The sequence below is a fragment of the Uliginosibacterium sp. H1 genome (assembly GCF_036017065.1).
GTDB lineage: Bacteria > Pseudomonadota > Gammaproteobacteria > Burkholderiales > Rhodocyclaceae > Uliginosibacterium.
Window position 1 is genome coordinate 1085116 of sequence record NZ_JAYXHR010000001.1, and the last position, 111449, is coordinate 1196564.

115 protein-coding genes (2 of these 115 only partly in view) are annotated in these 111449 nt (G+C 66.0%); 54 read left to right on the plus strand and 61 right to left on the minus strand.

Annotation, left to right across the window (positions count from 1 at the left end):
• Positions 1-682, minus strand: partial view of an NAD(P)-binding protein gene (locus tag VVD47_RS04925; RefSeq protein ID WP_327602279.1) — the start only. 2543 nt of this gene lie to the left of the window's left edge; 682 of the gene's 3225 nt are visible here — the first part of the coding sequence; it begins with the start codon at positions 680-682; the stop codon falls past the left edge of the window.
• 171 nt (positions 683-853) lie between these two features.
• On the opposite strand from VVD47_RS04925, the gene VVD47_RS04930 reads away from it, so the two are divergent.
• A complete protein-coding gene (locus VVD47_RS04930) occupies positions 854-1747 on the plus strand; it encodes an amidohydrolase family protein (protein ID WP_327602280.1) in 894 nt (297 codons plus the stop codon).
• Positions 1748-1843: 96 nt separating this feature from the next.
• Here the strand turns inward: VVD47_RS04930 and VVD47_RS04935 are convergent, their stop codons facing one another.
• Entirely contained in the window at positions 1844-2335 is a 492-nt protein-coding gene (locus VVD47_RS04935) for an OmpA family protein (protein WP_327602281.1), read from the minus strand.
• A gap of 169 nt (positions 2336-2504) precedes the next feature.
• On the opposite strand from VVD47_RS04935, the gene VVD47_RS04940 reads away from it, so the two are divergent.
• Positions 2505-3359 (plus strand): AraC family transcriptional regulator, encoded by an 855-nt coding sequence (locus VVD47_RS04940; RefSeq protein WP_327602282.1) that lies wholly within the window; start codon positions 2505-2507, stop codon positions 3357-3359.
• A 52-nt stretch (positions 3360-3411) separates the two neighbouring features.
• Here VVD47_RS04940 and VVD47_RS04945 read toward each other — a convergent pair whose 3' ends face one another.
• The 9 genes from VVD47_RS04945 to VVD47_RS04985 form a co-directional block, all read right to left on the minus strand.
• A complete protein-coding gene (locus tag VVD47_RS04945) occupies positions 3412-4758 on the minus strand; it encodes a tetratricopeptide repeat protein (protein WP_327602283.1) in 1347 nt (448 codons plus the stop codon).
• Between the two features lie 178 nt (positions 4759-4936).
• Positions 4937-5350 (minus strand): COG4315 family predicted lipoprotein, encoded by a 414-nt coding sequence (locus VVD47_RS04950; protein ID WP_327602284.1) that lies wholly within the window; start codon positions 5348-5350, stop codon positions 4937-4939.
• A gap of 300 nt (positions 5351-5650) precedes the next feature.
• On the minus strand, positions 5651-6391 hold the full coding sequence (locus VVD47_RS04955) for an anti-sigma factor (protein ID WP_327602285.1): 741 nt from the start codon (positions 6389-6391) through the stop codon (positions 5651-5653).
• Positions 6388-6960: a sigma-70 family RNA polymerase sigma factor gene (locus tag VVD47_RS04960; protein ID WP_327602286.1), complete on the minus strand. Its 573-nt coding sequence runs from the start codon at positions 6958-6960 to the stop codon at positions 6388-6390. Before VVD47_RS04960 ends, VVD47_RS04955 begins: the two co-directional genes overlap by 4 nt.
• A 149-nt stretch (positions 6961-7109) precedes the next feature.
• On the minus strand, positions 7110-7475 hold the full coding sequence (locus tag VVD47_RS04965) for a hypothetical protein (protein ID WP_327602287.1): 366 nt from the start codon (positions 7473-7475) through the stop codon (positions 7110-7112).
• 157 nt (positions 7476-7632) lie between these two features.
• Positions 7633-7959: a DUF3301 domain-containing protein gene (locus VVD47_RS04970; protein WP_327602288.1), complete on the minus strand. Its 327-nt coding sequence runs from the start codon at positions 7957-7959 to the stop codon at positions 7633-7635.
• Between the two features lie 52 nt (positions 7960-8011).
• Complete coding sequence (locus VVD47_RS04975; protein WP_327602289.1) at positions 8012-8941, minus strand: DMT family transporter; 930 nt, start codon at positions 8939-8941, stop codon at positions 8012-8014.
• Positions 8938-9699: a pseudouridine synthase gene (locus VVD47_RS04980; protein WP_327602290.1), complete on the minus strand. Its 762-nt coding sequence runs from the start codon at positions 9697-9699 to the stop codon at positions 8938-8940. The genes VVD47_RS04975 and VVD47_RS04980 overlap by 4 nt, the downstream gene beginning before the upstream one ends.
• On the minus strand, positions 9696-10640 hold the full coding sequence (locus VVD47_RS04985) for a DMT family transporter (RefSeq protein ID WP_327602291.1): 945 nt from the start codon (positions 10638-10640) through the stop codon (positions 9696-9698). The genes VVD47_RS04980 and VVD47_RS04985 overlap by 4 nt, the downstream gene beginning before the upstream one ends.
• 208 nt (positions 10641-10848) lie before the next feature.
• On the opposite strand from VVD47_RS04985, the gene VVD47_RS04990 reads away from it, so the two are divergent.
• The 6 genes from VVD47_RS04990 to ylqF all read left to right on the plus strand — a co-directional run bounded on the left by VVD47_RS04990 (position 10849) and on the right by ylqF (position 14992).
• A complete protein-coding gene (locus tag VVD47_RS04990) occupies positions 10849-11208 on the plus strand; it encodes an MbcA/ParS/Xre antitoxin family protein (RefSeq protein ID WP_327602292.1) in 360 nt (119 codons plus the stop codon).
• Between the two features lie 19 nt (positions 11209-11227).
• Positions 11228-11989, plus strand: coding sequence for an RES family NAD+ phosphorylase (locus VVD47_RS04995; protein ID WP_327602293.1), 762 nt, complete (start codon positions 11228-11230; stop codon positions 11987-11989).
• A gap of 116 nt (positions 11990-12105) precedes the next feature.
• Positions 12106-13032: a hypothetical protein gene (locus VVD47_RS05000; protein WP_327602294.1), complete on the plus strand. Its 927-nt coding sequence runs from the start codon at positions 12106-12108 to the stop codon at positions 13030-13032.
• A 163-nt stretch (positions 13033-13195) separates the two neighbouring features.
• Positions 13196-13423, plus strand: coding sequence for a hypothetical protein (locus VVD47_RS05005; protein WP_327602295.1), 228 nt, complete (start codon positions 13196-13198; stop codon positions 13421-13423).
• 12 nt (positions 13424-13435) lie between these two features.
• Positions 13436-13954, plus strand: coding sequence for a Clp protease N-terminal domain-containing protein (locus VVD47_RS05010; RefSeq protein WP_327602296.1), 519 nt, complete (start codon positions 13436-13438; stop codon positions 13952-13954).
• Between the two features lie 90 nt (positions 13955-14044).
• Positions 14045-14992 (plus strand): ribosome biogenesis GTPase YlqF, encoded by a 948-nt coding sequence (ylqF, locus tag VVD47_RS05015; RefSeq protein WP_327602297.1) that lies wholly within the window; start codon positions 14045-14047, stop codon positions 14990-14992.
• A gap of 12 nt (positions 14993-15004) precedes the next feature.
• Here the strand turns inward: ylqF and VVD47_RS05020 are convergent, their stop codons facing one another.
• The gene (locus tag VVD47_RS05020) at positions 15005-15337 is read right to left on the minus strand and encodes a YnfA family protein (protein WP_327602298.1); all 333 of its coding nucleotides are present in this window, start codon (positions 15335-15337) and stop codon (positions 15005-15007) included.
• Between the two features lie 5 nt (positions 15338-15342).
• A complete protein-coding gene (locus tag VVD47_RS05025) occupies positions 15343-15792 on the minus strand; it encodes a hypothetical protein (protein ID WP_327602299.1) in 450 nt (149 codons plus the stop codon).
• Positions 15793-16019: 227 nt separating this feature from the next.
• On the opposite strand from VVD47_RS05025, the gene VVD47_RS05030 reads away from it, so the two are divergent.
• Positions 16020-17609 (plus strand): GGDEF domain-containing protein, encoded by a 1590-nt coding sequence (locus VVD47_RS05030; RefSeq protein ID WP_327602300.1) that lies wholly within the window; start codon positions 16020-16022, stop codon positions 17607-17609.
• Here VVD47_RS05030 and VVD47_RS05035 read toward each other — a convergent pair.
• Positions 17593-17826 carry a DUF2789 domain-containing protein gene (locus VVD47_RS05035; RefSeq protein ID WP_327602301.1) on the minus strand — a complete coding sequence of 78 codons (234 nt, stop codon included), beginning with the start codon at positions 17824-17826 and terminating at the stop codon, positions 17593-17595. The two genes, VVD47_RS05030 and VVD47_RS05035, sit on opposite strands and share 17 nt — an antisense overlap.
• Before the next feature lie 153 nt (positions 17827-17979).
• Between VVD47_RS05035 and VVD47_RS05040 the strand changes: the two genes are divergently transcribed.
• Positions 17980-18186, plus strand: a complete 207-nt coding sequence (locus VVD47_RS05040; RefSeq protein WP_327602302.1) for a SlyX family protein — start codon at positions 17980-17982, stop codon at positions 18184-18186.
• A gap of 28 nt (positions 18187-18214) precedes the next feature.
• Here the strand turns inward: VVD47_RS05040 and VVD47_RS05045 are convergent, their stop codons facing one another.
• From VVD47_RS05045 to VVD47_RS05060, 4 genes are all read right to left on the minus strand, one after another.
• On the minus strand, positions 18215-19111 hold the full coding sequence (locus VVD47_RS05045; RefSeq protein WP_327602303.1) for an AEC family transporter: 897 nt from the start codon (positions 19109-19111) through the stop codon (positions 18215-18217).
• A gap of 63 nt (positions 19112-19174) precedes the next feature.
• Positions 19175-19585, minus strand: a complete 411-nt coding sequence (locus VVD47_RS05050; RefSeq protein WP_327602304.1) for a PilZ domain-containing protein — start codon at positions 19583-19585, stop codon at positions 19175-19177.
• A 128-nt stretch (positions 19586-19713) separates the two neighbouring features.
• Positions 19714-21168, minus strand: a complete 1455-nt coding sequence (locus VVD47_RS05055) for a pectate lyase family protein (protein WP_327602305.1) — start codon at positions 21166-21168, stop codon at positions 19714-19716.
• Positions 21169-21298: 130 nt separating this feature from the next.
• Positions 21299-21568 (minus strand): hypothetical protein, encoded by a 270-nt coding sequence (locus VVD47_RS05060; RefSeq protein WP_327602306.1) that lies wholly within the window; start codon positions 21566-21568, stop codon positions 21299-21301.
• Between the two features lie 288 nt (positions 21569-21856).
• On the opposite strand from VVD47_RS05060, the gene VVD47_RS05065 reads away from it, so the two are divergent.
• The 4 genes from VVD47_RS05065 to infA all read left to right on the plus strand — a co-directional run bounded on the left by VVD47_RS05065 (position 21857) and on the right by infA (position 24174).
• Positions 21857-22144 carry a hypothetical protein gene (locus tag VVD47_RS05065; protein WP_327602307.1) on the plus strand — a complete coding sequence of 96 codons (288 nt, stop codon included), beginning with the start codon at positions 21857-21859 and terminating at the stop codon, positions 22142-22144.
• Positions 22145-22384: 240 nt separating this feature from the next.
• Positions 22385-23323 (plus strand): GAF domain-containing protein, encoded by a 939-nt coding sequence (locus VVD47_RS05070; protein WP_327602308.1) that lies wholly within the window; start codon positions 22385-22387, stop codon positions 23321-23323.
• Positions 23324-23550: 227 nt separating this feature from the next.
• Positions 23551-23757, plus strand: coding sequence for a cold-shock protein (locus VVD47_RS05075; protein WP_327602309.1), 207 nt, complete (start codon positions 23551-23553; stop codon positions 23755-23757).
• Positions 23758-23904: 147 nt separating this feature from the next.
• On the plus strand, positions 23905-24174 hold the full coding sequence (gene infA, locus VVD47_RS05080; protein WP_327602310.1) for a translation initiation factor IF-1: 270 nt from the start codon (positions 23905-23907) through the stop codon (positions 24172-24174).
• Positions 24175-24196: 22 nt separating this feature from the next.
• Here the strand turns inward: infA and VVD47_RS05085 are convergent, their stop codons facing one another.
• Both VVD47_RS05085 and VVD47_RS05090 read right to left on the minus strand, forming a co-directional pair.
• A complete protein-coding gene (locus VVD47_RS05085) occupies positions 24197-24430 on the minus strand; it encodes a DUF1653 domain-containing protein (RefSeq protein ID WP_327602311.1) in 234 nt (77 codons plus the stop codon).
• An 11-nt stretch (positions 24431-24441) separates the two neighbouring features.
• Positions 24442-25167: a ParA family protein gene (locus VVD47_RS05090; protein ID WP_327602312.1), complete on the minus strand. Its 726-nt coding sequence runs from the start codon at positions 25165-25167 to the stop codon at positions 24442-24444.
• A 259-nt stretch (positions 25168-25426) separates the two neighbouring features.
• Here VVD47_RS05090 and VVD47_RS05095 point away from each other — a divergent pair, with 259 nt between their 5' ends.
• Positions 25427-26134, plus strand: coding sequence for an alpha/beta fold hydrolase (locus VVD47_RS05095; protein ID WP_327602313.1), 708 nt, complete (start codon positions 25427-25429; stop codon positions 26132-26134).
• Between the two features lie 27 nt (positions 26135-26161).
• On the opposite strand, the gene VVD47_RS05100 is transcribed toward VVD47_RS05095, so the two are convergent.
• The 3 genes from VVD47_RS05100 to VVD47_RS05110 all read right to left on the minus strand — a co-directional run bounded on the left by VVD47_RS05100 (position 26162) and on the right by VVD47_RS05110 (position 29841).
• Complete coding sequence (locus VVD47_RS05100) at positions 26162-26845, minus strand: N-acyl amino acid synthase FeeM domain-containing protein (protein WP_327602314.1); 684 nt, start codon at positions 26843-26845, stop codon at positions 26162-26164.
• 277 nt (positions 26846-27122) lie between these two features.
• The gene (locus VVD47_RS05105) at positions 27123-28625 is read right to left on the minus strand and encodes a hypothetical protein (protein WP_327602315.1); all 1503 of its coding nucleotides are present in this window, start codon (positions 28623-28625) and stop codon (positions 27123-27125) included.
• 70 nt (positions 28626-28695) lie between these two features.
• Positions 28696-29841, minus strand: coding sequence for a metallophosphoesterase (locus VVD47_RS05110; protein ID WP_327602316.1), 1146 nt, complete (start codon positions 29839-29841; stop codon positions 28696-28698).
• 219 nt (positions 29842-30060) lie between these two features.
• Between VVD47_RS05110 and VVD47_RS05115 the strand changes: the two genes are divergently transcribed.
• A complete protein-coding gene (locus VVD47_RS05115) occupies positions 30061-30609 on the plus strand; it encodes a M48 metallopeptidase family protein (RefSeq protein WP_327602317.1) in 549 nt (182 codons plus the stop codon).
• On the opposite strand, the gene VVD47_RS05120 is transcribed toward VVD47_RS05115, so the two are convergent.
• Positions 30593-31042 (minus strand): hypothetical protein, encoded by a 450-nt coding sequence (locus tag VVD47_RS05120; protein WP_327602318.1) that lies wholly within the window; start codon positions 31040-31042, stop codon positions 30593-30595. The two genes, VVD47_RS05115 and VVD47_RS05120, sit on opposite strands and share 17 nt — an antisense overlap.
• A gap of 396 nt (positions 31043-31438) precedes the next feature.
• Here VVD47_RS05120 and VVD47_RS05125 point away from each other — a divergent pair, with 396 nt between their 5' ends.
• Complete coding sequence (locus VVD47_RS05125) at positions 31439-32671, plus strand: phosphoglycerate kinase (RefSeq protein WP_327602319.1); 1233 nt, start codon at positions 31439-31441, stop codon at positions 32669-32671.
• 119 nt (positions 32672-32790) lie between these two features.
• Here the strand turns inward: VVD47_RS05125 and VVD47_RS05130 are convergent, their stop codons facing one another.
• The gene (locus VVD47_RS05130) at positions 32791-33354 is read right to left on the minus strand and encodes a putative metalloprotease CJM1_0395 family protein (protein WP_327602320.1); all 564 of its coding nucleotides are present in this window, start codon (positions 33352-33354) and stop codon (positions 32791-32793) included.
• A 336-nt stretch (positions 33355-33690) separates the two neighbouring features.
• Between VVD47_RS05130 and VVD47_RS05135 the strand changes: the two genes are divergently transcribed.
• Positions 33691-34644, plus strand: coding sequence for a DUF808 domain-containing protein (locus tag VVD47_RS05135; RefSeq protein ID WP_327602321.1), 954 nt, complete (start codon positions 33691-33693; stop codon positions 34642-34644).
• A gap of 25 nt (positions 34645-34669) precedes the next feature.
• Here the strand turns inward: VVD47_RS05135 and VVD47_RS05140 are convergent, their stop codons facing one another.
• Complete coding sequence (locus VVD47_RS05140) at positions 34670-35317, minus strand: type 1 glutamine amidotransferase domain-containing protein (RefSeq protein WP_327602322.1); 648 nt, start codon at positions 35315-35317, stop codon at positions 34670-34672.
• A 267-nt stretch (positions 35318-35584) separates the two neighbouring features.
• On the opposite strand from VVD47_RS05140, the gene VVD47_RS05145 reads away from it, so the two are divergent.
• Positions 35585-35920, plus strand: a complete 336-nt coding sequence (locus VVD47_RS05145; RefSeq protein ID WP_327602323.1) for a thioredoxin family protein — start codon at positions 35585-35587, stop codon at positions 35918-35920.
• A 57-nt stretch (positions 35921-35977) separates the two neighbouring features.
• Here VVD47_RS05145 and VVD47_RS05150 read toward each other — a convergent pair whose 3' ends face one another.
• The 5 genes from VVD47_RS05150 to VVD47_RS05170 form a co-directional block, all read right to left on the minus strand.
• Complete coding sequence (locus VVD47_RS05150) at positions 35978-36397, minus strand: polyhydroxyalkanoate granule-associated phasin (RefSeq protein WP_327602324.1); 420 nt, start codon at positions 36395-36397, stop codon at positions 35978-35980.
• A gap of 90 nt (positions 36398-36487) precedes the next feature.
• Entirely contained in the window at positions 36488-38248 is a 1761-nt protein-coding gene (locus tag VVD47_RS05155; RefSeq protein WP_327602325.1) for a sensor domain-containing diguanylate cyclase, read from the minus strand.
• A 2-nt stretch (positions 38249-38250) separates the two neighbouring features.
• Positions 38251-40902 carry an alanine--tRNA ligase gene (alaS, locus tag VVD47_RS05160; RefSeq protein WP_327602326.1) on the minus strand — a complete coding sequence of 884 codons (2652 nt, stop codon included), beginning with the start codon at positions 40900-40902 and terminating at the stop codon, positions 38251-38253.
• A gap of 131 nt (positions 40903-41033) precedes the next feature.
• Positions 41034-41777, minus strand: a complete 744-nt coding sequence (gene ugpQ, locus VVD47_RS05165) for a glycerophosphodiester phosphodiesterase (protein WP_327602327.1) — start codon at positions 41775-41777, stop codon at positions 41034-41036.
• Positions 41774-43048: an extracellular solute-binding protein gene (locus VVD47_RS05170; protein ID WP_327602328.1), complete on the minus strand. Its 1275-nt coding sequence runs from the start codon at positions 43046-43048 to the stop codon at positions 41774-41776. The genes ugpQ and VVD47_RS05170 overlap by 4 nt, the downstream gene beginning before the upstream one ends.
• Before the next feature lie 487 nt (positions 43049-43535).
• Here VVD47_RS05170 and VVD47_RS05175 point away from each other — a divergent pair, with 487 nt between their 5' ends.
• Complete coding sequence (locus VVD47_RS05175; protein WP_327602329.1) at positions 43536-44135, plus strand: hypothetical protein; 600 nt, start codon at positions 43536-43538, stop codon at positions 44133-44135.
• Positions 44136-44166: 31 nt separating this feature from the next.
• On the opposite strand, the gene VVD47_RS05180 is transcribed toward VVD47_RS05175, so the two are convergent.
• The 10 genes from VVD47_RS05180 to flgB form a co-directional block, all read right to left on the minus strand.
• Complete coding sequence (locus VVD47_RS05180; RefSeq protein WP_327602330.1) at positions 44167-44433, minus strand: hypothetical protein; 267 nt, start codon at positions 44431-44433, stop codon at positions 44167-44169.
• A gap of 258 nt (positions 44434-44691) precedes the next feature.
• Positions 44692-45675, minus strand: a complete 984-nt coding sequence (gene flgJ / locus VVD47_RS05185; protein ID WP_327602331.1) for a flagellar assembly peptidoglycan hydrolase FlgJ — start codon at positions 45673-45675, stop codon at positions 44692-44694.
• A 1-nt stretch (position 45676) separates the two neighbouring features.
• Positions 45677-46774, minus strand: coding sequence for a flagellar basal body P-ring protein FlgI (locus tag VVD47_RS05190; RefSeq protein ID WP_327603189.1), 1098 nt, complete (start codon positions 46772-46774; stop codon positions 45677-45679).
• A gap of 33 nt (positions 46775-46807) precedes the next feature.
• Complete coding sequence (locus VVD47_RS05195; RefSeq protein WP_327603190.1) at positions 46808-47488, minus strand: flagellar basal body L-ring protein FlgH; 681 nt, start codon at positions 47486-47488, stop codon at positions 46808-46810.
• A 59-nt stretch (positions 47489-47547) separates the two neighbouring features.
• Positions 47548-48330 carry a flagellar basal-body rod protein FlgG gene (flgG, locus tag VVD47_RS05200; RefSeq protein ID WP_327602332.1) on the minus strand — a complete coding sequence of 261 codons (783 nt, stop codon included), beginning with the start codon at positions 48328-48330 and terminating at the stop codon, positions 47548-47550.
• A gap of 43 nt (positions 48331-48373) precedes the next feature.
• Positions 48374-49114, minus strand: a complete 741-nt coding sequence (gene flgF / locus VVD47_RS05205; protein ID WP_327602333.1) for a flagellar basal-body rod protein FlgF — start codon at positions 49112-49114, stop codon at positions 48374-48376.
• 137 nt (positions 49115-49251) lie between these two features.
• Positions 49252-50484, minus strand: a complete 1233-nt coding sequence (flgE, locus tag VVD47_RS05210) for a flagellar hook protein FlgE (RefSeq protein WP_327602334.1) — start codon at positions 50482-50484, stop codon at positions 49252-49254.
• Between the two features lie 16 nt (positions 50485-50500).
• The gene (locus VVD47_RS05215) at positions 50501-51172 is read right to left on the minus strand and encodes a flagellar hook assembly protein FlgD (protein ID WP_327602335.1); all 672 of its coding nucleotides are present in this window, start codon (positions 51170-51172) and stop codon (positions 50501-50503) included.
• Positions 51173-51192: 20 nt separating this feature from the next.
• The gene (gene flgC / locus VVD47_RS05220; protein ID WP_327602336.1) at positions 51193-51600 is read right to left on the minus strand and encodes a flagellar basal body rod protein FlgC; all 408 of its coding nucleotides are present in this window, start codon (positions 51598-51600) and stop codon (positions 51193-51195) included.
• A gap of 11 nt (positions 51601-51611) precedes the next feature.
• The gene (gene flgB / locus VVD47_RS05225; protein WP_443080960.1) at positions 51612-52019 is read right to left on the minus strand and encodes a flagellar basal body rod protein FlgB; all 408 of its coding nucleotides are present in this window, start codon (positions 52017-52019) and stop codon (positions 51612-51614) included.
• A 312-nt stretch (positions 52020-52331) separates the two neighbouring features.
• Here flgB and flgA point away from each other — a divergent pair, with 312 nt between their 5' ends.
• The 3 genes from flgA to VVD47_RS05240 all read left to right on the plus strand — a co-directional run bounded on the left by flgA (position 52332) and on the right by VVD47_RS05240 (position 54042).
• Positions 52332-53039 (plus strand): flagellar basal body P-ring formation chaperone FlgA, encoded by a 708-nt coding sequence (flgA, locus tag VVD47_RS05230; protein ID WP_327602338.1) that lies wholly within the window; start codon positions 52332-52334, stop codon positions 53037-53039.
• A gap of 233 nt (positions 53040-53272) precedes the next feature.
• Complete coding sequence (gene flgM / locus VVD47_RS05235; RefSeq protein WP_327602339.1) at positions 53273-53569, plus strand: flagellar biosynthesis anti-sigma factor FlgM; 297 nt, start codon at positions 53273-53275, stop codon at positions 53567-53569.
• Positions 53566-54042 carry a flagella synthesis protein FlgN gene (locus VVD47_RS05240; protein ID WP_327602340.1) on the plus strand — a complete coding sequence of 159 codons (477 nt, stop codon included), beginning with the start codon at positions 53566-53568 and terminating at the stop codon, positions 54040-54042. The genes flgM and VVD47_RS05240 overlap by 4 nt, the downstream gene beginning before the upstream one ends.
• A 172-nt stretch (positions 54043-54214) precedes the next feature.
• Here the strand turns inward: VVD47_RS05240 and motD are convergent, their stop codons facing one another.
• The gene (gene motD, locus VVD47_RS05245; protein WP_327602341.1) at positions 54215-55084 is read right to left on the minus strand and encodes a flagellar motor protein MotD; all 870 of its coding nucleotides are present in this window, start codon (positions 55082-55084) and stop codon (positions 54215-54217) included.
• Positions 55085-55346: 262 nt separating this feature from the next.
• Between motD and VVD47_RS05250 the strand changes: the two genes are divergently transcribed.
• The 4 genes from VVD47_RS05250 to VVD47_RS05265 all read left to right on the plus strand — a co-directional run bounded on the left by VVD47_RS05250 (position 55347) and on the right by VVD47_RS05265 (position 59769).
• On the plus strand, positions 55347-56606 hold the full coding sequence (locus VVD47_RS05250) for a methyl-accepting chemotaxis protein (RefSeq protein ID WP_327602342.1): 1260 nt from the start codon (positions 55347-55349) through the stop codon (positions 56604-56606).
• A 248-nt stretch (positions 56607-56854) separates the two neighbouring features.
• Positions 56855-57247 (plus strand): DoxX family protein, encoded by a 393-nt coding sequence (locus tag VVD47_RS05255; RefSeq protein ID WP_327602343.1) that lies wholly within the window; start codon positions 56855-56857, stop codon positions 57245-57247.
• Positions 57248-57399: 152 nt separating this feature from the next.
• Positions 57400-57963: an NADPH-dependent FMN reductase gene (locus VVD47_RS05260; RefSeq protein ID WP_327602344.1), complete on the plus strand. Its 564-nt coding sequence runs from the start codon at positions 57400-57402 to the stop codon at positions 57961-57963.
• Between the two features lie 123 nt (positions 57964-58086).
• Entirely contained in the window at positions 58087-59769 is a 1683-nt protein-coding gene (locus tag VVD47_RS05265) for an ArnT family glycosyltransferase (protein ID WP_327602345.1), read from the plus strand.
• A gap of 27 nt (positions 59770-59796) precedes the next feature.
• Here the strand turns inward: VVD47_RS05265 and VVD47_RS05270 are convergent, their stop codons facing one another.
• The 3 genes from VVD47_RS05270 to VVD47_RS05280 form a co-directional block, all read right to left on the minus strand.
• Complete coding sequence (locus tag VVD47_RS05270; RefSeq protein WP_327602346.1) at positions 59797-60375, minus strand: redoxin domain-containing protein; 579 nt, start codon at positions 60373-60375, stop codon at positions 59797-59799.
• A 55-nt stretch (positions 60376-60430) separates the two neighbouring features.
• Positions 60431-61186 carry a hypothetical protein gene (locus VVD47_RS05275; protein ID WP_327602347.1) on the minus strand — a complete coding sequence of 252 codons (756 nt, stop codon included), beginning with the start codon at positions 61184-61186 and terminating at the stop codon, positions 60431-60433.
• A gap of 138 nt (positions 61187-61324) precedes the next feature.
• Positions 61325-62005 carry a MarR family winged helix-turn-helix transcriptional regulator gene (locus VVD47_RS05280; RefSeq protein WP_327602348.1) on the minus strand — a complete coding sequence of 227 codons (681 nt, stop codon included), beginning with the start codon at positions 62003-62005 and terminating at the stop codon, positions 61325-61327.
• 203 nt (positions 62006-62208) lie between these two features.
• Between VVD47_RS05280 and VVD47_RS05285 the strand changes: the two genes are divergently transcribed.
• A complete protein-coding gene (locus VVD47_RS05285) occupies positions 62209-63837 on the plus strand; it encodes a methyl-accepting chemotaxis protein (RefSeq protein ID WP_327602349.1) in 1629 nt (542 codons plus the stop codon).
• A 94-nt stretch (positions 63838-63931) separates the two neighbouring features.
• On the plus strand, positions 63932-65866 hold the full coding sequence (locus VVD47_RS05290) for a PAS domain S-box protein (protein WP_327602350.1): 1935 nt from the start codon (positions 63932-63934) through the stop codon (positions 65864-65866).
• Positions 65867-66005: 139 nt separating this feature from the next.
• On the opposite strand, the gene VVD47_RS05295 is transcribed toward VVD47_RS05290, so the two are convergent.
• Both VVD47_RS05295 and bioA read right to left on the minus strand, forming a co-directional pair.
• On the minus strand, positions 66006-67598 hold the full coding sequence (locus VVD47_RS05295; protein ID WP_327602351.1) for a cellulase family glycosylhydrolase: 1593 nt from the start codon (positions 67596-67598) through the stop codon (positions 66006-66008).
• Positions 67599-67885: 287 nt separating this feature from the next.
• Positions 67886-69223: an adenosylmethionine--8-amino-7-oxononanoate transaminase gene (gene bioA, locus VVD47_RS05300; protein WP_327602352.1), complete on the minus strand. Its 1338-nt coding sequence runs from the start codon at positions 69221-69223 to the stop codon at positions 67886-67888.
• Positions 69224-69304: 81 nt separating this feature from the next.
• Here bioA and yaaA point away from each other — a divergent pair, with 81 nt between their 5' ends.
• The 9 genes from yaaA (at position 69305) to panB (ending at position 76508) form a co-directional block, all read left to right on the plus strand.
• On the plus strand, positions 69305-70081 hold the full coding sequence (yaaA, locus tag VVD47_RS05305) for a peroxide stress protein YaaA (RefSeq protein ID WP_327602353.1): 777 nt from the start codon (positions 69305-69307) through the stop codon (positions 70079-70081).
• Between the two features lie 247 nt (positions 70082-70328).
• Positions 70329-70979: a DnaA regulatory inactivator Hda gene (gene hda, locus VVD47_RS05310; protein WP_327602354.1), complete on the plus strand. Its 651-nt coding sequence runs from the start codon at positions 70329-70331 to the stop codon at positions 70977-70979.
• A 55-nt stretch (positions 70980-71034) separates the two neighbouring features.
• Positions 71035-71700 carry an HAD family hydrolase gene (locus VVD47_RS05315; protein ID WP_327603191.1) on the plus strand — a complete coding sequence of 222 codons (666 nt, stop codon included), beginning with the start codon at positions 71035-71037 and terminating at the stop codon, positions 71698-71700.
• A 5-nt stretch (positions 71701-71705) separates the two neighbouring features.
• Positions 71706-72179: a ribose 5-phosphate isomerase B gene (rpiB, locus tag VVD47_RS05320; RefSeq protein WP_327602355.1), complete on the plus strand. Its 474-nt coding sequence runs from the start codon at positions 71706-71708 to the stop codon at positions 72177-72179.
• Positions 72180-72711: 532 nt separating this feature from the next.
• Positions 72712-74079 carry a polynucleotide adenylyltransferase PcnB gene (gene pcnB / locus VVD47_RS05325; protein WP_327602356.1) on the plus strand — a complete coding sequence of 456 codons (1368 nt, stop codon included), beginning with the start codon at positions 72712-72714 and terminating at the stop codon, positions 74077-74079.
• Positions 74080-74117: 38 nt separating this feature from the next.
• Entirely contained in the window at positions 74118-74603 is a 486-nt protein-coding gene (gene folK, locus VVD47_RS05330) for a 2-amino-4-hydroxy-6-hydroxymethyldihydropteridine diphosphokinase (RefSeq protein WP_327603192.1), read from the plus strand.
• A 5-nt stretch (positions 74604-74608) separates the two neighbouring features.
• The gene (locus VVD47_RS05335) at positions 74609-74977 is read left to right on the plus strand and encodes a DMT family protein (RefSeq protein ID WP_327602357.1); all 369 of its coding nucleotides are present in this window, start codon (positions 74609-74611) and stop codon (positions 74975-74977) included.
• A gap of 39 nt (positions 74978-75016) precedes the next feature.
• Complete coding sequence (locus VVD47_RS05340) at positions 75017-75655, plus strand: deoxynucleoside kinase (protein ID WP_327602358.1); 639 nt, start codon at positions 75017-75019, stop codon at positions 75653-75655.
• A 37-nt stretch (positions 75656-75692) separates the two neighbouring features.
• A complete protein-coding gene (gene panB, locus VVD47_RS05345) occupies positions 75693-76508 on the plus strand; it encodes a 3-methyl-2-oxobutanoate hydroxymethyltransferase (protein WP_327602359.1) in 816 nt (271 codons plus the stop codon).
• Between the two features lie 66 nt (positions 76509-76574).
• Here panB and VVD47_RS05350 read toward each other — a convergent pair whose 3' ends face one another.
• From VVD47_RS05350 to VVD47_RS05360, 3 genes are read right to left on the minus strand one after another with little or no spacing between them, the layout of a single operon-like run.
• Entirely contained in the window at positions 76575-78332 is a 1758-nt protein-coding gene (locus tag VVD47_RS05350) for a hypothetical protein (protein WP_327602360.1), read from the minus strand.
• Positions 78332-79915, minus strand: coding sequence for an NAD(P)/FAD-dependent oxidoreductase (locus VVD47_RS05355; protein ID WP_327602361.1), 1584 nt, complete (start codon positions 79913-79915; stop codon positions 78332-78334). Before VVD47_RS05355 ends, VVD47_RS05350 begins: the two co-directional genes overlap by 1 nt.
• Positions 79916-79956: 41 nt before the next feature.
• Complete coding sequence (locus VVD47_RS05360; protein WP_327602362.1) at positions 79957-80415, minus strand: GtrA family protein; 459 nt, start codon at positions 80413-80415, stop codon at positions 79957-79959.
• A 205-nt stretch (positions 80416-80620) separates the two neighbouring features.
• On the opposite strand from VVD47_RS05360, the gene argB reads away from it, so the two are divergent.
• Positions 80621-81508 (plus strand): acetylglutamate kinase, encoded by an 888-nt coding sequence (gene argB / locus VVD47_RS05365; protein ID WP_327602363.1) that lies wholly within the window; start codon positions 80621-80623, stop codon positions 81506-81508.
• A 42-nt stretch (positions 81509-81550) separates the two neighbouring features.
• Here argB and VVD47_RS05370 read toward each other — a convergent pair whose 3' ends face one another.
• Genes VVD47_RS05370 through VVD47_RS05390 form a run of 5 tightly spaced genes read right to left on the minus strand, consistent with a single transcriptional unit; the run spans position 81551 to position 85215 of the window.
• Positions 81551-82513, minus strand: a complete 963-nt coding sequence (locus tag VVD47_RS05370) for a hypothetical protein (protein ID WP_327602364.1) — start codon at positions 82511-82513, stop codon at positions 81551-81553.
• Between the two features lie 2 nt (positions 82514-82515).
• Complete coding sequence (locus VVD47_RS05375; protein ID WP_327602365.1) at positions 82516-83238, minus strand: tetratricopeptide repeat protein; 723 nt, start codon at positions 83236-83238, stop codon at positions 82516-82518.
• Entirely contained in the window at positions 83235-84122 is an 888-nt protein-coding gene (locus tag VVD47_RS05380; RefSeq protein WP_327602366.1) for a hydrolase 1, exosortase A system-associated, read from the minus strand. The genes VVD47_RS05375 and VVD47_RS05380 overlap by 4 nt, the downstream gene beginning before the upstream one ends.
• Complete coding sequence (locus VVD47_RS05385; protein WP_327602367.1) at positions 84119-84940, minus strand: hydrolase 2, exosortase A system-associated; 822 nt, start codon at positions 84938-84940, stop codon at positions 84119-84121. The genes VVD47_RS05380 and VVD47_RS05385 overlap by 4 nt, the downstream gene beginning before the upstream one ends.
• 26 nt (positions 84941-84966) lie before the next feature.
• Positions 84967-85215: an acyl carrier protein gene (locus VVD47_RS05390; RefSeq protein ID WP_327602368.1), complete on the minus strand. Its 249-nt coding sequence runs from the start codon at positions 85213-85215 to the stop codon at positions 84967-84969.
• Between the two features lie 202 nt (positions 85216-85417).
• On the opposite strand from VVD47_RS05390, the gene VVD47_RS05395 reads away from it, so the two are divergent.
• The 14 genes from VVD47_RS05395 (at position 85418) to VVD47_RS05460 (ending at position 102389) form a co-directional block, all read left to right on the plus strand.
• Positions 85418-86602, plus strand: a complete 1185-nt coding sequence (locus VVD47_RS05395; protein ID WP_327602369.1) for a DegT/DnrJ/EryC1/StrS family aminotransferase — start codon at positions 85418-85420, stop codon at positions 86600-86602.
• Positions 86603-86620: 18 nt separating this feature from the next.
• A complete protein-coding gene (locus tag VVD47_RS05400) occupies positions 86621-87856 on the plus strand; it encodes a glycosyltransferase (protein ID WP_327602370.1) in 1236 nt (411 codons plus the stop codon).
• 123 nt (positions 87857-87979) lie between these two features.
• On the plus strand, positions 87980-89044 hold the full coding sequence (locus VVD47_RS05405; RefSeq protein WP_327602371.1) for a GNAT family N-acetyltransferase: 1065 nt from the start codon (positions 87980-87982) through the stop codon (positions 89042-89044).
• On the plus strand, positions 89034-90323 hold the full coding sequence (locus tag VVD47_RS05410; RefSeq protein WP_327602372.1) for a 3-deoxy-D-manno-octulosonic acid transferase: 1290 nt from the start codon (positions 89034-89036) through the stop codon (positions 90321-90323). The genes VVD47_RS05405 and VVD47_RS05410 overlap by 11 nt, the downstream gene beginning before the upstream one ends.
• Positions 90320-91792, plus strand: a complete 1473-nt coding sequence (locus tag VVD47_RS05415; RefSeq protein WP_327602373.1) for a lipopolysaccharide biosynthesis protein — start codon at positions 90320-90322, stop codon at positions 91790-91792. The genes VVD47_RS05410 and VVD47_RS05415 overlap by 4 nt, the downstream gene beginning before the upstream one ends.
• A 23-nt stretch (positions 91793-91815) precedes the next feature.
• Positions 91816-92814 (plus strand): glycosyltransferase family 2 protein, encoded by a 999-nt coding sequence (locus VVD47_RS05420; RefSeq protein WP_327602374.1) that lies wholly within the window; start codon positions 91816-91818, stop codon positions 92812-92814.
• Complete coding sequence (locus VVD47_RS05425; RefSeq protein ID WP_327602375.1) at positions 92814-93797, plus strand: glycosyltransferase family 2 protein; 984 nt, start codon at positions 92814-92816, stop codon at positions 93795-93797. The genes VVD47_RS05420 and VVD47_RS05425 overlap by 1 nt, the downstream gene beginning before the upstream one ends.
• Before the next feature lie 8 nt (positions 93798-93805).
• A complete protein-coding gene (locus VVD47_RS05430; RefSeq protein ID WP_327602376.1) occupies positions 93806-94828 on the plus strand; it encodes a glycosyltransferase family 2 protein in 1023 nt (340 codons plus the stop codon).
• Positions 94825-95838 carry a class I SAM-dependent methyltransferase gene (locus tag VVD47_RS05435; protein WP_327602377.1) on the plus strand — a complete coding sequence of 338 codons (1014 nt, stop codon included), beginning with the start codon at positions 94825-94827 and terminating at the stop codon, positions 95836-95838. The genes VVD47_RS05430 and VVD47_RS05435 overlap by 4 nt, the downstream gene beginning before the upstream one ends.
• Positions 95839-95860: 22 nt before the next feature.
• Complete coding sequence (locus VVD47_RS05440; RefSeq protein ID WP_327602378.1) at positions 95861-97468, plus strand: acyl-CoA ligase (AMP-forming), exosortase A system-associated; 1608 nt, start codon at positions 95861-95863, stop codon at positions 97466-97468.
• Positions 97469-97486: 18 nt separating this feature from the next.
• Positions 97487-98728: a pyridoxal-dependent decarboxylase, exosortase A system-associated gene (locus tag VVD47_RS05445; protein ID WP_327602379.1), complete on the plus strand. Its 1242-nt coding sequence runs from the start codon at positions 97487-97489 to the stop codon at positions 98726-98728.
• 12 nt (positions 98729-98740) lie between these two features.
• Positions 98741-99655 carry a glycosyltransferase family 2 protein gene (locus VVD47_RS05450; RefSeq protein WP_327602380.1) on the plus strand — a complete coding sequence of 305 codons (915 nt, stop codon included), beginning with the start codon at positions 98741-98743 and terminating at the stop codon, positions 99653-99655.
• Between the two features lie 25 nt (positions 99656-99680).
• The gene (locus VVD47_RS05455; RefSeq protein WP_327602381.1) at positions 99681-101498 is read left to right on the plus strand and encodes an asparagine synthetase B family protein; all 1818 of its coding nucleotides are present in this window, start codon (positions 99681-99683) and stop codon (positions 101496-101498) included.
• Between the two features lie 36 nt (positions 101499-101534).
• Entirely contained in the window at positions 101535-102389 is an 855-nt protein-coding gene (locus VVD47_RS05460; RefSeq protein ID WP_327602382.1) for a hypothetical protein, read from the plus strand.
• 22 nt (positions 102390-102411) lie between these two features.
• Here VVD47_RS05460 and VVD47_RS05465 read toward each other — a convergent pair whose 3' ends face one another.
• The 6 genes from VVD47_RS05465 to ffh form a co-directional block, all read right to left on the minus strand.
• Positions 102412-103347 (minus strand): beta-1,6-N-acetylglucosaminyltransferase, encoded by a 936-nt coding sequence (locus VVD47_RS05465; RefSeq protein WP_327602383.1) that lies wholly within the window; start codon positions 103345-103347, stop codon positions 102412-102414.
• A 20-nt stretch (positions 103348-103367) separates the two neighbouring features.
• The gene (locus VVD47_RS05470; RefSeq protein ID WP_327602384.1) at positions 103368-104627 is read right to left on the minus strand and encodes a hypothetical protein; all 1260 of its coding nucleotides are present in this window, start codon (positions 104625-104627) and stop codon (positions 103368-103370) included.
• A gap of 32 nt (positions 104628-104659) precedes the next feature.
• Positions 104660-107044 (minus strand): hypothetical protein, encoded by a 2385-nt coding sequence (locus VVD47_RS05475; RefSeq protein WP_327602385.1) that lies wholly within the window; start codon positions 107042-107044, stop codon positions 104660-104662.
• A gap of 287 nt (positions 107045-107331) precedes the next feature.
• Complete coding sequence (locus VVD47_RS05480; RefSeq protein WP_327602386.1) at positions 107332-108579, minus strand: putative Na+/H+ antiporter; 1248 nt, start codon at positions 108577-108579, stop codon at positions 107332-107334.
• 11 nt (positions 108580-108590) lie between these two features.
• Complete coding sequence (locus VVD47_RS05485; protein WP_327602387.1) at positions 108591-109847, minus strand: putative Na+/H+ antiporter; 1257 nt, start codon at positions 109845-109847, stop codon at positions 108591-108593.
• An 8-nt stretch (positions 109848-109855) separates the two neighbouring features.
• A complete protein-coding gene (gene ffh / locus VVD47_RS05490) occupies positions 109856-111211 on the minus strand; it encodes a signal recognition particle protein (protein ID WP_327602388.1) in 1356 nt (451 codons plus the stop codon).
• 172 nt (positions 111212-111383) lie between these two features.
• Between ffh and VVD47_RS05495 the strand changes: the two genes are divergently transcribed.
• Positions 111384-111449 carry the 5' end (the start) of a cytochrome C assembly family protein gene (locus VVD47_RS05495; RefSeq protein ID WP_327602389.1) on the plus strand. It continues 672 nt past the right edge of the window, so 66 of the gene's 738 nt are visible here — the first part of the coding sequence; its start codon is at positions 111384-111386; the stop codon falls past the right edge of the window.

Sequence of the window (111449 nt, forward strand, 5' to 3'; positions counted from 1 at the left end):
CGAAGAAGCCCGGCGAGGACATCAGCACCTTGAGGCCTTCTTCCATGAACTCGACGAATTCGCCGATCGGCGTGTCCGGTGCCTTGCTGGTCTGCGTCACCTCCAGCAGCGGGTTCCAGGCGAGCTGGGTTTCCGGCGAGAAGGGCTGGAAGCTCTTCACCGTCAGCGTCAGCTTCTCCGCCGGCTGGCCAACGTCCGGCATCGTGTATTGGCAGTCGTACTTGGGGTAGCCGTACAACTCGCGCCCGTTGATCAGCGCCATGGCGTCGTCCACCCAGATGTGCATCGGGTAGAAGAACACGCGGTCGATCTTCGTCTGCCCCTTCTCCTCGACCTCGCGACCGACGATCACCCAGGTGACGATGTCGGTCTCCTTGATCCAGCCCTTGTCACGATCCACCGGCCGCTCGGAGAAGGCGTGGCTGATGCGCGTGAAGCTCAGCAGCACGTAAGGCGTCAGCACCCGGAAGCGCGCCCGGCCACCGGACCCCGCACTCAAGGTGGCATCCACCGAGCGCTGCAGGCATTCCGTCTTGCCCTTCACGAAGAAGCCGTACAGGTTGGCCTGCTGCAGTACCAGCGGCGAGTGCATCAGCACCGAACCCGGCGGGTAGATGTAGGGCGGACGGTTGGGCGTCTCCGGACTTCCGGACGGACTTGCGGGCGTACGTTCCTGGCTCATTCCTTCTCCTCCCCTGAAGTGTTGGATGGATGACTGCTGACAAGAAGCTGCTGCACCGGACGGCGGGTGCCGTGATTCTGCATGGGCTGCCCGCATTTGTGAGAAACGGAAAATGAGGCAAAACTACCGGCTATCCGATTACAAAGACACCGCCCCGAAGGACAGCCCGCCATGCCCCTCGCATCCCTGCGTCCCCGCCTCGCTGCCCTGGTCGGCATCGCGCTGCTGGCCACCGGTCTGACCAGCCCGGCCCAGGCCCAGGACCGCGCCCGGAATCCGGCCGCGAAGACCATGCCGATCTTCGACGCCCACCTGCACTACAACTGGGAGCCGACCGCCCATTTCCCGCTCGACAAGGTGTTGAAGACCTTCGCCGACAACAACGTGCGCGGCATCCTCGCCACCAGCCGGCCGAACGCCGGCACCCATGCGCTGGTGTCCGCAGGGCAGCCCAAGCCCTGGGTGGTGCCCTTCCTGCGGCCCTACCGCATCCGCGCCGACATCGGCACCTGGTACGGCGACCGCCAGACCATGAAGCTGATCGAGGAGGAGTTTCCACGCGGCTACTACAAGGGCATCGGCGAATTCCACCTACACGGCTTCGCCGCGAAGAGCGACGTGGTGCGCGACGTCGTGCTGTTCGCCAGGAAGCACAAGCTGATGCTGCACGCCCACAGCGACGTGGTGGCCATCGAGGAGTTGTTCGCCGTCGACCCGCAGGCGCGCATCATCTGGGCGCACACCGGCTTCACCGAACCGGCCGACAAGGTTGCGGAAATGTTGCAGCGCTATCCCGGCCTGACGGCGGAGCTGTCGTACCGTGGCGGCATCACCGGCGCAGGGGGCGTGACGGCCGAATGGAAACGGCTGTTCGACCGCTTCCCCGACCGCTTCCTGCTCGGCTCCGACACCTGGATCAACGAGCGCTGGGACGACTACCCGAACATCATCGGGCAGTACCGCGAATGGCTGGCCGACCTGCCGCCCGCGGTGGCGGAACAGATCGCCTGGAAGAACGCCGAGCGCCTGTTCGGCCCGGCGCCGGAGGCTGTCACGAAACCCTGACGCCTCTCCGGAGCCACGCCCCGGACGCACGAAGAACAAAAGGCAAAGGGCCGCAATCGCGGCCCTTTGCACGAGTACGACCTGCTTGAAACCCGCTTACTGCACGCGCAACTCGACGCGACGTGCCTCGGCCGCCTGGCCATCGCCAAGCGTGCTTTCCGGCTTGCGCAGCTTCACCCGCTCGACGCCCACGCCGGCAGACAGCAAGGCCTGGCGCACACCCAGGGCACGCTGCTTGGCCAGCTCCGCGTTCTGCGCGGCGTTGCCGCTGGCATCGTGGAAGCCGGAGACCAGCACGATCAGCGTCGGTTGGGCCGCGGCGGCCTCCACCACCTTGGCCAGTTGCGCCTGCGCATCGCCCGACAGATCCGCTTGGCCGATCTCGTAGTACACCTTGACCAGGGCCTCGCCGACCGGGGCGATGTCCACTTCCTCGATCACCAGTTCGACCTCGGGTGCCTCGGCGCTCGGGCGGGAACCCAGGCCCATCACCGCAAAGGTGAGGACACCCACCACCACGGCCGCGACAATCAGGCCGATGAAGGTAAGGGCCACGCGGGTATTGTCATCATCGTCCTGACTGCTCATGCAAGCCTCCCTGTTATGAATCCGGAAGGCAGGAGAATACGCCTCTGGCATCTGCCTTTGCATCACAAATTTGAGACATGTGGCGAGCGCTGGACCATGCTCAAAATGCGCAATCCTGATCAAAGCCGCTGCGGGAGGATGGCCCTGCAGGCAACCACCACCGGACCCAATGAAAGCCGCTACCCGAGAACGCCACGGCGAACGTATCGAACGCGCAGTGCGCTGGCTCACCCGCCACCTGGATGCCGGGGTCGACCTCCACCGGCTGGCGGAGGAGGCCGCGTTGTCGCCGTATCACTTCCATCGCGTCTATCGCGCGCACATGGGCGAGACGGTGCAGCAGACGCTGAGCCGGCTGCGGCTGCACCGCGCGGCCGGGCGGCTGCTGGAAGGGTCGCGGGCCATCGCGCTGATCGCCACCGAAGCGGGTTTCGGCAGCGTGCAGGCCTTCAACCGCGCTTTCCGCGCGGCCTATGGCCTGCCCCCCGCAGCCTTCCGCGGACGCCGGCTGGTGCAGTTTCCTGCACTGCCATCCCTCAACCGTCAGGAGAACACCATGTACACCGTTCGCATCGAGAACCGCCCCACCGTCGCCGTCGTCGCGCTGGCCCACGAGGGTGACTACCAGCAGATCGGCCACAGCTTCGAGCGCCTTGCCGCCTGGGCGGGCGGCAAGGGCTTGCTGGGACCGCAGACGCGCTCCTTCGGCATCTACTACGACGATCCCGAATCGGTGCCCGCCAGGGATCTGCGCTCGGAGGCCTGCATCACCGTCCCCGCCGGCTTCCGGCCGGAAGAAGACTTCCGCCTGTTGCAGACCCCGGGCGGCCGCTGCGCAGTGCTGGAATTCACCGGCCCTTACGCCGAACTGCACAAGGCCTACGCCTGGCTGTACGGCGAATGGCTGCCGGCCAGCAACGAGGAACCGGCCGATGCGCCGGCCTTCGAGGAATACCTCAACAACTGCGCGGACCTGCCGCCCAGCGAGTGGCGCACCGCCATCTGCATTCCGCTGGCGGATTGAACGACGCCCCGCCCCTCGGCTTGCCGAGGGGTGGCACCTGCGACGACAACGCTCAGGCCGCCACCTGCACGCGGGCGCCCGCGATCCGCGTCGCCAGGCGCCAACTCCAGTCGGTGGGCTTGAGCCGCGCACGCTCGGCCAGGTAATGCTCCGCACGCGAAAGATCGCGCGAGCGGATCGCGGCCTCGATCAGCGTCAGCGACAACAGGTCGCGCTGCGCGTTGCTGCCGCCGAAGCGGTGCGCATGGTCGCGCACCCGCGCGATGCGCGTGATGGCCTGTGCGTGCTGTCCGCGCGCAAACGCCAGCATGCCTTCCGCCAGCGGCAGACCGACTTCGCTGGTCATCACCGCGTTGAGACTTGTGGTGCCGGTGGCCGTCTCGCGCATCTGCGCCAGCAGGCGCTCAATGGCGTGGCCGCGCCCGCAGGCCGCGAAGCTCAGCATGGCGTGCAGGTCGTTGAAGGCGTAGTGGCCGCGCTCCACGTCCAGCTTGCCCTGCCAGATGTCGGCCACCCGCTCGAAACGGTCACCGATGTCCACGCCTTCCAGGCTCAGGCGCCACAACATCGCGGTGGCGTCCACCAGCACCAGCAGCATGTCGGTCTGCGGGCCGAGGATGCGCTGGTCGACGATCTCCAGCACCGCCGCGTGTTCGCCGCGGTCGAGGTGGAACAGCGCGAGATGCCACCAGTTATGCGGTGCGAAGCCATTGCCCGGCTTCGCCCAGTCGGCCTCGCGACCGCGCAGCCAGTCCATGCCCTCTTCGATGCGCCCCTGCATCTCCATGACGTGTGCCACCGCATGCACGGACCAGCCGTCGGCGGGGTCGATCTCCAGCGCGCGGCGCCCCAGGCGTTCGGCCTCGGCGTACTCGTGACACTCCTCCAGGCCGAAGGCCTGCATGCCCAGTACGTAGGAGTAGCCCGGCATGTCGCTGCGCCAGGCGCGCAGCACGCGCGCCACGCGATTGCGCAGGTTCACCGCGTCGCCACGGTAGAAGTCCATCAGGTGAGATATCTGGATGCTCAGCGCATCGCAGGGGTGCTCGATCAGCACTTCGTCGAAGACCTGGCAGGCACTCAGCCAGTCACCGGCGACGAGACGTTCCGCCGCCAGCGTCAGGCGCTGCTCGCGTTGCGTGGCGTACTTGTGCAGGCCGGCGGCACGCGTCACCGCTTCGCGCACCATGGGCAGGTAGCGCTGCTCGGACGTCGTGTAGAGCACGAAGGCCTTGAACAGATGACCCATGATGAAATCCGGGTCGGCGGCGAGCGCACGCTCGATGGTGGCAATCGGGTCGCCGCTGTAGCGCTGGAATTCGGCCAGCGCGGTTTCGTACAGTGCCACTGCGTCACGACTGCCGGTCGATACCGGCACGCCACGAAAATCCTTCAACATTGAAAATCCCCTGACAGGTTTGCTGGCGCACGCCGCGGCCATGCCGTCGGCTTGCGCATTTATCGAACTGCTTGGTTTGATGGGCCGGGCGACGGTCATGCCGCCCAGCAGGCAGGCAAGGCTCATGCGGTGCGTCCGGTTGCGGCTGAGTAGCTGCCGAGTACTGCTCAGTAATCGCTCAGTAGCCCCACTCGCTGCGCGAGCTGGCGCCACCACCGGACGCGGCAGCCTTGCGGTCGCCACGCAGCACGTGCCACACGCCACCCTGGTTGTCGCCGGTGATGTCGCCCGGCTTCGCATCGCCGACATAGAAGTACAGCGGCATGCCTTTCCAGGCCCACTGCTGGCTGCCGTCGTCGCGACGCAGGATGCTGAAGTCACCCCCTGCCAGTGCCGGGTTGGCGACCGCGAAGGGCGGCCATGCCGCCGCACAGCCCCCGTTGCAGGTGCTGCGACCGCCGCTGTCCTTGTCGAAGGTGTAGAGCGTGCGGCCGTCCTTGCTGGCGAGCACGCCATTCTTCTCGATGGCGGGGTTGGCCTGCGCGGTGGTGACGATGCTCAGCAGGGCAGTGGTGATGAGGATGTGCTTCATGTCGGTATCTCCGTAGTGGTTGCGCGCAATGGCTGCGCGTAATGGTTGCGACCCGCGGGCCTCAGCAGCCCGGCGATGACACATACGGAGCACCCCGCACAACGGATGCAGGCTGGATGCGGATTCCAGTACAGACGAAGGGGCAGTCGCCGCCTCCCACGACGAGGGGACGATCAGGGAAGACGTGGAACGATCAGCGGAGGGATTTCAGATGGCGCGTGGCGAATTGCCACGGAGATCGTCGCTGCGGAGATCACCGCTGCGGAGATCGTCGCCGCGGAGATCATTGCCGCAACACGCTCACCAGAGCTTGGCGCAATGCCCCTGCAGCAGGAAGTCGCCCGGCACGTCGCCAGGCTGCGCAGGCGCATCCTGCAGCGTGATGCCGAGCCGCGGCACGTTGGAGAGCAGGCGCTCGGCCGTGTCCGGCATGTCGAAGCCGCCCCTGCCCTGCGGAGGAACGACACCCAGGGGAATGGGTGTCAGTGGCTGGCCGTTGGCGTCCTGCGGCAACGCCCATAGCTGCAGCAGCTTGCCGGCGGGCACGTCGATGGGGCGGAGGATCTTCAGCGTCACCCGCCTGCCGTGGCGGGTGGAACTCGCCAGCACCGTCGGCCGGTTTTCGGCATCCAGCAGCAGGCCGACGTAGCTCTGCGGCAAGGCCTGCTCGCGCTCGGCCACCGCGTCCAGCGTGGTGAAGACCTCCGGCATTCCGCGCACCAGGCCGAGCGTCACGGCAGCGCCAAGGATGACGCCACAGGCGATACCCAGCGCCGGCTTCAGCCAGCGCCACAGCGACGACGCCCGCGCAGGAGGCGCGATGCGCGATTCGATACCGCGCCAGACGCGGGGCGACGGTGTCTCGGACGGTACGCTGACGGCCAGCGCGGCCAAGTGCCTTTCCCAGCCCTGCACTGCGGCACGCGCGGCGTCGGAGCTGGCGAGCAGGCGACGGAAGCGGCGCAGCGCCGGTCCCCGCAGGGTGCCCAGCGCGTATTCGCTCGCCAGCCGGTCGATCAGCTCGGGCCGCTCGTAGTTCACCCCTGCGCCTCCAGGCAACGTTTCAGACGCTCCAGCCCGCGCCGCACCCAGGCCTTCACCGAGCCCAGCGGTGCGGCCATGCGCACCGCCACCTCGCTGTGCGACAGGCCGTGGTAGTACGCCAGCGCCAGGCTCTGGCGATGGCTCGCCTCCAGGCGATCCATGCAGTTGCGGATGGCCATCGCCTCGACCGCCTCGCCCAGCAGGGCCAGCGGATCGGGACGCTCGTCCTCGATGTCCAGCGCACGGCCCGCCTCGTCTTCCGGCAGTGCGGTCTCGTAGCGATGGGCGGCGCTGCGCACCACGTCCAGCGCCTTGTTGCGGACGATGCTGATCAGCCAGGTCATCGGCTGGCCCGCGACGGCACGATAGTCGCCGGCACGGTGCCAGACGCTGACGAAGGCATCCTGCAGGACATCCTCGGCCAGGTCCCGCCGGTTCAAGATACGGAGCGCGACGCCGAACAGATGCGCGGAGCTCATCTCGTACACGCGACGCAGCGCCGCACGGTCGCCCAGGGCGACGCGGGCAAGCTGATCGGCGAGGACGGTGGAGTCGGTGGCGCTCATGAGGACGGGCTCGGGAATTGCCGTCGATGATAGCGCCAGCAGGTGCCTGAAAGACAAATGCTCACCGCCCACGCAGACATCGCGGGCGGTGAGCGGCTGCGGCACGCAGCGAAGGAAAGCCTGTTACTTCGTCCGTTACGCCGGGGCGGTCAGCGGATCGGGATCACGATCGGCGGAATGCTGATGCCGATGGTGACGCCGGGCGGACGGTGATAGATCGGCGCCGGGCCGCCATACACGGGGTACGGATACACCACCGGCGGGCCGTGACGGATCACCGTACGTTCCACGACACGCGGGCCGTGGTAGTGATGGTGGCGGTCATGGTGACGCGACTCCTTCCAGTAGCGGCGGTCGTCGCGGCGGTCATACCTGTCGTGGCGGCTGTCATGGCGGTCGTGACGATCGTAGCGATCATGGCGGCCGCGATGGTCGTCGGCGAGAGCCAGTTCCGGTGCGGCGACCACACCGAAAGCCAGGGCCACACCGGCCAGTTTGCTCATCAGCTTCTGCATTCTTCGTCTCCTGGGGGCTCAACGCCTTGCGGCATTGCGTGGAGTGAAGACTAGAAGCGGCCGGTATTGGGGGGTGTGAGCGTTTGTAAGCAAATGCAAGGTGCCGACCATGCGGCAGGCCGCGCCCGGTGCAGTGGTCCCCTTGAGTCCAGCGCCTTCAGTGCAGCGTTGCTTCCGCCCCGCGCCAGGCGATGTCCAGCGCGGTGACCCGTTGCCCCAGCACGGTCACGGTGCCCGGCAGGCGGTTGTCACCCGTGTCGCTGTACTCGAAGGCATACACCCGCTGCAGCAGCAGGCGGCCTTCGTCATTGCGCATGAAGCGCTGGCTGCGCAAGGCCACGCTGTCGTCGAGGAACTGCAGGCCATCGGCAGCGCAGGCGCGGCGTGCGGCGGACACGCCCGCCTCACGGGCGCGCAGGCCGTCCATCACGTACCAGGCCAGGGCCGCCAGCGCGACCAGGAAGATGAGTGCGGTGAAATCCATGCCGGCGAGGATAACCCAGGCGCTGCCCGGCTTCCTGCGCAGGGCAGCACGCTCAGCCGCGCTGGAAGGCCCGCACCCCTGCCACCACGCCGGCCACCAGCAGGGCCGCGCCGGCCAGTGCCAGCCAGCCGGGCAACTCGCCACGCCACAGGAAGGCGTAGGCCATCGCCGCCAGCGTCTCGAACACGATGAGCTGGCCGACCAGCGCGGTCGGCAGCAACTGGCTGGCGCGATTCCACAGCAGCGTGCCCAGCCACGAGGCCAGCAAGCCGATGGCGAGCATCAGGCCCACGAACAGTTCCGGGCGCGGCCCCAGCGGCGCATCGAAGGCCGGGCCGTCGTACCACCAGGCCGCCAGCACGAAACCGACGAGGGCCAGCGGCAGGGTCGCCACGCCCTGCGCCGTCGCCCAGGTGCCGGACCCCAGTTGCGGTCGCGCGCGCAGCCAGGCCGAGTTGCGCAACGGGTACCAGGTCCAGCACACCACCGCGCCGATCGCCAGCAGCACCCCCGACAGCAGGTTGCCTTCCGGCAGACTGCCGGACTGCTGCTCATGCAATTGCACCAGCACAATGCCCGCCGCGATGACCAGCAGCGAAGGCAGCAGCCGACGCCAGGGCAACGTCGCTTCATGAAAATTGGAGCACACCGCGATGACCACCGGCAGCGTGCCGATGATGACCGCCGGCAGAGGCGTGTCGATCAACTGGATGGACGCCGCCAGGCACAGGTTGTAGGCGATGTTGCCGATGGCCGCGAGCTCGAAGGCACGCAGCCAGGCCTGCCTGTCCATCATCGCGATGCGGCTGCCGTAGCGCCAGGCCAGTGGCAGGCAGATGAGGCCGAAGGCGACGTGGCGGGCACAGGCCAGCATCGCCGCCGGGTAGTCGTGCAGGATCACCGGCGCGATGAACACCAGCCCCCAGGCGAGGCCGGCCCCGAGCGCACACGACACACCGACGAAGAAGGGATGACGGGTCACGCTGCGCTATCCGTATCCGCCGCGGCGGGTGTCGCCAGTCTTTCCGGCATCTGCCACGACGGCCAGGCAAGCTGCCAGGGCGCGCCGACTTCCTGCAGGCGGGCCTGCAGCGTGGCATCGAGGAAGGCGCTGCCTTCGTCCGGTAGCAGGGTCCAGTTCAGGGACTCGCCCCGCCACGCGAGACGCAGCGCCCAGGCATGCAGGTAGCCGCGATCCGCCGCCGCGCCGCCGTAACGCGCGTCACCCAGGATGGGACTGCCCAGGCTCTTCAGCGCGACACGGATCTGGTGGGTGCGCCCGGTGCGTGGCCGCACGACGAACAGGCGCCGCCCCAGCCCCTCGCCCAGGCCATAGCTGAAGAACTGCGTCACCGCGTAGGGGCCCTGTCCCTGTCCCTGTACTTGCCCCTGCCCGGCAGCCAGACGCCAGTTGCCGCCCCGCCCCTTCTCCATGCGGCCCTTCACCCATCCCTGCGTCTTCGAGGGTTTGCGCGCCGATAGCGCGAGGTAGTACTTCTCCACCTCGCCATTGGCGAACTGCGCGGACAGGTCGCGCGCAGCGTCGGCACCGGTGGCGCACAGCACGAGGCCGGAGGTGATGCGGTCGAGCCGGTGCACGGCGTGCAGGCCATCGACACCGCTGGCGGCGCGCGCGGCAGCCATGAAGCCGCCCTCGCCCTCCTCGGCATGGAAGCTCATGCCGGCCGGCTTGGCGAAGACGATCAGGCCATCGTGGCGGGCAATGACGCGAACGCTCACGAGTGCGCCACGTCTTCCTTCGTGTCCTTCACGCGGGTCACCATCCAGATGCCGGCGCAGACCAGCACCAGTGCGACGACGTTCTTCCATTCGAGGATGGACTCGTTGAGGAACAGTGCCGACAGCACCGCGCCGAACACCGGCACCAGGAAGTTGAACACCGTCACCAGGCCGACGCGGTTGTACTTGAGCAGCAGGCTCCACAACGCAAAGGCGGCGGAAGACAGCAACACCATGTAGGCCATCAGGCTGCCGGACGCCCAGGTCCAGCCTTCAAGGTGACCACCGAAAGCGTAGCCCGCCACCGTCAGCACCACGCCGCCGATGAAGAGCTGGTGCCCGGTCATGACGACGGAATCGATGCGCTGCGACAGCCGCTTGCCGTAGATGGACGCGGCCGACAGCACGAAGGCGGCGATCACCACGAAGCCCTCGCCCAGCAGCGTGAAGTGGAAGTCCAGCAGGTCCTCGCTGAAGTTCACCACCATGACGCCGGCGAAGCCGACCAGGCAACCGATCACCTTGGCATAGGTCAGACGGTCGTTGTGATAGATGAAGTGCGCCAGCAGCACCGAGAAGAAGGTGCCGGTGGCGTTCATGATCGAGCCCTTCACGCCGGTGGTGTAAGCGAGGCCGACGTAGAAGAAGACGTACTGGATCGCCGTCTGGGTCAGGCCCAGCATGCCGATGCCACGCCAGTCGCGCGCGGACAGCGCGAACAGCGGCTTGCGCTGGAAAGCCGCCAGCACCATCAGCACCAGCCCGGCGAACACGAATCGATAGCCCGCGAAGACCATCTTGGACGGGATGTCCTGGGCGGCGATGCCGAACATCTCGTAGCCATTCTTGATGGCCGGATAGGCGCTGCCCCACAGGAAACAGCACAGGGTGGCGAGCAGGAAGACGGTCTTGCGATTGGTATAGAACTGCTGACTATTCACGGGGAATTTCACGAGAAGTGCACGAAAGGCGAAAACTGCAGGAGGCCTGAGCTTAGCCGGAAAGCCCGGTCGAATCCTTGAGGGAAGCTTGAGACAAAGCCATTCCTCATCGACCAAAGCCAAAATGAAGTTGCAAAAGCAACAAATAAATCCATAATGCGGAAATAGCACACTACTGACACATTCCGGTGTGTCTCAGGAAGCCGCCATGAGTGCCTTGCTGCAAACCGCGCCCGACCCCACCCAGGTTCTCGCCACTGCGCTGCTCAACGCCGGGCGCGAACTCGGCCTGACCCAGAACGAGCTGGCCGGCATCGTCGGCCGCGAACGCACCGTTTTCGCCCGCCGCGGCATCGACCCCGCCACCAAGGCGGGCGAACTGGCCCTGCTGCTGATCCGCGCCTACCGCTCGCTGTTCGTGCTGGTGGGAGGCGACGGCGCGCAGATGAAACACTGGATGCACACGCCCAACCTGCACACCGGCGGCATCCCGGCCGAACAGGTCCACAGCGTGCAGGGACTGATCCGCGTCGTCGAATACCTCGACGCCATGCGCGGCAAGGTCTGACCCAGCGCCCACACATCCCATGTCCGATACCACGGCCCTGCTGGCCTGCCTGGCCGAGGCACGCCCCGTCCTGCTCGGCGGTACCGCCTGGCGCCTGGTGGAAAGCCAGGAACAGATCGCCACCAACCGCCTCGTCGCCAACCTTGCCGAACAGGCCTTGCTGGAACAGATGCTGGAAACCAGCAAGCCGCGTGCGCCCGTCGACACCGCGCGCCTGCACTACCTGCTGGCGACTCCTTTCCGCTACCCGCCCCTTCCCTGGGGGTCCCGCTTCGGCGGGCGCACGGAACCGGGACTGTTCTACGCCTCGCGCAGCGTGGGCACCGTGCTGGCGGAATCTGCCTACTACCGCTACCTGTTCCTGGCCGGCATGAGCGTGGCGCCAGCGGGCGCGCTCACCACCCAGCACACCCTCTTCTCCCTCACCTTGCGTAGCGAAAAAGGCCTGCGACTGCAGGCGCCGCCTTTCGACGCCTGGCGTGTCCAGCTCACCGACCCGGCGGACTACCGCAGCAGCCGCGCCCTGGGCAGCGCGATGCGCGCCGCCGGCATCGAGGCCTTCGAATTCGAGTCGGCGCGCGACCCGGAGCACGGCACCAACCTCGCGCTCTTCACCCCTCTTGCTTTGGCCCACGACCGCCCCGATCTCACCCAGCAGTGGCTTTGTGAAACCACTCCTGCCACCGTGCGGTATTACCACCAGCCCAGTGCCAGCTTGTGGCAATTTGATGCGGTGCACTTCATGGTCGAAGGACGATTGCCGCGGGCGGATGATGCGTAAACCGGTATACCGCCCATATCGCTGGCGTGATGCGCGTTAGTGCATTGCACAAAAAATTTCAGAATTTGACTAAGCTAGGAATGTCATCCTTTCGTCCCATGAACGAGCCTTCCGACATGGTCGAGCCCATCCCCTTCGGCAGCAAACGCGTCATCAACGGCGTTGAGCGGGTGTTCTACCACGGCTACTGGGTCAAGACTTACCAGGCACCGGCGGACACCCTGACGGCCAAGAAGCGCCTGATCGAAGCGCTGACCCGCCGCCTGTTCAACCACGTCGAGCACGGCATCAACATTCCCGGCTCGCGCCTGGAAGAAGCCCGCGCCGCCTTCAAGGCCGAGGCTGATCCGGCCCGCCGCCGCGTCAAGGGCGCCATGCTCGCCGGCGCGCTGTTCAACCGCGGCGCCGACATCTTCACCAAGCTGGTGGAATTGCAGGCCTGCGGCGTGGAGATCGCCTCCGACAATCCGCTGCTGCGTGAATGCGGACACTGCCTGCTGGAGGCGCTGGAGCTTGGCAAGACGGTGATGCACCGCAGTGGCGAGGAAGGCATCGACGAGCTGTGGGGCGAGCCTTTCAAGGCCTTCTCGATCCCGGTGGAAGCTTTCTACGAAAGCCGCTACATCAAGATCGCGCAGACCATGCGCGACATCGACCAGATCGCCGACGCCCTGTGCGCCACCTTCTGTGCACGTCCGCAGTTTCCCGGCATAGACCGCCTGATCCGCGACTTCGCCGACGCCGCCAAGATCAAGACCGAAACCCTGCGTACCGACCCTGACATCTTCGAGGTGTGGACCAGTTTCGCGGTGGCCGGCGAGCAGCTGCAGGACTACCAGGTCATCGCTCCAGCGCGGGCGACGGAGCAGCAATTGCAGCAGGTCGAACAGGGCCGGCAGTTGCTGGCGCAAGCCCATCTGCTGATCAGCGACATCACCCGCGCCCGCGTGCCGATGCCCAAGAGCACGGCGGAATTCGTCGAGCGCTGCGAAGCCTTTCGTGCCGCCTGCACGCATCCGGCAAGCAGTCGCCTGGCTTGCTAGCCACGATCGCACGCAGACGAAAAGATGAAAAGGCCGCGATCGTTCGCGGCCTTTTTCATGGGCGGGTTGGCGGCGGAACAAGCACCGGTCTGAGCACCGGTCTTGATCGACCAGTCGTCAACAAATATTGACGACCCTGGAAACGTCAACTAACGTTGACGACATGAATCCCGCACATCCTGCCGCCCCGTCCCTCCCGGTGCCCGACCCCGCGGATGTCGCGCAGTCACTTGCCGCCGTCGTCGCCCTGAGACGGCTCGCCGACGACCTGGAGTCCCGTTGTGTCGTCGAAGCGCTGCGCCAGGACTGGTCCTGGGCACAGATCGCGGAGGCGCTCGGCGTCTCCAAACAGGCCGCTCACCGCCGGCTGTCGCATCTCAAACCCGACTGAACGAGGACCGCCATGCTGACCCTGCTCCGCACCTGGTTACAGGACACGAAGTTCATCGCCGCGTTGTGCCGCGCTGCCGAAACCCTCGCCCGCCACGAAGGCATCGCCGCGCCGGGCTCGGAACACTTCGTCCTGGCTGCGCTGGCGCTGCCCGACGGATCCGCCGCCCGGGCATTCGACGCACTGGGCCTGGACGCGAAGCGCTTCCGCGCAGCCATCGGCGCGCAATTCGCGGACGCACTCGCCGGCGCCGGGGTGTCTTCCGCATCGCTCACCGGGCAGGCACCTTCCTTGAGAGAAGCTGACGGCCTCTACAACGCCGCGCCGTCCGGCCAGACGCTGATGCAGCGCGTGGCGGACAACCGTCATGCGCGACAGGGTCGTCCCTTGCTGGCTGCCGACGTGCTGCTGGCCGTCGCCGCCGAGGAGTACAGCATTGCCGCCCGGGCACTGCGCCACCTGCAGGTCACGCCCGAGGCGCTCATCGACGCGGCCCGCGCCGCGATGCAAGAACGCATGGCGACGCACTGACGAGCAGCGCACCGCTTTCGCAAGCGGACTGCAGGCGGCCGGGCGATAATGCGCGGCTTCACGCGTCCACCGCGCCAACCGTACGCCAGCATGTCCATCCAGTGGTTTCCCGGTCACATGAACTCCGCCCGCCGCAAGGCGGCCGAGACCATGGAGAACACCGACCTCGTCGTCGAAGTGCTCGACGCCCGCCTGCCGGCGGCCAGCAGCAATCCGATGATCGACCAGCTGCGCCGCTTCCGGCAGCGTCCCTGCCTCAAGCTGCTCAACAAGAGCGACCTGGCGGACCCCGTCGCCACCGAAGCCTGGATCGCCCACCTGAACCGCCTGCCCGGCGTGAAAGCCGTGGCGCTGTCCAGCCGCAAGCCGTCCGACGTGGCGCGCATTCCCGCGCTGTGCCGCAGCCTCGCCCCCCACCGCGACAACAACACCAAGCCGCTGCGCATCATGATCATGGGCATCCCGAACGTCGGGAAATCCTCCCTGATCAACGCCATGCTCAAGCGCCGCGTCGCCGCGGTGGGTGACGAGCCTGCCGTGACGAAAAACCAGCAGCGCTACGACATCGGCCCCGGCATGACGCTGACCGACACCCCCGGCATGCTGTGGCCGAAGATCGAGTATCCCGGCGACGGCTACATGCTGGCCGCCAGCCATGCCGTCGGCACCAACGCCGTGCTGGAAGAGGAAGTAGCCGCCGCGCTGGCCGACATCCTGCTCGCGCGCTACCCGGACCTGCTGGCCGCACGTTACAAACTGGAACTGGCCGGCATGGATGGCGTGGCTATCGTGGAAGCGGTGGCGAAGAAGCGCGGCTGCCGCATGAAGGGCGGCGAGCTCGACCTGGAGAAGGCCGCGCTGATCCTGCTGACCGATTACCGCAGCGGCACGCTGGGCCGCATCAGCCTGGAAACCCCGGAAACCCGTGCAGCGATGCTGGCGGCCCACGTGGTCACGGCCCAAGACGATAGCGATTCAGAAAACGAAGCCAATGGTGACGCAGCCGGCGACGCAGGCGACGACAGCGATCGCAAGTGAGTCAGGCGGGCCTCAGGCCTGGCGCGGCCCGAAATAGATGATGGCCATGCCGGCGAGGCACACCCCTGCACCCAGGACGTCGGTGAACGTGGGCCGTACGCCATCCACCGCCCACAGCCACAGCAAGGCCATGCCGACGTACACCCCGCCGTAGGCAGCATAGACGCGGCCCGCCGGCTGGGGATGCAGGGTCAGCAGCCAGGCAAACAGGACGAGGCTGGCGGCAGCCGGCAACAGCAGCCACGCCGACCCTTGCTTCTTCAGCCACAGCCAGGGCAGGTAGCAGCCGAGAATTTCCGCCAGTGCCGTGGCGATGAACAGCCCCAGGGGCTTCAGCAACTCCACGCCGCTCAATCCCGCACGCACATGGCTTCGGCATCGTCGAGCACCTGCCAGCCCCAGCCCTTGGGACAGCTCACGGTGCGCGCGCGACGGATGGTCACCAGCCCGGCCTGCTCCTTGACGCCCTGGCAGACGGCGCCGTTACCTACGAATCCCACGTAAACCAGGCGGGTTGCCTCTTCCCGCAAGGCCCAGTTCCAAACACTGGCTGTCGGTTTGAAAGGCAGATCCTGCGCAGCGAAGCTGAGACCGCAGGGATAACGTTGCTGCAACAAGGCCACCACGTCGGCCACCGCATCCGCCTCGGAGCTCTTCGTCGGGCGGGCATCATCGCCGAGCATGGCCTGCCAGGCGAGCCATTCGCCAAGCTCGGGGGGACGGCACTGGCTCTTGCCAGCGCCCGCGGGCGGACAGGCCGCGGCCGCCAGCCCGCAAAGGGCGATGGCTCCTGCTCCCACCGTGCATCTCAACCATCGACCGAACCCGCTCCGCATCGGCTGCTCCCGCTCTTGTTCTGGTGCCGCAAAGGATGTGGATTATTCGGCAAAACCCCCTAAAAGGCACCGGGCAACAGTTCAGAACGCGGCCGTAATGCCGATAAATGGTCGAACCGGGCGACGGCAGCCGCAAGGCCGGACGTCGCCCGCCCCACCGGACTCACGGAATTCAGGGCTAAGATCGGGGCATGATCAACCGACTGGAAATCCATACAACCTGGAACGGCCTGGTACAGGCTTGGAAAGCCGTCTGGCAGGCGAGCGACCAGCCGGAGCGCTGGCGCGCCTTCACGCCGCATTGCGACCGCCTGCTCGCGCTGGCTCGTCAGCAGGGGCTTAACGACCTCGAAGCCGCGGTCATGCCGCTGCTCGATCTCCTTGCACGCAACCCTTCGCCCGGCGAAGCCGAAAAGGCTGCGCTGGACCGTCTACTACCCGGCGTTTTTGCGGTGGTACGCGACATCTGGACGGATTCGGCGCGCCGCAACATCGGCCTGCGCAGTACCGAAGAAGAAACGATGCCGCTGGTGGTGATGTTCGCGCGCAGCGCCGACTCGGTGCGCGAGCTGCTGCTGCAGATGGAGCACTACGGCTACCTGTTCCGCGTATTCACGGATTTCCGCCTGGGGCTGCAGACAGCAGTCACCCAGCGCGCCGCCGCGGTCGTCATCGAGTTGCCGGAAACCGGCGTCGACGCCAACGTGGCTCCGCTCATCGAAGAGGTGAACCGCTACGGACTGAAGTGGTTCGCACTGTCGGAGCGCGGCGACTTCCCGCTGCGCCTGCAGGCGGTGCGCCACAGCGCGCAAGGCTTCTTCGTGACGCCGTTGCCGATCAATGCCCTGGTGGATGCCGTCGACCCGCTGGCCTACAAGGCCAAGGACGAGCCCTACCGCGTACTGGTGCTGGACGATTCAGCCACGGTGCTGGCGACCATCGAAAAGACCCTGGCGCAGTTTCCGAACATCCACGTACGCACCCTGCGCCATCCGGCGATGGTGCTGGAGTCCTTGCTGGATTTCTCGCCCGACGTGCTGCTGCTGGACTTCCACATGGATGGCTGCAACGGCCTGGAGGTGGCGAAGATCATCCGCCAGAACAAGGCTTTCGAATCCATCCCCATCGTGTATCTCACCAGCGAGACCAGCGAGGCGGTGCAGATCGAGGCCATGCGCCACGGCGGTGACGACTTCCTCACCAAGCCGATCAGCCAGACCCAGCTCGCCAACACGGTGGTGAGCAAGTCGGAGCGTTACCGTGGCTTGCGCCGCCTGATGGTGGAAGACAGCCTGACCGGGCTGTACAACCACGTAAAAACGAAGGCGCTGCTGCAACAGGCCATCCTGCTCGCCGACCGCGAGAAGCTGCCGGTCAGCTACGCCATCATCGACATCGACCACTTCAAGCGGGTCAACGACACCTACGGCCACACGGTGGGCGACAAGGTCATCAAGACGCTGGCGCGCTTCCTCAAGCAGCGCCTGCGCCGCGCCGACGTGGTCGGCCGCTACGGCGGCGAAGAGTTCGTCGTGGTGCTGTACAACAGCACGCCCAGCGCCGCGATGGAGAAGATCGAGCACATCCGTGACGCCTTCGGACGCGTCGCCCACCCCTACGACGATGGTGTCTTCCACACCACGTTCAGCGCGGGCGTCGCACACTACCCGGCCTACCCGACCATGATGGAACTGATGGTCGCGGCCGACGACGCGCTCTATGCCTCCAAGCGGGCCGGGCGCAACTGCGTGACCCTCGCCGAACTCAGCCGCGCAGGCTGAGGTTCAGCTGGTCGATCAGTTCAGCCCAGTCGGCGTCCGCTCGCCACTCTTCCCGCAGGAAAGCTGCCTGCGCCGGTGTCCAGAACGGCGCATCCGGCAGGCGTACGGTTTCCGGCAACGGCGAGTGGCCCTTGATGAACTGGCGGATGGATACTTCATCCGAAGGCAGGCCGAGTTGCTCGAACAGTTCCGGCATCGAGTGGCTGACGGTTTCCATGATGTTCTCCTGGTGATTGCGACAAACTGCGACAAACGCGTGCGGCAAGCGCGCGAATGCGTGGAAGGACCGCCTTCAGCGTAGCCTGTCCGGCGGCCCGGGACATTCAGCGCCGTCCTACAATGACGACCCGCCTCGCCTCCGCCTGCCGCCATGGAAGACCGCATCGCCCACCTGGAAGCCCAGCTCACCCACGCCGAAGACCTGCTGGACGAGCTCAACCGCACGGTATTCCGCCAGCAACAGCAGATCGACCAGTTGCAGCAGCAGTTGCTCAGCGTCGCCCGGCAGATGAGCGCCGCCCAGCCAGGCACGGCGGAACCACGGGATCTACGCGACGAGATTCCGCCGCACTACTGAAGCCGGATCGCCAACGCGGCGCTGCGGCTCAGAGACGCAGCAGGTAGAGCCAGAGGCTCAGCGTCAACATCGACCCCAGCGTGGTCGCCGACACCAGCCAGGCAACGCCCACGCCGTCGCCACCCATGCGCACGGCGAGGATGTAGGCCGACGAAGCCGAAGGCAGGGCCGCGAACAGCACCGCGATGTCCCGCGCCACGCCGGTCAACCCCAGTAACGGCGCCAGCCACCACGCCAGCGCGGGCAGGATCAGCAGGCGCACCGCGACGATCCATGCCGAACCCAGCGCGTGGCCCTCGGTCCTGCCCCAGTGCAGCGCCGCCCCCACCGCCAGCAAGCCCAGTGAAATGGAAGCCTCCGCCAGGCGCCCCAGGAAATGGCCGACGGGTTGCGGCAGCACATAGCCGCCGAGATTGAAGGCCAGCCCGGCCAGGGTGGCGAGAATCAGCGGATTGCGCGCCAGTTCGAGGATCAGGCGGCTGTCGCCATGGCGGGCCAGCGCGCTCACCGCGGCGACGTTGGCAAACGGCACCATCGCGCCGCATAGCGCCCCCATCACGGCGATGCCGGCAGGACCGTGCACCGTCCCGGCCACGGCGATGCCGATGTAGGTATTGAAGCGGTAGGCACACTGCAGGCGCGAAGCGAAGGCAATCGGCGTCAGGCCCATGAAGGGCTTGGCCACCCAGCCGAGCAGCAGGCCCGCCAGCATCACCGCCAGCCCGCACCCGAGCAAGGGCAGGGCCGTCGCCGGGTCCAGCGTCGCCCGCGCCAGCGCCTGGAACAACAGGGCCGGGAAGAGCACGAAGTAGACAAGCTTCTCCAGCCCCGACCAGAAGGCCTCGGAAAAACCGGCATAGCGACGGAGGCCGACTCCGAGCAGGATCAGCGCGAAGTCCGGCAGCAGCAGGACAAGGGTAGACACGGCAGGGCTTTGCAAGACGGAAACTGCAGGCGCCCAGAATACTCCCGGGCGCCGGAAGGCCGATCAGATCATCGACGGGCCGGACACGATGGATTGCGCGTCCTTCACGGAGATGCGCACGCTGGCGCCACAAATGACGATGACGGTGAGCCACTCGTAGAGCTTGTCGCCCCCGTCCCCTTCCAGCGACAGGAAGCGGCAGCCGAGACGCGGCCCTTCGAGTGAATTCACGCGATTGACCCGCTCCGCGTGGCCGCGGATACGGTCGGGAATATCGTTGAAGCGCAGCACGAAATCGAAGCTACCGCTGGTTTCGCCGCCTTCCACCGCAGGAATGCTGAAGCCTTCCATCGACAGGTCGATGACCGGATGCCTCGCGCCGGCGATCTCCGCCCACACGCAGGTTTCACCGTCACGCTTGGCGGCAATGCGCTGTCGCGCACGGCGCTCTGCGCTGTCATTGGCATCGTTCATCCTCACCTCTCGATACATAACGTTCCTGATGGCTTTTCGTCCGCGCGGCGGCCTTCCTTGAGCAAAAACCGCACGCCGCAAAGAAAAAAGCCCCGCCATGGCGGGGCTTCGGTACCAGCGGGCGTCGCTTACAGCTTGCCGGCGCCAGCATTGGCCTTCACGTAGGCCGGCACGTCCTTGGCGGGAATCGGCTGCTTGCCATACAGCGTCGGCTTCCAGCCCACATCGGGCGACAACTTCGGCAGTGCCTTGGCGAACTCCGCAGGCTGGCCATTCACGATCGAGCCGGCATCGAAGAACTTGGTACCACCCTGCACTGCGGCAGCGTATTCGACTGTCCCGTTGCGGATGTCGAAGTAATTGTTCTCCGAGTAAATAGCCGAGTCCTTGCCGATGCCGAAACCGTTGCGGAAGATGGGAATGCCCTTCGATTCCTTGATCGCGCGCTCGTGGTTCTGCACGACATTCAGCTTCGGGTCCGGCATGCCGGACGCGTCGCCGGTGAAGTAGTTGTTGAAGCTGTGGACCTTGCCGAAACGCACGCGCGGCATGCGCTGACCGGCATTCTCGAACCAGTTGCCACGGAAGGTGGCGTTCAGCTTGCCGGCATCCGAGGTCAGGCTGTCGCTGCCGCCGATGAGCGAGGTCTTGTCGTGATCCTTGAAGTGGTTGTAGGTCAGGGTCACGAGATCGGCGCCGTTGGTGATATCCACCTGGCCGTCGTGGTGCTGCACCTTCTGCTCGATCTGGTTGTGCGGGAACGGAAAGACCGGCGGGAACATCTTGTCCGGACGGTCACCATCGGTGAAGGTGCAGTGGTCGATCCACACCCGCTTGCCGCCATTGACCGAGATACTGTCGTACTCGGAATTCCAGCGACCACCAGGACATTGTTGCGGACCGGTCTTGGCATCGACGTAAGCGTCCTGGCAACCCGGATAAGCCTTGTTGGCCGCCCAGGAATCGCCCGGATCCCAACCCGGGAAGTAATCGAACGCATCCTCGAAAGTGATGTTGCGGATGATGACGTTCTCGGTGCCGGCACCGATCATCAGGTTGCCCTTCACGATCTTCGCGTCCTTGCCCAGGCCGACGATGCTCGTGTTGGACGTGACGTTGATCACGATCCGTTTCTTCTGGTTCTCGGCTGAGCGCTCGCGGGCAGCTTCCAGCGGGCCGGCGAGCTTGCGATCCGGACGCCCGTTCACCAGCTTCACGTTCCACACGGCCGGTGCATAGGCCTTCACGTAGGCGTCGAAGTTATACGCCGGATCGGCGTAATCCTTCTCCAGCAGTTCCTTGTTGTTGTCGTCGACCGACAGGTTGATGGTGCCCTTGACCTGGATGATTTTCGGCAACGCCGGGTTGCCGCCCGCCTGCAACGCACGCACCAGTTCTGCACGGTTGCTCACCGTATAGACATTTGCATCAACCGCCTTGGAACCGCCATCCGTCCCTGCTGCCCAGCCATCATTGGCTATCAGCGGCTGGCGCGGATTGAGGGTGGGCGCCCCGGCACAGGCCGCCAGCAAGCCGGCGGCCACCAGCGCCGCAGTCATCGTAGTCATTGCACCGAATTTCATTAAGTGTCTCCTGCTTTTTATTGACGGAACGACCAGAAAGCCGAGCCGCTAGCCTACGTCAAAAGACACATTTTTGTACAACGACCGAACCTGCCGTAAACCCGCGCTGGTGCTTGTTGCGGGGCGTCAATCAGAAGCCTGCGCGGTGCTCCTGCCACCAGTCGTACAGATCGGACACCAGGAGCAATCCGGCGAGCGCCAGGAGAATGACGGCGCCAATGCCAAGTCCGATCATGTAACTCAGCGCGCCCACGATGACGAAAGCCACCGCGCTCAGTTCTGTCCACCGGTGTTTGCGACGCAACAGGGTACAAAGCTGCGCCTTCGCCCGGCTGGATCCACGGGACTGGACGCGACGCAGGTACTGGGGATAAGCCATCTTGCCGACGGGAAACATCATTGCCTCCTTATTGAGGCCCCGAGCCTGGGGCCCTTGTTTCCAGCATAGATAGCCGCCGGCATATTCCATTGTGCGAGCGCATATATCGGCGACATCCCTGACGCGGATCAAAACTGCCGGGGCATCCCGGCCGGTTCGCCCACGGATCGACGATCAGGACATAAACGAAAGTAAAACCGTGTAAAAGCTTTCACGCTTTGCCCGGACTGCTGCTAACGCCCTGTCAACCTTTCTGCAAAGGCCTCGTTAATGGCTCAGTGGCGAGCGTCCGCCACGCCTTCAAAGGAGATGGCAGTGGGTAGTCTTTGCAACGAGTCCTACGAGGAATTCCTGGACTCCTTGAAATCGGCCGGTATCGCGATCAGCAACGAAGAGAGCTTGCGCGAGCGCCTGGCGGAAACCCAACGGTGGCGCTACGCATTCATGAGCATGGCCCGCAACGGCAGTGCGATCGGCATCCGGTTCGTCAGCCGCGAGTCCCGTCCCGATGACAGCGCGATCCGCAGTGCTTTTGCCCGTCACGCTTTTCCGGATAGCGCCGAAGCAGTCTTCGCCGCCAGCCTGGCGAGCAACTGAAAAGACGTTTCCAGAGCACGAAAAGGCAGACTGAAGGTCTGCCTTTTTCATTGGCGATGCGCCCCGTAACGGACTGACAGCGCCCGCAAGTGGTGCGTCCCGCGCTGAATTGCGGCCCCCTGCTTCAACTCGGCACCTTGCATGTGCCGCGTATCCCCAGCGGCATGATCCTCGCTTGCCTCCGTGCCAGCGGCCCGTCGCACTCAATAAGGTCGCAACATCCACTGTGGGGAGCGCCGTATGAAGACCTTCATCCAGGCTACGGAAATCTGGACGCCATCACGCGACCGCAGCATTCTTGAGTATCACGACGGGCTCTATGGCGAGCACAAGGCGTTTCGCCTGGCCAGCGAGAAGATGTGCTTCGGCTACGATCAGGGACTTCCCGGCAAGGCATGGGCGCAACGCCGTCCCATCGTTCTCACCGATCTCCAGCATTCCTATTTCCTGCGCCGCGACGCCGCCCGCGAGGCCGGCCTCACGTGTGGCGCCGCCGTCCCGATCTTTGCCGGCGACTACCTGCTGGCGGTGCTGGTGTTCTACTGCGGCGACGACGAGTTGCGCGTCGGTGCGATCGAGCTCTGGCACAACGACCCGGCACAGGCCCCGGACATGGGGCTGGTAGACGGCTATTTCGGGATCGCCGAGAGCTTCGAATGGGTCTCCCGCCACACCCGGCTGATGAAAGGCTTCGGCCTGCCGGGGCTGGTGTGGCAGAGCGGCATGCCGGAAGTGATGGGCGATCTCGGCCATTCCAACCGTTTCGTGCGTCGCGACGATGCGCGTCGGGTGGGCATCAACAAGGGGTTGGGGCTGCCCTCCTTCTGCATTCCCGGTCAGCACTACGCGATGACCTTCCTGTCGGCCCTGGGGACGCCCATCGCGCGACGCTTCGAGGTGTGGGCGCCGAACCAGGCAGGCGATGCCCTCATCCTGCGTGACGGCCAGTGCGACCGGAACCCTGCATTGCAGGAGGAATACCGCTTCGTCTCACTCGGCCGTGGCGCCGGCCTGCTTGGCCGCGCTTGGGACACGGGCCTGCCCGCGGTGACGGAACATATTGCCGAAGAGGGCTCGGCCATCGGGGAGTCGGCCCGCAAGTCCGGCCTGGATTCGATGGTCGCCATTCCCATCCTGGAAGCGGCCCAGTGCAAGGCCGTCGTAGCCATGTACTTCTGACCGCCGGCTATCTTCCATATCAGCGAAATCCTTATTGCAAATAAGACTTGCGCAGCCGCCAACTTGCGTGCACAGTGCGATTTCCGAGAATCGCAGTCGTGTTGTTGTGTCTGGCTCGCGGTGTCGCTCTAGCGGTACTCCAGTTCGTCCTCTTACGTCCCTCGTGATTTTCGCGGTTGCGGGTTTCCCGCGTTCTTCATCAATACATTCATCAGGACATTCCAAAAATGGCAACTGGTACCGTCAAGTGGTTCAATGACTCCAAGGGCTTCGGCTTCATCACTCCGGATGGCGGCGGCGACGACCTGTTCGCGCACTTCTCCGCAATCCAGAGCAAGGGCTTCCGCTCGCTGAAGGAAAACCAGCGCGTGACCTTCGACGTGACGACTGGCCCGAAGGGCAAGCAAGCGTCGAACATCCAGGTCACCGAGTAAGGTTTCCTCGCGTTCGACAAAAAGCCCGGCGATGCCGGGCTTTTTGCTTTGATGCAGACAATCAGGGCGACGCAGTTGTGCCCTGCCCCGGATACACTACGGCGCGTCCACCACATGGCTCCCCCGAGCCTCAACAGGAGCTGATCCTTGGCCAAAGAAGAGTTGCTGGAACTGAGCGGCACGGTTAACGAAGTGCTACCCGACACCCGCTTCCGCGTCACCCTGGAAAACGGCATCGAAGTCATCGCCTATGTCGCCGGCAAGATGCGCAAGCACCGCATCCGCATCCTGGCGGGCGACAAGGTGGACATCGAGATGTCTCCCTACGACCTGAGCAAGGCGCGCATCACTTTCCGTCACATCGAGAACCGCGGCGCAATGCCTGCCGGCGCTCCGCGCTCCACGCATCGCCGCTGAGCGCCATGCCCGCGCCGGGCGCTCAGTCGACCGGGGCAAAACGCCGCTGGCGATTCCCGTCGATCACCACCTCTTCGACGAACATCGCCAGCGGTCGTACCCACAGATCCCCTGCCCCATACAGCGGTCGATACACCACGAGCGTTTCCAGCGTCTCGCTGTGGCGTGCTAGGCCCACGACCTCGTACTCATTCCCTTTGTAGTGCCGGTAGCGCCCACAGCGGAAGCCAGGCAGCGGGGGCAGATCGTCGTTCATGCGGTTCTCCGTCAGCGTCGCAGGTAGTCGGGCACCGAAGCCACGACCGGGCGGATGCGCTCGTCGGTTTCCACCGTGCGGGCAGCCGGGGCAGGCTCGGCTTCGCGCGCCAGCGTCGCGTCCAGCAAGGCCACCAGCGCGGTCCACTCCCGCAGGTAGTCGGCCACCTTCTCGTGCGGATAGTCGAATAGCGCCAGCCCCTGTTCCAGGCAACGACTGTAGGCCTGGGCAGCCTTGATGCTGCCCAGATAGTTCAGTTCGAGGCCGGCGGCCCAGCGCTGCAGGGCTTCGCCGTTACGGGTGCGACCATCGATGCGCATGCCCAGGCAGGCCAGCGTGCATTTGCCGGTGGCAATGCGCGGGAAGCTGCGCAATTCCTTGATGCTGTCGGCGGCCGCCGCGCGATCGAACACCGAGGTGGTGGCCGGCACGATGATGGCGTCGGCATACTGCGCCACCTTCATCAGGCCGATGCCCTGGAAGCCGCCCGGCGTATCCAGCACCACGTGCTTCACGCCAGCCGGCGGACGGGCGAAATTGCGGTCGTCGATGGTCCACCCGTGGATATGCGGGCGACTCTCGGGGCGCAGGCTCAGCCACAGGCGGGACGACTGCTGGCGATCCACGTCGCCGAGCATGACTTCCAGCCCCTTCGATGCAAGGTAGGCGGCCACGTGCGTCGCCACCGTGGACTTGCCCACGCCGCCCTTGCGATTCACGACTGCGAAAACCGCCATCGATCCGAGCTCCTGATTCCCGCCCGTCGCGCTTCCTGTCAGGAAAGCCGCTACGGACACGCATGCCAGAGGGTGACATCCGCGCCATGCACTGCACAGACGCGGCGCAGCATCGTCATCACCGCAGCGTAACAGGATGACGCGCAATCCTTGACTACGGTGATCCACATGGCAGGCATGCGGCGACGGCCGCGTCCGGAACTTCGCGCCGCGCGCGCAAGTCCAGTCAGGAATACACGCTTTCTAAAGAGGAGACGTCATGACACAAGCCAAGCTCATCCTGTTGCCGGGCCTGCTCAACGACGGCCGCGTCTGGCAGCATCAGGTCGAACACCTGTCACGCCAGGCCCAGGTCACCATCGGCGACATCACTCAGGACGACACCGTGGATGCGATGGCCCGCCGGGTTCTGGCCGCAGCGCCGCCGGGGCCATTTGCGCTTGCCGGCCTGTCGATGGGCGGCTACGTCGCGCTGGAGATCATCCGGCAGGCGCCGCAGCGCGTGCTGGGACTGGCCCTCGTCGGCACCAGTGCGCGCCCCGACACGCCGGAAGGCAGCGAAGGGCGTCGCAAGCAGATGCAGCAGGCGGAGAGTGATTTCGAAGGCGTGCTGTCGGCCCTGCTGCCGAAGATGGTGCACGCCGACCACGTGGACGATCCACAGCGCGGTGGCCTGTTCCTCCGCATGGCGCGGGACGCGGGCGTCGCGGTCTTCAAACGGCAGCAACTGGCGAATATCCACCGCGTGGACAGCCGGCCCTTCCTCGCCCAGATCACTTGCCCGACCCTTGTCCTGCACGGAAGACAGGACAGCATCATGCTCGCGGCCGTACAGGATGAACTGGTCTCCGGCATAGGCAGTGCGCAGCATCGCGTCGTCGAAGATTGCGGGCACCTCGCCCCGATGGAGCAACCCGCAGCCGTTACCGCCGCGCTGGCGGAATGGCTGGAGCGGATCGAAACCTAGCAGCGGGTGAAACCGACCCGATTTCGCTCAGCGCGCGGCGGCAACATCGGCCAGCTGACAGGCCGATGTGAGACGACGCAGCAAGGCCTGGGCGCGCTGGCTGAGCGGAGCGGGTGCCGACGTGGCGATGCGGCGATGGAGCAGCTGCGCCGGCGCCCCGACGCGCTGGCAGGCACGCACCGGCCCCAGCCGCGCAAACCCCAGCAACTCGCAATAGAACGCGGCATGACGGGGGTGGGTTTCCATGATCACGTCGGTGAGGTCGCCGACCTGGCTGATCAGCACTGCCGCCAGCTCGCTCAGCACATGCACGACGGGCAGACAGGAGTCCACCGCCAGGCGGCAGAACTCCCCGATGCGGGCACCATCTGCCCGCAGGGCATCGAGCTCCTGGCCATATTGCGCGTCCGCGAACAGACCGTCCTGCCCATCGCAGCGCAAGCTGAGCGTGCCCACGGCCTGTCGGTCGATCAATGCCAGTGCGGAGAGATGGTGCGCCTCGCCGGTCGACCACATCTGCAGTCCGGCCTCGCCATAGCGGCGTTCCAGCAACTCTCCGGCGCGCTGGAGTTGCCAGTCGTCGCTGGCAAGATCGACGCTCAGATTGCCCGCACTCGCCGCCACCGCAGGGAGTGATCTGCGGAAACCCTGCCAGCGGCTACTGCTGCCAGCGGAAAACGACGAGACGGAACAGGACAGACATGTGCTCATGGGCTGCGGCACCGGCGCTACTAACCGGCCGCATTGCAGCAAGTCGCATACCCGAAAGGGAAAGCTCCGTGAAATCAGTCACGTAGTCTGATATTTGCATCTTGCCGAGAAGCACCTTGTCGCCTAGTGGCGACAATCTGCAGGGCAGAACATTGCAGGCGTCCATGCCGCATCGTTGTCAGCCTTATCTGACGCCACTTGGCGACACTTGACCCTGATGTCGCATATCAGCGACAGCGACTGACGCTCCCGGGCACTTTCCCGGATCGGCGCCCCTTCAGGCGACCGCCGCCTCGCCCAGGAGGCGGCGGTAGGCGCTGGCGCGCTCGCGCTTGCCATGACGCTCGCTCATCTCCAGCGCCATGCTGGCGGCTTCGGCGGCCCGCATCACGTCGCGGGTCATCACCAGCTCCAGGTACTGCAGAGCCTCGACGTCGTCATGTTCGAGGAGGGTCTGCGCCAGCATCCAGGCCGTCTCCGCCGTGCCTTGCGGATGTTCGGCAGCGCGCCGCAGGAGCGGCAGTGCCCGGACCCGATCACCCGTGGTCAGCAGCGCACCGGCATAGCGACCCAGCGTTTCGACGGAAGCATCATTCAGGTCGGGCTCGCCGAAGTTGGCCAGCCACAAACGTGCGCTCTGCACGTCTTCATGGCGTTTGCGCCAGACCGGGCCGATCTGCTCCAGCCACGCCTCGTCCAGCGCCTGGATGACCGGTTTGAGCTGTGCGCCCAGCATCTGCTCGGCCGCCGTGTGCTCCGGCATGCCGACGAAGCTGGCCTCCTGCCCCACGGCGGCCAGGCGCTCCGATAGCGGTGGCGACGGCGCCTCCGGTGGCAGCTTGCGGGTCTGTTCGTCCTTCAGGGTGCGGCGCAGCGCAATGCTGCGGTCCGCCTGGCGGAAGGCAGCAGCCATGTGGCGATGCGGCAGCTTCTGCGGCGTCGCGTCCTCGTCGGCGTGGCGCATCAACTCCGGCCAGAAGAACTCGTCCATCCAGCGCGCCAGCACGGCGGTGCGCAGCATGACCTGCCCGGTGCGGTCCGGCCCGGCGATGGCGGCGACATCAGCGTCGGTCTTCAGCGTGAGTTCCCTGGCGAGGCCCAGCGTGTAGGCCTGCACGTAGAGCCAGCGGCGCCGGAAATAGCCGGTCACCAGCCGGCTGAAGAATCCCGGCTCGTCCGGCAGCGCCGCCACGTAGCGCGGCCAGAAGACCCGCGACCGCATGAACCACGCCGCCACGGCGCCCTGGCGCCTGCCGAAGCGGGCGTATTCCAGCGCGATACCGGCGGTGGCCTGCTTGGGCGACAACCCCTGCAACCACGGCAGGCCGATCACCAGCACATGGCGGGAAGGACCGAAGAGGCCCCAGCGCGGATAAGCCAGGATGCTGACCGCGCACTGCTCGTCGATGACGATCTCGTCGATGCGCGGCGCCTGCAGCTTCGCAGCCAGCTTGTCGAGGGTCCTGCGCAGCTTGCCGTCGCCTTCCTCGGTCTCATCCAGCGGATAGCCACCCGGCAGCGGAAGTTCCACCCACAGCGCGGCGCTCACCAGGATCGCCATGAACAGGCCGGCCAGGACCAGCAGCTTGCCGGTCAAGCCGTCGCTGGCGGTGGCGAAGCCGACCAGCAGCAGCACTACACAAGTCAGGTACAGGCCCGCGACATAGCCCGGCAGGCTGGCCGCCACCCACAACGCGCGTCGGCGGTAGGCCGCCGGCGCGTCGTGCGCGTCGAGGCTCAGCCGGGCGATGAGCTTGCGGTACGGGGCCAGCGAGGACATGGAGGCGCGGAATTGTGAAAAAACGATTCGCAATGATCCCGCGCAGCAGCTTGTCAGGCAATTCCGCCCATCAGGTGCTTCCCGGCGCCGATACCAGCCGCAGGCAGGTGATCTCCGACGGTGCGCCGAAACGCTTGGGCGGCCCCCAGTAGCCGGTACCGCGACTGACATACACCCACAGGCGCTGCAGCCGGTGCAGGCCGGCCGTGAAAGGCTGCTGCAAGGGCACGAAGTGGTTCCACGGCCAGAACTGGCCACCGTGGGTATGGCCGGACAGTTGCAGGTCGAAACCGGCCTGCTCTGCCGCGGGTGCGCTGCGGGGCTGATGGGCCAGCAGCACGCGCGGTGCGCCGGCCGGTGCACCGTGAGCGGCGCGCAACGGGTCGCTACGCTGGGCCGGGTCGAAATGATGGGCGCCGTAGTCGGTGACACCGGCCACCACCAGCTGCGCACCGTCGTGGGACAGCACTACGTGCTCGTTCATCAGCACGTGCAGCCCGAGGCGGCGCAACTCGGCCACCCAGCTTTCGGCGCCAGCGTAATACTCATGGTTGCCGGTCACGAAGTAGCTGCCGTGGCGGGCCTGCAGACGGCCCAGGTGGGCGGTGTGCACCGACAGCTCGGCGACGCTGCCATCCACCAGGTCGCCGGTCACGGCGACGAGATCCGGCTGCAGGCGGTTGACGCGGTCGACGATGCGCGCGAGGTAGTCGCCCTTGATCGTCGGCCCGACATGGATGTCGCTGATCTGCGCGATCCGGAAACCCTGCAGGGCAACCGGCAGCCCTGCCAGTGGCACGTCCACCTCCACCAGCCGAGCCAGTCGCCGCGCGTTGATGAAACCGGCCAGGCTGACCAGCAGCGCCAGCACCACCACCGCCACGGCGCTCCAGGCACCCAGTGCGACACTCGACTCACCCAGCCAGCGCGCCACCAGCAGCAACAGGTCGCGCAGCACCGTGGCGACCAGCAGCGATGAGAACAGGCCCATGCAGAGCATGCCCGCCCACGCCAGGCGGTCGGCCAGCGGCGGTTTCCACAGGAAGCGCGCGAGCAGCCCGGCCGGCACCAGCAGCCATGACGACAGCAGCCACACAGCACCGAGCCAGACAGCCCAGCCGGGAACCGGCAGGGCCGGCAATACGCGCAGGCCGATATAGGCATGCAGGAGGCCGAACAGCACGGCCACGGTAAGCAGGAAGCGACGGGAGGGCATCAGGAGGGGACCGCGGAAGACCGGCAAGACGCCGACCGCATGAAGGAAAAAAGACTAAGGGAAGGATATGGGGAAGACAGGGGAAGATAGGGCTGCCCGCGGGCAGCTTCAATGCGGGCGCCGGTAAAGTAGCGTGAAGTAGTGTTGCTGCGCCGGCCCGCGTTTGGCCGGCAGTGCCACGTCGACGCGGCGCTCCGTACAGTCCGTAAAATCCTCGGCATGTCCCGCCCCCGCCGCACCCAGTACCTCACCGGTTATCCGCCGGCCCTTGTCGCCGAGGTCCAGCACCTGATCGACGAGAACCGCCTTGGCCCCGCCCTGCGCCGGCGCTATCCGGCGCTGCACACGGTACGCAGCGACCGGGCGCTGTACGACTACGTGGGCACGCTGAAAACCGAGTACCTGCGCAGCACGCCGCCGCTGTCGCACGTCAGCTATGACAACAGCCTGCACGTGATCCGCAATGCGCTGGGCCTGCACACCAGCATCGCGCGGGTGCAGGGCAACAAGCTGAAGGCAAAGCGCGAGATCCGCATCGCCACCCTGTTCCGCGAAGCGCCGGAAGCCTTCCTGCGGATGATCGTGGTGCACGAACTGGCGCACCTGCGCGTCAGCGAACACGACCGCGCCTTCTACCAGCTGTGCTGCCACATGGAGCCGGATTACCACCAGCTGGAGTTCGACCTGCGCGCCTGGCTGACCCTGCGCGAAGCGGGCGGCGTATCGCCCTGGGCGGACGGAGAAACCCCGCTCAGTCCAGGTACCTGAGCACGGTGTACTTGATGCTGACCGGCTCCGACACCGGGAAGCCGAACCCGAAGCCGACCCCCATGCCGCCGGTACCACCGCCGATCACCACGCCGCTGGAAGGCCCGCTGTAGCGCCCGGCCACCACGGTCTCGATGAGGGCATCGGCACTCACCTCGCGGGCCTTCCTCAGCACGGCCGACGCAATGCTCTGGTGGCGGTCGTCGACGCCGACCGATGTGTTGTCCTCGATGTAGCCGAGGATCGAATACTTGCGCGGCGGATCGCCGTTGAACCACACGTCGATGCCTTCCACCACGAAGCGGCTGCCGCCCTTGCCCTGATAGACGTTCTCGCGGCTTTCATGCGGGTAGAAGGACGCCGTGCCGCAAGCCGCCAGCAGGAAGGCGCAACACAGGGCAACCAGCGGGGAGCGCAGACGAAGCGTCATCATGATTTCCATGGTTGAACGACACAGGATCAGGCGGTGCCACGGGGCGGCCTTCAGTCTGGCATCGGCGAGCCAGAGTGGCCAACGTGTCCAGATGGCCGGGACCGATGGAGCCGCTATCAGGAGCTTGGAGCCATGCGACGGCCGATTCGTTCAGCCCCGGCCCGGCACGCTGCAACCGCCAAGGCCGGCCCTGCCAGCGGAAGGCCAGAGGAAGGCGTGCGTCCGGCTCCCGGCGCATCGCGAAAGCCGGCACCCGATCGCCCGTCCTGATACGGAACAGGAAAACCGCAGATCAGGCGCCCCCGCCGTTGCAGCGCAGGCAACAGGCGCCTAACATCTCGCCCCGATGGGCCTTCGCCCGCCTCCTCCCGTACACCCCCTGGATACCCGAAAACAATGAGCAAACTCTTCATCGAAGACCTGCCGCTCGCAGGCAAGCGCGCCCTGATCCGCGTGGACTTCAACGTGCCGGTCAAAAGCGGCGTGGTCGAGAGCGACAAGCGCATCCGCGCTGCCCTGCCCACCATCCAGTACGCGCTGGACAAGGGTGCCTCCGTGGTGCTCATGTCCCACCTCGGTCGTCCCAATGGCCAGAAGGTCGCCAAGTACAGCCTGGCGCCGGTCGCCAAGCGCCTGGAGGAGTTGCTGGGCAAGCCGGTGCAGTTCATCGACGGCACCGTGGGCGCTGAAATCGAAGCCGCCGTCGGCAAGCTGAAGGCCGGTGAGGTCGCGCTGCTGGAGAACGTGCGCTTCTACATCGAGGAAGAAGGCAAGGTGAAGGATGACGCCGGCAACAGCGTCAAGGCCGATCCGGCCAAGGTCGCCGAATTCCGCGCCGGCCTGTCCCGCCTGGGTGACGTGTTCATCAACGATGCCTTCGGCACCGCGCACCGCGCGCACTCCTCCATGGTCGGCGTCGACCTGCCGCGCGCTTCCGGCTACCTGCTGAAGAAGGAACTGGATTTCCTGGGTGAAGCGGTGAACAAGCCGGTGCGTCCGCTGGTGGCGATCATCGGCGGCTCCAAGATCAGCGGCAAAATCGACGTCATCGAGGCCCTGCTGCCCAAGGTCGACAAGCTGCTCATCGGTGGCGGAATGGCCTTCACCTTCTTCGCCGCCAAGGGCCTGGAAGTCGGCAAGTCGCTGTGCGAACGCGACAAGATCGAACTGGCCAAGGCGCTGATCGCCAAGGCTGGCGACAAGCTGGAGCTGCCCATCGACACCATGGTGACCAAGAAGCTGGACTTCGACGCCCGCACCCTCGACGGCCTGGTCGAAGTCGACTCCACCGCCATCCCGGCTGACCAGGAAGGCGTGGACATCGGCAGCAAGACGGCGGCCCGCTATGCCGACATCGTTCGCGGTGCCAAGACGGTGCTGTGGAACGGCCCGATGGGCGTGTTCGAGATCGACGCCTCGGCCAAGGGCACCTACGCCGTCGCCCACGCGCTGGTGGACGCGACCGCCAAGGGTGCGGTCACCATCGTCGGTGGTGGTGACTCCGTCGCCGCCGTCGAGAAGGCCGGCCTGGAAGACAAGGTGTCGCACGTTTCCACCGGTGGCGGCGCATCGCTGGAATTCCTGGAAGGCAAGGCCCTGCCCGGCGTGGACGCACTGAGCGACAAGTAAGCCGGCACTCCAGCCCGCATTCCAGCCAGCACGGCTGGCCAAGCAAGAAAAAGCCCCGCACAAGCGGGGCTTCTTTCGTGCCTGATGATGCGAGCACGTCTGCGGCGACAGTCCGCCCTTCACGCAAAGGCCGACATCAGCGACCGCGTCACCTCCGTCACATCCTGGACCGCCTGGTAGGCGGCCACGGCGTCGACGTTTTCCCGCACGGAGGGCGAGTTGTCCTCCACGGCCGCGACCTGCGCGGACGCCGCTCGTGCCTCGGTGGATTCGCCTTGCGAGGCTTCGGTCGCGCGTGCCATCTCCAGGCGCGCGTCCATCTCCATGCGGCTGGCCATCGCGGCGACAGCCAAGTCCTGCGCCGAGGGGTCGGCAGGCGCCAGGGCGGCCGTGCGGATCTGCTGTGCCTTGGCCAGCGTCGCCTCGGGTGTCGCCTCCAGCGAGGTGTCGATGGATACCTCGCCACCCACGGCGTACAGGCGGCCATCCGGGCCGCGCTCGTACGAGAACCCGGCCGCGCCCAGCGCAATGCCGCCCGCTGCAGCCAGATGCGCCTGCTCATGTCGACGCACTGCTGCATCGGTCTGCCGCAATTCGCGTAGTGCGGCGTCCGCCTCCTGGCTCTCCGTCGCCTGCGCACCGCCCTGCTGGCGCGCACGGACGCCGCTGTCTGCAGCCGGCAACGCGCCGGATGCTGGGACGGAAGGCAAGGTGGGAGACAGCCCGGCAACAGCCATGCTTCAGGTCCTCCGATGGTGGCAGGCACGATTGGAGTATAGGCAGCGAGATGGCACCTCTTGGGGCAACCACGTTGGGCAACCAACTTGGGGCAGGCAACCATGGGCAGCCACCGTACGCGCCAGCCTCCTCGTGAGCACCAATCAGCCCGCCCGCTTCACAGCCCTCCGGGCATCTCCCGCCTGACAGGCTTTGCTGCCACACTCGCGGCGCGGCGGCCACACGCAGCCGCACCCCACCAGAACAGATCGCGACAACCAGCGCACAGGGAGCATTCGCACATGGCCGGCAGCAGCCTTCTCACCCTCCTCGACGACATCGCCACCATCCTCGACGACGTTTCCGTCATGAGCAAGGTGGCCGCCAAGAAGACCGCCGGCGTGCTCGGCGACGACCTCGCCCTCAATGCGCAGCAGGTCACCGGGGTGAAGGCGGATCGCGAATTGCCGGTGGTGTGGGCGGTGGCGGTCGGCTCGCTGAAGAACAAGCTCATCCTCGTCCCGGCAGCCCTGCTGATCAGCGCATTCGCCCCGTGGGCGGTAACGCCGCTGCTGATGCTGGGCGGCGCTTTCCTCTGTTACGAAGGCTTCGAGAAACTCGCCCACAAGTTCCTGCACACCCCTGCCGAAGACGCGGCGGACCACGCCGCCCAGTTGCTCGCCCTGCAGAACCCCGCCGTCGACATGCGCGCGCTGGAGAAGGACAAGATCAAGGGGGCCGTCCGCACCGATTTCATCCTGTCCGCCGAGATCATCGTGATCACCCTCGGCACCGTGGCCGATGCGCCCTTCGGCACCCGCGTCGCGGTGCTGGCGACCATCGGCGTGCTGATGACCGTCGGCGTCTATGGCCTGGTCGCCGCCATCGTCAAACTGGACGACGCCGGCCTGTACCTCAGCCAGCGCAGCGGGTCATCCGCCGCGCCCTTGCGCGCCCTCGGCCACGGCCTGCTGCGCCTCGCACCGTGGCTGATGAAGAGCCTGTCGGTGCTCGGCACGGCCGCGATGTTCCTGGTCGGCGGCAGCATCCTGCTGCATGGCATCCCGGCGGCCCACGGCATCGTCCATCACTTCGTCGAAGCCCTGGCGGCCACGCCTGCCATCGGCTCGGTGCTGGGCGTCATCGCGCCGGTGCTGGCGGACGGCCTGACCGGCGTCCTGGCAGGTGCGCTCTGCCTGGCAGGCGTCATGCTCGCGACGCGCCTTGCCGGCCGCGGCAAGGCGGCGGCGCACTGAGCGCAGGATTGAACGGCTCCGGCGCTCAGCCGCTGTGCTGCGCGCCCGGGGCTTCCTGCACGTTGTTCACGCGTTCACTGACGCTGTGCTTTTCCACCGGCGCCGGCTTCGTGCTTCGCCCGCCAAGGCTTTCCAGCAAGGCCTGATCGAAGGCTGGAATGTCGTCCGGCTTGCGGCTCGTCACCAGCTTGCCGTCGACCACGACGGATTCGTCCGTCCATTGCGCGCCGGCATTGCGCAAATCCTGTTGCAGGCTGAGCCAACTGGTCACGCGCTTGCCTGCCACGACCCCCGCATCGATCAGCGGCCACGGCCCATGGCAGATCGCGGCGATGGTCTTGTCCTGCTCGGCAAAGTCCCGGATGAACGACAGCGCATCGGGCTCCAGCCGCAACTGATCCGGGTTCGCCACGCCGCCCGGCAGCACCAGCGCATCGAAATCGGCCGCGCTGGCGTCACCGAGATTTTTCTCCACGCGGAAGCGGTCCGCCGGCTTCAGGTGGCGGAAGCCCTGCACCTCTTCACCTGCCGGCTTGGGTGACACCAGCGTCACCTTGGCACCGTGGCGTTCCAGGAATTCACGTGGCCCGGTGTATTCCACCTGCTCCACGCCGTCGGTCATCAGGACGGCCACGCGCTTGCCTGTCAGGCCTGAAGTCTGAAGCTGTTTCATGTTCGATCTCCTCTCGTCCGGGGTGCGTTATCCCTTGTTGGTGCACATCACGAGAAGATCGTTCGCAGGCCCGGCATGCGGCGATCTGAAGCCTGCACGGCGAGCCATCATCCGTCCTGATGGAGGATGCCTGCATCGGTATTGAACCGCTTGCGACGCGCGCAGCCAAACAGTCAGCGCGGTTGCAAAACCGCGACGCGGCCACCAGATGGATTCCCGGAGTTGCCGACAGAAAAGTTGCCAGGAGTAATGAGAGGAGAGCCCGACATGACCATGCAACACAGCTACGCCGCAGCGGAACTCACGCGCGCAGAACTGGATGCCCTGCCCGGCCCGACCGTGGTGGAATTCGGCGCGCCTTGGTGCGGCCATTGCCGCGCGGCCCAGGCGCCGCTGGAGATCGCCCTCGCCCAGTTCCCCGATGTGCGTCACATCAAGATCGAAGACGGCAAGGGGCGCAAGCTGGGCCGGTCATTCGCCGTGAAGCTATGGCCCACCCTGGTCTTCATCAATGCGGGGGCGGAGGAAGCGCGGCTGGTGCGGCCCACCGATGCCGCGACGATCCGGCAGGCACTGGAGCGGCTGAAGCACGCTACGGTCTGAGTGCCTGCGGCGGAAGCTGCCCAGGGAGTTACCTCGGTAGCTGCCCAAGGAAGCGACCTAAGGAAGCTTGACGCGCCCCAGTCGCCGGGCGTTTGCCACGGCACGCTTGTGGACAGGCGCCATGCCTTTGCCGGCGATACCCGCGGCGAGTCCCGGCAGCTGCCGCCACAGCGTCCGCTGCAGCGCGCCGGACCCCGCAAGTCCGGCCCATGGCATCCACATGCTGCGCATCACGGTGAGCAGCAATGACTGCTGCGCCCGCCACGACGCCCACCACATCGCGTACCAGCTCTCGTGAAAGGCCGCGAGTTTCTCGGCGCCCATGAGCGTGAACTCGCGCCGGTCGCGCGCGTTGGGATTGGCGCCCGCCTGCGCCATGCGCGCCAGCCGGTGCATCACGACCTGCGGCGCCGCGAGGGAAAGCTCGGCGGCCTTGAGCGTCAGGGCGTACTGACGGGCGTTGCGACGTGAAGGCATGGGAGGGCACAGGCTGACGCGACGGCTTGCCGCAGGGTCAGTATAGGCTTCATGGCAGATCCTGCACCCTTGAAGAGTGCATGGCAGGTGTCAGGGCACTGCGTCTGCTTCGAGGCTGTTCACCTGGTTGCGGCCCAGCGCCTTGGCGCGATACAGCGCGCGGTCGGCCCGGCGCAACATGCTGTCCAGGGTGTCGCGGAAATTCAGCTCGGTGACGCCGGCGCTGGCGCTCACCGTGCCGACCTCGATGAAGGCGTGGCGGGCCACGCGGTCGCGCAGGTTCTCGGCCAGCTTGTGGGCTTCGTCCAGGCTGGTCGACGGGGCCAGCACGACGAACTCCTCCCCGCCCCAGCGCGCCAGTACGTCGGAGTCGCGCAGGCGCTCGCCGAGCAACTGCACGAACTCCTTCAACACGATGTCGCCGGCGGCATGGCCGTAGTCATCGTTGATGTGCTTGAAGTGATCGATGTCGAAGATGATCAGCGCCAGCGGCAGGTTGTAGCGCCGCGCACGCCCCATCTCGCGGGCGGCAACAGCCTCGAAGTGGCGGCGGTTGAATGCCTGGGTCAGGCGATCGACGAGGGCCAGCTGCTCCAGCTCGGCGTTCACCTCGCGCAGCTTGCGTGAAGCCTCCTCGGCATCGGCACGGGCGGCGCGCAGCGCATCCTCCATGCTGCGACGCTCGTCGATGTCGTGCAGCGCGGTAAGGATCGCCGGGCTGCCTTCGTAGTCCAGCGCCACGGCCGACAGCTGGAACCAGCGCGGCTCGCGGCTGCCGGGCGGATGCAGGCGGAGATCGTGATTCTCGACGAAGCCGCTGCGCACGATCTCGTCCAGCACTCGGGTCCGCTCCTGCTGGTCGACGTAGAAATCCGGTGCCCGCTGACCGACGAGGCTGATCTCCATGCCCGACATCATCAGGCGCGCCCTGCGGTTGTGGAACAGGATGCGGCCGTCATCCGCGCGGGTCAGGAAGATCGCCGTCGGGGCGATTTCGACCAGCTGCTCCAGCTTCTGCAGATGGATCCGCGAACTGCGCGCCTCGCTGCGCATGCGCGTGACGTCGGTGAGGATGGACAGCACGAAGCCGTGCTCACCCAGCGTGAGCTTGCGTGCAGAGAGGTTGGCCCACAGCTCGCCACCGTCGGCACTGCGCAAGGGCACGAGCCGGTCATGCACCTCGCCGATGCGGCGCAGGGCACTCTCGACATCCTGACGGTCCTCGGCATTCGCGTAGAAATCCTGCGCATGCACGTCGCGCGGATTACCATCCGCCGCGATGCCCAGTTGCTGCTGGGCACGCGAATTCAGCCGCACGATGCTGCCGTCCTGCGTGGAGCTCAACACTAGGCCGGCAGGTGCATGTTCGAACAGGGCCGCGCAACGCTGCTCGGTCTGCGCCAGGCTGTCGCGCGTCTGCTGCAGCAAGGTTTCATCCGCCAGCAGCCACAGCAGGCCACCCTCTTCCAGGCGACTCTGGTGCACCCGCATCCGCACACCGCCAAGCGTCAGCGAATAGTCGCAGCCGACAGCGGATTTCAGGGCGGCCATCGCCGCCGGCAGGGCCTTGTCATCCAGCAGGCCCTGCGCGGACAGGCCGCGCAACAGCTCCACCATCGGCATGTGCCGCAACAGCCCGGACAGGCTGCCGCAGCGTCGTGCGAAATCGGCATTCCAGGCGGAAATCCGGAAGCCGGCATCCGTCATCACCGCGGCGTGCGGCACGCCGGCGAGGACGCGGGCTGCCTCGTCGCGACCGGCCAGCGCGCTCAGCCAGGCGCCGAGACGTGCGAAGGGCGCACGCACCAGCGTGCGCAACCCCGCCCGCAGACGACGCTGGCCATCCTGCATGGTCAGGCCCCGACCTTGCCGCCGACCCAGCCTGCCACGGAGGTGAGCGCATGCGGCAGCTTATCGGGCTCGGTACCACCCGCCTGTGCCATGTCAGGGCGGCCGCCACCCTTGCCGCCGACCTGCTGCGCAACGAAATTGACCAGCTCGCCCGCCTTCACCTTCGCGGTCAGGTCGGCCGTGACGCCTGCGATCAGCGCGACCTTGCCTTCGCTCACCGAGGCCAGCACCACGGCCGCGCTGCCCAGCTTGTCGCGCAGCTTGTCCATCGCCTCGCGCAGGGCCGGCACGTCGGCGCCGTCCAGCTTCGCGGCCAGCACCTTGATGCCGCCGACATCGACGGCGCTGTTGACCAGCGCATCGCCCTGGCTGCTGGCGAGCTTGCCCTTGATGGCGGCCAGTTCTTTCTCCAGCGCGCGCACCTGGTCCTGCGTCTGCGCGAGCTTGGCCGGCACTTCGTTCACCGGCGCCTTCAGCAACGAGGCCACCGAGTCCAACAGCGCCTCGCGCTGCAGGATGTGATTGATGGCGTTCTCGCCGGTCACCGCTTCGACACGACGGACACCCGCGGCCACGCCGCCCTCCATGACGATCTTGAAGAAGCCGATGTCACCGGTGCGCGACACGTGGGTGCCACCGCACAGCTCGCGCGACGAGCCGATGTCCAGCACGCGCACGCTGTCACCATACTTCTCGCCGAACAGCATCATGGCGCCGGTCTTCTGCGCCTCGTCGATGGCCATCACGCGCGACTGCGTGGCGGCGTTGGTGAGGACTTCGCGATTGACGATCTGCTCGACCTTGAGGATTTCCTCGTCGGTCAGCGGCGCGTTGTGGGCGAAGTCGAAGCGGGTCTTGTCGGCATCCACCAGCGAGCCCTTCTGCTGCACGTGGTTGCCCAGCACCTCTCGCAGCGCCTTGTGCATCAGGTGGGTCGCGGAGTGGTTGCGCGCCGTGGCGGCACGCTGCACGCCGCGCACGCGTGCATCGATGGTGTCGCCGACGCGGATCTCTCCTTCCAGCACGCGACCAAGGTGGCCGAACACGTCCGCCTGGATCTTGAACGTATCGTCGACGGTGAAGCCGGCCTTGCCGTTGATCAGCACGCCGCTGTCGCCGGACTGGCCGCCGGACTCGGCGTAGAAAGGCGTGTTGTCGAGCACGACGACGGCATCGTCGCCCGCGCGGATCACCTCCACCGGGCTGCCGTCGACGTACAGGCCGGTCACCTTGGCGTCTTCCACCATCAGCTTCTCGTAGCCCTGGAAGGTGGTCGCCTCGCCGTTGTAGGCCAGGCCCTGCGCCATCTTGAACTTGCCGGCTGCGCGCGCCTGTTCGCGCTGGCGCGCCATCGCGGCATTGAAGCCTGCTTCGTCGACAGCCAGGCCACGCTCGCGCAGCACGTCGGCCGTGAGGTCGAGGGGGAATCCGTAGGTGTCGTGCAGCTTGAAGGCGGTTTCGCCGTCCAGCACCTTGTCGTCACCCAGCGTAGCAAGTGAGGACTCGAGGATCTCCATGCCGTGGGCGATGGTCTGGAAGAAGCGCTCCTCCTCCTGCTTCAGCACTTCGGTGATGCGACGCTGCTTCGCGATGAGTTCGGGATAGGCCTTGCCCATTTCCTGCGCCAGCGCGTCGACCAGCTTGTAGAAGAACGGCGCACGCGCGCCCAGCTTGTAGCCGTGGCGGATGGCGCGGCGGGCGATGCGACGCAGCACGTAGCCACGCCCTTCGTTCGACGGCACCACGCCATCGGCCACCGTGAAGGAGCAGGCGCGGATGTGGTCGGCGATGGCCTTCAGCGACGGCGAGTCCTTCTCGACATTGCTGCCGCCAGCGGCTTCGACTTCGCGCTTGGCCGCGGCCATCAGGTTCACGAACAGGTCGATGTCATAGTTGGTGGGCACGTTCTGCAGCACGCGTGCCAGACGCTCCAGGCCCATGCCGGTGTCGACCGAGGGCTTGGGCAGCAGGTCCATCACGTAGTTGCCGTTCTCGTCGAGGCGACGATTGAACTGCATGAACACGTTGTTCCAAACCTCGGTGTAGCGGTCGCCGTCTTCTTCCGGGCTGCCCGGGGGGCCGCCGTAGATGCCGGGGCCGAAGTCGTAGAAGATCTCGCTGCACGGGCCGCAGGGGCCGGTGTCGCCCATCATCCAGAAGTTGTCGGAGGCGTAGCGCGCGCCCTTGTTGTCGCCGATGCGCACAACGCGCTCCGCAGGCAGGCCGATCTGCTTGGTCCAGATGTCGTAGGCCTCGTCATCCTCCGCGTACACCGTCGCCCACAGGCGCTCCTTGGGCAGCTTGAACACTTCGGTCAGCAGTTCCCACGCGTAGCGGATGGCGTCCTGCTTGAAGTAGTCCCCGAAGCTGAAGTTGCCCAGCATCTCGAAGAAGGTGTGGTGACGCGCCGTATAGCCTACGTTCTCCAGGTCGTTGTGCTTGCCGCCGGCGCGGATGCATTTCTGCGCGGTGGCCGCACGCGAGTACGGGCGCTTGTCGAAGCCGAGGAAGACGTCCTTGAACTGGTTCATCCCCGCGTTGGTGAACAGCAGGGTCGGGTCATCGCCCGGCACCACCGGACTGGACGGGACGACCTGGTGTCCCTTGGACTCGAAGAAACTGAGGAAGGTGGAGCGGATGTCTGCGGCTTTCATGGTGGCCCGTTGGCGTTTTTCCGCAGGCGGCAAAGCGGCCTGCGTCGGCAAAGCAATCAAACCGCGGATTTTAGCATCGGAGCCCTGCCCGGAGCCCGTCCGGGGCCAGCAAATGCGGGCCCGGACGCAGCTCAGGCGCGGACGATGTCCGGCCGGTCGGTCACCACGGTATCCACGCCCCAGTCCAGCAACTGGCGGGCGCGTTGCGGGTCATTCACGGTGTAGCTGAGCACCCGGTAACCAGTGGCCTTGAGCGTGGTGACGGTCGCCTCGTCCAGCAGGCGCTGGTTGAGGTGCAGGGCGATCACCTCCAGCCGCTCGCAGCGGGCCCGCCAGTCAGCCGGCAACTGTTCCGCCAGCAGCCCCCGCGGCAGGCGCGGCGCGGTGATGCGCGCGGCGTCCAGCGCAACCTCTGAAAAGGACGACAGCAGGGGCAGCACCGCAGCGCCCGACCAACCCAGCTCGGCCATCTGCGCGGCGGCGGCACCGGTTTCCCGCTCATAGCCGGCGACGGGCTTGATCTCCACGTTGGCCGCCAGGTCGAGCAGGCGGCACTGCTCGATGGTCGCGGCGAACAGCGGGATCGCCGTGCCGGCAAAGGCGCGGTGATGGCGCACCCCTGCGTCCAGCAGCGCCAGCTGGGGATCGCTTGCCAGCGACACCGGACCGCTACCGGTGGTGGTGCGCTCCAGGGTTTCGTCGTGCATGAGGATGGGGGTGCCGCTGCCGGACAGCATCACGTCGAATTCGACGCCCCGGCAGCCGGTCATCACGCAGACCTGCAGGCCCGGCAGGGTGTTCTCGGGCGCCAGCGCACCACCACAGCGGTGCGCCATCACCCGCGGCCAGGGCCAGTCGGCGAGTCGCCGCGTCAATGCAGCACTCCGCAGCAGCCGCCCTCGCCGCGCTTGATGCGCATCACCGCCTCGTCGAGCGCCTGCTTCGAAGGCTTCTTGTCGGCGAACACGGACTCCATCTCTTCTCCCAGGATGCGCCGCACGCCGTTGCGGTGCGTGAACGAAGAAGCCGCGGAGGCTGTCGTCACGGGCTTGTTGGTCAGTTGCGACACCGCCATGCGCTGGGCCACCAGATCATCCTTCAGCAGGCGGCTCTCCATCACCAGCAGGCCGGCGCGGTTCAGCGGCAGGTAGCCGGAGCCGACCATCCACTCCACCTGGCTCTCGGGCGTCAGCATGAAGGCGATGAAACGGGCGATGGTGCGGTACTCGGCGGGGGTCTTCCCGGCCGCCACCCACAAGGCCGGACCGTCGGCCAGCGTGTTCTGCGGCGTGCCATAGGTACCGTCGTGGTAGGGGAACGGGGCCACGCCCAGCTCGAACTTCGCCTGCTTCGACAGCGGCAGGAAGGACGACGACGGCGCCACCATGACGGCACATGCGCCATCGGCGAAGTGTTTCTCAGCCTCGCTGCCGCGACCGTGATAGACCATGTAGCGCGCCTTGTACCAGGTGGCCATGAAGGCCACGTGCTTCACCTGCACCAGGCCATTGCCCACGAATTCCTCGGCCTTGCCGGCCTTCACCAGCGGCTGGTTGTGCCAGGCACTGGTGTTCTCGATCAGCGCCGAGACCGGTTGTGACACCGCGAACGGGCATTGCGAACCCGCCTGGTACAGCTTGCCGAGCACGCCCTGCCAGTCCAGCCAGGTCGCGGGCGGAGCATCCGGATTGACACCCACCCTGGTCAGCTCCGCCTTGTTGAAGAACACCACGGGTGTCGCCAGGCCGACCGGCAGGCCGACCAGCCGGCCACGGCTGTCGAGCGCGGACGGCACGAGCATGCGGGGCGGCGTCAGGGTGTCCAGCTTGACCTTGGCGTCCTGCATGAGCTTCCAGATCGGCACCACGCGCTTGGACGAGGCGAGGAACATGTCTTCGTCCAGCTCCGCCACGATACTCATGTGGGGCGGATCGGCATCGCGCCAGTAACGGTCGCTGATGACGATCTTCGGTCCCTTCGGGTTCTGCTCGTTGAAACGATCGGCGAGCTTGCGAAGCGCTTCGCTGCGCTCCTCTCCCAACTGGTGGGCCAGCTCGATGTCGGCCGCCGCCGGCGAAGCAGCCAGCATCATCGAGCCACCAGCGAGCAGGCAAGCCGCCAGACGACAGGCCCCTTTCCAGTACATGCGCATTTTTTCTCCTCCGTGTTGCAGCTCGGCAACACTCTTTTGCAGACAAAATCTGCCGCTCATCGGCACCACATATTACCGACAGGCGGCAGGCAACTCCTCGTCTCAAAGGCTTGACAGCCTTGTCGCGACAGGCCGAGGGAGACACCTGTTCGCACCATTGATTCGATATTTCAATCAATTAGCCGGAACACCGGAGGTGCCCGACAGGTTTTGTGGATCTGATTCTCGCAAACAGGCATGACATGCCGATTTTATTGTTTGTCGTGTGGCGGAAGCGGGATTTGACAGATGCCTTCCAATGGCTCGCAGATTCAGCATCTTGGCGAGGCTTCGTCGTGGCCATCCGGCCACTCGTCCAGCTTCAGGCGTCGCATTTCTTCGGGCATAGTCAAGTTGCATCAGGGACCGCCTCGGGGGAGGCGAACCGGATACGTCCAGGCATGCAGAGGTTTGGCTGCCGGATCCGAATCGGGAGGAAAAGATGGAAATCGCCGCACTCTTCAAGCTGCTGCTTCTGTTCGTACACCTGCTCGCATTTGCCGTCGCGGCCGGGTACATCATGAGAGAGGATGTCCGCTTCCTTCGTTCCGGCGACATTCAGCTGGAAGCCCTGGCGGAGACTGCTTACGTCGCCGTCCGCGCACTGGCCCTGCTGTGGATCACCGGCATCGCGATGATCCTCATCGACACGGCCGGCGACCTGAGTTTGCTGGCGGGCAAACCCAAGCTGCTGGCGAAGCTGACCGTTGTCAGCCTTTTAACGATCAATGGCGTACTGCTTCACCGGCTGGCCTTCCCGACACTGGAAGGCACCGCGGAGCGCCCCCTGTCGGCGGCGATGACCGCCGTCGTGGGTGCAGTCAGCGCAGTGAGCTGGATGTACGCGGCGTTCATGGGGATCGCCAAGCCGCTGGCGCCGGTGCTCGGCTACGGTGGCTTCATCGCGCTGTACATGGTCGTGCTGGCCGTGGGCCTGGGATTTGCCCTGACGGTGCTGCGGCCACGCATCGAACATGTGCTGAGCCAGCAGAAAGGCCGCAATCATGTCGGCCACGCCCCGCAGGCCATGCCGGCAGCCTGAACGGCTCGGCCCTCCGGCTGGAAGAATCAGCTCAGGACAGCAGGAACACCAAGCCGGCGCTGAGCGCACAGGCATTCAGCGCCCACAGCACACGCGACGCCGATCCCCGTTCCCCGGCCCTACGCCGGTCGGACACCCGGATCGGCGTTGTCGCGTCGGCCGCCAGCAGGCCGCAACACACCACGACGGCCGCCACCGCGAGCGGCCAGCTCCGCATCGCATCCGACAACATGCCTTGTGAAGCCAGGGCAGCCACGGCGCAAGGCACGCTGGCCAGCAACAGGGTTGAGCGGTTCATGGCGGGTCTCCGTTCTGTCGAAGCGCGGTCGCCGAGCTGACATTGCCCGGCCGCAATCGAATCCAATCACGGATTCAACGGTTCGATAACGGCAATATTGAACAAAACGCCAAAAACATCATACGGCCGTGTGTCGGCCGCGACGGATGGCGCAGGCCGGGAGGCACTGCGGGCGGCTGAAGTGGATGGCGGCGTTGCCGAGTGGAGGCAGTGCCAGTACCCGCGGGTGCGGGAATTACCAGGACTACTGGACTGGTATTACTGGGAAGAGGCCAGCGCGATCATGCTCTGGCGCAGGGTCGGGCCGTTGATGACGCGGGCCAGTTTTCCGGCGTAGGCCGGGTCGGTGGCGTAGCCACCCTGATGCAGGGCGCGCGAGAAGCTCTGGGCATCCTGCGCCCCCAGCGCCTTCGCATAGCGCGGCGATTCCGACAGCAGCCGCGCGTAGTCGTTGAAAGCCTCCTCGTAGGAGCCATAGGCCCGGAAGCGTTCGACGCGTGTCTGTGCCTTGCCGTCGATGTACTCGACGGTCTTCTTCTCGACGACCTCGCCAGTCCAGCTGCTGCCGGCCTTGACGTTGAAGAGGTTGTGGCTGGGCGAGCCATCCGCCTTGCGGATTTCGTACTTGCCCCAGCCTGTCTCCAGTGCCGCATGCCCCACCAGGAAGTGGGCGGGCACACCCAGCTTGTCGGCGGCTTCGCTGGCATGCGACCACAGGCCATCCACGAAACCGCGCGGACCGGCTGTGCCAACGCCGGCTGGCGACGAAGCCCCGCTGCCGATGTCGGAGCGCGGCCGCAGGACCGGTGTCTGGAACGGCGGCACGCGTGCCTGCACGGCCTCGATGGCGACGGGGTCGCGCGGATTGCGCGGCGCCCTGGCGGCGGGGGCAGCCTGCGCCGCCTGGGCCCCGGACGCTGCCTGGGCCACCTGCGGCGTCAGCCCCTGCGCAGCCAGAAGCTGGCGTTCGAGTGCAGCCGCCAGCCCCACCCCGCCCTGCTTCGCCAGCACGCCGACCAGTTGCTGGTCGTACATGTCGCGATACATCTTCGTGCCTTCGTTGTCGAACAGGCCTCCGTCGCCAGGCGACGCCTCGCGCATGGACTTCATGACCATCTGCAGAAACAGGGCCTCGAACTGCTGCGCGGTGGCCTTGATGGCCTCCGGCGAGTTCTCGCGCGCACCCCGCTTCAGCGCCATCAGCGCATTGGGGTCCAGCGCGTTGTACTGCACGGATGCCACGTCAGATCACTTCCAGATCCGCACGCAGCGCGCCGGCGCTCTTCATCGCCTGCAGGATGCTGATGAGATCCATCGGATTGGCACCGACCGCGTTCAGCGCCTTCACCACGTCGGCCAGGTTGGCACCGGCATTCACGCGGATCAGGGCGCCCGGGTCCTGGCGCACATCCACCTGGCCACGCTGGGTGACGGTGGTCTGGCCCTGTGCGAGCGCATTGGGCTGGCTGACGTTCTGCTCCACCCCCACCGACACCGCCAGGTTGCCGTGCGCCACGGCGCACTCCTGCAAGGTCACGGCCTGGTTCATCACCACCGAACCGGTACGCGAATTGATGATCACCTTGGCGGCCGCCTGCAGCGGCGTCAGCGTCAGCTGGTCGATGCGGCCGAGGAAGGACACGCGCTCCGGTGCGCCCATCGGCACCTTCACCTGGATGCGGCGACCGTCCAGCGCGTAGGCCGTGTTGTCGCCCATGTTGCGGTTGATCGCATCCATGACGCGCTGCGCATTGCTGAAATCGGTATCCGCCAGCTCGTAGGTCACGAAGCCCTGCTGGCCGATGTTGCTGTCGACGGCCCGCTCCACCGTGCCGCCGGCCGGGATGCGGCCTGCCGACAGGTGGTTGACGGTCACGCTGGCACCACCGCCCTGCCCGCCTGCGCCGCCCACCACCACGTTGCCCTGGGCGATCGCATACACCTGGCCGTCAGCGCCCTTCAGCGGCGTCATGATGAGCGTGCCACCGCGCAGGCTCTTGGCATTGGCCAGCGACGACACAGTCACGTCCAGCGGCTGGCCCGGCTGCGCAAACGCGGGCAACTGGGTGGTGACCATCACCGCCGCGATGTTTTTCAACTGGAGGTTGGTGCCCGGCGGCAGTTGCACGCCGAGATGCGACAGCATGTTGATCAGGCTCTGCGTGGTGAACGGCGCCTGGGAGGTCTGGTCACCGGTGCCGTCCAGACCGACCACCACGCCGTAACCGACCAGCTGGTTGTTGCGCACGCCGGCCAGCGTGGCCAGGTCCTTGATGCGTTCGGCCTGTGCGGCAGTGGTGGCAATGGCCAACACGGCCGCGAGGATCAGCCGGGGGAACATGGAGGTGATGGAGGCGAGCTGCATGATGCGTCCTCAGAACGGCAGGATGACGTTGAAGAAGCGCTGCATCCAGCCCATGCTCTGCGCCTCGTCGATGTAGCCGCTGCCCTTGTATTCGATGCGTGCGTCGGCGACCTGCACCGACTGCACGGTGTTCTGCGAGGTCACATTGGCCGGATTGATCACGCCGGAGAACCGGATGAACTCGTCGCCGGTGTTGATGGCGAGTTTCTTCTCGCCGGACACCAGCAGGTTGCCATTCGGATACACGTCGACGACGGTCGCGGCGATCGTGCCGTTGAAGGTGTTGTTGGCGCCCGCCGAGCCCTGCCCGGTGAAGCTGCTGTCCGTGCTGGCACCGACCGACAGCGGCGCCAGGAACTTGCCCGGCACGCCCTGCAGCGATGTGATGCCGGCCTCCACGCCCGAACCACGGGACGCGGCCGAGTTGGCGGCCTTGCTGGCGCTGGTGCGTTCCACCAGATTCACGATGATGGTGTCGCCGACGTAGCGCGCACGGCGGTCCTCGAACAGCGAACGGCCATTGGCGTTGTAGATGGAGCCCGCGGTCGGCGCCGATACGCGGGCCTCCGGCCGCACGCTCATCGGCTGATGGACACTCGTCGGCGGCGTGATCGCGCAGGCGCTCACGCCCAGCAGCACCACGGCACTGCCAAGATTGCGCGCCACACGTTGTGGCAAAGGTTGTCCCATAGGTTGCCCCATCGGTTCAATGCTGCTGCGCATGCCCCTGCTCCTTCTGCCGCCCGTGCTCAGACCTGCGACAGGCGCGCCAGCATCTGGTCGGCCGTCTGCACCACCCGCGAGTTGAACTCGTAGGCGCGCTGGGTCTGGATCAGCGCGACCAGCTCCTCGGCCACGTTCACGTTGGCGGTTTCCACATAGGTCTGGTTGAGCACGCCGGAACCGTTGAGGCCCGGCGTGGATTCGGTAGGCGGGCCACTCGACGCGGTTTCGAGGAACAGGTTCTGCCCGACGCTCTGCAGGCCGCCCGGGTTCACGAAGGTCGCGATCTGGATGCTGCCGATCTGCGAAGGATTCGGATTGCCCGGCTGCGTCACCGACACCACACCGTCGGTGGCGATGGTCACCGTCAGCGCATCGGCCGGTATCGTGATGGTCGGCTGCACCGGATAGCCGCTGGCGGTGACGATCTGGCCCTGGTCATCGCGCTGGAAGGAGCCGTCACGCGTGTAACCCGTCGTACCGTCCGGCAGCAGGATCTGGAAGTAGCCCTTGCCGTTGATCGCGACATCCAGCTCGCCGCCGGTGAGTTGCAGGTTGCCCTGGGTGTGGTTGCGCTCGGTCGACACCGGCTTCACGCCCGTTCCCAGTTGCAGGCCGGAGGGAATGCGCGTCGTCTCGGACGACTGCGCGCCGGGCTGGCGCATGGTCTGGTACAGCAGGTCCTCGAACACCGCGCGAGCGCGCTTGAAGCCGTTGGTGCTGACGTTGGCCAGGTTGTTCGAGATGACATCCAGCTGGGTCTGCTGGGCGTCGAGCCCGGTACGCGCCACCCACAATGCTCTCATCATGATGTACTGCTCCTTGCTGCCTGGTGCTCAGTGGGGGCCGTCATCAGGCCGCGGAAATGATCTGGGTGGCGGCGCGGTCGTTCTCCTGCGCCGTCGTCAGCATCTTGGTGTGCATGTCGAAATTGCGCGCCAACGAAATCATGGTGACCATCTGCTCCACGATGCTGACGTTGCTGCCTTCCAGGTAGCCCTGCGCCATGCTCACCGTCGGATCGGCCGGCGCCACCTGGTTGTCGGGAAGGCGGAACAGACCGTCGTCGCCACGCTGCAGTTGGTCCAGCGGCGGGTTCACCAGCTTGAAGCGGCCCACCTGTTCGGCGGTGTTGCGCAAGCCGGAATCCGGCGTGGCGGTGATGCTGCCGTCGGGGCCGACGACCAGGCTGTTCTCGGGCGGAATCGTGATCGGACCACCGTCGCCGAGCACCACCGAACCGTCACGGGTGCGCAGCTGTCCCGTCGCATCGAGCGTGAAACTGCCGTCGCGCGTGTAGGCCTCCTGGCCATCCGGTGTGCGTACCGCGAACCAGCCCTGGCCCTGGATGGCCATGTCGAGCGGATTGCCGGTGGGCATCATCGGGCCTGCCTTGAAATCGCTGGCCACGCTCGCATCCACCACGAAGGCACGCGAAGGCAGTGCCTGCGTCTGCACCGGCACGGCGCGCAGCTTGTGCAGCTCGGCGCGGAAGCCGGTGGTCGACACGTTCGCCAGGTTGTGGGCGACGGCGGCCTGCTGGCCCATCGTCGCCTTGGCGCCGGTCATCGCGGTATAGATCAGACGGTCCATGATTTGTCTCGGTGAGGCAATGGCATGAAGCTACTTTGCACCAGCCGCGGTCTTCGCCAGTGCGAAAACAGGGCGGGGAAACTTGCTCATATCCAGCGGGCTGAAAACCATGATCCGTCAGGCCTCGGTCACGCCGCTCAGCGCAGGTTCACCAGCGTCTGCATCAACTGGTCCTGGGTGCGGACCGACTGGGCATTCGCCTGGTAGTTGCGTTGCGCGGTGATCATGTTCACCAGCTCGGCCGTGAGATCCACGTTGGACTCCTCCACCGAGCCCGCCGCCAGCAATCCGAGACTGCCACTGCCCGGCGCACCGATCAGCGGTTGCCCGGACGCAGGCGACTCCGCCCAGAAGTTGCCGCCCAGCGAGATCAGGCCATTGGGGCTCGCGAAGTTGGCCAGCACGACCTGGCCGAGGTTGCGTGCCTGACCGTTGCTGTAGCGGCCCTGGATGGTGCCGTCTTCGGACACGGTGATGCCGGACAGGCGGCCGGATGCGTAGCCGTCCTGGATCTGGCGGTTCACACCGAAGGCGCTGCCGTACTGGGTGCTGCCGTTGAAGTTCAGCTCGATGCCGGCTGCGCCCCCGATCGGCGAAGCAGCGCCGGTGGTGACGGCCAGGCCGGTGATGTTCATCGGCATCGCGGTGGTGAGCTGGCCGGCGGTGTTGAAGCTCAGCGTCGGCGAGGCGCCGACCAGGCTGGTAGCACCACCGTCAAGCTGGGAGTGCATGTCCCATTGACCCGCGCCCACCTTGCGGAAGTACATCGTCATGATGTGCGAGTTGCCGAGGCTGTCGTACAGCGTGAGCGAGGTCGAGGAGTTGTAGGTCGTGGCGTCGGCCGGATCGAACGGCAGGGTCGGCGCCGTCATGCGCGAATCCAGGTTCAGGCCCATGCGCACGTCCGAGCTTTCCTGCGGCAGCAGGTCGGCGGTGTCGATGGTGATGTCGGTCGGCGAGGCCGGCAGGATGTTGCCCTGCGCGTCGGCCGGGTAACCGGTCAGGCGGTAGCCCTGCGCATTGACGATGAAACCGTTCTTGTCCAGGTCGAACTGGCCGTTGCGGGTGTAGGCCACCGTACCGCCGTTGTTCATGCGGTAGAAGCCGTTGCCGTTGATGGCCACGTCCAGCGGGTTGTTGGTGGGGGTGATGTTGCCTTGCGAGAACATCTGGGCCACCGCGCCGATGGAGGTACCGATACCGACCTGGACGCCGGCAGCCGCACCGTTCAGTGCTGCCGCATACACATCCGAGAACTGAGTACCGGACTGCTTGAAACCGACGTTGCTGGCGTTCGACACGTTGTTGCTGATGACGTCGAGTGCCTTGGATGCCGCGTTCAGACCGGAAAGACCCTGTTGGAATGCCATGTTGCTCGCTCCTGAATCAGATAATCATGCGGATGTCGGACAGGCCGATACGGCCCAGCTTGCCCACATCCAGTTGCACAGTGTCGCCGTCGGCCACTACGTTGGTCACCGTCGTCATCTGCAAGGTTTTGGCCGTCACCTTCTCGCCTTTCAGCGTGGCATTGACCGAAATCGTGTAAGTGCCATCGACGGCTTGCGAACCATCGAAGGTCTTGCCGTCCCACACCACGGCGTGAGAACCGGCATCCAGGTCCTTCAAGTCCAGGCTGGCCACTTCGAGACCGTTCTTGTCCTTGATGCTGACGACCACGCTGTCGGCCTCACCACTGAGCTGGATACCGCCGATCGCCATCTTCTCGGCCAGCACCATGTCCTTGCCGTCCAGCATCACCTGGCGGCCCACCAGCGCGGCGGCCTGCAGGGTTTCGCTGGACTTCATGTTGCCCATCATCGAGCCCAGCGTGCTGTTGAGGCGCTCGATGCCATCCACGGTGGAGATCTGCGCGAGCTGCGACGTCGTCTGCGCGTTGTCCATCGGGTTCATCGGGTCCTGGTTCTGCAGCTGCGTGGTCAGCAGCTTGAGGAAGCGCGACTGCGTATCCAGGTCTGCCTTCTCGTTGAGCGCCTTGCTGCGGCTCAGCGAGTTGAGGATGTCCTGCGAACTGGTGGCGCTGTTGACGGTACTCATGGTGGTTCTCCGGGGACTGCTCAGCCTTGGCCGATCGTGAGCGTGCGCTGCATCAGCACACGGGCGGTGTTCATCATCTCGACGTTGGTCTGGTAGGAGCGGGAGGCGGAAATCATGTTCACCATCTCCTCCACCACGTCGACGTTGGGCATCTCCACGTAGCCTTCTTCATTGGCTGCCGGGTTGCTCGGGTCGTAGGTCAGGCGCATCGGCGCCGCGCTTTCCACGACCTGCTGCACGCGCACGCCTTGGGATTGCGGGCCGCCCATCTGCACGGTCTCGAACACCACCTGCTTGGCGCGGTACGGCGTGCCGTCTGCGCTGGTGATGCTGTCGGCATTGGCCATGTTGCTGGCCGTGGTGTTCAGGCGTACCGACTGGGCGTTGAGCGCCGAGCCGGCAATCTGGAAGACGCTGAGCATGCTCATGGCGGCGCCCCTTACTGACCTTGCACCGCCTGCTGCATGGTGCGCAGCAGGCCGTTGATGAAGGTGACGCTGGCTTCGTAGTGCAGTGCGTTCTCGGCGAAGGCGGCGCGCTCGGTGTCCAGATGCACGGTGTTGCCGTCGACGGACGACTGTTGTTCGTTGCGGTACAGGGTGTAGGCCGGCAGCATGCCGTCGCCGCGACCTTCCAGATGGCGGCTCTTGGTGGTCGACAGCGCCAGCGGGCCACCCATGCGGCCGGACACCGCACCGCTGAGCGCGGCCTTGAAGTCCATGTCGCGGGCCTTGTAGTGCGGCGTGTCGGCGTTGGCGATATTGGAGGCCAGAACTTCCTGGCGCTGGGCGCGCAGGTTCAGCGAGTTCTGGTGGAAGCGCATGTTGGCGTCGGTCTGGATGTTCATCTCGTGCTCTCCGTCGGTGTGGCTGCGCGGTTCCATGCTGGTCTGCTCCGGTGGCGGCACCCCTGTGCTCGCTCGGCATCCCTATCGCAGCTTCCGTGCCAGCATCCTAAGCACCTGATTTACCGGGCAAGACGGTAAAAAGACGGCAAAACACCGGGCAAACCGGCAGGGCCGACGAGTGGCGGCCGGCAAGCTTTGCCGCCCTGCCGGCAGCGGCGGCAAACCCGCCTGCGCACAGCCTCCGGAATAGCCGCGATTCGCCGGGCGTACTCGCGCTTTTGATCAGGCGCATCACGTGCTTACATCGCTGCCATGAAGCCCGCTGCCCTCCTGAAACACCTGCCCGGCCTCCTGCTCTGCCTGTCCGTCCTGGTTGGCGCCAGCCCGGCCAGCGCCGCCCCGCAGGACCCTGCAGCCATCCGCGTGGCGGTGGAGGGTTTCCTGCGATCGCAGACAGCCGGGCAGCCCGGCAAGCTCAGCATTTCCGTCAGCACGCCGGCGGCCAGTGCCAGCCGCCCGGCCTGCCAGCAGCTGGAACCCTGGCTGCCGCGTGGTCAGCAGCTCCGCGGGGCGCTGAGCGTGGGGGTGCGCTGCGCGGCGGGTGCCAACTGGTCGCTGTTCGTTGCGGCAGAAGTGAAGTTCAACGGGGACTGGGTGGTGCTGAGCCGGCCGGTTTCGGCCGGGCAGAGCCTCACGGAGGAAGACCTCACCTTGAGCAGCGGCGAACTGTCGGCCCAGCCCGAGGATGTGATCCTGGACCCGAGCCACGCCCTGGGTCACCGCATGCGTCAGGCCCTGCCTGCGGGTGCGACGCTACGTGCCGCCAATCTGCGGCGGGAGGCCGCCGTCCAGGCGGGCCAGACCGTCAGGCTGACCACCCGGGGCAATGGCTTCTCGGTCAGTAACGAAGGTCGCGCCATGAACAATGCCGAACGCGGGCAGAACGTCCGTGTACGTCTGGCAAATGGCCGCATCGTGAGTGGTATCGCGCAGGAAACAGGCGTCGTGGAGGTGCCCTGAGCGCCCACCGGCGCGTCCCAGACCCTTGGGCAGGCTTCACGGACCGCCCGTCAAAACCCCTCAAGCCCTTACTCATCAGGCCGTTAAGAGGCATGTGAGCAACTGCTGCATCGCCGGAAAAGAGGTTAAAGTTCCGTGCGTTTGTGCCGTTAAGCTCGCCAAGGCATCCGGACAAACCCGCACACCCGCGAGAAGATCCGGAGCACTTGTTCCTTGAGTAGAAGGGAAACGCCGTGAAAATCGATAACACACTCAAACCGGTCAGCACGTCTGGCAGCGACAACAAGTCGCGTGTCGGCCGTGAAGCGCCCGCCGAAACGACGAGCAGCGAGTCCAAGGTCGAGCTGTCGTCCCGTCTGGCCCAACTCGACTCCGTGCTGAACAACAGCCCGGTGGTCGACAGCGGCAAGGTGGAAGAGATCAAGCAAGCCATCACCGAGGGCCGCTTCAAGGTCAATCCGGAGAAGGTGGCCGATGGCCTGATCGACAGCGTGCGCCAGATGCTGGCTGCGCAACCACGTACCGCGTGACCGTCAACGACCGCGCCATTCTTCGCCAGCGCCTCATAGCCCTGCTCGACGCGGAGCGCGTGCAGGTGGAGGCGTTCGTCACCTTGCTGGAAGAAGAACGCACGGTCCTTGGCCAACGCGAAGTGGAGCCGCTGTTCGGCATTGCCGAACGCAAGACTGCGTTGGCCCGCACCCTGCAGCAGTTCGCCGACAACCGCGCGGCCCTGCTGGCCCAGGCCGGGCAACAATCCAGCCGCGAGGGCATCGAAGCCCTGCTGGCCAATGCCGCCCATCCTTCCTGGCAGGCCTATCTTGCCCAGGTGAAGCTGGCGCGCGACCTGAATGCCGACAACGGCATCCGCATCACCGAACAGCTGTCGAGCAACCACCAGGCGCTCGCCATGCTGATGTCGCTGTCCGACCGCCCCACCACCTACGGCCCCGACGGCCAGACCTCGACCCGCCCCGGCTCACGCCTGTTCGGCAGCGTCTAACGCGCGCCTCCCCCGCGCAATAGCGCCTCGGGGCTTCTGCGGAACGCCTTGCCATAGACCTGCCCCGTCCGTCCGCGCGACATCGTCGGCCGGGATCTGCAGGAATTGCCTGGGGAAACTCCTCTGTAAAGATCCCGGCGGCCACTCTCGCAGCGGCGCACCGGAACTCCGTTCACTGCCCGCCTATCGGTCGCGCGCCTACTGGCGGTTCGATCTGTACGCCTTCCGGCGTCCCCAGGGCGCCGTCGACGCTGCGTGTCGTCATAGGCGTGGACGGGGTGCTGGCCGGCTCTTCCGCCAGCATCGACTCGACGAGGATGGTCACCCGCCGGTTGCGGGCACGGCCGTCCGCCGTGCCGTTGTCGGCGATCGGACGCTGGTCGCCATAACCCGCCGCGGTCAGCCGCGCGGGGTTCACGCCGCTGTCCACGAACAGGCGCACCACCGACGAGGCACGCACTGCCGAGAGCTCCCAGTTGGAGGGGAACAGGGCATTGCTGATCGGCAGGTTGTCGGTGTGGCCTTCGATGACGATCGGGAACTCTCCGGCAGCCACCACCTCGGCCACCGCCCGCAGCGCGCGTACCGCATCCGGCCCCAGCAAGGCTTCGGCGGGGCGGAACAGCACGCTGGCGTTGATTTCCACCGAGATGCCGCGTGCGCCTTCGCTGACCCGCACCTGTCCACCGCTCACCAAGGGCGCCAGCACGCGGCGGATCTCTTCGGCCATGCTGCGCATGCGCTGCCGGTGCTTCTCCCGGCGGGCCTCTTCCTCCGGATTGGGCGGCGGCTTCGCGACCACCACGGGTACCGGCGAACCAGCGTCGCGCGGCGGCGACACCACGGTTGCGCCCTCGACGTTCACCGTGCTGCGGAAGGCCTGCACCAGCGAATCGGACAGCACGCGGTACTTACCTTCGTTGACCGAACTGATGGCATACATCACGACAAAAAATGCGAACAGCAGGGTGATGAAGTCGGCGTACGAGACCAGCCAGCGCTCGTGATTCTCGTGCTCTTCCTCATGCTGGCGACGCGCCATCGGATGCTCCGCGAAGATTGCAGACAGAGGGGTGTCGTACCCCGGCGGTAAACCTTGTTTACGGCGAATGCCCCGGCACCTGAACACTCGCAAGGCGGGCGACCGGGCAGCACGCCGCCACACTCAAGAACAGCGCCCCCGCTGCCGATAGCAAGCAGGACGGAAACGAAGGGTCCGCAACACTCTTCGGAAGATTGTCACCTCCCGACAGCGCCACGCAAAGCTCCACGCACAGTCCCCGTTTCAGCAAGGATCTTTCACCATGTTCTCTCGCGTCTTCAGCAGCATGCGCAACCAGCTTCTGTTCGTCTGCGGGGTCGGTACGCTGTGCGTGCTGGCCGCCTCGATCGCAGGCCTCCAGATGCAGTGGTCGGCGGTGCAGGCGCTGGCTGCCGAGCTCAGCAAGACACAAGGCAATGCCGCGACCGCGGAAATCCTGGCCTCGGCCAACACGGCCATCTGGACGACCCTCAGCCTGATGGGCACGGCCTGCCTGGTGGCACTGGGCCTGTTCCTGTGGCTGCTCAACAACCGGCTTGTGCGCAGCACCCGCGCGCTGGCCGACGATCTCCGGCGCCTGGCCGCGGGCGATTTCAGCCAGGCGGTCCACCCGCAGCAGACGGTGGAACTGGGCCAGGTTGCCGATTCGGCTGAAACCATCCGCAAGGATCTCGGCGCATTGATCGGACAGATCCGCGAAGGTGCGGTGACCCTCAAGCAAGGGGTGGATGCGGTGGCCGACGACGTGGCCAAGGTGTCCGACTCGTCGTTCGAGCAATCTGAGGCAGCCTCGTCCACCGCCGTGTCGATGGAGGAAGTATCGCAGGCGATGCAGACCATCACCGAGAACGCCGACAACGCCAACCGGCTGTCGCACGACAGCCTGGAACAGTCGCGCGGCGTGCGCAGCAAGCTGGAAGACGTCAAGCGCGTGGTGGACGAAGCCGCGCTGGTGATCCAGCGCGTCGCCGCCGCCTCGCAGGAATCGGTCACCAGCATGCAGCGCATCAGCAACATGACCCGCCAGGTGCGGGAGATCGCCGACCAGACCAACTTGCTGGCCCTGAATGCCGCCATCGAAGCCGCCCGCGCTGGCGAGGCCGGCCGTGGCTTTGCCGTGGTGGCCGATGAAGTGCGCAAGCTGGCGGAGAAATCGGGCCAGTCGGCGACCGAGATCGATGGCATCACCGCCACCCTGAACGCCCAGGCAGTGGATCTGGAGAGCGCGGTGGCACATGGCCTGTCGACCATCCAGGACAGCAGCGCCGGCATGGACAACACGGTGGCTGCGCTGAGCAGCGCCAACGACGCCGTGGCCCGCGCCACCGACGAGCTGGACCAGATTGCCACCGCCGTACGCGAGCAGAACCGCTCCAACGGGGAGATCGCCCGCAACATCGAGCGCATCGCCCGCATGGTCGAGAACAACAACGACACGGTGACCAGCATGAGCCTGTCGGCCGAGAAGCTCCACGCGTTCGCCACGCGCATGAACAGCACGGTGACGACCTTCCGGCTGTAGCCGCACGTCATGAACGGATCCATGAACGAAGCACGATGAACGCATGTGACAGGCCGGGGCAACCCGGCCTTTTGCATGGTGGGCAGGATGATATTGGCCCGCCCGCTTTGCCTGGACCCGGGCTTGTGCCAGAGTCCGTCCTCGAACGGCCCGGCATCGCAAGACAAGTGCATGCCCGGCCGAGCGATCCGCTCCGTCGTCAGGCGTAAGGCGGAACCCCGCATGCCTCACCCACACAAAGGAACCCCATGAGAACAGAAGACTTCGGCAAGCTCGTGCTGCGCCTCACCATCGGCATCCTCATGCTGCTGCACGGCATCGGCAAACTCGGCGGCAGCATCGGCTTCATCGAAGCGGCGCTGGTCAAGGCCGGCCTGCCGGGCTTCATTGCCTACGGGGTGTATATCGGAGAGATCCTCGCGCCCGTCCTGCTGATCGTCGGCTACTGGACGCGCCCCGCCGCCCTGATCGTGGTCGTCAACATGGTGTTCGCCATCGTACTGATGCACATGAACGAGCTTCTCTCGCTCACCGGCAAAGGCGCCTGGGCGCTGGAGCTGCAGGGCCTGTTCCTCTTCGGCGCGCTGGCCGTCGCCCTGCTCGGCGCGGGCCGCATCAGCCTGGGTGGCCGCTTCAACTGAGGCCTGCCCTGTTCGCCCCCGGAACGGCTCGCGGTCTGCGGGCCGTTCTTGTTTGCGGGTATCGGTGAAGCGCCAGCCTGATCTAGCATAGGGCCGAACCCTGCCGTCCTTTCCGCGACCTTCCGCCCTCTCCTCCCGCATGGAGCATGACCATGAGCCAGCCCCTTCTCATCCTCGGCATCGCCGGCAGCCTGCGCCGCCAGTCACTCAACCTCGGCCTGCTGCAGGCCGCCCAGGAACTGGCCCCGGCCAGCGTGCGCATCGAGATCGCCACGCTGCACGACATCCCACCCTACAACGCCGATGACGACGGCAAAAGCCACGCCGGCGTCGACGCCTTCAAGCAGCGCATCCTCGCCGCCGACGCGGTGCTGTTCGCGACGCCGGAGTACAACCATTCGATCCCCGGCGTCCTGAAGAACGCCATCGACCACGCCTCCCGCCCTTCCGGCGCAAACGCGTGGGCGGGCAAGCCGGCGGCCGTGATGGGCGCATCGCCCGGCCAGTTCGGCACGGCACGCTCGCAGTACGAATTGCGCAAGGTGCTGGCCGCCGTCGGCATGCTGGTGATGAGTGCACCCGAAGTGATGGTGACGCTGGCACAGGGCAAGTTCGACGAACAAGGGGCGCTCACCGACGAGAAGACCCGCGCCCATGTCGGCAAGACGGTGCAGGCACTGGCGGACTGGACGCTGCGCCTGCGCGGAGGCGCCTGAAGTCACCTCGCGACGGGGCGGGACGGGGACCCGCCCATTGCATCCGCTTACACACCGCTACGGCGTCCGCCAGCAGCACGGCTACAATCGCCCATCTTTGCCCGTCAGCCCCCAGCGCCGCCCATGTCCCCACCGATGGAGTTCATCGACACCCCACGCAACCGCAGCATCGAGTTGCCCCTGTGGTTCCTGGTCGCGCTGACGCTCGCCTACGCCCTGCCGGGCAACGTGGGCCATGCGCCGTGGCGGGGTGACGACGCGCTTCACATCGGCATCGCCTTCGAGATGCTGCACGACGGGCACTGGCTGGTGCCCACCGTGGCGGGCTTGCCGTGGAACGACAGTCCGCCGTTGCTGCACTGGCTGGGGGCGATTACCGGCGCCCTGCTCGGCTGGCTGCTGCCGCTGGCCGACGCCATCCGCCTGGGCACCGTGCTGGCGGTCGTCGGCGCATTGTGGTTGTTGCGCGAGACCGCCCGCCTGCTGTTCGACGACACCGTCGGCACCGCGGCGCTGTTGCTGGGCATCGGCTCGATCGGCCTTGTCGTGCATGCTCACGAAGCCCAGCCGATGATGCTGCTGATGGCCAGCCAGGCCGCCAACCTGTACGGCCTGGCGCTGATGCCGCGCGATGCGAAGCGCGGTGGCCTGATCGCCGGCGCTGCCGCCGGTGCCGCCTTCCTCACCAACGGCCTGCATGGCCTGCTGCTGACCTTGCCGCTGTGGGTGTTGCTGGCGCTGGGCTGCCGCGAATGCCGCCAGGGTGCGCTGCGTGGCGGCCTGCTCCGCGGCCTCGGCCTGGCGCTGCTGCTGTCGGTGCTGTGGCCGATCGCGCTGGCGATCTGGGCGCCCGCCCACCTCACCGACTGGTGGCGCCAGGAACTGGCGGAAAGCCTGCCGCACGCCGGCCACCTGGCCCGACTGCGTGCGACCAGCGAACAGATCGGCTGGTTCACCTGGCCGCTGTGGCCTGTCGCCGTGTATGCGCTATGGCGTCGCCGCCATGCGCTGCGCAACTATCCGCACGCCTTGCTGCTGTCCGGCCTGGTGCTGTCGCTGCTGGTAGTGGTCACCACCGGGACGCTGCGCCCGGCCAACGCGCTGCCGCTGCTGCCGGCCTTCATCGTGCTGGCCGCCAGCGAGGTGACGCGTCTGCGCCGTGGTGCTGCCAACCTGTTCGACTGGTTCGGCATCATGACCTTCTGCGCGCTGGGCATCTTCGTATGGCTGGCCTGGAGCGCCAGCCAGTTCGGCTGGCCGGCGCCGCTGGCACGCAACGTCCTGCGCCTGGCGCCCGACTTCGTGCCGAGCTGGTCCTGGCTGCTGCTCATCCTCGCCCTGGGGCTGTCCATCGCCTGGATCGTGGCCCTGGTGCGAATGCCCTACTTCCCGTTGCGCGGCGCCTTGCGCTGGGCGCTGGGCGTCACCCTGCTGTGGGGCCTGGCCGCCACGCTGTGGCTGCCCTGGATCGATCACACCAAGAGCTACGAGACGATCTCCAACCAGATGGCGCGCCACGTGTTGCAGTACGTTCCGCCCGGCACCTGCATCGCCAGCCGCGGCGCGGGCGACAGCCAACGTGCGGCCTTCTACTTCCATGAGCAGTTGCGGCTGGACCCTTCCGCCACGGCAGCCGCCAGTTGCCCGCTGATGATCACCTTCGCCAGTGGCCGTAGCGACGAACCCGCCGCCGGCGCCGACTGGCTGGTGGTGTGGACCCATCAACGGGGCCGCGGCCGGCAGGCCGACAGCATCACGCTGTGGCGACGCGCGCCGGTGGTCGCGGTGGCCGCCGCCACGCCCTGAGCGACGGGCGCCGGCCACGCTGACGGCTCAGGGCTCGCAGCCGCCCTCGACGCTGCAGGCCCCGGCGACGGCGTCCTCGTCTGTCGCGTTGTCTGCCACATGCGCCCGGTCCGCGCTGACCTCCGTGTCCGCTGCTGCCTCCTGCACCAGTTGCGCAATCTGCGCGCCCAGCAGCAGGTCACTCACCTGACCGAAGTGCTGGTGCCGCAGCCGGCCCCGGGTGTCGATCAGCGTCAGCGTCGGCGTGCCGCGCATGGCGTAGGCACGCATGGTCTGCGGCACCGCCTCGCCGTCGCCCGCCTTGTCGACACCGACCGGAAAGTCGATGCGGTACTCGTACAGGAAGGCTTCCAGCGAAGTCGGCGTCATCGCCGCGTGATGCTCGAAGACGGTGTGCAGGCCGATGACCGCCACCTGGTCACGCGGGAAGGTGGCGCGCACGCGCTGGGCCTGCGGCAGGCCGTGCGCCACGCAGCCGGGGCACAGCATCTGGAAGGACTCCAGCACGACCACCTTGCCACGCAGGTCTTCGAGGCTGAGCGACCGGGTCGTGTTGAACCATTGCCTCACCTGCCAGGGCGGCGCCGGTCTGTAGGCTTCACTCATGATGTTCTCCTTGCGGTGATGGCGGGCAGCGTTGCGGCCACCCGCCATGCACGCCTCACTGGTTGGGCTTGCCGGGCAGGCTGAGGTCGCCCGACGCCACCTTGAACACATCCACCACGCAGAGCAGCGGTGCATGCACGCTGGCATTGACGCGCAGGCCTGCGGTCACGCCGTCGAACTTCGCCGCCGCAGCAACGCCAGCGTCATCGAAGGGCACGCGCACTTCCACCGTCTCGCCCTTGAAGGTCGGGTCCCAGCCCGGGCTGTCGAGCAGGATCGGGAAGCCCGGCCAGGTCCTGGGCAGGCGCGGCTTCGCACCTTCCGGAATGTCGACCACGCCCAGCGCGCCCGGCCCGCAGGCTTCGTTCGGCTTCAGTACCACCCAGTGGCTGTGCCACAGGTCGCCGTCGTTGTCGAGCTTGCCGTCGCCGTTCTCGTCGTACAGCGGCGTGTCGTCGAAGTCCGGGTGCGAGGTCAGCGCCATCGCCAGGATGCCGGCGCCGCGCTCGAAACCCACTTCGTAGGGATCAATGGTGGTCGGCCACACGTAGGAGAAGACGTTGCTGCCCGCCAGCTTGCCGGTCTTGGCCGGACGCGTCTTGCCCGCCTTGCCGGACACGGCCATGTGGAAGATGACGACGTTCTTGTCGGTGCTCACCTTGGCGTGGACGATGTCGAAGTCGGCTTTCACGGCCTTGTCCGGCTTGGCCTGGATGCCTCCCGCGTGCCTGGCGGCATCGTGGGCACCCGCGGTGGCGCTGCCCAGGGCAAGCGCGGCGGCGGCAAGGATTGCCATGGCTTTCTGTTTCATAATCGCTACTCCTCTAACTTGCTTTCGTGGTGGGTCGGGGGAAACCGGGCGGCGCCCGATTGCAGTCGGTGCGCCGCCCACTCTTTCCGCATTCGCGGAGCCTTGCATCCTCCCGAAGGGAGGAATCCTTCAGTCCATTCAGGGCGTCGCCTTCTGCGGCCCTCCTGCTGGCGCTCGCAGATCCGCCATGCGCCGGAAGCGCATCACGCTTTCCTGCACCGCTCCCGGTTCCGCCGGCGATTGCTCGCCGCAGTCGACCCGCAACTCCGGGTCACCAAAGGCCTTGCCAATGAAGCCGCAGAAGTGCGGCTTGCCGGCCTCGCCTCCTGCATTGGCCTGGAAGTGACGACAGCCCAGGCAGGTCCGCGGCCCGTTCGCCAAGCCCTGCTGCTGGGCTTCGTACACCAGCAACTGCGTGACCCTCAGCAAGGCGCCCAAATCCTGCTCGCCCAGGCCGCTCATCAAGCCGACCAGGCCACGGCCGGGGTCGTTGAGGCGGCGCGCCACGCTGCGGCCCTTGCGGGTCAAGGCCAGCCGCACGGCACGACCGTCGTCCGGGTCCGGCTGGCGGCTGATCCAGGCCTGGGCCTCCAGTGCCTTCAGCGAATCACTGAGGCTCGCCGCCGACACACCCAGCCGCTCCGCCACCTGCCCGGCCCGCAGCGTGGCGCCGGCGCCATCGAGCATGCGCAGCACCGCGCTCTGGGTGGGCGGCAGGGACGGCGTGCCATCCTGTTTCCAGGACTGCGCCCGCACCAGCGCGGCGAGTTGGTCGAGCCCGCTGGCAGCCTGCTGTCGTTGGAAGTCGTTCGTAGCCATGCGCGAATACTAGGAGTCCTAACTAATTTGGACAAGCTATGGCAATGATTGGCGCTGATCGCCTTCGTTGGCGTAGGCGTCGATCTGCGGCTACGGAGAAATACCAGCGGCCCGGTATGTTCAAACTCCGCATGGCAGAACCCTTCATTCCGCACCGCGCAATCCGTTGTTCGCAAGACGGACAATCGCAACGGAGCGCTGCAATGAAGAACTGGCCGGTGGGTCGGAAACTGGGGGTGGGCTTCGGCGTCGCCGTCCTGCTGATGCTGGGCATGGCGGCGCTGGCCGTGTATGAACTGAGCATGGTGCACCGGCTCAGCGATCAGGTGATCCAGGACCGCTACCCCAAGGTCGCCCTCGTCGAGGACGCCAAGCAGAACATCGGCGAGATCGTCGAACACGTGACGGCCGCCGTACTCACCGCCGACAAGCAGGAAGCGGAAGCCCGCATCGCCAACGTCGAGAAGCTGCGCCAGCACAACGACGGCATCTTCAAGCAGCTGGAGCAGACGCTGGTCGCAGCCGACGCGCGTGCGCAGCTCGACCAGGCCACAGCGCAACGTGGCGAACTGGGCAAGATGTACCCGACGCTTTACGCCCTCATCCGCGCCGACCAGAGGCCGGAAGCCCTCGCCTACTTCGGCAGCACTTGGCAGCCCCGCAGCGACGCGCTGTCCACCAGGCTGGCGGAACTGGGTGGCGTAGTGGAAGACCAGATGACCGCGGCAGGCCAGGAAAGCGCCACTCTCTATGCGCAGGCCCGTTGGCAACTGGGCATCGGCGCGCTGGTGCTGCTCGTGCTCACCTCCTCCTGCGCCATATGGCTGACCCAGCTGATCCGCAGCCCGCTGCTACGGGCCAAGGAGATCGCCACGCGCATCGCCGACGGCGACCTGACTGCCAGCTGGGACGGCGTGCCGGTCCACGGCGACGAAATCGGCCAGACCCTGGGCGCGATGCGCGACATGCAGGCGAACCTCACCCAACTGCTACGCGACGTGTCCGACAAGGCGACCCGCGTATCCGGCTCGGCGGAAATACTCGCCACCGCTTCGCTGCAGGTCGCGCAGAGTTCGCAGGCACAGAGCGAGTCGGCCAGCGCCTCCGCCGCGGCGGTCGAACAGCTCACCGTCAGCGTCGACCAGCTCACCGCCAATGCCACCGAGGCCAGCGACAAGGCCGTGCAGGCAGGCCAGCATGCGAGCAGTGGCGAGCAGGTCGTGAACGACGCCTCACGCGCCAGCCGCGAGATCGAAACCAAGGTGGACGAAGCCTCGGAGGAAATCCGTGTGCTGTCGGAAAACGTCCGCCAGATCGGCGCCATCACCGTGATGATCCGCGAGGTGGCCGACCAGACCAACCTGCTGGCCCTGAACGCCGCCATCGAAGCCGCGCGCGCCGGCGAGCAGGGCCGGGGCTTCGCCGTCGTGGCCGACGAAGTACGCAAGCTGGCGGAACGCACCACCGTGTCGGCGCACGAGATCAGCAGCATGGTCGACACCATCCAGCAAGGCGCCACCCGCGTGGTCGACGCCATGCAGCGCAACCGCGAGGTCGTGGGCCAGGTGGTGACGGCCGCCGAAACCGCCACCGAGGCGATGACCCACATCCGCAGCAGTGCCGACGGCGTGCGCAACGCGGTGATCGACATCCGCGGCACCCTGCAGGAACAGCGCGGCGCCAGCACCCAGGTGGCACGCGAGATCGAAGCCATCGCGCAGATGGCCGACGAGAACAGCGCGGCGGCCGACTCCGTGTCGTCGACCGTGCAAGGCCTGAAGAATGTCGCGCAGGAACTCTCTCAGACAGTAGGGAAATTCCGCTTGGCGTAAGCGCACCAAAAAGCGGAACAATGGTCACAATGCAACGGACGGCCACCGCGGCCGCCTTCCTGTGACCATTGCCGGTCCGGCCTGAGGATTCATCATGCTCATCGCCCCCCCGACACACAACGAGGCGCAGCGCCTTGCGTTGCTGCGATCGCTGGACATCCTGGATTCCGATCCGGAGCCGGCGTTCGATGCACTGACGCGCATGACGGCGCAGATGCTGGATGTGCCCATCGCCCTCATATCCCTGGTGGACGAGAACCGCCAGTGGTTCAAGTCCCGCGTCGGCCTCGACGACACCGAGACGCCGCGCTCCATCTCCTTCTGCGCACACGCCATCCACGGCACGGATACCTTTGTCATTCCGGACGCCACCCGCGACGATCGCTTCGCCGACAACCCCGCCGTCACCGGCGGGCCGAACGTGCGGGCCTATGCCGGCGTGCCGCTGCTGAGCGCGGACGGCCTGGCGCTGGGCACGCTGTGCGCGGTGGACGACAAACCGCGCGAGTTCAGCGAGTCCGAACTCAAGCTGTTGCGTGATTTCGCGGAGATCGCCCAGCGCGAGCTGCTACACCGCGAAGCCGCGGTGCAGGCGCGTGGCGTGGCGGAAGAGAACGAGCGCGTCGTCAGCGACAACGAAGCGCTCTATAACGCCAGCTTCGAACACGCGGCCATCGGCATCGGCATCGTCGGGCTGGACGGACGCTGGATGCGCATCAACCCGAAGCTGGTGGAGATCCTCGGGCGTCGCGCGGACGAGCTGGCGCAGCTGAGCTTCCAGCAGATCACCCACCCGGACGATCTCGACATCGACCTCGGCTACGTGAAGCAACTGCTGGAAGGCAAGCGCGACAACTACTCGCTGGAGAAACGCTATCTCCGCCCCGACGGCAGCATCGTGTGGGCGAACTTGACGGTCACTCTGGTGCGCGAGGACGACAAGCCGCATCACTACATCGCCGTCATCGAGGACATCAGCGCGCGCAAGACGGCCGAGGCCGACCTGCACGCCCTGCACCAGCAACTCGAACAGCGCGTGAAGGACCGCACCGCCGAGCTGCAGGAAGCGAACGATGTGCTCATCGACGCCATCCACCAGCGCGAACGTTCCGAATCCCTGCTCGCCCTGCGCGAGGCCGAGCTACGCGCGGTGCTGGAGAACGCGCAGGACGCCTACATCGGCATCGACGAGAAAGGCCAGATCATCGAGTGGAACCGGCAGGCCGAGCGCACTTTCGGCTGGACACGTGCCGACGCCCTCAACCAGCGCATCGACACCACCCTGGTGCCGACCGAGCACCGCGAGGCGCATCTCAGGGACATGGCGGAGCATGCGCGTAGCGGTGACGCCAGGGTATTGGGCAAGCGCCTGGAACTGCCGGTCCAGTGCCGCGACGGCCGCGTGATCCCGTGCGAAGTCACCATCACCGCCCTGCCCCCGACTGCAAAGGGGCGCAGCTACGCAGCCTTCTTGCACGACATCTCCGAACGCAAGGAGGCCGAGCGCAAGCTCGCCAGTCTCGCCGTCACCGACACCCTTACCAGCCTGCCCAACCGCCGCGGATTCGAAGCCCAGTTCAAGGCCGCGCTGGCGCGCGCGCGACGCCGCCAGCAGCCGCTGGCCCTGCTGTTCCTCGACATCGACCGCTTCAAGTCGATCAACGACACGCACGGCCACGGCGTGGGCGATGCGGTGCTGAAGGAATTCGCCCACCGGCTGCGTGCCAGCCTGCGCGAGACCGACACCATCGCGCGACTGGCCGGCGACGAGTTCGTGGTGATCATCGAAGGCCTGACCGAAGCCGGCAGCACGCAGGCGGAGCAGGTGGCGCAGAAGATCATCGCCACCGTGAACCAGGAGATGCTGCTGGAAGGCATCGTGCTGAAGATCGGCACCAGCATCGGCTTCGCCCTGTCCGACGGACGCGCGACGCCGGACCAGGTGCTGCATCGCGCGGACCAGGCGCTGTACCAGTCCAAGGCCAAGGGCCGCAACACCTACTCCGGTCTGGCGACCATCGAAGGCTGAAACGCGCGGCCGCTTCGGCCTGCTGGCCGGTGAGGCAAGTGCCGCAATGTCCGCTGATGCGACCACCGGAGTCTGCCTCCCATGAAAACGGCCTCCGGGCGGGTTGCGCCGGGAGGCCGTCCTCGGGGCCGGTCAGGGATCAGCGATTGGCGCAGAAGCCGATCGAAGTATCCACGGCACCAGCCGCCAGCGTGCCGTTCCAGTTCATGCCGGTGAGGCTGACGACGTTTCCAGCCTGCGACCAGTTGGCATTCCACATCTGCGACACCTTGCCCTGCACCGCCAGCGCGGCGCGCCAGGTAAGGCGTACGCTGCTGCTGTTCACCAGCCGCACGGTGGCGCAGTAGCCGGCGCCCCAGTCGTTGTTGATGCTGTAGCTGGCCGTCACGCTGCCGCCTGCCCCGCTGCTGCCGGAGCCGGAAGAGCTGGAAGAGGAACTCGACGACGATGAACTCGACGAGCTCGACGAACTCGACGAGGAGGAGCTGGACGACGAGCTCGAACTCGACGACGAACTGCTGGACGACGAGCTGGAACTGGAGCTCGAAGACGAGCTCGACGAGGAACTGGAGGAGGAAGACGACGAGGAGGACGAGCTGGACGAGCCCGTCGAAGCATTCACCACCATCAGCCGCTTCAGCAGCGCGAGCTTGTCGCTGCGCACCGTCTTCCAGTCATCCTGCAGCACACCGCCGGTGTCGCCGCTGTTCGGGTTCCACGACCAGTAGAAGTAGTTGGTGATGCGTTTCTCGATCAGGTAGTCCACCAGCTTGTCCTGCCAGGCCTTGTCCCTGGCGTGGCCTTGGCCGTACTTGCCACCGAACTCACCAATGACGACGGCGTAGTTCAGCGCGGCGGCGAAGCCGAAGTGCGCATCCCAGATCGCCGGCATGTTGTTGGGGAAGTTGCCGTCGTTGAAGTACGGCTGCACGTACACGTCCGGGCCATACACGTGCGGTGCCAGCACCAGGCGGTTGCGCGGGATCGACAGCGGGAAGCACTTGATCGGCCTGATGTTGCCGCCCCACCAGTAGGCGCGGTGATCGGAGCAAGCGTCGTTGGCGCTGATGCCTTCGACGAAGATCAGCCAGTCCGGCGCCACACCCAGCACCGCGGCAGACGCGCGCTCCGCCGCCTTGTTCCAGTCGGTGGCCGGGTTGCTGTTGCCCCAGGTCGCCGGGCCGTGCGGCTCGTTCTTGATGTCCAGGCCGATCACGTTCGGCACGCTCTTGTAGCGGGCCGCCACGAACTTCAGGTCGGCCAGCCAGTCGGCCTCGCTGTAGCTGCCGGTGTACCAGAGCTCGGAGATCGCATTGCAGTCCGGCCGGTGATGGTCCAGCAGCACATACAGGCCCTGCGCGGACAGGTAGTTCACCACCTTGTCCAGCAGTTGCAACGAGTTGAGTCCGGCGAGGTCCGGGTTGGCGCCGTAGTTGATGCTGTTGGTCGCCACGCCGCGCAGGGTGCCGGGGCAGAACGGCAGGCGCACGGCGTTGAAGCCACTGGCCTTCATCTGCGCGATGGTGTCTTTCCAGTTGACCGCCCACAGGCCGTGCGGCGTGTAGTTGGTGGTCTCGAAGCCGAACCAGTTCACGCCGTTGAGGCGGATCTCCTTGCCCTGTGCGTCCAGCAAGCGGCCGGATTCATTGACCGAGTAAGCCTGGGCTGCAGCGGGAGCGAGCGTCAGCGCAAGCGCGCAGGCGATCGCCCGGAAGCGGGAAAGCTTGAACATGCAGAAGTCTCCGTGAGGGATGCGAGGGGAACGCGTCGGACGATTGCAACGGCCCTTGCCGGGGCCGCGGCATCGCAGGGCGACGACAGGCCGCACTGCCGTGTGCGCCGGTGTCGCTGTTGTTCTTGTGACGGAGATCTTCGCCGCAGCGGCGGCGGCGGGTCATGGCGGGGCTGACGAACGCGCCGATGCAGCGGCGGAAGGGCGGGACCGTCACGGAGCCGCGGAACTCAGGACATCTACATGTCGGCCTTGGGCGACATGTATGTCAGCGAGAGCCGTCTGCCTCAGCCCCGCAGTGTGTCGTCGAGTGCCGCCAGCGTGGCCGCGGCAAGGTGCGCCACGGCCGCATCGTCCAGCACGTACGGCGGCATCCAGTACACCGTGTTGCCGATGGGACGCAGCAGCAGGCCCTGCTCCATCGCCGACTGGAAGTAGTTGCGCGCGAAGCCGGGCGGCGCATCCATGACGTCGAACGCCAGGATCATCCCGCGCTGGCGCAGATGCTGTACGCGAGGATGGGCGGCGATGGGCTGCGCGGCAGCCAGCAGTTTTTCCGCAAGCGACTGGTTGGCGGCAACCACGTCGCCCTGCTCGAACAGTTCCAGCGTCGCCAGCGCCGCCGTGCAGGCCAGCGGATTTCCGGTGTAGGAATGCGAGTGCAGGAAGCCGCGCGCCACTTCGTCGTCGTAGAACGCGTCGTAGATCGCGTCGCTCGTCAGCACCAGCGACAGCGGCAGGTAGCCACCGGAGATGCCTTTCGACAGGCACAGGAAGTCCGGCCAGATGCCGGCCTGCTCGCAGGCGAAGAAGCTACCCGTGCGGCCGCAGCCCACCGCGATCTCGTCGGCAACCAGATGCACACCGTAGCGGTCGCACAGCGCGCGGGCCCGGCGCAGGTACTCGGGGTCGTGCATCGCCATGCCGGTGGCGCATTGCACCAGCGGCTCGACGATGAAGGCGGCCATCTCGTGATGGCGCTCTGCCAGCACCTGTTCCAGCGCCGCTGCCGCACGCAGGGCGACATCGCGGGCGCTCTCGCCCTGCATGGCATGGCGTGCGTCCGGGCTGGGCACCGTGTCGGCGAAGCGCACCAGCGGTGCATAGGCCTCACGGAAAAGCGCGATATCGGTGACCGCCAGCGCGCCCACCGTCTCACCGTGATAACTCCCTTCCAGGCACAGGAAGCGCGTCTTCTGCGGCTGCCCGCTGTTGCGCCAGAAATGCACGCTCATCTTCAGCGCGATCTCGGTGGCCGAGGCGCCGTCCGACGCGTAGAAAGCGTGGCCGAGCGCGTGACCAGTCAGCGCGGTCAGCTTCTCGGAAAGCTGCACCACCGGCTCATGGGTGAAGCCGGCGAGCATCACGTGCTCCAGCCTGCCCAGTTGCTCGACGATGCGCGCGTTGATGTGCGGATGGCAGTGGCCAAAGAGGTTCACCCACCATGAACTCACGCCATCCAGGTAGCGACGGCCCTGATCGTCGATCAGCCAGGGGCCTTCGCCGCGCACGATGGGCACCAGTGGCAGGCGCTCATGAGTCTTCATCTGCGTGCAGGGGTGCCACACGCTGGCCAGGGAGCGTTGCAGGAGGGACGGGGAGGAACGGGGATGGGGGCTGCTCATGGCCGCAAGTATACGGACGATGCAGGGGAGGCCCGGTATCATCCCCGGCGTTCCGTCCTCAGCCTTCCCTGCGTATCACCGATGCTGCTCGTCATCTCCCCCGCCAAGTCCCTCGACACCACCAGCAAGCCCAGCACCCGCAGCCACACCCAGCCGGACTTCCTTGAGCAATCGCAGGTGCTCATCGAGGTGCTGCGCGACTACGACCTGGCCGGCGTGGCGAGCCTGATGGACCTGAGCGACGAACTGGCGGCGCTGAACGTCGGCCGCTATGCCAGCTGGCAGCCGCCTTTCACCTCGAAGAACGCCAAGCAGGCCGCGCTGATGTTCGATGGCGACGTCTACGACGGCCTGCAGGCGCCGACGCTGAGCACGCCGCAACTGAAGTTCGCGCAGCGCCACCTGCGCATCCTCTCCGGCCTCTACGGCCTGCTGCGCCCACTGGACCTGATCCAGCCCTACCGCCTGGAGATGGGCACCCGCCTGCCGACCCCGGCCGGCAAGGACCTGTACGCCTTCTGGGGCGACACCATCACCCATGCGGTGAACGCCGCGCTGGCCGAAAGCGGCAGCAAGGTGCTGGTGAATCTCGCCTCCGACGAGTACTTCAAGTCGGTGAAGCCGAAGAAGCTGGACGGCCGCGTCATCACCCCGGTGTTCCAGGACTGGAAGAACGGCCAGTACAAGATCATCAGCTTCTTCGCCAAGCGCGCCCGCGGCCTCATGAGCCGCTACGCCATCATCAACGGCATCCGCAAGCCGGACGCGCTGAAGGCCTTCGACCTCGACGGCTACACCTTCGCGCCGGAAGCCTCTGACGCGGATACCTGGGTGTTCAGGCGTCGGCTGGCGGATTGAGGCACGGCCGTTGGCTGAGCCCGTCGAAGCCAACTCGCCGAAGGCTTGCCCTATCAGCAGGCTCCTTCCGCCCCTTCGACCCTTCGACAGGCTCAGGGACCGAAGCTCAGGGACCGAAGCTCTGGGAACGGCCTTCCCGATCGCCATGGCAAAATGACGCCCCTCGCCGCCCGTTTCACCCGATGTCCATGACCGCCCTGCCCCCGTCCCGCGACAGCCTCGCCCAGCGCGACGCCCGGCCCCAGCCATGAGACAGCTCGTCCTCGACCTGCGGCCCAGCCCCAGCCCGCGCTTCGACAATTTCGTCAGCGGCCCCAACCAGGCCCTGCTGGCCGCCCTGCAACAGCAGATCGCGACACGCGACGGCAGCGTGCTCTACCTGTGGGGCTCGCCCGGCAGCGGCCGCAGCCACCTGTTGCAGGCCGCTGTGCAGGCCTGCGAAGGCCAGCGCCCCGCCCGCTACGCACAGGCTGCCGTGACGCCCATCGAAGCCGGCGGATTGCTGGCCATCGACGACGTGGAGCAACTGTCGGCCGACGCGCAGATCGAACTGTTCCGCAACCTCATCGGTGCCCGCGAGGCCGGCGCCAGCCTGGTGCTGGCCGGCAATGCCCCGCCCGCGGCCTTGCCGCTGCGCCCGGACGTCGCCAGCCGCATCGCCCAGGGCCTGGTGTTCGAGATCCAGCCACTGGACGACGCCGCCCGCGCCGACCTGCTCACCCGCCAGGCCCATGAACGCGGCTTCGCGCTGGACGACAGCATCGTGCAATGGCTGCTGCGCCACGGCCAGCGCGACCTGCCCTGGCTGCTGGCCGTGCTGGACGCCCTGGACGAAGCCTCCCTCGCCCACGGCCGCCGCATCACGCTGCCGTTGGTGCGCGAAATCCTCGCCAGCTGACATCCGTCAGCGCCGCCGAACACGAACTCCAGACAATCCGATCATGACTGCTCCCGTGAACCTCGCCCTGTTCGACCTCGACAACACCCTGCTCGCCGGCGACAGCGACCACGCCTGGGGCGAGTTCCTCGCCAACACCGGCGTCGTCGACGGTGTCGAATACCGGCGCCGTAACGACGCCTACTACGAGCAGTACAAGGCCGGCACGCTGGACGTCATCGAATTCCAGTGCTTCGTCATGGAACCGCTGGCCCGCCTGTCGCGCGCCGAGCTGGATGGATTGCACACCCGCTTCATGGCCGAATGCATCGCCCCGATGATGCTGCCGCAAGCCCGGGCCCTGGTCCGCAAGCACCTGGACGCCGGCGACCTGTGCGCCGTAGTGACCGCCACGAATGCCTTCGTGGTCGCGCCCATCGTGCGGCAGCTCGGCATCCCGCACCTGATCGCCACCATCCCCGCCCAGGAAAACGGCCGCTTCACCGGCCAGCCGCGCGGCATCCCCGCCTTCCAGAAAGGCAAGATCGCCCGCGTCGAAGCCTGGCTGGAATCGCTGGCCCTGAACTGGCAGAGCTTCGCGCAAAGCCACTTCTACAGCGACTCGCTGAACGACCTGCCGCTGCTGGAATGTGTGACGCACCCGGTAGCGGTGGATCCGGACCCGACGTTGCGGGCGAAGGCGACGGAACGTGGGTGGCCGGTGGTCAGCCTGCGGGCTTGATTGCGATGACCAAGCCACTCGCCATTGCCTCCGACCACGCGGGTCTGGAACTGAAGCGCACGCTGGTTGCAGCGCTTGAGGAACAGAACATCGCCGTGCGTGACTTCGGCACCCACAGCAGCGACTCGTGCGACTACCCCGACTTCGCCCACGCCGTCGCCCGAGCCATCGAGGGCGGTGAAATCGAACGGGCGATCCTCGTGTGCGGAACAGGTGTAGGGATGTCCATCGCCGCCAACCGGCACGCCGCAGTCCGCGCCGTGGTGTGCAGCGAACCCCTGAGCGCACGCATGTCCCGCCAGCACAACGACGCCAACGTGCTGTGCCTCGGGGCACGGGTCGTGGGCACAGGTACGGCGGTCGATATCGTGGAAGCGTTTATGAGCGTGAGGTTCGAAGGTGGGCGGCACGCAGGACGCGTTACAAAAATCAATCAACAAACAGCGGCAAGCACTGCCAGTCAACTGAATAAAGCCTAAATCTTTGATCCCAATAGTTGTTACGGCGTAGACCCGCCGTTCTCCTTCTGACGGAAGCTAGAGATATGTTTTGGTTCCTAGACTCGTTTGAACGTGACATCAGATCCGGCAAGCTTAGCTATGAGTCATATACACGCCTGATCGGCGCGGAAGCCTATGGACAAGCATCCAGCATGGGGGCATTGCGGAAGGATCTGTTTCGCATCCTTGGAAACATTCAAAAAGGAAGAAACTACGTTATAGACAGAGGGCCAAGGGGAAAATTGACTGTGGGATCAAGACTTAAATTCATCGAATGGGTGCAGAACGACTTCCCCGACGCCTACGCCTGTTTTTTCAGCCAAGGATGAAGGGGGAAGACGGCATAGCGCCTACAACGTCGGTAGAGAATTCACGCCCGAGGTTCGTTCATGCCGGCCAGTCCATCGCAACGCCCGACCAAATCCGCCAAACCCTTGATCGGCTGTATACTTCCGGCCTTCGAACAAACCCGTAGCAACCGGCCGGTGAGCCGGACTCCCCCCGTCCCACGATGATCCGCAAGCTCCTGCGCAAGGTTTTCGGCGGCGCCGACAAGCCGCGCAACAAGATTCCCGCCCCCACTGTCGTCGGTGTCGCCCAGCACGGCGTGCGCCGCGAGCAGTTGTCGCCGGCCGCGCGCAAGGTGTGCACGGTGCTGCAGGAAGCCGGCCACAAGGCCTACGTGGTGGGCGGTGCAGTGCGCGACCTGATCGCCGGCATCGAGCCGAAGGACTACGACGTGGCCACCGACGCGACGCCCGAGCAGGTGCGCAGCCTGTTCCGCCGCTCACGCATCATCGGCCGCCGCTTCCAGATCGTGCACGTGATGAGCGGGCCGGAGACCATCGAGGTATCCACCTTCCGCGCCCTGCACGACGACGACACGCCTACCGACGAGCACGGCCGCGTGCTGCAGGACAACGTGTTCGGCACGCAAGGCGAAGACGCCACCCGCCGCGACTTCACGGTCAACGCGCTGTACTACGACCCCAGCGACGAGACCGTGGTGGACTACCACGATGGCGTCGCCGACCTGAAGAAGAAGACGCTGCGCATGATCGGCGACCCGGTGGCGCGCTACCGCGAGGACCCGGTGCGCATGCTGCGCGCGGCACGCCTGTCCGCCAAGCTGGGCCTCACCATCGACGCAGAGACGCGCAAGCCGATCCGCGAGATGTCGGAGTTGCTGAGCAACGTGCCGCCGGCCCGCCTGTTCGACGAGATGCTGAAGCTGCTGACCAGCGGCCATTCGGTGGCCTGCCTCAAGCAGCTGCGCGCCGAGGGCCTGCACAAGGGCCTGTTGCCGATGCTGGACGTGATCCTCGACCAGCCGATGGGCGAGCGCTTCGTGTGGCTGTCGCTGGAGAACACCGACGGCCGCGTGCGTGCGGACAAGTCCATCTCGCCCGGCTTCCTGTTCGCCACCCTGCTGTGGCACGAGGTGCTGAAGAACTGGGAAGAGCGCAAGGCGCGCGGCGAGCACGCCACGCCAGCGCTGTTCGCGGCGATGGGCGAAGTGCTGGAAGTGCAGGCCGAGAAGCTGGCGATCACCCGCCGCATTTCCGGCGACATCACCGAGATCTGGGCGCTGCAGCCGCGCTTCGAACGACGTGCCGGCAAGTTCCCCTACCGCCTGCTGGAGCAGCCGCGCTATCGCGCCGGCTACGACTTCCTGCGCCTGCGCGCGGAGGCCGGCGAGGTCGACATGGAGCTGCCGGACTGGTGGGAGACCTTCGCCCATGCCAGCACCGAGGAACGCGCCGCCATGCTGCTGCCGGAAACCCGCGAAGGAGCCGCCCGCAAGCGCCGCCGCCGGCCGCGCCGCAAGACGCCCGGCGAAGGCGGCGGTGGCGACCTGCAAACGGCTGCCGAGGGTTGAGCGTGCCCGTCGTGCGCGCCTCGATGGCGCGTGACTCGATGGTGCGGGCCTACATCGGACTGGGGGCGAACCTCGGTGATGCCCGCCGCGCCCTGCTGGACGCCGCGGCCGAGCTGAACCACCTGCCGGAAACGGAAGTCGTCGCAGTGTCCTCGCTGTACCGCACGGCGCCGGTGGGCTACGCGCACCAGCCGGACTTCATCAACGGCGTGGCCGCCGTCGACACGCAGCTGGGCCCACGTGCCTTGCTCGATGCCCTGCTGCAGCTGGAGCAGGACTGGGGCCGCGAGCGCAGCTTCCGCAACGCGCCGCGCACGCTGGATCTCGACGTGCTGCTCTACGGCGACCAGACGGTCGACGAGGCCGGGCTGCACGTGCCGCACCCGCGCCTGCACGAACGCGCCTTCGTGCTGGTGCCGCTGGCCGAGATCGCGCCGCACCTGGTGTTGCCGGATGGCCGTGCCATCGCAGCCCTGCTGCATGGTGTGGCCGACCAGGACATCACGCGCATCGAAGAGGAGTAATCCGCATGTCGGCCACCAGCGTTCTCAGCGGCCTGCCGGTCTGGGTGCAGACGGCCCTGCTGCTCACGGCGTCCAATGTGTTCATGACCTTCGCGTGGTACGGCCACCTGAAGAACCTGGCAGCCAAGCCGTGGATCATCGCGGCCTTCATCTCCTGGGGCATCGCGCTGTTCGAGTACCTGCTGCAGGTGCCGGCCAACCGCATCGGCGCCACCGAGCTGACGCTGCCGCAACTGAAGATCATGCAGGAGGTCATCACCCTGTCGGTCTTCGTCCCCTTCTCCGTGTTCTACATGAACCAGCCGATCAAGCTGGACTTCCTGTGGGCGGCCCTGTGTATGCTGGGCGCGGTGTATTTCATCTTCAGAAGCTGACACGCAGCAACCGGAAACAGGAAAGCAGGCAGAACCACGATGCTGGAAAAAGCCCGATACATCGTCGTCGAAGGTCCCATCGGCGCCGGCAAGACCTCCCTCGCCCGCAAGCTCGCAGAGCGCCTGGGCGGCCGCACGCTGATGGAGCAGCCGGAGCTCAACCCCTTCCTTGGCCGCTTCTATGCCGACATGGACCGCTGGGCGATGGCCACGCAACTGGCCTTCCTGTTCCAGCGCAGCGAGTTGTTGAAACCGCTGCCGCAGCAGTTGCAGGCCGGCGAGCGCGTGGTCAGCGACTTCGTACTCGACAAGGAACTGCTGTTCGCCGACCTGAACCTCGGCGAGGACGAGGCCGCGCTGTACCGCCAGGTGCTGATGCAGCTGCAACCCGCGGCACCACGACCCGACCTGGTGGTCTACCTGCAGGCGCAACCAGACACGCTGGTGGAGCGCGTCCGCAAGCGTGGCATGGATGCCGAGAAGCGCATCACCGAGGACTACCTGGAGCGCGTCGCGCGTCGCTACGCCGAGTTCTTCCACCAGTACGACGCCGCGCCGCTGTTCATCGTGAACGCGGAAGAGCTGAACCCGGTGGACCGCGACGAGGACTTCGAGCTGCTGTGGAAGCGCCTGATGCAGATGCGCTCCTACCGCGAGTTCTTCGGCTACGCGCAGTGACATCCCCGCCGCGCGCGCAGCCCCGTTGGAGAGTTTCATGAGCTACCTGCAAGACAACAAACCCGTCACCCTGCATGAACTGGCGCGCATGCGTGCCGAGGGCGATCGCATCGCCATGCTGACCTGCTACGACGCCAGCTTCGCCACCCTGTGCGAACGCAACGGCGTGGACGTGCTGCTGGTCGGCGATTCGCTGGGCAATGTACTGCAAGGCCAGCGCAGCACCCTGCCGGTGACGCTGGAACACATGGCCTACCACACCTCCTGCGTGGCACGCGGCGCCAGCAAGCCCTGGCTGATCACCGACATGCCCTTCGGCAGCTACCAGGAAAGCCGCGAACAGGCGATGCGCAACGCTGCCGTGCTGATGGCGGCCGGTGCGCACATGGTGAAGCTGGAGGGCGGCGAATACATGGCCGAGACGGTGCGCTTCCTGGTGGAGCGCGGCGTGCCGGTGTGTGCGCACGTCGGCCTCACGCCGCAATCGGTGCACCAGCTCGGTGGCTACCGCGTGCAGGGCAAGACCGAATCCGGCGCGGCGCAGATGCTGCGCGACTGCGCCGCGCTGGAAGCCGCCGGCGCGGCACTGATCGTGCTGGAAATGGTGCCCGCCACGCTGGCGAAGCAGGTCAGCGAAGCCACCACCAGCATGGCCACCATCGGCATCGGTGCCGGCATCGACTGCCATGGCCAGGTGCTGGTGCTGCACGACATGCTGGGCGTGTACCCCGGCAAGAAGGCCCGCTTCGTGCGCAACTTCATGGACGGCGCGGCCAGCATCGATGCCGCAGTCGCCGGCTATGTCGCGGCGGTGAAGGACCGCAGCTTCCCGGCCGCCGAACACACCTACTGACAGAGGATTCCTCCAAAGCAGAAAGGCCGCGAATGCGGCCTTTCTGCTTTGGAGGCAACGCCAGGCTCACACCGGAACGAGGAAGAACCAGGCGGAACTCACGATGAAACCCGCCAGCAACCAGCAGGCGATGCGACCGCTGCGCACGCACAGCAGCAGGAAGGGCAGCAACATCGGCATGACGTAGCGGAAATCGTTGCTCGGCGCATACGGAGCCTGCACGCGCAGGGACATGAGGCTGGCGATCGCCAGCACACCAAGCAGGATCAGCGGTGCATGGCGATACACCGTGCTGCTGCGACCGGCCAGCGCCTGCCAGCCGCCACGTGCCGCGCCGACCGCTCCCAGCACCAGCAGGGCCAGCAACCCCCAGCCCCACATCAGCGCGATGTCGCGCTGAACCGGTGCCGGAAAGTCGAACTCGCCGGACAGGCTGCTGCGCAGCAGGTAGTTCCAGAAATAGCCGCGGCCCGAAGCGTCTTCATACGCGCGGATCCAGGGCTGGGTCAGGAAGGTGTGCACGTCCATGCCCAGCATGTGCAGGGCATCCACCGGCACCTTCAGCTCCGGGCTCAGCCAGCCCGCGTTGGACACCAGCCAGCCCGGGGTGAGGCCCTGCAGGTAGTAGTAAACGTTGTCGGCCAGTGACAGGGCCAGCCCGGTCGCGGCGACGAGCGAGAAGCCGACGAGTTGCCCGAAGGCACGGCCCCGCCGCCCTGCCTGCGGATGCCACACCCGCCACAGCAGCAACAGGCCACCTGCCGCGACCAGCACGATGGCATTGGTCTTGGCGAGCAGGCCCAGCGCCGTGAGCACCGCGAAGGCCCACAGGTCACCGCCCTGCTGGCGCCGCCACCAGCGCACCAAGTAGTAGGCAGCCGCGCCGGCAATCGCGTAGTAGGCCGCGTCGTTGCTGAGGCGCACGCTGTGCAGGATGCCAGCGGGCCATGCCGCGATGGCTGCCGTCGCCAGCAGCGCAAGACCGGCGCGGTCGCGCAGCATCATGTTGAGCACCCCGGCCGAGCCGGCCAGGAACACCAGCCACAGCGCGAGCGACAGTGCCTGCAAGGTCTCCGGCGCCGGGATGCCGAAGCACGCGGCCCACTTCCAGGCCAGCGCACCGACGATGTAGTACAGCGGGGGGTGGTAGTAGGTCCAGCCGGCATTGGGCGCCGGTAGTGCCAGGTGCGTGGCCACCCATTCGACATAACCGATGTGACCCTGGATGCCGATGGTGTCGTGCGCCCGCTCGAACCACGAGGTGTCGGCCCAGTACGCCAGCAAGGGCACCAGGGCCAGCACCAGCACCAGCAGTTGCGACGCGCGCAGGCGGAACAGCACGCCCAGGCCGACCAGCAGCGGCAGGAAGGCCGCCGCCATCGCAATCCAGGCGCCGAGGCCCGGCACCGGCGTGACGTAGAGTCCGCCGCCGCCGCTGTGGTTGGTCAGCTGCAGGACGATGCGGTTCTCGCCCGGCTCCAGGTACTCCGACAGGTCGATGTGGAAGCCCAGCCAGTAGTTGGTGAGCAACTCCTTCGGAATGTGGTCCAGCGAGACGAAGCGGTCATTCACCCAGATGGCGCGCAGCTCGTCGTCCGGCACGATGCGCCAGATTGCCGGCTGGCTGTCGCGCGCCGGCAGTTCGACCAGCAGGCGGCGCGACTCGGCGGGCTCCTCGAAATTCCACGGCAGCGCCACCTTCTCGCGCTCGCCGTCGGGCAGCAATTCGGCCGCCTGCAGCACCGGGTAGTTGGCGTGCAGCACGGCGGTGACCGCCAGTGCCGACACCATCGCCAGCAGGATGAAGATCGCCAGCCTGCGCATCAGCTGGCCTTCTTGGTCTCGTGATACTCACCTTCGGTGTTGACCGACCACAGCGCCTTGCGCGACAGCGAGGGATCGATCATGCAGCTCACCGCTTCCATCGCGGTCAGCATGGAGTGGTCCTGGTTGTTGTAGCGGTGCTGGCCGTTGCGGCCCACGCAGAACAGGTTGTCCAGGCGGTCCAGCCAGTCACGCAGGCGGTCGAACTCGGCGTAGGTGCCGAAGTAGGCCGGGTAGGCCTTCTCGATCTTGATGCGGCAGGTGTCGAGCACGTCGGCCTTGTCGATGACGCCGATGCTGGCGAGTTCGTTCACCGCGAAGTCGATGAACTGCTGGTCGCTCTGCACCCACATGTCGTCGCCTTCGGCACACATGTATTCCAGGCCGATCCACACGGTGTTGGGATCCTTCACCAGGTAGGGCGACCAGTTGTTGAAGATCTGCAGGCGACACAGCCGCACTTCGCGCTCCTGGATGTAGATCCAGGTGTCCGGCACGACGTCGTTCACCGTGCGGATGTTCGTTTCATTCTTGATCTTCAGCTTGTTGACCAGCACGCCAACGGTCATGAAGTCGCGGTACGGCAGGCCTTCGGCGATGGCACGCAGGGCCGGCGGGACTTCCACGCCGCGCACCGCAGTGATGAGATCCTTGATCGGCATCGAGGACAGGCAGAAGTCGCAGTCGATGCGGGTGCGCACGCCATCCGGTCCTTCGGTGGTGACGGCGACGACGCTGCCCCCTTCGACGTGCAGCTCGACGACCTTCTGCTGCATGCGGATCTCGCCGCCCTTCTCGCGGATGTCGCCGGCGACGGTTTCCCACAGGTGGCCGGGGCCGAACTTGGGATAGAAGAACTGCTCGATCAGCGAGGTCTCGGTCTTCTTCTGGCGCAGGTCGGTGTCCTTACCGCCGGGGAGCATCTTCTTCAGTGCCGACAGCACGGCCTTGGACAGCGACAGGCCCTTGATGCGCTGTGCGCCCCAGGCAGAGGAAATCTCGCGCGGGTGCGCACCCCACACCTTCTCGGTGTAGTCCTCGAAGAACATGCGGTACAGCGGCACGCCGAAGCGGTTGACCAGGAAGTCCTCCAGCGACTTCTCGTTCGGGCGCTTCTTGATCTGCGACCAGATGTAGCCGAAGCCGGCCACCATGGTGCGGAAGATGCCGAGGTTGAGGATGGTCTGCGCCTTCAGCGAGATGGGGTAGTCGAAGAACTTGCGCAGGTAGTAGATGCGCGAGATGCGCTCGCGGATCAGCATCAGGCGGTCGGTCTTCTCCGGGTCCGGGCCACCGGCAACGTAGGGCTTGTCGGCGTTCAGCACGATGTCGTCACGGGCCGGTGCGCCCTGCAGCGGCATCATCTTTCCCCACCAGTCCATCACGGTGTCGCTCTTCGAGAAGAAGCGGTGACCACCGATGTCGATGCGGTTGCCGTTGTGCTGGATGGTGCAGGAGATGCCGCCGATACGGTCGGTGGTTTCCAGCACGATGGGGTGGATGCCGCTGTTACGGTCGAGCAGTTCGTAGGCAGCGGTCAGGCCGGCAGGGCCGGCGCCGATGATGACGGCAGTCTTGGACATGGCGATGCGACGAGAGAATCAGCAGAGGTTCTGCGGAGGGTTCAGCGGAAGAACACGAACAGCTTGCGCAGCGTGAAGTTCCACGCCAGCACGAAGCCGGAAACCACGATCTTGGTCAGGAGGGGGTGCAGGTGCAGCTTGTCGACGCCCAGCCACATGCCCAGCAAGGTGAGGCCGAAGCCGACGATGCCGATCACCGCGAAGACGAGGAAGTCGCGGGCACCGCGCGCCTGCGTGCCGCGCCACACCCAGGTGACGCACAGCGCGAAGCACACGACCAGCCCGGCCGAGAAGCCGAGCGCCGCTGCCAGCAGATGGTGAGCGCCCAGCGTGAGGGCCAGCGTGAGCACGCCGAAGTCGACCAGGAAGGCCACTCCGCCAACACCCACGTATTGAATGAATTCCTGCAGCGTCCGCTGCCAGGACTGGGGCAACCAGTCCGGCATGGGGACGAACCTGTCCACTGCCTTCACCTTGTCTCCTCCTGCAGTGCCGGACATGCGTGTGTCCGGCTGTCTTGGTCGGCGCTGCTTCATGGCTGCGCTCGTTATGGGGGGCTGAAAGCCGGACGATACTAACCGAAGGAGCCTGACAAACGCTCACCGCAGGGCAGCAAACGCCGGACGGCACGCTACGCGTGTCACGGTGGCGGCGTTAAAATGCGCGCTCCCCCGCAACACTGCGCCGGCAACGGCCCTCACGATCATGTCCGACATCCATACCGCTCCCGCGCTCAAGGCCGAGATCCTTGCCGAGGCGCTGCCCTACATCAAGCGCTTCTACGACAAGACGATCGTCATCAAGTACGGCGGCAATGCCATGACCGACCCGAAGCTGCAGGACTGCTTCGCCCGCGACGTGGTGCTGCTGAAGCTGGTGGGCATGAACCCGGTGGTGGTGCACGGCGGCGGCCCGCAGATCGACGACCTGCTCAAGCGCGTCGGCAAGCAGGGCCAGTTCATCCAGGGCATGCGCGTGACCGACGAGGAGACGATGGACATCGTCGAGATGGTGCTCGGTGGCCAGGTGAACAAGGACATCGTGAACCTGATCAACAAGCACGGCGGCAAGGCCGTCGGCCTGACCGGGGCGGATGGCGCCTTCATCCGCGCCAAGAAGCTGATGATGCCCAACAAGGACAACCCCGACGAGATGCTGGACATCGGCCAGGTGGGCGAGATCACCCAGATCGACCCGACCATCATCACCTTCCTGGATTCCGGCGACTTCATCCCGGTCATCGCACCGATCGGCGTGGGCGCCACCGGCGAGACCTACAACATCAACGCCGACCTGGTGGCCGGCAAGCTCGCCGAAGTGCTGAAGGCCGAGAAGCTGGTGTTGCTGACCAACACCCCGGGCGTGCTCGACAAGGAAGGCAAGCTGCTCACCGGCCTGACCCCGCGCAACATCGACGACCTGGTAGCCGACGGCACCCTGTCAGGCGGCATGCTGCCGAAGATCAGCTCCGCGCTGGACGCCGCGCGTAACGGCGTGCGCTCGGTGCACATCATCGACGGCCGTGTCGAGCATTGCCTGCTGCTGGAGATCCTCACCGATCACGGCGTGGGAACGATGATCAAGAGCCACTGACGGGAACGGCCGGGGCGCTCTTTCCCGCCCAGGCCGCTGACCTCAGGTCGCTGACGTATCCAGCAGCTTGCGTACCGGCAAGTCGGCCGAGGACCAGTCCCTCGGCCGCTGCAACTTGCCCAGCGCATGCGCCGCGATGCGGTCACGACGTAGCAATGCACGGGCCTCTTCCGGCGCCTCGTCGAGCCAGGTGGAAACCAGGCCTGCGGCCGTTGCCGGCAGGTCCTGTGGCAAGCGGCGCTGCACGGCAAGGTGATGGCGGACCGCCCTGTTTTCCAGCGCCCCCTGCCCTTGCCGCAAGACGCGCCTGAACTGGGCGCGCACTTCCCCCCAGCGCCACCAGGGCTTTTCATCGACGACCCAGCTGGCGTCGGGGTGCACCAGGATGCGCGTGGGATCCCATTCGTGCCGGGCCGGATCCAGTCCGAAACGCAGGCAGGCGGCAAGCGTGGAGTCGGTCCGGTAGAGCCCCAGCGGCAACCGGTAGGACGCAGCACGCAAGGAGGCCATGACGTCGCCCCGGATGGCGCAGAAGTTGCCGTGGAATCCCCCTTCGGCAAGCATCTGTCTGCGCAGACGGCCAGCCGTACGCCCCACGCTCGGAACGCCGCTTCCGCCCAGCGCCCCGGGTTGTTCGCGCATGGCGCTGCCAAGCAGGCGGCAGGCATCCGGATTCAGGCGCGCGTAGCCATCCACAAAATAAGCGATCTCGCTATCGGGCCAGATGTCCGCCAGGTAGCGATTCCAGGCATGCGCCTTGTCGCCACAGGCGACGCTCCACACCCTGATCGGCGACGCCGCGGAGTACATCGCCACCTCCCGGCTGCAATACGCGGCAAAGTCTTCTGCAAGGGCTGGATTGCCGTTGATGACAACGTCCAGCACGGACGAAGCATCCAGCGCGCGCAGCCCGGCATTGGCCGTCGCAACAAGCGTGGGCAGGGATTCGCGCGACGACAGGATGGCAATCGCCGCCTCCGGCCGAGCGCACATTTGCGCCGACATGCTCAGCGAGGAGCGGGCGCCGAAACCTCGGCCTGCGGGGCTTCAGCCGGGGCCGACGCAGCAACGGGGGCGGCCGGCACGGGGTCGCGCCACTTGCCGGCACGGGTCAGCGCGTTACGCAGGCCGGGCAGCGGAAAACCCCCTCCATATGCCTTGTGCGCGTAGTCCAGGGCAAGGTCGTAGCGCTTCAACTGGACGTAGGCCAAGCCAAGGTTGTAGGAGACGTTCGGATTGCTGTCGTCCAGCTCACCCGCGCTTTCCAGATAGGCGATCGCCTTGTCGGTGCTGCCGATTTTCAGGAGATGGATGCCGTAGAGCATGCGCGGCATCGGATCGTCGGCGCGGAACTGGATGGCGTGTTCGAAGTAACACCGCAACGGCGCACTCGCGCCCTGCGGAATCTGCATCTTGTTGCGCTCGAAGAGTTTCATCATCGACATCAGCGCCCGCGGGCTGTTCGGAAACGCCTTCAGCGTGTACTCGATGTCACCGCCAAGCCAGCTCCGGTTCCCCTTGATGAGGTTCTCGACTTGCGGTGTGAAGTGGGCGCCCTCGACCAGGCGCTTGTCTGCGTCATTGGTCGTGCGGTAGTCAAAGGGACCGTGACCGTGTGTCATGCGCGGGCATCCCACGACGAGCTCGTCGACGTTGATCTCGTACGCGGCCGACACGGGACCAACGTGCCCGCAGGCGAAAACCAAAATACCGATCAGCCACCTGCTCATGCTGCTTCTCCAAGAATGTTCTTCTCCAGCCAGGATCGCGTCGCGTGGAATACATCCTCGCGCCACACCGCACTGGAAAACGTATGGTTTGCATCCGCCAGCTTGCGGGAGCGCACATGCCCGGTATCCGTCAGGACTCGCCAGGATTGAGAACCATCCATCGCCGCCTCGAATTCGGCCGCCACGAAATCATTCCCTGACAACAACACCAGCGCAGGACGGCCGGAGGCTGACAGGCCGCCAGGCACGCCTTCCACCAGCGGAGCCCGGCTGTAATCCACTTTCCCGACATCGCTCCCCGCGCCACTGGCTGACGCCGTCGAGGCCTTGCGCAGCATCCCGCCCAGGCTACCCAGCGACTCTCCTGCACGAAAGCGACCGGACAGCAGCTTGCGCCAGAAATCCGGCGACATGAGACGCTGCAGGTAGTAGTGCTTCAGCATGACCCTGGCCTCGCCAGCATCGCTGCGCACCCAGGGGTTGAGCAGGACCGCGCCCGCCACGCGCGGGTCATTGGCCATGTGGAAACAGGACGCGGACGCTCCATCGCACAGCCCCCACAACACGACACGCCGCAGTCCGGTGCTCTCGCGCAGGAAGGCATCGATGGCCACCGCGATGTCGTCGCCGACGCGGGTGAAGTCCCGCATGGCGCCACTGCTGTCGCCCATGCCGCGGAAATCGAAACGCATCACCGGAAAACCGGCCTCGGCCAGCGCACGCGCGAGCAGGACGAATTGCCGATGACTGCCGACGCGGTACTGCGGCCCACCCACGACCACCAGCACGCCGCAATCGCTGCGTGCGGCGGCGGGCTCGGCGAGGATGGCCACCGCCTGCTCACCGTGGATGTCCAGCGTGAAGGCCCGTTCGCGCGCGCTCATGCCGCCACCTCGGTAGCCTGCAGACGGGTGAGTGCCGCCACGCTGGCATCCACCAGGGCCGGCACTTCGCTGATTTCCAGGCTCTGCCAGAACATCGGGCCATTGAGGGCACCGGTCTCCACCTCGTGGCCCGCAGCACGCAAGGCCTCGACGCGCTGACGCGATGCGGGCGGAAGTTCGGGCTCTTCGCGCGCGGAAATCTCCAGCCAGTGCAGCGGCAGGCCGGCGGCAGGCTTCAGCTCTGCCTGCTCGAGCTCACGCGCCATCGCCGGGGACAGCATGTAGCCGCCGATCTCCAGGCTTTCACCGGCCTCCAGCGCGGCGCGCAAGGGTTTGGTGTCAGCGCCGCCGCCGCCGGCCAGCGACTCGGTGGCCAGGCGCATGCGCAGGAACTGCGTGAGGAAAAGCTTGCCGGCGCTCACCGGCTGCCACAGCAGCAGGGCGTCGCCCCCGGACTGCTGGCTGGCCTGGGCGGCCAGGAGCGCACCGCTGCGCAGCCCCCACCACACCCAGGGAAGATCACGGCCTGCCAGTTGCTGGCGACACCAGACCGCATCGGCCACCCAGCGCGACAGACTGGCGTCGCCGAAGTCGCCTGCGCTATCACCCGTCCCCAGAGGGTCGACGATGATGACGTGCCAGCCGGCTGTTGCGAGGGCGCGTGCAGCCAGACTGACCATACGACGTGATTTGTTCATCTCCTCGGCGAAGGCCGGCAGATGGAAGACGTAACCCCGGGCCGGGCCGGCGGGGAGTACGTCCAGGCAGAACAGGCGGCCGCCGGGCGCGTCCAGGTAGCGGGGTTCGATCCTGACCACGGGCGCGCTCGCTGTCGCTGCGGCGATCAGCCGAGCTTGCTTGTCACGAAGCCCACCAGACTGCCGAAGGTCTGGAAGGTGGAGCCGTCGATGTCGTCGTCACTCACCTCGAAGCCGAAATGCTCCTCCAGCGAGGTGATGACAGCCACCACGGCCATCGAATCGAGCTCGGGAATGCTGCCGAGCAAGGGGGAGTCGTCGGTAAGGCTGGCGGCCCGCGTGCCCAGGTTGAGCACGGCGTCCAGCACCGCGGCGGTCTCTTTCCTGATATCCAAAATCGAATTCCTCAAAAGCGCGGAACGCTACCACGAAAGGCAAACAGGACGTAAGCGCAGGCGTCACGACCCTGCCCTTGAGTTCGGCCACAACAGGGCAATCGACCGGACATGGTGTAATAGTGTGCAGCTTCCCGCGGACGTTCCATGACAGAGTGCTCGTCCGTCAGCAGATCAGATCGTCTTCCGCTTCAAAACTCCGATGTCCTCGTCCTCCGACGCCCTTGTTGCCGGCTCCATTCCACGCCTGCCGACTTTCGGCTGGCACGCGCTGCGCCACAGCCGCAGGTTGCCGCTGCCCACGGTACTCGACCTGCCGCATCGCACGCTGACGACCAGCGGCCGGGCTGCCATCGTGCTGGCCCTGCGTGTCCTGCAGGTCGGGCCGGGTGACAAGGTGCTGGTACCCACCTATCACTGCCCGACGATGATCGCCCCGGTGACGGCTTGCGGTGCCACGCCGGTGTTCTTCCCGATCACCCCCAGCGGCGACGCCGACATTGCCTGGCTGGAGCGCCAGGACACGCGCGGCGTGAAGGCCATCGTCGCGGTCCATTACTTCGGCCTGCCACTGCACTTCGCCCCGCTGCGCGCCTTCTGCGACGCGCGTGGCATCGCCATGATCGAGGATTGCGCCCACGCCCTGTTCGGCGAATGCGACGGCCGCCCGATCGGGGCCTGGGGCGACGTGGCGATCGCCAGCCTGACGAAGTTCCTGCCGGTGCAGGAATGCGGCGTGCTGGCCTCGCGCGTACTCCCCGTCCCCGCGTTGGCGGGTGCTTCGCGCAGCTTCGCCCACGAGGTCAAGTCCGGCATCGACATGCTGGAGATCGGCTGCCGCCACGGCGGGCTGCCCCCCTTCGGCGCATTGCTGGACGGGCTCTTCAGTCTCAAGCGTCGCCTGCGCCGCACGCAACTGACGACGGCCACCGAAACCATCGAAGCGCCGCCGGAAGATACGCAGTGGCTGGATGCGGCACTGATCGACACACCGCCCACCACCGTCAGCCGCTGGTGCATCCGCGCCAGCCTGCGCGCAGCCGTGATCGAGCGCCGGCGCGCCAACTACCAGCGCCTGAGCGCGCTGCTGGCCGACCTGCCAGGCGCGGCCCCGCTGGTCCCGGATCTGCCCGCGGGCTGCGCACCCTATGTGTTCCCGCTGCTGAGCGAACGCGCCGACGAGCGCTACCGCGCGCTGCGTGCCAGCGGCCTGCCCCTGTTCCGCTGGGACTGGCTGTGGCCGGACACGCCGCATATCCCCGGTGACCACGGCAACCTGTGGTCCAAGCAGGTGTTCCAGTTGCCGTGTCACCAGGATCTGCGGGATGCCGACCTGCAATGCATCGCCGCCACGGTGCGCCAGGTCTGCCAGACCTGGCCAGCCTGACCCCCGGCGCACGCCACCATGTCGCGCCGGGTGCTGATGATCGCCTTCCACTTTCCGCCATTGCGCGGCAGCAGCGGCATCCAGCGCACCCTGTCCTTCGCCCGCCATCTGCACGAATCCGGCTGGGAGCCGCTGATCCTCAGCGCGCATCCGCGCGCCTACCCGGATGTCGACCACGCCACCGACTGGCGCCTGCCCCCCGGCCTGATTGTCGAGCGGGCGATGGCCTTCGACACCGCACGCCAGCTCTCCATCGCGGGGCGTTACCCCCAATGGATGGCGCTGCCTGACCGCTGGGCCAGCTGGCAGCTCGGCGCCATCGCCGTCGGACTGGCGATGATCCGCCGCCATCGCCCGGCCGCCATCTGGTCCACCTACCCCATCGCCACCGCCCACAACATCGGCGCACGCCTGCAACAGCTCAGCGGCCTGCCCTGGGTGGCGGATTTCCGCGACCCGATGGCCCACGACGGCTATCCGGCCGACGCCCGCACCTGGCAGAGCTTCAAGCGTGTGGAAGAGCGCGTCTTCGCACGCGCGGCCCGCGTCTGCTTCACCACCGACGGTGCCCGTCGGTTTTATGCCGCACGCTATCCAAAGCGGGCCAAGGCCCTGAGCGTCATCGGCAACGGCTACGACGAAACGGCCTTCGCCGGCCTCGCCCCGCAGCCACGCACCGCCGGCACCCCATGGCTGCTATTGCACAGCGGCGTGGTGTATCCGGAATGGCGCGACCCTGCGCCGCTGTTCGCTGCGCTGCGGCGCCTGATCGATGCCGGCCATCCGGAGGCCGCGCGTCTGCGCATCCGCTTCCGTGCCAGCGAGCACGACGAATTCGTGCTGGCACGCGCCGGGCAGCATGGCGTAGCCGCGCAGATCGAACTCGCCCCGCCGCTGCCTTATCGCGAGGCGTTGCAGGAAATGCTGTCGGCCGATGCCTTGCTCGTGCTGCAGTCAGACGGCTGCAACGACCAGATCCCGGCAAAATCCTACGAATACCTGCGCGCGGCACGTCCGGTCCTGACATTGGCTGCACCGGGCAGCGAGACCGCCACCCTCTTCGCAAGCGCGCCCCAGTCCTGTGGCACAGCGCTGGAGGCCGCCACTGGTATCGAGGCCGCCTTGCAGACCCTGCTGGAGCGCCTCGCCAGTGGCAATTCGCCGACGGCCGACCCGGACTGGGTGCGAAGCTTCAGCAGACAGGCCCAGGCCACGGCCCTCGGCCATGTGCTCGACGAAGCCGTCACGGCCTGATCTGCGCACGCCTCAAGGCGCCCCGGCCCTTCGGGCAAAGCGCGTGGATTGGCGACGTATTGCGCAGGCGCAGCAATTCAACGCTGCTATGATCCGCTGCCCCTGAGAACCACAGAGCCTGTCATGTCCATCCGCTGGGAATTCCATGCTGCATCAGCCTTCCCGACACTTGCCGGGCGCTGGGACGCACTCAACCAGCGGGCCGGCAACCTGCCCTTCCAGGACAGCCGCTTCATCGGCCCCCTGCTGAAGCATTTCGGCGATGGCAAGCAGCTCATCGCGTTGGCCACCGATGGCGCAGACACCGTGGCGGGCGGCATCCTGCAACCGGGCGGCTTGGGGCGGTGGACGAGCTTCCAGCCCTCGCAGATGCCACTGGGTCCGTGGCTGGCAACCGCCAGCGCTTGGCAGGACGCCGACCTGCTGCCGGCCCTGGCCCGCAGCCTCCCCGGCTTCTGTGCCCAGCTGGGCCTGACCCAGCTTGACCCGCACATCCTCGCCCGACCAGAAGACAACGCCAACCACGACAGCCTGGACTACATCCAGACCGCCTGGGTGGATATCGACAGCGATTTCGACACCTACTGGAACGCCCGCGGCAAGAACCTGCGCACCAACATGCGCAAGCAGCGCACGAAGCTCGAAACCGATGGCGTGCAGATCGGTTTCCAGACGCTCACCGCCACCACCGATATGGAGGCCGCACTGAACGAGTACGGTCGCCTGGAATCGGCGGGCTGGAAAGCCGGTGCGGGCACCGCGGTGAATGCCGACAACGCACAAGGCCGCTTCTACACCGAGATGATGCAGGCCTTCTGCGCCGACGGCCGCGGCAAGATCTGGCGCCTGATGTTCGGCGACAAGGTCGTCGCGGTGGACCTCTGCATCGAGGCCGGCGACACCCTGGTCGTGCTCAAGACGGCCTACGACCCCGAATTCAAGGCGGTATCGCCCGCCTTCATCCTGCGCCAGGACGCCTTCAAGGAACTGTTCGATGCCGGCCGGATCCGTCGCATCGAGTTCTACGGCCGGTTGATGGAATGGCATACGCGCTGGACCGAAAACTCGCGCACGCTGTATCACCACAACCACTACCGCTGGGCACTGGTGAAGACACTCAAGCAACGCCTGCGCCCGGCCCCCGGCGTCACCGAGGGCGATGCGGAAAGCACCAGCAGTGCACACTGAGCGGTCCATCCCCCTTCTGACCCGGCTCCGCTACAGCGTCTTCCGGCAACTCGAAAAACGCGCCACGCCTACCGTCGGCACCGCCCTGCCGGCAGGCAAGTCCGCCCCCGCCTTGTGGGTCTTCGTCTCCACCATCGGCGAGCTCAATGCGATCGGCCCCTTCCTTCGCCAGCTCGTCGCTCGCCATGCCGACCTGCGGCTGGTCCTGCTGACCGATCGCAGCATCTACCGCGAGTCCTACCTCGCCCAGTACCCACAGGCTGAGGTAGTGGAAATCGGCGCCAGCGGCGAGCCGGCGCATACGCTGGCGCAACAGCGGCCGCCCACGCTCTTCGTGGTCGCCGAGATTCCCTGCCTGCCCGCGGACGCCCCCTGTCGCCTGCCCATCGGCTACCTCTACGCAGCGCGTGCTGCGGGCGCACGCGTCGCGCTGGTCAACGGCTGGCTGTACGGCTATGCCCCGGCGTGCCGCATGGACAGCATCGAGCGCAGCCTGCTGGGGCGCGACTACCTGGCCCTGTTCGACCTGCTGTGCGTGCAGACCGAGGCGGTTGCGCATCACTTGCAGAACAGCGGCGCAGCGGCGAGCCAGTTGCATGTCACCGGCAACATCAAGTTCGACGCATTGGCCCCTGCGGTGCGCCCCCCCGGCGAGACACGCAGTCCGCGGACCCTCGGCTCGCTGGATGACGGTGGGCGGCCGGTCATCGTGGCCGGCTGCCTGACGGACGCAGAAGAACTCGCGACCGTGCTCGACGCTTTCCAGCGGCTCGTCGGCGACGCGCCACGCAGCCTGCTGGTGCTGGCACCGCGCCATCCGGAAAACGGGGCGGCCATGTCGGCAATGTTCGCGGAACTGCAAGGCCGCGGGCTGGGTTTCCGCAATCACGCCGTGGAGGGTGATCTGCCGGTACCGGACGATCTGCCGGTACTGGTCCTCAACACGATGGGGGAGCTTCGCGACTATTACGCACGCTCGACCGTTTCGCATGTCGGCAAGGATCACAACATCCTGGAACCCCTCTCGTTCTCGCGACCGGTGACCATCACGGCCGGATGGAACACCACCTATCCGAGCTACCCGGTATATACCGTCGCAACCAGGGAAGGGCTGGTCTACCAAGCCGAATCCGCCGAAGCCCTGGCCGCCCGATGGGCTAGCTGCATCAACTCGGAAACCGGTTCCGGCACACGGGTACAGGCCAGTCTGGCACGCCTGGCTGGCGCGACTCAACGGACCCTCGACCTGTTCTCCCGCCAGCACGGACTGTCGTCGTGAACTCGGTTCGCAAGGCTGTATTCATCACGCTCGGCCAGCGTTACACGGCGTTCCTGATCCAGTTCGCCACCTCGCTGGTCCTGGCGCGCCTGCTTACACCGGAAGAGACCGGCATCTTCTCCCTGGCCGCCGCGGCGGTCGCCATCGGGCACATGCTGCGCGACTTCGGCGTAGGCGAGTACATCATCCAGGAGAAGGAACTCACCCTGGACAAGATCCGTGCGGCGTATGCCATGACGCTGTCGATGTCCTGGGCGATCGCCCTGTGCCTGGTCTTGCTGGCGAGCCCGCTTGCCCGCGCCTACGACGAGCCGGGGGTAGCCAACGTGCTCTACCTGCTGGCCATCAATTTCGTATTGCTGCCGATCGGCTCGACCGCCTTCGCCGTGCTGTCGAAGCATCTGGAGTTCGGCAAGATCTTCTTCATCCAGCTCGCAGCCAACCTGGTCGGTGCGGCCACGACGATCACGGCGGCGCTCAATGGCATGAGCTACATGAGCCCGGCGCTGGGCTCGATCGTCAGCATCCTGGTGACCGTGATCGGCCTAATCATCGTCAGCCCGCAGAACACCCTGATTTTCCCGGCCTTCGGCCACATGAGGAAAGTGGCGCGCTTCGGCGGCACGCTCACTGCCGGACGCCTGATCGACCAGTGCGCCAACCGTGCGCCGGACTTCATCGTGAGCGCCATGCTCGGCTTTCACGAAGCCGGGTTGCTGAGCAAGGCCACCAGCCTGCTGTCCGCGTTCTATGACTTCGTCGGTTCGGCCGTGCTGAGCGTGGCAGCTCCCGCGCTGGCCAGAAGCGGAAAGCCCGCGCACGAGCTCAAGCATGACTACTACCTCGCCATTCCGCTGCTGGGCCTGGTGCAGTGGCTGTTCTTCGGATCCGTCATCGTGTTCGCCGATGAAATCATCCGCGTGCTTTTCGGCCCCCAATGGGTCGAAGCAATCCCCGTGTTGCGGATCGGTGCCATCTCAGGCCTCGTCTGGGCGCCCTTCATGCTCTACACCCCGGTCCTGACCGCCCTGGGAGAAGCGCGCAAGCAACTCGACGTACAGTTGATCGGCGCCCCGGCGCTCATTGCCTTCACCATGCTGGGAGCGCTCTTCAGCCTCAAGTGGGTGGTCGCGCTGTCAACGCTGTCGCTTGTCGCCCGCCTTTGGGCGGTGCACCGGATCCTGCGCAAGACAATCGATTTCTCCCTGCGGGAAGTCTGTCATGTGCTGAAAGGCACTGGCGCCATCTGCGCATTGAGTCTGGCCGCCGGACTGCTGGTAAAGCTGGCGGCCACCCATCTGCTGCACGTGCCCGCCCTCGCCACCCTCATGCTTGCCGGCCTGACCGTCATCGGGACCATCCTTCCGCTGATTTTCTACACGCATCATCCGGCCAGGACCGAACTGGCGATCATCCGTGACAAGCTCCGGACGATGATCGCGCGTCGCCCGGGCTCCCTCGGTTCATGACAGCGATGACGACGCCACCTTCGGTGCTTGCAAGCGTTCTGGCGTGGAACGCGGGGCCATCGATCGGTCCCTGTCTCGAGTCGCTGCTGGCCCAGAGCCATCCCTGTCATGTGCTGGTGATCGACAACGGGTCCACCGACGGTACGGCGGACTACATTGCAGAGCATTTCCCGACGGTGGAACTGATCCGCCTGCCGCACAACACCGGATTCTGCGGTGGTCACAACCACGCCATCCGTGCTGCAGAGAAGCGCGGCCATACGCATGTCTGGCTCGTCAATGACGACGCACGTGTAGAGCGGACGGCACTTGCCAGGATGCTGCAGGACATGGAAAGCGACCCTGCCATCGGCCTGTGCTCCCCCGTCATCATGAACGACGGTGACCAGCACGACGCGGTGGAATTCTGTGGCGCCCGCTTCGACATGGACAACTTCCGCAAGGTGAAGCTGCCGTCGCTCGAAGCGGCCAGGCTGGCGGCCGCGGCGGGAGAGATCAACATGCTGCACGGCACGGCGATCCTCGCCAGGATGGATCTGATCACCCGCATCGGCGGCCTGGATGAGCGCTACTTCGCTTACTTCGACGATGACAGCCTGTCGATGCGCAGCCTCCAGGCAGGAATGAAGAACCACATGAGCCTGGACGCCATCGTGTGGCACGACAATCCGGTTGCGCATGAGCGCAGCGCCTACTACCACTACCTGATGACGCGCAACGCCTGGATTTTCTGGTCCGGCCAGACAGGCCTCCGGGGCAAGTGGCGCCTGTTGCGCACCCTCGGCGCCAAGGCACTGGTGGATGCCGCCTCCCTGCTCCAGAAGGGCAGGACGGCGCAGTCGACAGCCCTCCTGCGCGGCCTGTATGACGGTCTTGTGAAGCGCTACGGCCCTCCTCCACAAAATCCGTCTATCGGAAGAATGTGGTTCCGTGTGCTGATGTGGCACCCTTATTTCCTCGCACGCGTACTGGCGCCCGCCCCACGGCCGGCCAGTTCGCATCCTCCGGCCATGACTGCCTGATGCGCATGACACCCGAACCCTCCGGGTCCATAGTGTCCCAGCCTCTGCTGAGCGTCATCGTCACCAGCTACAAGGTTGGCGAACTGCTGCTGGAGGCCGTGGACTCTGTCACGCAGCAACTCGCACGGGATCTGCCGCGCAACGAATGGGAAGTCATCGTCGTCGACGACGCAAGCGGCGATCCGTCAAGCGAAGCCTGCCTGCGTACATTGCATGAGCGCGACGCCTCGATGCGCATCATCCGGCAGCCACGCAACCAGGGTGTCTCGGCCGCCCGCAACACGGGCGCCGCGGCAGCCACCGGCGAGTGGCTGGCGTTCCTGGACGGAGACGATTGCTGGGTGCCAGGACGCGTAGGCATCCTGCGGACAGCCCTTGCGCGGCACCCGGATGCCACCTGGATCAGTGCCGATTTCCGGCGGATCACCATGGATGGCAGCGAGTTCGGCGCTGCCTGTATCCGGCATCCGTCGATCGTTTCCAGCCTGGACAGTGACGGCGGAGAGTGCACAAGGCTGGGGCAACCTGTCGACGCGGCCGTGACGGGTTTTCTCTGTCACGCCAACTCCACCCTCATCCGGCGGCAGGTGTTCATCGGTACCGGGGGCTTCGACGAATCCCTGCGGTCCGCCGAGGACCATGACCTGTGGATCAGGCTCGCCGCACGCCACGATCTCGTGTACGTGGCGCGCAGCGCTTCGCTCTACCGATCCAATCCGAACAGCATCACCAATACCACGCGCAAGCCGCATCCGCACCTCGGCATCGTGTACCGAAAAGCACTGGCGGACCCACTGGCGCGCCGGCACGCCGGCCTGATCAAGCGCAGGCTGGAAAAGATCGCGCTGGAAAATCTGCTCCACCTTCGCCATCGTCGGCAATACGGCGAAACCATGCGCGAGGCGATTGCGGCATTGAAGACGAGCCCGGGTTTCCTCGCCGGCTGGAAGCACTTTCTGGCAGCACTGCTGCGCATCGACTAGCGCCGACCATGCCAACGTCGCCCGCAGCCTCCATATGCGTGCCCGTCTATAACGGCGAGGCTTATCTGCGGCCAGCGCTGGACAGTGCCCTGGCGCAAAGCAGGGAGGACTTCGAGCTACTCATCGTCGATGACTGCTCCCGTGACAGCAGTCCGGAGATCATCCGGGAATATGCCCTGCGGGATCATCGCATCCGCCATCACCGCAATGAACGCAACCTGGGACTCGTTGGCAACTGGAACCGGTGCGTCGAACTCGCCCGGGGCGAATGGATCAAGTTCCTGTTCCAGGACGATCTGTTGCACCCCGACTGCTTGGCCAGGATGACGGGCGCCACGGAAAGCCAGGATGCAATCGTCTTCTGCCAGCGCACCGTCCTGTTCGAGGAAGACCTCGCGGCCTCCGGTCGCAGCTTTTATGAAGAGCATTCGCCACTGCTGGCCCGCACCTTCGCGATGGGCAGCCATCTTCCGGCGCAAGCCATCACGGCCTGGACCCTGAGCAACCGCTTCCTGAATGTCCTCGGCGAGCCGACAGCCATGATGTTCAAGCGCAGCGTCCATACCGACCATGGGCCCTTCAATCCTGCGCTGTCGATCCTTTGCGACATCGAGTTCGCGCTGAGGGTCGGCAGCAAGCACGGGGTACGCCTGGTTCCGGCTCCCCTTGCCTACTTCCGTGCCCACGGCGGCTCGACCAGCGGCGCACTGTTCGACACGGCACAGTTCCGTCACAAGTACCTGGACACCATCGTGTGGCTGCACGAAATGTGTTTCGCGCCAGCATACGAACAGTTGCGCAGCATCGTAGCCAGGGAGCTTCCGAAGCTGAACCTGCGTCGCGAATTGCTCGCCCGCATCCAGCTTGCCCACGAGTACATCGCCACCACGGCTGGTCATTCTGCCGAGCTGGCAGCCGGAATGCAGACGGGGCTGGACGACCTGCTCCAGCAACTGCCGCGCGCACGGCCTAACCGGCTGGACCTCGCGGCGTGGCGACTGCGGAAAGCCTACTGGGCGCTGGCCAGATGAGTACCGCCATCCCGTCGTCCGCCCCCGCGACTTATCGGTGCGCCTGCTGCGGAGGGGACCGCAAGGCGGGCGAGCATCTCGCGCGAGAACGAATGTACGGGGACGACATTTCCTTCCGCTACGCCGAGTGCGCGGACTGCGGCACCCTGCAATTGCTCGACCCGCCCGCCGACATGGGATGGTATTACCGCGAGCCCTATATCTCCTGGCAGGAAGTGCCGGCATACGTCGATCAACGTCTCTCGGCGTTCTCCCGCCTTCTCCGCGGTTGGCGGTTCGCGGACCGCCTCGGGCGCTTCAATCCCGTCGGGCGCATCGCTCGTCATGCGTTCGGCGAACCGGAGTTCCCCTTTCCGTTGACCTGGTTCGAGCACAGCAAGGCCGGGCCGGGAGCGCGGATATTCGACTTTGGCTGCGGCAGCGCGCGTGTCCTGAAGTACTTGCGCTACAACGGCTACCGGCATCTCCACGGCCATGACCGGTACATGCGGAAGCAGACCAGCCTGCCCGGCCTCGAGTTGACCGCCGAAATACCCTCGCGCCTGGCGGCACAGTGCGACCTGGTGATGGCCCACCATTCTCTGGAGCACCTGGACCGGCCTTTCGAAGGCGTTCAGGAACTCAAACGCCTGCTGAAACCCGGTGCCACGCTGCTCATCCGCGTGCCCGTTGCGCAAAGCCACGCCTGGCGGCAGTACGGTACGTCCTGGGTCCAGCTCGACGCGCCACGCCACCAGGTACTGCCCTCGGAACAGGGCATGCGACGGATGCTCGAACGTGCAGGTCTCAGTCTCACGCGGGTGGACTACGATTCGTCCGCCTTCCAGTTTGTCGGCAGCGAGCAATACTTGCTGGACATCCCCCTGTTTGATCCGCAACGATCCTTCGTGGCGGGTCACAATCCGGATCTTTTCTCGGCGAAGCAGCGCGCCGACTGGGCGCAGCTCGCACAACGCCTCAATGAACAGGGCGATGGCGACCAGGCCTGTTTTTACGCCCGCCTCTCCTGAACGCAACAATGCATGTAACGGTATGACCCGAGATACCCACCTCCTGCATCATCTGGTTTCAGCAAGTGCCGAACGCGACCCGCAGCGCGTGGCCCTCACCGCCAGCGAAGGCCAGCTCGACTATGCCGGCCTGCACGACGCCGTGCAGCGCTTTGCGTCAGCCTGCATCGTGGCGGGCCTGCCACGCAGCGCCCGTGTCGGTATCTATCTCGACAAGCGGCTGGAAACCGTCATCGCCAGTTTCGGCGCTGCGGCAGCAGGCTGTGTGTTCGTGCCGATCAACCCGCTGCTCAAACCCGAGCAGGTCGGCTACATCCTGCGCGACTGCAATGTCTCGCTGCTGGTGACCTCGCCAGATCGTCACACCCTGCTCGCCCCCACGCTGGCCGCCTGCCCCGACTTGCGTCACGTGATGCTGACCGGCGACAAGTCAGCCGATGCCGGCGGCCGCTACGCCGTGCATGCCTGGACGGCGGTCATGACGACGGCCACCGACCTGCGCGGCGGCCACCGCGTCAGTGACGCCGACATGCTGTCCATCCTGTACACCTCCGGCAGCACCGGCCGGCCGAAGGGCGTGGTGCTGTCCCACCGCAACATGGTGGCCGGTGCCAAGAGCGTGGCGAGCTACCTCGGCAACCATGCGGAAGACACCTTGCTGGCCGCACTGCCACTGTCCTTCGACGCCGGGTTCTCTCAACTCACCACCGCCTTCCATGCCGGTGCGCGCGTGGTGCTGCTCAACTACCTGATGCCGCGCGACGTCACCAAGGCACTCGAACGGGAGAAGGTCACCGGCCTCACCGCCGTGCCACCGCTGTGGATCCAGCTCACCCAGGTGCAATGGCCGGAGAGCATTGCGGACAACCTGCGCTACATCGCCAACACCGGCGGTCGCATGCCGTTCGAGACGCTGAAGGCCCTGCGCGAACGCCTGCCAAGGACCAAGCCCTTCCTGATGTACGGCCTGACCGAGGCCTTCCGGGCGACCTACCTCGATCCCGTTGAAGTGGATCGTCGCCCGGACTCCATCGGCAAGTCGATTCCGAATTCCGAGGTGCTGGTGCTGCGCGAGGACGGCACGGAATGCGCCCCCGATGAACCGGGCGAACTGGTTCAGCGCGGTGCGCTGGTCGCCATGGGCTACTGGAACGACGTGGAGAAGACCGCGGAGCGCTTCAAGCCGCTGCCTGCCGCCCAGCGCCCGGACGGCCTGGTGCTGCCGGAAATCGCGGTGTTCTCCGGCGACACCGTGCGCCGCGACGCCGAAGGCTTCCTGTACTTCATCGGCCGCCGCGACGAGATGATCAAGACCTCCGGCTACCGCGTCAGCCCGACCGAGATCGAAGAGGCCGTATATGCCACGCAGATGGTCGGCGAATGCGCAGCCTTCGGCGTATCGCACCCCAGCCTGGGCCAGGCCATCGTGCTGATCGTCACCGGACGCGACGGTGCTGCGGTCGATGGCGATGCCCTGCTCGCGCAACTGAAGCGCGACTGCCCGGCCTACCAGATTCCCGCGAAGATCGAGCTGCGTCCCGGCCCGCTCCCCCGCAACCCGAATGGAAAGATCGACCGCAAGCTGCTGTCCGGCGAGTTCCAGGATCTCTTCGAACAAGCCGCCCGCTAAGCACGACACGCAAGAACGATGAGCGAAACCCGTCAGCCTCCCAAGCACGCGCCGCAGAGCCACTACCCCGTCGAGGGCAATGAGCTGCTGATCGGCGGTATTCCCGCCTCCCGCCTCGCGGCACGCGTCGGACAAACGCCTTTCTACGCTTACGACCGCAGCGTGCTGGGCCGTCGCGTGCAGGAACTGCGCACGGCCCTGCCGCAGGCGCTGTCCCTGCACTACGCCATGAAGGCCAACCCGATGCCGGCGCTGGTCGGCCACATGGCCGGCCTGGTCGACGGGCTGGACGTCGCTTCGGGCCGCGAACTGCGTGTCGCGCTGGACAGCGGCATGAACCCGCAACACATCAGCTTCGCCGGCCCCGGCAAGAGCGAAGTGGAGCTGACCCAGGCCGTGGCCACGGGGGTGCTGCTGAACGTCGAATCCTTCCGCGAAGCACGCGAGCTGGCACGCATCGGCGAGCGCAGCGGCTGGACGCCGCGCGTCGCCGTGCGCGTGAATCCGGACTTCGAACTCAAATCCTCCGGCATGAAGATGGGAGGCGGCCCCAAGCAGTTCGGCGTGGATGCCGAACAGGTACCGGCCCTGCTCGCCGAGATCGGACAACTGGGCCTGGGATTCGAGGGCTTCCATCTGTACGCCGGCTCGCAGAATCTCAAGGCGGAGTCCATCGTCGAAGCCCAGCAGAAGAGCTTCGAGCTGGCGCTGCGCCTCGCCGCGGACGCGCCACGCGCCGTCACCACGCTGAACCTCGGCGGCGGCTTCGGCATCCCCTACTTCCCGGGCGAGACGCCGCTGCAGCTCGCCCCCATCGGCGACAACCTGGCCACCATCCTGGATCGCGCCGCCACGGCCTTGCCGGGCGCCGAGATCGTCATCGAGCTGGGCCGCTACCTGGTCGGCGAGGCCGGCGTGTACGTGTGCCGCGTGGTCGACAAGAAAGTCTCGCGCGGCCACACCTACCTCGTCGTCGATGGTGGCCTGCACCATCACCTTGCCGCTTCCGGCAACTTCGGCCAGGTGATCCGCAAGAACTACCCCGTAGCGATTGCGACGCGCATGGACAGCACGGCGACCGAGCAAGCCTCGGTGGTCGGCCCCCTGTGCACACCGCTGGACCTGCTGGGCGAGCGCATGGAACTGGCCACGGCCGAACCGGGCGATCTGGTCGCCGTGTTCCAGTCCGGTGCCTACGGCTACACCGCCAGTCCGCGCGACTTCCTGAGCCAGCCTCAGCCAGTCGAAGTGCTGGTCTGACGGAGTCCGGCGATGCCTCGCGTCAGCGTCATCATCCCCGCCTACAACGCCGCACCGCTGCTCGGCCCGACGCTGGAGACCACCCTCGCGTCGACCTGCCGCGACTTCGAGATCGTGGTCGTCAACGATGGTTCGCGCGACGACACGGCGGAAGTCGCCGCCGGCTACGGCCCGCAGGTGCGGGTGATCTCGCAGGCGAACACAGGCATGTCCGCCTCGCGCAATCGCGGGGTCGCCGAGAGCGACAGCGAGTTCATCGCCTTGCTGGACAGCGATGACATCTGGCACCCGGAAAAGCTGCGCCTGCAGCTGGCGGCGCTGGACGCACAGCCCGACCATGGTTTCTGTTTCACCGAATTCACCAGCTGGCACGGTGAGGATTGCAGTGCCTGGCTGGCGCAAGCGCGCGATGGCCGCATCGAGCCCAGCCTGAGCGGCTGGATCTATCACAAGATGCTGCTGACCAACTGGGCCCTGCCGTCGTCCGCCCTGTTCCGCCGCAGTCTGTGGGACGCGCTGGGCCCCTTCCTGTGCGCCGATCACCAGACCGACGACTGGGAGTACTTCGTGCGTGCCAGCCGCGAATCCCGCTTCGTCAAGCTGGCCGAATCGATGGTGCTTTACCGCCAGCACCCGGCCTCGCTGTCGCGCAAGCTACCCGCGCTGAACAATACCGAGCTGATGCGCGAATCACTGATCGCGCGCTTCGGCCTCCGCTCGCCCGATGGCAGTGAGGTGGACCATCGCGAACTGGCACGCCGACGTCATGCGGGCTGGTGCAACTTCGCCGGTGCACACTGCTCGCGCGGCGATGTCGGCATCGGCATGGGCGCGTTCTGGCACATCCTCAAGCAAGGCCCCCATCGCACCGCATCGCTCAAACGCATGGCCAAGTCGCTCGCACGACGGGCCATTCCCCAAACCTGAACGCAAGTCTCCTTCCCACAATTCCATGATCCAGGGTTCCATCGATTTCGGCGACCGCAACCAGTTCGACGCACTCTCCCGTCAGATTTCCGCTTTCGGGCCGGACACTGCACTGAACGTCGATCAGGGCAGCCTGCTGCTGCAGGCTTCCGGTGCAAGAACACGCGTGCTGAGTCATGGTGGCGCGTTGCTGGTCACCCTGGGCGAACCGCGCGCACGCAGCGAGGCTCTCGCCCGCGTGATTGCCGAACAGGGATGGGCTGCCCTGCTCCCCGCGCTGCTGGCATCGCCCGACGAGACCCTGGCCGGCCTGGCCGGACGCTTCAGCCTGCTGTGGCTGGATGCCGCCAACCAGACCCTGGGGCTGGTCACGGATCGCTTCAACACCCACAGCCTGTGCATCGCGCAGGACGGCAGCCGCATCGCGTTCGCGGATCGTGCCGACAAAGTGCCGGTGGCGCGGCAGATCGATCCACAGGCGATCTTCGACTATCTGTACTTCCACGCCATCCCGGCACCGCGCACGATCTTCCGCGGCATCCGTCGCCTTCCGCCGGCCTCGCTGCTGCTCGCCGGTCCCCAGGGCGTGCAGCAGCGGACCTGGTGGTCGGCGCGGTTCAGCGAGCCGACCCAGGGCGACGCGAATCGCCTGGGTGAAGACTTCCGGGGCATCGTGCGTGCCGCAGTCGAGCGCGAGACCCGCGCGGGAAGCACGAGTGGCGCCTTCCTTTCCGGCGGCACGGACAGCTCGACGGTCGTCGGCATGATGGTGCAGGCCGCAGGCGGTCCGGTCGACGCGTATTCCATCGGCTTCGAAGCGGAGGGCTACGACGAGATGGAATACGCGCGCATCACCGCGCGTCATTACGGCGTTCGTCACCACGAGTACTACATCACTCCCGAAGACCTGCTCAGCGGCATCCCCACCGTCGCGGCCCACTACGACCAGCCCTTCGGCAACTCGTCCGCGGTCCCCGCTTACTACTGCGCGCGTCTGGCGCGTGCCGACGGCATTACGCGACTGCTCGCCGGCGACGGCGGCGACGAGTTGTTCGGCGGCAACCTGCGCTATGCCAAGCAGCAGGTCTTCGAGCGCTACCAGGCCGTACCGGCACCGCTGCGGCGCCTGCTGCTGGATCCGGTATTGACGCAGGGCTGGCTGCGTGGCGTGCCGCTGCTGCGCAAGGCCGCAAGCTACGTCGCGCAAGCCAACACTCCGCTTCCCGACCGGACCGAGCAATACAACCTGCTGCTGCGCCTGGGCCTCAATGACATCTTCGAACCGGCCTTCCTGGCAACCGTGGATACCGGCGCGCCCATGCAACTGCAGCGCGAAGTCTGGCGCGCCGTGCAGGCAGACAGCCCCCTGAACCGCCAGCTCGGTTTCGACTGGCGCTTCACGCTAGCGGACATCGATCTGCCGAAGGTCATCGGCACCACGGGCCTGGCGGGTGTCGAGGTGGCGTTCCCCTTGCTGGCGGACGAGCTGGTGGATTTTTCGGCATCGCTCCCCCCCTCGTTCAAGCTGCGCGGACAGCAGTTGCGCTGGTTCTTCAAGGACGCGCTGAAGGACTTCCTGCCTCCTCCCATCCTCAGCAAACCGAAGCACGGTTTCGGTCTGCCTTTCGGCCCATGGACGCTGAAGCACAGCGGACTGCAGACCCAGGCCCGCGATGCACTGACAGCGCTGGGACGGCGCGGCATCGTGCAGCCCGGCTTCCTGGACACCTTGCTGCGCGACAAGCTGGCCCAGCATCCGGGCTACTACGGCGAAATGGTGTGGATCTGCCAGATGCTGGAGCACTGGCTGCAATCACACGCGCCGGATTTTTCGTTGCGCTGAACCAGGGCAAGCAGAACAGTTCGGACACTTTCGCCCATGACGCACACCCGCACCCTGGCCCGCCTGGACCGCTACAACAAGCTGCGCCCGCTGCTGCGCAGCTACCGCAGCATCTTCCGGCACCAGTTGATCGGCAGCAGCGTGACGCTACCGGCCGGCATTCCGCGTCCGGGAAAGATGCTTCGCGTGCTCATCATCGGCGCCTACCTCGGCAAGCGCGAGAACACGGCTGCGCACCTGGCCGGCCGATTCGCATCCGCCCAGGGCGTTGACGTCACCCAGGCCTGGGCCAGCATCGGCGGCAAGAGCAGCGACCCGACGCTGGCGGCAGTGACGCGCATCGAGATCGACGGCGGCATTCCCAAGTTTCCGTTGATGAACCGCCTGCTCGCCGGCTTCGATCTGCGCGAGTTCGACTATGTGATCGTGAGTGACGATGACATAGTCGTGCCCCACGGCTTCCTGGAGAGCTTCCTGGCCCTGCAGCAGCACCTGGGCTTCGCGCTGGCCCAGCCTGCGCGCACGCCGACCAGTTGCGGCAGCAAGCAGATCACGGTGCGTGAGCGCGGGCTGCTGGGCCGCAGCACGCGCTTCGTCGAGATCGGCCCTGTATTCTCGGTGGCCGCTTCGGCCTTCGGGCTGCTTTTCCCGTTCGACGAGAGCAATGCGATGGGCTGGGGCTACGACTACCACTGGCCGGTACTGCTCGACGGGCATGGACTGGGCATCGGCGTCATCGACCACACACCGGTGGACCACAGCATCCGCCCGCTGGCCAACGCCTACAGCGGCGAACTGGCCGCACAGGACATGCGTAACTACCTCGCGCGCCAGCCTCATCTCGACAAACGCGAAGCGGAAGTCACCCTGCAGCGCTACGCCCTGCCCTGACGCCCGGCGAAGGCACGGCCGGTCATGGTGTGGTGACGAGACCCTGCCCTGTCCGCGCGGTTTCATCCTGCCAGTAGCGGGCCGCGACATCGGCCTCCACCTTGCGCGCGAAGAGGCAGCCCTCCGCCAGCGCCTGCTGCACCTCCACAAGGCTCAGGTAAGCCGGACTGGCCACGCCGGGAGGGAAGCGGACCTTGCGCGCACTACCGGCAGGCACCCGGCCAGCGCGGTAGTGCAGGATCTGGAAGAAGTGCTCGTCGGAACAGCGGGTCCACCGGAATCGATGGCAGAAGTCTTCCATGTCGCCGGCCTGTTCCCACATGGCATGCACGCTGCTGGCGCGTAGCGACCACCATGTACTGCCAATGCGAATCTCGCTGACGTCAAAATTCCTTCGCGGCGGGAACGGCTTCTGCGCGTCGCGCAGCTTCTTGAAGGCCAGGTTGTGCCAGTGAGCGCGGTTGCGCGGATGCTCGCCGAGGATGTTGTAGCGATTGATACGCCAGGCATAGCCCGACTTGTGTTCGCTTTCGATGAAATCGGCGTCGGGTGGCAGGGCCTCGATGCGTGCGCCCATCGAGGCGAAATCCATCAGTGGCAGGCATTCGCCGCTCATCAGGTGCAGATAGCGGAAGCCGGAGAATCGATCCAGCGCCGCCTGAATGCCTAGCAAGGTCGCCCGGACCTGGGAAAAGCCGCCCCAGTTAACCCGTACCGAACGATCCAGCACGTGCACACGTGGGTCACCGGCAAAACGCTGCCCCAACCCGATGAAACGCTCGACGTGCTTGGCATCCACATGCACCACCACGGCAGCGCCCAGCCGCAGTAGAAGCTCGATCAGCCATACCACCTGATCAGGCTTCTGGAACACCATCAGCACGACGACGTGGTCCGGCGCCTGATCCGGATAGCGCGATTCATCGCCACGACCAGGAACGGGCGACAGTCCAGTCATGGCGAAAATCCGACCCGTCGTCAGGCCATCCGCAGGATGCGCCACTCCTGCGAAGCACGCGACATATGCGCCACCGCCCTCAGATGCGGGATGTACTGCATCTTGGTTTCCGGCAGGATGTGCGTTCCGTCCCAAGGCCCGGGGATGTTGGCGTATTGCACGTCGCCAGTCATCGGATCGCACCAGTACAGTCGAAGCGTCTTGGCCGAATCCGAGTAGGTCGCCACCAGCAACTTGCCGACCTCCGGCACGTAGGCAGACGCTCCGCCATCGTAGTAGTTCTGGAAGGTGTCCGTCGCTGCAGGGCCACTCAATCTCACTTCCGTGCGGGTATTCGACGGCAGGTCGTACACGAATACGGTGCCAGGCCGTATGACGTCCGGGCGCATGAATGCGTACACGCGGTTGCCGTAGTGGCAGCTCGCAAACGTCCAGGCCGTGTCACTTGCAGGCAGAGCGACCTGCGAAACGTAGAAATTCTTGCTGATCGGGTCGAACTCCATGTTGCGACCCTGATTCTGGTACTGCGTACAGTTCAGCACCAGGCGCTGGCGGGCCCCGTCATAGAAGCAGAACATGTTCTCGCCGCCGCTGGCATTGGGTCCGTGCTGGGCATGGGGGTTGTACACGCGCCATGTGCCACTCGACAGATCCGCGATCCATGTCCGTCGGCACCACATCATCAACTCGTTGCGCGCCGGGTTGTACACCATGCTGCCGTAGGTATGCCTGGCGGTCGGGGTGTTGGGCTCGAAGGGCCAGAAGCAGTCGTAGCTGACCGAGTAATCGGTCGGATTCGCCTTGGAGTAGTCGTCGGCCGGCGGATAGATGGTGAAGCTGCCCGTGCCGGACGTCGTGTAGCGCGCGTCGAACTTGGCGGGGTCGGTCGGGAGGATCTCGATCTCCCACTTCATGCGGTTGAAATCGAAGCGATACAGCCCGTTGTTGGCGCTGTCGTGATGCCCGCCACCAAAGAACCATGCACGCGGTGCAGTGGGGTCCACCGCCATGCCGGACCAGGCACCGACCACACCGTCCCACTTGCCCGTGCCCACGTCTCGCCAGCCCGGTACGCGCGCCTTGACGGCTGCATCCAGCACGTCCATCCGCGTACCCGCAACCTTCACCCACTGCCCTGTCGGAACCTGTGCCCAGCTCACCGCCGTCACCCGGCCGTCACTTCCGAAACCGGGAGTCCAGGTGCCCGTCGCGGCATCGAAACTGCCAACGACGTTGTCCTGAGACCAGACCGCGGCCTGAGGCATCAGGACGCCCAACATGAAAGGATTCGATGTAGCAGTCAGCCTCATGTTCATGCTCTCGGTGCGAGGCCCCAACGGGGATCTCGTGTCAGCCCCGCCTTGCAGGCGTTGTAGTTGGTGGCAAACAGGATGCGATTGAATGCCGCCGCCGCACCCGGCACGTTCTGGTTCACGCACATTGCCAGCGCACTCATGCCGTACTCGAAGTAATCACTGCCGAAACCGGTCTTCACTGCCCACGAGTTGGGATGCACGCTACCCGCGGCCGTATTGCGGATGAACCCCGTGTCGAACGCAGCCTGCTTGGTCATGCCGATGAAACGCTCATAGGTGAGGTTGTAATTGGCATCGATCAGGGCCTGGCGTTGCGCGTCCGACTGTCCTGCCACGTAGCCCGGCCACCCGCCGGGCGCGAGATAGACGCGATAGGGCTGGTGGGACCACAACCATCCTGTCGGGTCGCTACCGGCGGCGTAGCGCTTGACGAGCCCAGTCCCCACCCTCTGGAGCAATGTCTGATGCGCCGTTTGCTGCGCGCCAGACAGCAGCTTCATGTCGGCGATCCAGCACAACGATCCGACGGCATAGTCGCTTTCCCAGAAAGCATGTCCGCCCGGGTCTCCCCAGTTCTCGGGTTCCGTCAGCACACCGAGCGCATTGGTGTGGTACGCGGCCATCCAGACCATCGAGGCTCCGAATGCGTTGACGTAATTTGCACGCTCCGCGTCGTTGTCCGGGGTCAGGGCCGCGCAAAGGCCAAGATTGCGCAACCCCCACGCCACGCCACGCATCTGGCGGTTACGCACGACCATGCCGGTTGCATTGCCGCGATAGCCCACGTTCCCGGTGTAGTGGTCCCACTTGACGTAGAACTGCAGTTCTTCCAGATGCCAGTAGTCGCCGGTCAGCAAATAGGCGGTGTATCCCGGCAGCCATCCATGGGAAATGTCCCAGTCCCCACCGTACTGCCCGGACCAGAAAGCCCGGCCTCCAGGCACTCCGTTGCCGCCGCTCTGCGGCTTGAGGACAGTCGGATGCTCGCCGTAGGTCACCACATTGCGCGTCGTGCCACTCCGGAAGTGCACCGAGTACGCAGCAGAGGCAAAGGAGTTCACCAATACGGCACGGTAGGCACGAGGGTCGGCCGTCACCGCATAACAAGCGTCCCACTTCGGCAACCATCCGATCGAGGAGTGATCTCCCGAGCCCCCCAACTGGTTGCCCGGCAAGTTGTGCTGGCCGTAGGGCGTGTAGCTCTGGGAAAAGCCGGTGTAGGCGCTGTCGACCAGACCGTCAGTCTGGAAGGCCGGCACCGCGCCACTTGCCTGGAGATAGCTTGCGGCGTGCCTGGGAATGACCCCGGGGTCGCCACCGATCCAGAGCTTGCCGCTATGTCCCGCAGTGCAAACCATGCGGGTGTGGCTCTTGATGTCGACAGCGTTGCCACTGTCGTAGGCCGTGGCATTGCCGGCCGATACGACGACGCGCACGACCTTGTTGGTTGCACCGGTGTAATCGAAGTGTCCGTTCTCGACACTGGTCATGTACTCGACGCGCCCGCCTTTGTAGAGCCGGACGTAGAGCCAGACGCATAGCTGGTCATCGACTGGCAAACGGTACTGCCATTCGGATGCGATCGGGCCGCTCAGGAGTTGACGTACGGGCGACCCGAAAACCGACGTGAGCGCCACTTGCGAACTACCGACCTGGACCACGATGGCCGGGTTGGCCGCCACCAGGTTGGCTTCGGTCAGCGGCGTTGCGACCGGCTCACTGCCACGCAGCAAGGCAATCGATTTCGGGGTGCCGGCAATCAGGTCGCACCGTCCTGACAGGACAGCAAACTTCACCGATCCGTCCGGCCAAGTATTGCGCACGACGGCCTGGAACTCCGGGATACTGGCCCTGACGGCCGTGCCGCCAGGCACATCGCCTTGCTTGAAGAAATGACCAATCGTCCAGGGCAACAAACTGCCGCCGACGGAAGACGACAACTGCAGTGTCGTGATGTATTCCGGGAGCGGGTCCGCAGTGACCGTAAGACTGAGGTTGGTAAGTTGCGGAGAGGGCCCGGACCCGTCATAGCTGACGATGCCCGACTGGGTGTCGAAACTCACGCCGGCAGGCAGGGCACCATTCAGGGCAAATACCGGCGCGGAGTAACCGACGGGTATCTGGACGTACTGCGCCATGGCGTGCGAGCCCGGCGCGCCGCCTTCGAAAGTGATCTGCGGAATGGTGCTGATCGAGATCGAGGACAGAAGGCCTTTGCCGACCCCGCCGCTGCCTCCCCCGCCACCACTACCCCCTGCTCCGCCTGCACCGCCGGAAGAACTGGAAGAAGAGCCGCTGGCACCCGCGCTTGGCGCACCACCTGCTGCGCCTCCGGAGCTACCGCAACCGTACAGGCCCACGGAGCCGACGAGCGCCGACATCGACTTCAGGAATCGGCGTCGATGCGACAAAGGACGTATGTATTTCACGATCAGACGATGACCCGGCTGGAGTGCGTGCCGGGGATGCAATGAGAAGACGGCATTAGGCCACCGCCCTGTCGTTAGACCCCCTCCCGTGTCCGACGAGAGGGTGCATTGCAACCCTCTGCGGCTCGCGGCGCATAGTACCGGTTTCGGGTATATCCCGAACGCTCAGCGAGCATGAATCGCAACACTCACCCAAATGGGCAGCATGCCCGGCTGTCAGGCGATCGCCCGAGATTTAATTACAACAACAAAAATGCAGAAACCGCCACACAGGTGGGCACCAGCGCCGCAAGAAGAAGACCAAGCGGGCTGATCGCATCGTCATCGAAATAGTTCTTCAGTAAGGCGAAGCCCGCCGGATTGGGGGCATTCGCAATCACCGTCAGCCCGCCCCCGGCGACGGCGCCCGCCACGAGTGCGTACTTGAAGCCCTCGCTCACTCCTTCGACCAGCGAGCCCAGATAGGTCAGCGCCGCGTTGTCCGTGATTGCGGTCAGGCCCACGGCACCGAAGAACAACAAGCGTTCATCCATGTCCGCCAGCAAAGGCTGCAACCACCAGCGCTGCAAGCCGCCGAGTATCACCAGCCCGGCGAGGAACAGGGCCACCATGAGACCTTCGCGCAACAGCAGGCGGTCCTGAAACTGCTTGTACGCATCGGCAAAGCCGAGGAAAAGCAACAGCAGCGGAATGAACGCGACAGGGTAGTGGCCGCAGACGACCACGCCTGCGAGGAAGAACACGTGGATCAGCATCACCGCGTAGGGCACGCGCCTGATTTCCTGCGTCACGACTTTGAGCCCCAGCAGTTCACGACGGAAAAACAGCGTCAGCAGGGCCGTGTTGACGAGCACCGCCAGCGCCGCCTTCCAGCCAAAGGTGTGCAGCATGAACGCGGAATCCCAACCCCAGGTGCCGGCCACCATCAGGACCGGCGGCGCGGCATAGCTGGTCAACGTGCCGCCAATGGACACATTGACGAACAACACGCCGAGCGTGGCGTACTTGAGTCGCGTGGACGCGCCCTGGCTATACAGCGCATCGCGCAGGATGAGCGCCGCAAGGGTCATGGCGGCGGGCTCGGTGATCAGGGACCCCATCAAGGGCACGACCGATATCGCCACCACCACGATGGCAAGGCTGCGCTGAAGCGGCAGCACGCCCGCCAGGCCTCTCACGCCAAGCGTGGCGAGTTGCAGGATCGGCTTGGTCGCGGCGATGACCATCACCGCGAAGACGAACATCGGCTCCGTGAAATTCAGCCCCTGCAGGTAGCTTAGGGTTTGGCCACCGCCGAGCAGGGGCAGCATGAACACGATGAGAACGCAGGCCCAGATGCCGAACACCGCTTCGATCTCGCCCAGCAGGTGCCACAACCCGCCGTGCGCCTTCGAATGATGGGCCAGATGCTCGAAACGGCTCGCCATGAAGGTGTGGATGACCGCCAGCGCAAACAGCACGGTGGCCAGGGTCTCTACGTGATTCATGATCTCTCCGGTTACAACAGCAGGAAACACAGGACCGCAACACAGGTAGGCGCCAGGGCGGCCACGAACAATCCGCCGGCAGCAATCGTCTGCTGTGCGAAGTGCTCTTTCAGCACCGCGAATCCCGCGGGATTCGGCGCGTTTGCGATGACGGTGAGACCTCCCCCCGTGACCGCACCGGTGACCAGCGCATACCTGAAATTGTCGTCGATTCCCTCGACCAGTGATCCGAGGTAGGTCAACGCTGCGTTATCTGTCACCGCGGTCAGCGCGGTGGCACCGAAGTACAGGACGGTATCGTCCATGCCGGCCAGCACCGGTTGCAGCCACCACTGCTGCAACGTGCCCAGCACGACCAGCCCCGCGAGGAACAGCGCGACCATCAATCCCTCGCGCAGGATCAGCCTGTCCTGGAAACGATCGTAGGCACTGACCACCCCCAGGAACAGGAGGAAGATCGCCATGAAGACCTTGGGGTGATGCGCCATCGCCACGACACCGGCGAGGCACAGCAAATGCATGACGGTCAGCAACACAGGTACGTCGCTTCGCTGCTCCCGTTCGTAGTCGAGCTTGCGCAGCTGGCCAGCGAACAATGTGCTCACCACCGCGGCGTTGATCAGCACCGCCAACGCCGCCTTCCAGCCAATGTGGGTCAGCATGAAAAGCGAATCCCAGCCCCACTTGCTCGCCACCATCAACACCGGTGGCGCCGCAAAGCTGGTGAGCGTGCCGCCGATCGACACATTGACGAACAGCACGCCCAGCGTGGCGTACTTGAGACGCGTGGAGAGCCCTTTTGCGTAGAAGTGGTCGCGCAGCATCAGGGCCGCGAGCGTCATGGCTGCCGGCTCGGTGATGAACGACCCCAGCAGGGGCACGACCGATAAGGCCAGGAAGTAGAAGGCCACGGCGGGAGGCAGCGGCAGGCAACGCACGAAGAACTGCACGACCCCCAGACAGCACTGCGCGACCGGCCGCGAGGCAGCCACCACCATGATGACGAAGACGAACATCGGCTCGGTGAAATCGAGCCCTTCCAGGTAGTCGACGGGCGCCGCCGGCCCCCGCAGGAACACCATGGCCAGCAGCAACAACGCGGCCCAGATGCCGAATACCGCCTCCACCTCACCGAAGAAGTGCCATATGCCGGCATGCGCCGGGTAGCGATGGGCAAGCGCCTCGAAGCGCTGGGTCAGGAACGTATGGACGACGGCCAGCGCAAACAGGGCGCTGGCGATCCACTGGAGGGGATCTGCCTGCAGCACGAGGCTGCTCAGCGCATCCCGGGCATCATGCCTTTCATGCCGCGCATGAGCTTGCCGATGCCGCCCTTGGAAAACTGCTTCATGACCTTCTGCGTCTGCTCGAACTGGTTGAGCAGACGATTGATTTCCTGCACCTGCACCCCTGCTCCGGCAGCGATGCGGCGCTTGCGGCTGGCCTTGAGCAACTCGGGGTGGGCACGCTCGTACGGCGTCATGGCGTTGATGATGCCCTCCACGCGGCGCATCGCCTTTTCCTCGACGCCACCCTGGATCTGCTGAGCGGCCTGGGCAAACTGCGCCGGCATCTTGTCCAGCAGCTTGCCGATGCCGCCCATCTTGCGCATCTGGGCAATCTGCTCCTTGAAGTCGTTGAGATCGAAACCCTTGCCGCTCTTGAGCTTCTGCGCGAAGTCACGCGCTTTCTCCTCGTCGACCAGCGCACGCGCCTCTTCCACCAGGGACAGGATGTCGCCCATGCCGAGGATGCGGCTGGCCATGCGCTCCGGGTGGAACTCGTCCAGCCCCGTGAGCTTCTCGCCAATACCGGTGAACTTGATCGGCGCGCCCGTGACGTGGCGAACCGACAAGGCCGCACCACCACGGGAGTCGCCATCCAGTTTGGTCAGCACCACACCGGTCAGCGGCAAGGCCTCGTTGAACGCCTTGGCGGTGTTCACGGCATCCTGGCCGAGCATGGCGTCGACGACGAACAGGGTTTCGATGGGATCCAGCACGCCATGCAGGCGGCGGATCTCGTCCATCATCTCGGCATCGATGGTCAGACGACCTGCCGTATCCACCAGCAGGACATCGAAGTAGTGCCGGCGAGCGTAATCGACCGCCGCCCGCGCGATATCCACCGGCTGCTGCGAAACCTCGGACGGAAAGAACTCGGCCCCGGCCTGCTCGGTCACCGTCTTCAACTGGGCGATGGCTGCCGGGCGGTACACGTCACAGGAAACCGTCAGCACCTTCTTCTTCAGCTTCTCGCGCAGGTGCTTGGCCAGCTTGCCGACGGTGGTCGTCTTGCCTGCCCCCTGCAGACCCGCCATCAGGAACACGGCCGGCGGCTGGGTGGCGAAGGACAGCGGCACCTGCGCGCCGCCCATGATGTCGATCAGCTCGCGATGCACCACCCCGACCAGTGCCTGGCCCGGCGTCAGCGAACCGACCACCTCCTGGCCAAGTGCCTTCTCCTTCACCCGCGCCACGAAATCCTTGACGACGGGCAGCGCCACGTCGGCCTCGAGCAGCGCCATGCGCACTTCGCGCATCATCTCGGCAATGTTCTCGTCGGTCAGGCGTGCCTGGCCGCGCATGGTCTTGACGACCTTGGCCAAACGTTGGGTGAGGTTATCCAGCATGGTGTCGGGGACAGCAGAGAAATGCGGGGAAGAAGGCGGGATGTGACGCAGACGCGATGCAGACGGCCCGCAGGCTGGCGCGCGAGGTTACACTCCAAGGATGCCTGGCATTCTACTGTATCTGCTCCCGGCCACGGCCTACGCGGCGCTGGGCATCCTGTGCACGCGCGCGTTGCGCAAAGGCGAGGCGCCGGTCCGGTCGGCAACTCGCAGCCTTCTGGCAGTGGCACTCATCCTT

Excerpts from the sequence above, each read along its gene's own strand:
- VVD47_RS04930 (WP_327602280.1), top strand. The coding sequence starts at position 854 with ATGCCCCTCGCATCCCTGCGTCCCCGCCTCGCTGCCCTGGTCGGCATC.
- VVD47_RS04935 (WP_327602281.1), bottom strand. The coding sequence starts at position 2,335 with ATGAGCAGTCAGGACGATGATGACAATACCCGCGTGGCCCTTACCTTC.
- VVD47_RS04940 (WP_327602282.1), top strand. The coding sequence starts at position 2,505 with ATGAAAGCCGCTACCCGAGAACGCCACGGCGAACGTATCGAACGCGCA.
- VVD47_RS04945 (WP_327602283.1), bottom strand. The coding sequence starts at position 4,758 with ATGTTGAAGGATTTTCGTGGCGTGCCGGTATCGACCGGCAGTCGTGAC.
- VVD47_RS04950 (WP_327602284.1), bottom strand. The coding sequence starts at position 5,350 with ATGAAGCACATCCTCATCACCACTGCCCTGCTGAGCATCGTCACCACC.
- VVD47_RS04960 (WP_327602286.1), bottom strand. The coding sequence starts at position 6,960 with ATGAGCGCCACCGACTCCACCGTCCTCGCCGATCAGCTTGCCCGCGTC.
- VVD47_RS04965 (WP_327602287.1), bottom strand. The coding sequence starts at position 7,475 with ATGCAGAAGCTGATGAGCAAACTGGCCGGTGTGGCCCTGGCTTTCGGT.
- VVD47_RS04970 (WP_327602288.1), bottom strand. The coding sequence starts at position 7,959 with ATGGATTTCACCGCACTCATCTTCCTGGTCGCGCTGGCGGCCCTGGCC.
- VVD47_RS04990 (WP_327602292.1), top strand. The coding sequence starts at position 10,849 with ATGAGTGCCTTGCTGCAAACCGCGCCCGACCCCACCCAGGTTCTCGCC.
- VVD47_RS04995 (WP_327602293.1), top strand. The coding sequence starts at position 11,228 with ATGTCCGATACCACGGCCCTGCTGGCCTGCCTGGCCGAGGCACGCCCC.
- VVD47_RS05000 (WP_327602294.1), top strand. The coding sequence starts at position 12,106 with ATGGTCGAGCCCATCCCCTTCGGCAGCAAACGCGTCATCAACGGCGTT.
- VVD47_RS05005 (WP_327602295.1), top strand. The coding sequence starts at position 13,196 with ATGAATCCCGCACATCCTGCCGCCCCGTCCCTCCCGGTGCCCGACCCC.
- VVD47_RS05010 (WP_327602296.1), top strand. The coding sequence starts at position 13,436 with ATGCTGACCCTGCTCCGCACCTGGTTACAGGACACGAAGTTCATCGCC.
- ylqF (WP_327602297.1), top strand. The coding sequence starts at position 14,045 with ATGTCCATCCAGTGGTTTCCCGGTCACATGAACTCCGCCCGCCGCAAG.
- VVD47_RS05030 (WP_327602300.1), top strand. The coding sequence starts at position 16,020 with ATGATCAACCGACTGGAAATCCATACAACCTGGAACGGCCTGGTACAG.
- VVD47_RS05035 (WP_327602301.1), bottom strand. The coding sequence starts at position 17,826 with ATGGAAACCGTCAGCCACTCGATGCCGGAACTGTTCGAGCAACTCGGC.
- VVD47_RS05040 (WP_327602302.1), top strand. The coding sequence starts at position 17,980 with ATGGAAGACCGCATCGCCCACCTGGAAGCCCAGCTCACCCACGCCGAA.
- VVD47_RS05050 (WP_327602304.1), bottom strand. The coding sequence starts at position 19,585 with ATGAACGATGCCAATGACAGCGCAGAGCGCCGTGCGCGACAGCGCATT.
- VVD47_RS05055 (WP_327602305.1), bottom strand. The coding sequence starts at position 21,168 with ATGAAATTCGGTGCAATGACTACGATGACTGCGGCGCTGGTGGCCGCC.
- VVD47_RS05060 (WP_327602306.1), bottom strand. The coding sequence starts at position 21,568 with ATGATGTTTCCCGTCGGCAAGATGGCTTATCCCCAGTACCTGCGTCGC.
- VVD47_RS05065 (WP_327602307.1), top strand. The coding sequence starts at position 21,857 with ATGGCAGTGGGTAGTCTTTGCAACGAGTCCTACGAGGAATTCCTGGAC.
- VVD47_RS05070 (WP_327602308.1), top strand. The coding sequence starts at position 22,385 with ATGAAGACCTTCATCCAGGCTACGGAAATCTGGACGCCATCACGCGAC.
- VVD47_RS05075 (WP_327602309.1), top strand. The coding sequence starts at position 23,551 with ATGGCAACTGGTACCGTCAAGTGGTTCAATGACTCCAAGGGCTTCGGC.
- VVD47_RS05085 (WP_327602311.1), bottom strand. The coding sequence starts at position 24,430 with ATGAACGACGATCTGCCCCCGCTGCCTGGCTTCCGCTGTGGGCGCTAC.
- VVD47_RS05090 (WP_327602312.1), bottom strand. The coding sequence starts at position 25,167 with ATGGCGGTTTTCGCAGTCGTGAATCGCAAGGGCGGCGTGGGCAAGTCC.
- VVD47_RS05095 (WP_327602313.1), top strand. The coding sequence starts at position 25,427 with ATGACACAAGCCAAGCTCATCCTGTTGCCGGGCCTGCTCAACGACGGC.
- VVD47_RS05100 (WP_327602314.1), bottom strand. The coding sequence starts at position 26,845 with ATGAGCACATGTCTGTCCTGTTCCGTCTCGTCGTTTTCCGCTGGCAGC.
- VVD47_RS05105 (WP_327602315.1), bottom strand. The coding sequence starts at position 28,625 with ATGTCCTCGCTGGCCCCGTACCGCAAGCTCATCGCCCGGCTGAGCCTC.
- VVD47_RS05110 (WP_327602316.1), bottom strand. The coding sequence starts at position 29,841 with ATGCCCTCCCGTCGCTTCCTGCTTACCGTGGCCGTGCTGTTCGGCCTC.
- VVD47_RS05115 (WP_327602317.1), top strand. The coding sequence starts at position 30,061 with ATGTCCCGCCCCCGCCGCACCCAGTACCTCACCGGTTATCCGCCGGCC.
- VVD47_RS05120 (WP_327602318.1), bottom strand. The coding sequence starts at position 31,042 with ATGATGACGCTTCGTCTGCGCTCCCCGCTGGTTGCCCTGTGTTGCGCC.
- VVD47_RS05125 (WP_327602319.1), top strand. The coding sequence starts at position 31,439 with ATGAGCAAACTCTTCATCGAAGACCTGCCGCTCGCAGGCAAGCGCGCC.
- VVD47_RS05135 (WP_327602321.1), top strand. The coding sequence starts at position 33,691 with ATGGCCGGCAGCAGCCTTCTCACCCTCCTCGACGACATCGCCACCATC.
- VVD47_RS05140 (WP_327602322.1), bottom strand. The coding sequence starts at position 35,317 with ATGAAACAGCTTCAGACTTCAGGCCTGACAGGCAAGCGCGTGGCCGTC.
- VVD47_RS05145 (WP_327602323.1), top strand. The coding sequence starts at position 35,585 with ATGACCATGCAACACAGCTACGCCGCAGCGGAACTCACGCGCGCAGAA.
- VVD47_RS05150 (WP_327602324.1), bottom strand. The coding sequence starts at position 36,397 with ATGCCTTCACGTCGCAACGCCCGTCAGTACGCCCTGACGCTCAAGGCC.
- VVD47_RS05155 (WP_327602325.1), bottom strand. The coding sequence starts at position 38,248 with ATGCAGGATGGCCAGCGTCGTCTGCGGGCGGGGTTGCGCACGCTGGTG.
- alaS (WP_327602326.1), bottom strand. The coding sequence starts at position 40,902 with ATGAAAGCCGCAGACATCCGCTCCACCTTCCTCAGTTTCTTCGAGTCC.
- VVD47_RS05170 (WP_327602328.1), bottom strand. The coding sequence starts at position 43,048 with ATGTACTGGAAAGGGGCCTGTCGTCTGGCGGCTTGCCTGCTCGCTGGT.
- VVD47_RS05175 (WP_327602329.1), top strand. The coding sequence starts at position 43,536 with ATGGAAATCGCCGCACTCTTCAAGCTGCTGCTTCTGTTCGTACACCTG.
- VVD47_RS05180 (WP_327602330.1), bottom strand. The coding sequence starts at position 44,433 with ATGAACCGCTCAACCCTGTTGCTGGCCAGCGTGCCTTGCGCCGTGGCT.
- VVD47_RS05190 (WP_327603189.1), bottom strand. The coding sequence starts at position 46,774 with ATGTTCCCCCGGCTGATCCTCGCGGCCGTGTTGGCCATTGCCACCACT.
- VVD47_RS05195 (WP_327603190.1), bottom strand. The coding sequence starts at position 47,488 with ATGGGACAACCTTTGCCACAACGTGTGGCGCGCAATCTTGGCAGTGCC.
- flgG (WP_327602332.1), bottom strand. The coding sequence starts at position 48,330 with ATGATGAGAGCATTGTGGGTGGCGCGTACCGGGCTCGACGCCCAGCAG.
- flgF (WP_327602333.1), bottom strand. The coding sequence starts at position 49,114 with ATGGACCGTCTGATCTATACCGCGATGACCGGCGCCAAGGCGACGATG.
- flgE (WP_327602334.1), bottom strand. The coding sequence starts at position 50,484 with ATGGCATTCCAACAGGGTCTTTCCGGTCTGAACGCGGCATCCAAGGCA.
- VVD47_RS05215 (WP_327602335.1), bottom strand. The coding sequence starts at position 51,172 with ATGAGTACCGTCAACAGCGCCACCAGTTCGCAGGACATCCTCAACTCG.
- flgC (WP_327602336.1), bottom strand. The coding sequence starts at position 51,600 with ATGAGCATGCTCAGCGTCTTCCAGATTGCCGGCTCGGCGCTCAACGCC.
- flgB (WP_443080960.1), bottom strand. The coding sequence starts at position 52,019 with ATGAACATCCAGACCGACGCCAACATGCGCTTCCACCAGAACTCGCTG.
- flgA (WP_327602338.1), top strand. The coding sequence starts at position 52,332 with ATGAAGCCCGCTGCCCTCCTGAAACACCTGCCCGGCCTCCTGCTCTGC.
- motD (WP_327602341.1), bottom strand. The coding sequence starts at position 55,084 with ATGGCGCGTCGCCAGCATGAGGAAGAGCACGAGAATCACGAGCGCTGG.
- VVD47_RS05250 (WP_327602342.1), top strand. The coding sequence starts at position 55,347 with ATGTTCTCTCGCGTCTTCAGCAGCATGCGCAACCAGCTTCTGTTCGTC.
- VVD47_RS05255 (WP_327602343.1), top strand. The coding sequence starts at position 56,855 with ATGAGAACAGAAGACTTCGGCAAGCTCGTGCTGCGCCTCACCATCGGC.
- VVD47_RS05260 (WP_327602344.1), top strand. The coding sequence starts at position 57,400 with ATGAGCCAGCCCCTTCTCATCCTCGGCATCGCCGGCAGCCTGCGCCGC.
- VVD47_RS05265 (WP_327602345.1), top strand. The coding sequence starts at position 58,087 with ATGTCCCCACCGATGGAGTTCATCGACACCCCACGCAACCGCAGCATC.
- VVD47_RS05270 (WP_327602346.1), bottom strand. The coding sequence starts at position 60,375 with ATGAGTGAAGCCTACAGACCGGCGCCGCCCTGGCAGGTGAGGCAATGG.
- VVD47_RS05275 (WP_327602347.1), bottom strand. The coding sequence starts at position 61,186 with ATGAAACAGAAAGCCATGGCAATCCTTGCCGCCGCCGCGCTTGCCCTG.
- VVD47_RS05280 (WP_327602348.1), bottom strand. The coding sequence starts at position 62,005 with ATGGCTACGAACGACTTCCAACGACAGCAGGCTGCCAGCGGGCTCGAC.
- VVD47_RS05285 (WP_327602349.1), top strand. The coding sequence starts at position 62,209 with ATGAAGAACTGGCCGGTGGGTCGGAAACTGGGGGTGGGCTTCGGCGTC.
- VVD47_RS05290 (WP_327602350.1), top strand. The coding sequence starts at position 63,932 with ATGCTCATCGCCCCCCCGACACACAACGAGGCGCAGCGCCTTGCGTTG.
- VVD47_RS05295 (WP_327602351.1), bottom strand. The coding sequence starts at position 67,598 with ATGTTCAAGCTTTCCCGCTTCCGGGCGATCGCCTGCGCGCTTGCGCTG.
- bioA (WP_327602352.1), bottom strand. The coding sequence starts at position 69,223 with ATGAGCAGCCCCCATCCCCGTTCCTCCCCGTCCCTCCTGCAACGCTCC.
- yaaA (WP_327602353.1), top strand. The coding sequence starts at position 69,305 with ATGCTGCTCGTCATCTCCCCCGCCAAGTCCCTCGACACCACCAGCAAG.
- hda (WP_327602354.1), top strand. The coding sequence starts at position 70,329 with ATGAGACAGCTCGTCCTCGACCTGCGGCCCAGCCCCAGCCCGCGCTTC.
- rpiB (WP_327602355.1), top strand. The coding sequence starts at position 71,706 with ATGACCAAGCCACTCGCCATTGCCTCCGACCACGCGGGTCTGGAACTG.
- pcnB (WP_327602356.1), top strand. The coding sequence starts at position 72,712 with ATGATCCGCAAGCTCCTGCGCAAGGTTTTCGGCGGCGCCGACAAGCCG.
- folK (WP_327603192.1), top strand. The coding sequence starts at position 74,118 with ATGGTGCGGGCCTACATCGGACTGGGGGCGAACCTCGGTGATGCCCGC.
- VVD47_RS05335 (WP_327602357.1), top strand. The coding sequence starts at position 74,609 with ATGTCGGCCACCAGCGTTCTCAGCGGCCTGCCGGTCTGGGTGCAGACG.
- VVD47_RS05340 (WP_327602358.1), top strand. The coding sequence starts at position 75,017 with ATGCTGGAAAAAGCCCGATACATCGTCGTCGAAGGTCCCATCGGCGCC.
- panB (WP_327602359.1), top strand. The coding sequence starts at position 75,693 with ATGAGCTACCTGCAAGACAACAAACCCGTCACCCTGCATGAACTGGCG.
- VVD47_RS05350 (WP_327602360.1), bottom strand. The coding sequence starts at position 78,332 with ATGCGCAGGCTGGCGATCTTCATCCTGCTGGCGATGGTGTCGGCACTG.
- VVD47_RS05355 (WP_327602361.1), bottom strand. The coding sequence starts at position 79,915 with ATGTCCAAGACTGCCGTCATCATCGGCGCCGGCCCTGCCGGCCTGACC.
- VVD47_RS05360 (WP_327602362.1), bottom strand. The coding sequence starts at position 80,415 with ATGTCCGGCACTGCAGGAGGAGACAAGGTGAAGGCAGTGGACAGGTTC.
- argB (WP_327602363.1), top strand. The coding sequence starts at position 80,621 with ATGTCCGACATCCATACCGCTCCCGCGCTCAAGGCCGAGATCCTTGCC.
- VVD47_RS05370 (WP_327602364.1), bottom strand. The coding sequence starts at position 82,513 with ATGTCGGCGCAAATGTGCGCTCGGCCGGAGGCGGCGATTGCCATCCTG.
- VVD47_RS05375 (WP_327602365.1), bottom strand. The coding sequence starts at position 83,238 with ATGAGCAGGTGGCTGATCGGTATTTTGGTTTTCGCCTGCGGGCACGTT.
- VVD47_RS05380 (WP_327602366.1), bottom strand. The coding sequence starts at position 84,122 with ATGAGCGCGCGCGAACGGGCCTTCACGCTGGACATCCACGGTGAGCAG.
- VVD47_RS05395 (WP_327602369.1), top strand. The coding sequence starts at position 85,418 with ATGTCCTCGTCCTCCGACGCCCTTGTTGCCGGCTCCATTCCACGCCTG.
- VVD47_RS05400 (WP_327602370.1), top strand. The coding sequence starts at position 86,621 with ATGTCGCGCCGGGTGCTGATGATCGCCTTCCACTTTCCGCCATTGCGC.
- VVD47_RS05405 (WP_327602371.1), top strand. The coding sequence starts at position 87,980 with ATGTCCATCCGCTGGGAATTCCATGCTGCATCAGCCTTCCCGACACTT.
- VVD47_RS05425 (WP_327602375.1), top strand. The coding sequence starts at position 92,814 with ATGCGCATGACACCCGAACCCTCCGGGTCCATAGTGTCCCAGCCTCTG.
- VVD47_RS05430 (WP_327602376.1), top strand. The coding sequence starts at position 93,806 with ATGCCAACGTCGCCCGCAGCCTCCATATGCGTGCCCGTCTATAACGGC.
- VVD47_RS05435 (WP_327602377.1), top strand. The coding sequence starts at position 94,825 with ATGAGTACCGCCATCCCGTCGTCCGCCCCCGCGACTTATCGGTGCGCC.
- VVD47_RS05440 (WP_327602378.1), top strand. The coding sequence starts at position 95,861 with ATGACCCGAGATACCCACCTCCTGCATCATCTGGTTTCAGCAAGTGCC.
- VVD47_RS05445 (WP_327602379.1), top strand. The coding sequence starts at position 97,487 with ATGAGCGAAACCCGTCAGCCTCCCAAGCACGCGCCGCAGAGCCACTAC.
- VVD47_RS05450 (WP_327602380.1), top strand. The coding sequence starts at position 98,741 with ATGCCTCGCGTCAGCGTCATCATCCCCGCCTACAACGCCGCACCGCTG.
- VVD47_RS05455 (WP_327602381.1), top strand. The coding sequence starts at position 99,681 with ATGATCCAGGGTTCCATCGATTTCGGCGACCGCAACCAGTTCGACGCA.
- VVD47_RS05460 (WP_327602382.1), top strand. The coding sequence starts at position 101,535 with ATGACGCACACCCGCACCCTGGCCCGCCTGGACCGCTACAACAAGCTG.
- VVD47_RS05465 (WP_327602383.1), bottom strand. The coding sequence starts at position 103,347 with ATGACTGGACTGTCGCCCGTTCCTGGTCGTGGCGATGAATCGCGCTAT.
- VVD47_RS05470 (WP_327602384.1), bottom strand. The coding sequence starts at position 104,627 with ATGTTGGGCGTCCTGATGCCTCAGGCCGCGGTCTGGTCTCAGGACAAC.
- VVD47_RS05475 (WP_327602385.1), bottom strand. The coding sequence starts at position 107,044 with ATGTCGGCGCTCGTCGGCTCCGTGGGCCTGTACGGTTGCGGTAGCTCC.
- VVD47_RS05480 (WP_327602386.1), bottom strand. The coding sequence starts at position 108,579 with ATGAATCACGTAGAGACCCTGGCCACCGTGCTGTTTGCGCTGGCGGTC.
- ffh (WP_327602388.1), bottom strand. The coding sequence starts at position 111,211 with ATGCTGGATAACCTCACCCAACGTTTGGCCAAGGTCGTCAAGACCATG.